This is a genomic window from Pseudoclavibacter helvolus (genome assembly GCF_049707175.1).
Lineage (GTDB): Bacteria > Actinomycetota > Actinomycetes > Actinomycetales > Microbacteriaceae > Pseudoclavibacter > Pseudoclavibacter helvolus_A.
Genome location: NZ_JBNAFM010000008.1, coordinates 1 through 113,930, shown reverse-complemented (window position 1 = coordinate 113,930; position 113,930 = coordinate 1). Strand labels below are relative to the sequence as shown.

Genomic DNA, 113,930 nt, shown 5'->3' with positions numbered 1-113,930 from the left:
CGCAAGCAGCTCGGCGGCAAGCTCGACTTCGAACTGGGCGGCGCACAGTTCTCGATCGACGCCGACCACTCCGAGGCCGGCCTGCAGGTGGTCTTCGCCGATGCGACGAGCGGAACCGAAAGCTACCGCTTCCGTTTCCTCACCGTCCCGGCGCCGGAGGCCGACGGGGCGACCACGATCGACTTCAACCGCGCCTACTTGCCGCCGTGCGCGTTCAGCGACCACTTCGTCTGCCCGACGCCGGCTGCAGACAACCGCCTGACCGTGCCTGTCCGCGCGGGCGAGCGCAACGCGATCAAGGCGTAGGTCCCGTCCTGCAGCGGCTCACCGCGCCCGTTCGGGGGATGCGGTGAGCCGAGGTCGCACGGTGCCAGGAGGTGCCGATTGTCCTTGCTCCCTGCAGCCTCAGTGCGCTGCGGTTCCCGCGTGGCGGCTCACTCGTCGGGGGTCCAGCCCCCGCCGTCCGACTCGCGTCCGCGGATCCGGTCAATCTCCCGCCGCTCACGCTTGGTCGGACGGCCAGCGCCTCGGTCTCTGAAGCCGATGGGCGCCGTGAACTCTCGCGGGGGAGGCGGCGGCGAGTTGTCGATGAGCGCCTTCGCCGCGATCGGCGCGCCGACGCGCTTCTTGAGCAACTCCTGGGCAATGAGGATGCGGTCCCGATCGGTGCGCACCCTGACCTCGTCGCCGACGTGGATGCGCTGCGCAGGCTTGGCGCGTTCTCCGTCGATCTTCACGTGCCCGGCCTTGCAGGCTGCCGTCGCCGCGCTGCGCGTCTTGTAGATGCGAACGGCCCAGAGCCACACGTCGACGCGCACCGACGCTGGCCCTGGCTGGTGGTAGCCGTGCTCGTCTCGATCCATCCGCCGATCGTATCGACTTGTGGACGTGGACCGTCTGTGGCGGTGGCAGGCTCGCACCCGTTGGCGCTGCCACCCGATTAGCTCGTCCTGGCGTCCACCCTGCTCTCGCCGTGCGCGTCGGCGGTGACCTGGAGCTTCGAGGTGATCTGCTCCTGCATGGCCTCGACGTGACTGATGACGCCGATCGTCCGACCTCCGCTGCGCAGGCGGTCGAGGGTGGCCATCGCCGTGCCGAGCGTTTCGCCGTCGAGCGAACCGAAGCCCTCGTCGATGAACAGGGTGTCGAGGCGCACCCCGCCAGCCCGTGAGGTGACGGTTTCCGCGAGGCCGAGGGCCAGCGCGAGCGATGCGAGGAACGTCTCGCCGCCCGAGAGCGACTCGGTGGCCCGCGAGCGACCCGTGTAGGCGTCAACGATGCGCAGCCCGAGGCCCGACTGTGCGCCTCGGTACTGGAGCCCGTCGTCGTGCTCCAAGCTGTAGCGACCGGCGGTCATCCGCGCGAGCTGGGCGTTGGCGGCGGCCACGATTTCCTCGAGTTCCGCCGCGAGCACGTAGGCCTCGAGGCTCATACGCTTCTCGTTCGGCTCTTGCCCGGAGAGGGTGCCTGCGAGCACGCGCAGGGTCTCCGCGCGTGCGAACAGTTCCTCGCTCGTCGCGAGCTCCTTGGCGAGCCGTTTGACGAGTTCGCCGAGGCGTGCTGCGAGCCCCTTGAGGCGCGTCTGCGTCGCGACCTGCGCGTCGTGGGTGCGCCCCGCGGCGGTCCTGGCCTCGGCGGCGGCGGCGACGTCGGCGGGTTCGGCGGGGACGTGCTGCAGGGTCAGCTCGGCGAGGGCCGATGCCGCCGACGCCGTGGCCTGCTCGTGGGTGCGGATGCGCGCGTCGAGCTGCGCGGCGGTCGCCTTCGGCAGCAGCGCGGCGGTCGCGGCCTCCCGGTCAGCGAACGGCGAGTCCTCGAGCGCGGCGGAGATCCGCGCCTCGGCGTCCTCTGCGTCGTGCTGAGCAGCCTCGAGGTCGCGGGTGAGGCCGAGGAGGGACCCCGCGAGTTCGCGCGTGCGACCGACGTGTCGGGCCCGGGCCGCGATGGAGTCGAAGCCGCCCAGTCCGGTCTCGACTCGGGTGGCGTCGGCGGTGAGGCGAGCCTCGAGCGCACTGATCTCGGCGGCGAGCTCGCCGTCGTGCGACCGGGCCTTTGTCTGCTCTTCGAGCATCGCCCGCTCGCTCGCTTCGAGGTCGCCCAGCTGCGTCCGGTGCTGCGCGAGGGCCTTCTCGGCGTCTCGTGCGAGCCCCACCCGCCTCTTTGCTTCAAGCAACGCGGCCTCGAGTTCCTCCGGTGAGCGGCCCTCGAGGCGAGCATCGAGGACGCCGGCGCGCTGCACGAGGGCAGCCAGGCTGAGCTGCGCCTCCGAGTGCGCCTCACTGGCCTTCGCGGCTGAGGCGCGTGCCCGCGCCAGCGCGGCGTCGCTCACGTCTTCGATGCCGTCGCCTGCGGCTGGGGCCGGGTGTTCGCGACTCCCGCAGACCGGGCACGGGGCTTGGTGGGTCAGCTCCTGGGCGAGCACGAGTGCGCTCGAGGCCAGTCGCCGCGCGATGAGGGTGCGCTCCGCGGCGGACTCCGCGGTGGCGAGCTCCGCGAGCCGAGCGCTGCGTTCGAGGGCCGCGAGCTGCTCGGCGGCGAGGGTCGTGCGCTCCGTAGAGACGGCGATGAGCTGGGTGGATCGTGCGAGCTGCTCCTCCGCGCCGGGCAGCGCCGCGGCCTGCACCTCACCGCCGGTGATGCGTTCGTGCAGCGTCGCGCGCCGCTCGGGGAGCAGCGACAGCTCTGCCGTGATGTTCTCGAGCTGGGCCCCATTGGCCGTTCGCGCGGATCGAAGCCGCTCGAGCGCCGTCCGTTCCCCAGGAAGCGCCTGCTCGAGTCGGAGCAGCTCCTCGAGCGTTCCGAGCACTCGGGCCGACTCGTCAGCCAGCTCCGCGGGCGCATCGTCCTGCTGGAGTTGGTCGAGGTCACTCGCATACGGCGACGTTCGCAGGTGCCCGAGCAGCTCGTTGGTGGCGTCAGCGCGAGCGGTGCTCAGACGACTGAGCTTGGCCGCGGTCGACGCGCTGAGCTGGAGCTCGGATTCGAGCGGAGCCGCGGCTCGCGAGCGCGCGAGCTGGTGCCGAGCCACCTCGACGGTCTCGGCCTCTGCCGCGAGCCTGGCCTGCTCGTCGAGGAGTCGCTTCCGGCGGCTCTGCAGCTCCTGCACTCGCTTGGATTCCCCGAGCGCAGCTTCTGCGCGCTGCTGCGCGGCGGCCGTCAGCGCGGTCTCCTCCGCCGCGTGGGACGCGGCCGTCGTGGCGAGGTCGCGGCGCCGTTCGGCCTCGGCGAGTGAGAGGCGCGACGCATCCGCGTGCCCATCTGCGCCATCCGCGGGTGCCAAGTCCTCGATCTCGCGCGTGATGCGCGTGACGTCCGCCGACGCCGATTCTGCGGCGGCGACGGCCTCGCGCCGCGCATTCGCCAGGTTCGACGTGAGCCGCTTGAAGCGATCGGTGGCGAACAGGGCCCGCAGCACGGCCTGCCGGTCGCCGGTCGAGGCGTGCAGGAACTCCTGGAAGCGGTTCTGCGCGAGCAGCACGACCTGCAGGAACTGCGCCCTGGAGAGCGGCAGCACCTCGGCGAGCGCCTTGGCGACATCGACGGGCTTGGCGGCAATACCGTGCCACTGGCCGTCGACCGACTGCGAGAGTTGCGCCGCGGCGTTGTGCTTCGTCGTGCCTGCGCCCCGTCGCTTCGGGCGCTCGTACTCGGGCTCGCGACGCACGAGGTACTTTGTGGCTCCGAGCTCGAACTCCAGCTCGACGTAGCTCGGGTCGTCGGGAGCTGCGTGGTGGCTTCGGATGCCGTGCGCGCTCTGCCCCTCGTAGCGGGGCACGCTGCCGTAGAGCGCGAAGACGATGGCGTCGAGCACGCTCGATTTGCCTGAGCCGGTCTTGCCGCTGATGAGGAACACGCCGTCGCCGGCGAACTGGTCGAAGTCGATGCGCTGCTCGCCACGGAAGGGTCCGAAGCCCGCGATCCTCAGTGCGCTGATCCTCACGCGTCCGCCCCCAGCTCCGCGAGCTGCCGTTCGACCAGCTCGCGCTCGGCGTCGCTCAGCCCCTCACCGCGCCGGACGAACGCGAGGAACCCGTCGACCAGCTCCGTGTCACCCCTCCCGGTGCTGATCCGCGCCGCGTAGCCCGCCGTCGCGTGCTGCTCGGGGGCGGCAGGCGCGAACTCGATGAGCGCGCAGTGCGGGAAGCGCTCCTGCAGGCGGCGCATCGAATCGAGCGGCCGCACGTTGTCGGTCAGCACCGCACGCACCCAGTCCGGCTCGGCACTTGCGTGCGCGGGCGAGGCGAGGAGGTCGTCGATCGTGCCCGTGAGCGTGGTCATCGCGCGGGGGACCGGCAGATCGACCCAGGAGACCCGATCGAGCCCGTCTGCGTCGAGGTCGACAAGCCAGCCGCCTCGGGGCTTCCCGCCCTCGCCGAACGTGTAGTGGAGGGGAGCTCCGGAGAACCGGATCGACGCCTCGAGCGTCTGCCTGCCGTGAATGTGCCCCAGTGCCGCGTAGTCGACGCCGTCGAACGTGCTGGTCGGCACGATGTCGAGCCCGCCCGCCGTGATGTCGCGCTCGAGGCCCTCCGCCTCGGCCATACTCGCGCCTGCGAAGCAGTGGGCGAGCACCACCGAGCGCACGCCGCGCCGAGCCGAGTCGGCCCGAACAGCGTCCATCGCGGCTGCGAGCACCCCTGCCTGCGTGCCGGGTGTCCCCTCCGGAAGCATGCGCCGGACCAGGAGAGGCTCGAGATACGGGATGCCGTAGACGGCGACCTCGCCGTGCTCGTCGGTCAGGAGCACCGGCTCCGCGAGGGCCTCTGGTTCGGCTCGCACGTGCACTCCGCCGAAGGCCGCCCACTCCGACTGGAAGCCGAGCCTCGCTGCCGAGTCATGGTTGCCACTGGAGAGGATCACCGCGGCGCCCGCTTCGCGGATCGCCCGGATGGCCCCCGCGAGGACCTCGAGGGCCGCACGCGACGGTGTCGCCGAGTCGAACACATCGCCCGCCACGAGGACGGCGTCGACCTCCTGTTCGCGGACGATCGCCGGGATCGCCGCGAGCACGCCGGCGAGGGCCTCGAGGGTCGAATGGCCGTGGAAGGTGCGCCCGATGTGCCAGTCGGATGTGTGCAGGAGTCTCATCGAGGACAGCCTACGAACATCCACCGACACGCTCGCGCGCCCAGGCACGAACACGAGGCGGCTGAGAGGATGTGCGCATGGGACTCGAGCGGCAGGAAGCCCCGATGCGGTGGGCGACACTCCCGAACGCCATCTCGGTGGTCAGACTGCTCGTCTTCGTGCCGCTCACGATCTGGCTCGCCGCGGATGGGCGTGAGCTCGCCGCGACCGTCAGCCTCGCCGCGTTCGGCGCGACCGACTGGATCGACGGGTTCCTCGCCCGCCGCCTCGGGCAGGTCTCGCGCGTCGGCGAGATCCTCGACCCCGTCGCCGATCGGCTCGGCATCATCGTGATCGGGCTCGGGCTCGCGCTGCTCGGCTACTTCCCCTGGTTTGTGCTCGTCACGATCTTCCTCTGCGACGCCGCCCTGCTCGTGATCGGGCTCACCCGCCTCGAGCGTGTCCGCGAGGGCAGAGTGAACCTCCTGGGCAAGGCCCGCTCGGCGTTCATCATGGTCGCCATGCCGCTGCACCTGCTGTCGTACGCCGAGCAGGTCCCCGCCGAGCCGCTGCGTGTCATCACGTGGTGGATGCTCGTCGTCGGCACGATGCTGCACGTCGCGGCCGGCGTCGTGTACGCGTTCAGGTACCTGCGCCGCCAGGCTCCGTGACGAAGTCGATGAGCTCTTCCACGCGCCCGAGCAGCGAGGGTTCCAGGTCCCGGTAGTCGCGCACTCGTTCGAGGATGCGCTGCCACGCTCGTGCGGTGTCCGCCTGCTCCTCTGCCGGCCATCCGAGCGCCCTGCAGATGCCTTTCTTCCAGTCCTGTCCTCTTGGGATGACCGGCCACGAAGTCAGACCGAGTCGCTCCGGCTTCACCGACTGCCAGACGTCGACGTAGGGGTGGCCGACGACGCGCACGTGGGATGCGCCGAAGCGTCTCGTGATGTCGTCGGCGATGCGCTGCTCTTTCGAGCCCTTCACGAGGTGGTCGAGGAGCACGCCGACGCGCCGGGTCGAGCTCGGCCCGAAGACCGTCAGCACCTCCGCGAGGTGGTCGGCGCCCTGCAGGAACTCGACGACGACGCCGTCGATCCGCAGGTCGTGGCCCCAGACCTTCTCGACGAGCTCGGCGTCGTGTTTGCCCTCCACGAAGATGCGGCCTGCACGAGCCGTCCGAGCCTTCGCGTCGGCGACGTGGAACGAGCCAGACGCGCTTCTCGCACGGCCCGCCGGCTGCTTCGCTGCGGGCGGGCCGAGGAGCACGGGCTCGTCGTCGAGCAGGAAGATCGAATCGGCCGGGAACGCCTTGCGCTGCCCGTCGAAGTCCTGGAGCGTCACGGTCTGCTTGTTCGCCGAGGCGAGACGCCCATAGAACCCGGTCGCCGCATCCTCGAGCCACATGCCGCTCGCCATGGCGACCTTGCGTGTGAGGGGCGCCGACTTCCGCTCCCGCATGCGGGCGATCGGATCGCCACCGTAGCGGTCATCGAAGTCAGCATGGTTGCCGGCAGGAGACTGGTCTAGCACCCAGGAAGTGTACGCCGAGGGTGAAAAAGTGGAACGATCTGCGCTCTCGTTTCGACAACACTCAGTCGTCTGACGCACAATGGCTGGCGGCGCTTCTGCAGTTCACCGACAGGAATCCGGGCACCCCCGATTCCGCTACGCTTGAGCACCGACTCGAGGAGGCAAATATGGCTGGTTCTGACGCTGAGGCGCGAACCCCTGAAGGCGACGGCGTTGTCGATGAGCAGACGCAGTCTTCGACGATGTCGTTCACGGGCGATTTCAGCGCGCAGCTCGCGGCGCTCATCGCCGGGGGCGTCTCGAAGGAAGAGATGGAGTCCATCAGCGCGCTTCCCTCTGGTTCCGCGCTTCTGATCGTGCGCCGGGGCTCCAACGTCGGAGCCCGGTTCCTGCTCGACACCGATCTGCAGGTGGCCGGGCGTCACCCGAACGCCGAGATCTTCCTCGACGACGTCACCGTCTCCCGCCGCCACGCCGAGTTCACGAGGCACGGGCGCGAGTTCCACATGCGCGACCTTGGCTCGCTCAACGGCACGTACTACAACGGCGAGCGCATCAACTCCGCCGTGCTGACGAACGGCGGCGAAGTGCAGGTGGGTAAGTTCCGTCTCACCTTCTACAGCTCGCCGCTCGACACCAGCCTGACCTCCGCGTCTGCCGGGAACTGAACGTGGCCGCTATCGCGGCGGCTGCTTCTCGGGGACCTGGTCGCACGCTCAGCATCGGCCAGGTGCTCCAGCGCCTGAACGTCGAATTCCCTGAGCTGAGCCCCTCGAAGCTCAGGTTCCTCGAGGACAAGGGCCTCGTGCATCCCGAGCGCACGCCAAAGGGCTACCGCAAGTTCTCTGCGGCCGATGTCGCTCGCCTGCGCGAGGTGCTGACTATGCAGCGCGACCTCTACCTGCCGCTCAAGGTGATCGCGGAGTACTTCGACGCGCTCGACCGCGGCCTCGACCCAGAGCTGCCAGGCTCGCGTGCGCCACAGCGTCAGACGATGCTCGCCGCAGGTACCGTGCTTGATCGCGCGCAGTTGCTCGAGCGCTCAGGTGCGAAGCCGGCCTTGCTCGAGCAGGCGGTGAGTGCAGGCCTCATCCCAGCGGCCAGCCGGTACCAGGAGGACGAGCTCACCATGCTGAGCACGCTCGTCGAGCTCGAGAAGGTCGGCATCGAGCCACGTCACCTTCGCCCGTTCCGGGCGGCTGCGCACCACGAGTTCGGCCTTATCGAGCAGGCGCTATCGACGAGCTCTCGACGCTCGCGAAGCGCGAGCGAGGCCGTCGAGCGCGCGAACGAGCTCGCCGAGCACCTCGAGTCGGTTCGGCGCTCGCTCATCCGCCAGGCCGTTCGCGGCCGGAGATAGGTTCATCCTCCGGTTGAACCTGAGGCGAATTCGTGCTGACCCGAATCGCCCGGCGACACGCCGCGAGAGCGGGCTCGACGCCTGAGATTCTGGGCAACTCGGGGGATGGATGACATCTGTGTGGTTCGGAAGTAGCCGAGTCGCATACGCTCCAATAGAATCGACCAAGACGGCTCGGGACTTACCTCAAGTTCCCTTGTGGTAGGCCCAGTGCCCTTACCTCAGTGCTTCAGCCCAGCGAGACTGGGCGCTAGCCGGTCGAAGACGTGTGAAAGGTGCAGGCATGAGCGAGCAGGGACAGGGCGACGCGCCAACCGGCGGCGAGTTGGTCTTCACCGACGGCATTCCGGACCTCGATCCGGGCTCCGGCTACCGCGGCGCCGTTGCAGCACGGGCCGCGGGCATCACGTACCGGCAGCTCGACTACTGGGCCAGGACGGGCCTCGTGGAGCCGACGGTTCGCGGTGCGAAGGGCTCAGGGTCGCAGCGCCTCTATTCGTTCCGCGACATCCTCGTGCTGAAGCTCGTCAAGCGCCTCCTCGAGACCGGCATCTCGCTGCAGCAGATCCGCACCGCGGTCGACCAGCTGCATGAGACTGGCGTCGTCGACTTGGCGCAGACCACCCTGATGTCCGACGGTGCGAGCGTCTACCTGTGCACGTCGAACGACCAGGTCATCGACCTCGTGCACCGGGGTCAGGGCGTGTTCGGCATCTTTGTCGGTCAGGTGCTGCGTGAGGTCGAGTCGACGCTCGTCGACTTCGAGCAGCAGACGATTGACCCCGTCGACGAACTGGCTGCCCGCCGCGCGAGCCGCGCTAGCTGAGCAGATTCAGCTACGGCTGCGACCGGCCCCGCTGACGCCCACGCGTCGGCGGGGCTTCGTCGTTGCCGGGGCCCGCGGGCTCCGCGTGCGGGCCGAGCCGACCTGCGCGCATGATCCGCTCGAGCAGCGTGTCGAAGCTCGCAGCCATCTCCTCGGCCGAGCTCCCCGGCCAGAGGTGGACCGGCTTTGCGGCTCCTTGGGCCTGCTGCAGTGAGGTGCGCTCGGGCAGCGCAGGGGAGAGGACCAGGGGGCCGAACATGTCGCGGAGCTCGCCCAGACGGAACTGATGCTCGATGGACTGGTGCTTGGCTCGGTTGACGATGATGCCGAGCGGCTGCAGTCTCGGTGAGAGTTCCCGCCTGATCTCGTCGACGGCCCGGAGCGCTCGGTCTGCCGCTGCCACCGAGAAGAGGCCAGGTTCCGTGACGACGGCCACGCGATCGGATGCGGCCCAGGCCGTTCTCGTGAGCGCGTTGAGGGATGGCGGGCAGTCGATGAGGACGAGGTCGTACTCGGCCTCGACGACGGCGAGCGCCTCCTCGAGACGCCAGATTTCGCGGATCGACGGGTTCGGGGTGTCGAAGCTCAGCGCCGCCGGGCTGCCGACCATCAGGTCGATCACGCCATGGCTGCCCTCGCCCCACGAGGATCGGGCGATCGCGGCCCTGACCGTGCTCGCCTTGGGGGATCGGAGCACGTCGGCGATCGTTGCGCCATCCTGGGCGCGCGCGTCGAGACCGGTGGACACATCAGACTGGGGATCCAGGTCGACGACGAGGGTTCTGAGCCCACGGGCCCAGGCGGCGGAAGCGAGGCCAAGGGTCACCGTGGTCTTGCCGACGCCGCCCTTGAGGGAACTGATGCTGAGGACGAACACCTGCCCAGGCTACATTCACTAGGCTTGGCGTCACGTTGCTGCATGCCCCTGTCGTCGTTGTCGGAAGGTGGAACACCGGTGTTCAAGAAGATCCTGGTCGCGAATCGAGGCGAGATCGCGATCCGCGCATTTCGCGCCGCCGTCGAGCTGGGAGCCCGCACGGTCGCGGTCTACCCGTACGAGGACCGAAACTCGCTCCACCGCCTGAAAGCTGACGAGGCGTACCAGATCGGCACCGTCGGACAGCCGGTTCGCGCCTATCTCGATGTCGCCGAGATCCTTCGCGTCGCGAAGGAGTCTGGGGCCGACGCGATCTACCCGGGGTACGGCTTCCTGAGTGAGAACCCGGAACTCGCCCGCGCGGCCGAAGAAGCTGGCATCGCCTTCATCGGCCCACCGCCGCGTGTGCTCGAGTCGGCGGGCAACAAGGTCACGGCCAAGAACCAGGCGATCGCGGCCGGAGTGCCGGTGCTGGCGTCCAGCGAGCCTTCGACCGACCTCGACGCACTGTGTGCCGCGGCCGAGGAGATCGGATTCCCCATCTTCGCCAAGGCGGTCGCCGGTGGTGGCGGGCGAGGGATGCGCCGAGTCGAGCGTGCCGAGGACCTCCGCGACGCGCTGGAGTCCGCTATGAAGGAGGCTGACAGCGCTTTCGGCGACCCGACGATGTTCGTCGAGCAGGCGGTGCTCCGTCCTCGACACATCGAGGTCCAGATCCTCGCGGATGCCCACGGCAACGTCGTCCACCTCTTCGAGCGCGACTGCAGCGTGCAGCGGCGCCACCAGAAGGTCGTCGAGATCGCGCCGGCGCCGAACCTCTCCGACGAGGTGCGCCAGAAGCTCTACGCCGACGCGGTCGCGTTCGCCAGGTCCATCGACTACGTCAACGCCGGAACGGTGGAGTTCCTGCTCGACACCGCTGGCCCACGAGCGGGACAGCACGTCTTTATCGAGATGAACCCCCGTATCCAGGTGGAGCACACGGTGACCGAGGAGGTCACCGACGTGGATCTCGTGCAGGCGCAGATGCGCGTCGCCTCCGGCGAGCGCCTCGACGACATGGGCCTCGAGCAGGGCCAGCTCGCGCTGCACGGCTTCGCGCTGCAGTGCCGCATCACGACCGAGGACCCCTCTCAGGGGTTCCGTCCGGACACTGGCGTCATCACCACCTATCGTTCCGCGGGCGGGTCAGGCATCCGCATCGACGGCGGGACGATCGCGACGGGGGCCGAGGTGCTGCCGCACTTCGACTCGATGCTCATGAAGCTGACGGCCAGGGGACGCGACTTCCCGGCGGCTGTGCGTCGCGCGCGGCGAGCGCTCTCCGAGTTCCGCATCCGCGGTGTGGCCACCAACATCCCCTTCCTCCTGGGCGTCCTGGACGACCCCGACTTCCAGCGCGGCGACGTCGCCACCGACTTCATCGAGCAGCGGCCCGGCCTGCTCGAGTACCGTCGCCCTGGCGACCGCGGCACCAAGATCGTCAACTGGCTCGCCGACGTGACGGTCAACGCACCGCACGGAACTCGGCCGACCTCGGTTGAGCCCCGCACCAAGCTGCCGGCCCTCGACACGGCGCCGCCGTTGCCGGCAGGGCGACGCCAGGAGCTGCTCGACCTCGGTCCAGCAGCGTTCGCCGCACAGCTCCGATCGGAACGACGCCTGCTGGTCACCGACACCACCTTCCGAGACGCACACCAGTCGCTCCTCGCGACTCGCGTCCGCACTCGCGACCTCGTCACCGCGGCGCCCTACCTCGCGCGGCTGACCCCCGAGCTGCTCTCCATCGAGGCGTGGGGAGGCGCCACCTACGACGTCGCCCTCCGCTTCCTCGGCGAGGACCCGTGGGAACGCCTCGCCAGTCTGCGCGAGGCGGCGCCGAACATCCCGCTCCAGATGCTGCTTCGTGGGCGCAACACTGTCGGCTACACGCCCTACCCAGAGGCGGTGACGAAGGCGTTCGTGCACGAGGCCACGGCGACCGGGGTCGACATCTTCCGAATCTTCGACGCGCTCAACGACGTGTCGCAGATGCGGCCGGCCATCGATGCCGTCCTCGAAACAGGCACGGCGGTCGCGGAAGTGGCCCTCTGCTACACGGGGAACCTCGCCGACCCGAACGAGCCGTTCTACACGCTCGACTACTACCTCCGGCTCGCCGAGCAGATCGTCGACGCCGGCGCCCACATCATCGCCATCAAGGACATGGCTGGTCTGCTGCGCCCACAAGCCGCAGCCAAGCTCGTGACCGCGCTCCGCGAACGATTCGAGCTGCCGGTCCACCTGCACACGCACGACACCGCCGGCGGGCAGCTCGCGACCCTCCTCGCCGCGAGCGAGGCCGGCGTCGATGCCGTCGACGTCGCCAGCGCGCCAATGTCTGGCACGACGAGCCAGGCGAGCCTCTCCGCCCTGGTGGCCTCCCTCGAGCACACGGAACGCGACACTGGTATCAGCCTGGCCAGCGTGACGGATCTCGAGCCGTACTGGGAAGCTGTTCGCCTGGTCTATCGCCCCTTCGAATCCGGTCTGCCGGGGCCCACCGGCCGGGTGTACAAGCACGAGATCCCAGGTGGCCAGCTCTCGAATCTCCGGCAGCAGGCGATCGCGCTCGGTCTCGCGGACGAGTTCGAGCGGATTGAGAACATGTACGACGCCGCGGACAAGATCCTGGGGCGTATTCCCAAGGTCACCCCGTCGTCGAAGGTGGTGGGCGATCTCGCCCTGCACCTGGTCGCCGTCGGTGCCGACCCCGCCGACTTCGCGGAGAACCCGGGCTCGTACGACATCCCAGACTCCGTCATCGGCTTCATGGCTGGCGAGCTCGGCGAGCTGCCAAACGGCTGGCCCGAGCCGTTCCGTAGCCGAGTGCTCGAGGGACGCGACGTGAAGGTCGAGGTCACCCCGCTGACCGCCGCTGATGAGCAGGGCCTCGCAGGTGACAGCCTCGAGCGCAGGCGCACACTGAACCGGCTGCTCTTCCCGCAACCGACGGCGAGCTACGAGGACACGGTCCGCCTCTTCGGCGACCTCTCGGTGCTGGATACCCTCGACTACCTCTACGGGCTCGAGCCGGGGGAGGAGCACGTCATCCACATCGGCAAGGGCGTGCAGCTCTTTGTCGGACTCGAGGCGATCGGCGAGCCAGACGCCGACGGCATGCGCACGGTCATGGCGACGCTCAACGGACAGCTGCGTCCGGTCTTCGTGCGCGACCGCAGCATCAAGGTTGACACGATCGAGCGGGAGAAGGCCGACAGCGGCAACCCCGGCCACGTCGCCGCGCCGTTCTCTGGCGTCGTGACGCTGCGCGTGGAGGTCGGCGAGCGCGTCGCCCAGGGTCAGACCGTCGCGACGATCGAGGCCATGAAGATGGAGGCGGGTATCACCGCGCCCGTCGCTGGCACCGTCGAGCGCCTCGCCATCTCGTCGCCGCTCGAGGTTGGCAACGGCGACCTCCTCGTCGTCGTCCGCCCCGGGGCCGAGAGCTCAGATGACTGAGCTCCCAGCAGCAGAGCACTTCGGCCTCCTCATCATCGGCGCGGGATCCGGCAACACGCTCCCACCCGCGGACGAGCACGGACCGACGACCGCGATCATCGACGATGGTCCGCACTTCGGCGGCACCTGCCTCAACGTCGGGTGTATCCCGACCAAGATGTTCGTGCACGTCGCCGACATCGTGCAGCACGCGCGTGACGCGGAGCGACTCGGCGTCCACGACGTCCATCTCCGCCCTTCGTGGCCGGAGGTGCGAGACCGCGTGTTCGCTCGCATCGACCACATCAGCGAGAGCGGTGAGCACTACCGCGAGAGCGGCAACCCGCGGGTCATGCTGGTCAGGGAGCGCGTTGAGATGCTCAGCGACCGCGAGGTTCTTACCGCGTCCGGGCGGCGGCTGAGCGCCGACACGCTCGTCATTGCGGCCGGCAGCCGGGCGCGCCGACACGATGTCGTTCCGTTCGACTCGCCACTCGTGCATACCTCCGACACGATCATGCGCATCGACGATGCACCGCGGCGGCTGGCGATCATTGGTGGCGGATCGATCGCCTCCGAATTTGCACACGTCTTCAGCGCGTTCGGCTCCGAGGTCACGCAGTTGGTGCGAGGACGCGCGCTCTCGTCGCTCGATCGCGACGTCTCCGAGACGTTTGTCCAGGCCGCGCGCGAGCGCTGGCGCGTCGAGACCGACACCGCCGTCGTCGGGTTCTCCGACGAGGGCGGTGTGGCCACGCTCACCACGAGCACCGGAGCGCAGCTCGAAGTCGACGCGGTCCTCGTCGCTATCGGGCGTATCCCGAACACCGACACCCTCGGCACCTTCGAGGTCGGCTTCGACCATCACGACGACGGCCGCCTCCGGGTCGACGCCTATCAGCGCGTCCTGCGAGACGGACACCATGTTCCCGGCGTCTTCGCACTCGGCGACATCGACTCGGGATACCAGCTCAAGCATGTCGCGAACCACGAGGCCAGGGTCGTCGCACACAACATCGCGGTCGAACCAGGCCGCCGCCTGTTGAAGAACACCCTCGGACCGGTGCCGGACGTCGTCTTCACTGAACCGCAGATCGCCAGCTTCGGGGTCACGCTCGAGCGCGCCGAGCAGCTCGGGTACGACGCGTTCGAAGTGGTGCACGAGTACGGCTCCACGGCGTGGGGGTGGGCGCTGGAAGACCAGCGCAGCTTCTGTAAACTCGTCATCGCGCGCGGGAGCGCGACCATCCTCGGGGCACACATCATCGGCCCCGACGCGGCGGTTCTGCTCCAGCCTCTCGTCCTCGCGGCGAGCTTCGGACACTCCATCAGAGGTCTCGCGCGCGGCCAGTACTGGCCTCACCCCGCAGCAAGCGAGGTGGTCGAGAACGCGCTGCTGCGCGCCGAGGAGGAACTGTGACCGTTCGCCCCATCCGCTACTACGGAGACCCGGTGCTCCGCACGCCGGCCGAGCAGATCACCGTCGTCGACGACCGCATCCGCAGCCTCGTGACCGACCTGCTGGACACGACGGCGCTCGAAGGCCGGGCCGGTGTGGCGGCGCCGCAGATCGGGGTCAGCCTCGCGGCGTTCTCGTACAACATCGACGGCCAGACCGGCTACGTGCTCAACCCCGTGCTGGAGAGCACGTGGGGTGAGCTCGAGGAGATCGACGAGGGCTGCCTTTCCGTGCCGGGCCTCTGGAACAAGACCCCTCGCTACGAGCACGCTCGAGTCACCGGCACCGATCTTGACGGCGAACCCGTCGTGCTCGAAGGGTCCGGCCTGATGGCGCAGATGCTGCAGCACGAGACCGACCACCTCAAGGGCGTTGTGTATATCGACACCCTCGCGGCCGAGCACCGCAAGTCGGCCATGCGTGAGATCCGCAGCAGCGAGTGGTTCGCCCCCGCGACCGCTGCATCCGCCGCACAGGCCAGCGCCTTCGGCCGCGCGTCTCGCTGACACGCCGCCGAAGGCGCTCTGACCCTGGCGCCAGCGCTACTTCAGCGTGATGCCCTGCGTCGCGGGAGCGGCGTTGTAGATGCCCTCGATGACGCCCTTGTACTTTTCGAGGATCACGTGGCGCTTGATCGACATCTTCGGCGTGAGGGTACCGTCTGCCTCGGTGAACTCCGTATCGAGGACCACGAACTTCCGGATCGACTCGGCGCGGGATACGCGCGTGTTCGCGCGGTCGACCGCGTGCTGGATCTCGGCCAGGACCTTGGGATGCTCGGCCGCCTGGGCAACGGAGATGTTCGGGTCCTCGCCGTTGTTGCTGAGCCAGGTCTTGAGCATGTCCGGGTCGAGCGTGACGAGGGCAGAGATGAACGGCCGCTGGTCGCCGACGACAACGATCTGCCCGACAAGTGGGTCGGCCCGGATCGGATCTTCGAGCGCGGCGGGCGACACGTTCTTTCCACCGGAGGTCACGATGATCTCCTTGATGCGACCCGTCACCGTGATGTAGCCGTCTTCGTCGATCGAACCGAGGTCGCCCGTCTTGAACCACTCGCCGTCGAAGGCGTCAGCCGTGGCCTCCGGGTTCTTCCAGTACTCACGGAAGACGTTGATGCCCTTCACCTGGAGCTCGCCGTGCTCGTCGGTGCGGACCGAGACGCCAGGCAGCGCCGGACCGACCGTGCCGATCTTCGACTTCTCCGCGAGGTTGACCGAAGCCGGGGCTGTGGTCTCGGTGAGGCCGTAGCCCTCGAGGATGTTGACGCCGATGGCCCGGTAGAAGTGGCCCAGGCGCGCGCCGAGCGGTGCCGAGCCCGACACTGCGTGCTTCACGCGTCCGCCCATGACCTCGCGAAGCTTCGAGAAGACGAGCTTGTCGAACAGTTTGTACTGCAACCCGAGGAGGAGGGGCGTTCGCCCTGCGTCCTGCGACTCTGAGTAGCGGACGGCGACATCGGCCGCCTTGCGGAAGATCCTGCCGCGTCCACCGGCCTCGGCCTTCTGCTCCGCCGAGTTGTAGACCTTCTCGAAGACGCGGGGAACCGCGAGCAGGAACGTCGGGTGGAAGGTGCCGAGCGACTCGACCAGCTTCGTGGTGTCGTGCTGGTGGCCGACCTTGACGCCACCGTAGATGCAGAGCACAGAGATGAAGCGAGCGAACACGTGCGCGAGGGTGATGAAGAGGACCGTGGAGGCGCCGGGGTAGATCAGGGCGCCGAGCGGGTCCTTCACATTGCGGCAGAGCTCGACGAAGTTGGAGTGCGTGATCACGCACCCCTTGGGTCGCCCGGTCGAGCCGGACGTGTAGATCAGGGTCGCGATGTCGTCGCCGTTGGCGATGCTGCGCCTGCGCTCGATCTCGGCGTCCTCGACGCCGGCCCCGAGACGGATGAGCTCGTCGACGGCGCCCGCGTGCAGCGCGTAGCGCACCCGCAGCGTCGAGACGGTGTCGGAGATCTCGTCGAGCTTGTCGTCATGCTCCGGGAGCTCCGAGATGATGCCGACGGCCTCCGAGTCCTCGAGCATCCATTCGATCTGCGCTGACGAACTCGTCTCGTACACGGGAACCATCACGGCTCCCGCGTACCAGAGGGCGAAGTCGACGAGCGTCCACTCGTAGTTCGTCTTCGCGATGAACGCGATGCGCTCGCCCGGCTCGATGCCTGCCGCGACGAACCCTTTCGCCAGCTCGTTCACCTTGGCGTGGAATTCCCGGACGGTGACGTCTCGCCAGCTGCTTCCCTCAGGGAGGCCGAACAGGGCGAGATCCGGCGATTCGCGAAGTCGATACTGGAGCAGATCGGTGGTGTTCCAGCTCGGCTCCGGGCTGACTACGGCGGGGGTCTCGGATAGCTTCATTGCAACTCCTGAGTGTGATCCTGGTCGTGAGCCGCCTGAACGTCTTGTCTCCGGCGATGTCCGGCTTCTCGTTCAGTGACCACCCACCCTACCGAATCGGACACGGCGATGCGGCGAGGCCATGCCGGTCAGGTCCCGAGTACACTGATGTGCCATCGCCTATCGGGAGGCCACGCATGTTGTACTGGGTGCTCAAGCATCTCTTCGCAGGTCCCTTGGTGCGCGGAACCTTCCGCCCATGGGTGCGCGGCGTCGAGAACATCCCCGCCAAGGGGCCCGTCATTCTCGCGTCGAACCACCTCTCGGTCGTCGATTCCTTCTTCCTCCCGCTGGCGATCGACCGTCGCGTGTTCTTCCTCGCCAAGAAGGAGTACTTCACCGGCACGGGCATCAAGGGCTGGCTGACGGCGCAATTCTTCAAATCGACCGGCATGCTCCCGATCGACCGGGGCGGCGGAGCAGCGAGTGAGGCATCTCTGCAGACGGGCCTTCGAGTCCTCAGTGAGGGCAAGGTGCTCGGCATCTATCCCGAGGGAACCCGCAGCCCCGACGCGCGGATGTTCCGCGGCCGCACCGGCATTGCGCGCATGATCATGCAGGCCGACAAGCCGGTGACGGTGGTGCCCGTCGTCATGGTCGACACCGAGCGCGTGCTCCCCATCGGCGCGAAGGTGCCTCGCCTGCGCAAGGTCGGCATGGTCTTCGGCGAGCCGCTCACCTTCACTCGCTACGAGGGGATGGCCGCCGATCGCTTCGTACTGCGTTCCATTACCGACGAGATCATGAGCGAACTGCACGCGCTGAGCAACCAGGATTATCGCGACATCTACGCCTCGTCCATCCGGAGCAAAATGGACGCAGACGCCAAGGCGCTCGCCGCCGCCCAGAAGTCGTGAGCGGCACCCGAGACCCGTCACGCCCAGAGCGATCACGCAACCACGACGCGAGTTGCCCCGAGTATCGTCGGGGCCGTTCAGCGTGAGATTCAGAACCACCAGCGCTGCAGCCGAGGGCTGCCAGCACGAGATCAGAGACATGAGATCAGAGAAGCGAGCATGAGCGAATTCACTTCAACCCGCACAGAGTCGATCCCGACGTCCCCAGGCGTGCTCGAGGGCCTCGACGCCTGGCGCGACCTGCCGATCAGGCAGCAGCCGCAGTGGGGCGACGCGGCGAAGGTCGCGAGCGTCTCCGGTGAGCTCGCATCCCTTCCGCCCCTCGTCTTCGCCGGCGAGGTCGACCGCCTTCGCGAGCGCATCGCCACCGCAGCCGCCGGTCAGGCGTTTGTCCTGCAGGGCGGCGACTGCGCCGAGACCTTCGCAGGCGCGACCGCAGACAAGATCCGCGCCAGGGTGCGCACGATCCTGCAGATGGCCGTCGTCCTCACCTACGGCGCGTCCATGCCCGTCGTCAAGATGGGCCGTATGGCAGGCCAGTTCGCGAAGCCGCGCTCGAGCGACAGCGAGACGCGGGGAGACGTGACCCTGCCCGCGTACCGGGGCGACATCGTCAACGACTTCGACTTCACCGCCGAGGGGCGCACACCCGACCCCGAGCGGATGCTCCGCGGATACCACACGGCTGCATCCACGCTCAACCTCGTGCGCGCCTTCACGACCGGCGGCTTCGCTGACCTGCGCGAGGTGCACTCGTGGAACCAGGGCTTCGCCGCGAACCCGGCCAACGCCCGCTACGAGCAGCTCGCCGCCGAGATCGACCGCGCCGTGCGCTTCATGGCGGCTGCCGGGGCCGATTTCTACGCGCTCCGCGACGTTGAATTCTTCGTCGGCCACGAGGGCCTTCTCATGGACTACGAGCGCCCCATGACGCGCATCGACTCTCGCACGGGCCTGCCGTACGACACGTCTGGGCACTTCATCTGGATCGGCGAGCGCACGCGCGACCTCGATGAGGCGCACGTCGACTTCTTCAGCAGAGTGAAGAACCCGATCGGCGTGAAGCTCGGGCCGTCGACAACGCCGGAGACGATGCTGCGGCTCATCGACAAGATCGACCCGAACCGCGAGCCGGGACGCCTCACGTTCATCACCCGCATGGGTGCAGGCAAGATCCGGGACTCGCTCCCGCCGCTGCTCGAGGCCATCAAGGGCAGCGATGCGCAGCCGCTGTGGATCACCGACCCGATGCACGGCAACGGCATCACGACCCCGAACGGCTACAAGACGCGCCGCTTCGACGACGTCGTGGACGAGGTCAAGGGCTTCTTCGAGGCGCACCGCGCGGCCGGAACGCACCCGGGCGGCATCCACGTCGAGCTCACCGGCGACGACGTGACCGAGTGCCTCGGTGGCTCAGAGCAGATCGACGAGAAGACGCTCGAGACTCGTTACGAGTCGCTGTGCGACCCGCGACTGAACCACATGCAGTCGCTCGAACTGGCGTTCCTCGTGGCCGAAGAGCTTCGCGCAGCGCGGCGCTAGCCCAGGGCTCAGACAGCGCAGAAGGCGCACCCCGGAAACGGGGTGCGCCTTCTGCGTTTGGCACGCAGGCCGGGGCGTGGCCCGGCCCGCGGCGATCAGTACGAGGCGCCGGTCGTGATCGTGACCCGTGAGCCCTTCTCGGCCTGCTGTCCGCCCGCGGGGGTCTGCTGCGTGACGCGGAAGAGGTCGAGGAGCGCGTCGGACGGAACGAGATGGCTGACCGTGAAGCCAGCGCCCTCGAGGGTCGCGATCGCCTCTCGAGCCGTTTGTCCGATGACGTTCGGCACGTTGTCCAACTCGGGCCCCTTCGAGACCGAGATGTTGATCGTGTCACCGGGCACGACCGGGTCGGTGGTCGTCGAGTAGGCGATGACAACTCCCGCCGCCACCTCGCTTGAGAATTCTGTGCTGGACACGTTCACGACGAGCCCCGCGTCCTCGATCTGCTTCGTCGCGTTCGCCTGGGTCTCGCCAGCGACGTTCGGGACGACGCCCGCAGAGGCGACGAGGCGGATCGGCTGCCCCTCCGCGAGCGTGGAGGGGAGGGGAGCGCCGTTGGTGTCGGTAGCCGAGAGGACGACGTCTGCCTCTTCGTCGGAGAACTGTCGAAGGGTCGTTGCCGGGTCATAGGTGAAGCCGGCCTCGGTGATCGCGGTTTCCGCCTCCGTGAGTGTGAGCCCCTCGAGCTGGGGCACGGTCAACATCTCGGGCCCCGCGGAGACGACGAGGGAGATGGGTGTCTCGGGGGCGAGCGACGTGCCGGCCTGGGGGTCCATGTCCATGACCGTCCCAGCCGCGACCTCCAGGGAGAACTCCTGGGTGACCTCGCCGACGGTGAATCCTGCCGCGGTGATGGTCGACTCCGCGTCCGCCTGCGTGAGCGACACCGTGTCGGGGACCGCGTCGTAGGAGCCGGGCCCGAGACCGAACCACCAGCCAACTCCGCCGGCTGCGGCGATGATCGCGATGAGCAGCACGGCGACGACGGCACCGAGGCGACGGCGCTTGCGTGCCCCCGCCTGCGCAGCCGTCGAGGCCGGGGGCAGGTGGGGTGCGAGGTCGCCGTCGCCGGGGTCCACCGACAGGGGCGCGTTGACGGTCGTCGGAGCAGCGCCTGGCATGAACGGTTCGACGTGCTCGTCGGCGGAAGCATGGGGTGCCGAACTCGAGGCGAGCTGGCTCGTGATGACGGCCAGCTCGGTCGGGTCGGTGTCCTCGATGTCGTCCTCGTCGGCCGTCGCGAGGACCGCGGTCGCGGGCTCAGGACGAGCCGACTGGCCGAGTTCTGCCTCTGCGCGACGCAGCGCTTCCAGCATGACGCCAGCATCTGCGGGCCGGAGCTCCGGATCGCGTTCCGTGGACCAGGCCACGAGTTCATCGAGCTCGTGCGGCACACTCGCGTTGACCTCGCTCGGTGCGGGCACCGTCTCGTTGGCGTGTCGGTACGCGATGTTGACCGGCTGATCACCGCGGTACGGCTGTTCACCGGTCAGCATCTCGAACAGCATGATGCCGAGCGAGTAAATGTCGCTGCGCACGTCCGCCGTGCCCTTGGTCACGAGCTCCGGGCTCAGGTACGCGATGGTGCCGAGCAGGACCTGGCCGGTCGCGGTGTTGGCGCTCGCCGCACGAGCGAGCCCGAAGTCGCTGAGCTTGATGCGGCCGTCATCGGCCAAGAGCACGTTCTCGGGCTTCAGGTCGCGATGCACGATGCCGAGCTTGTGCGCAGCCTGCAGGCCGGCGAGCACGGCGTCCATGACGTCGATCGATTGCTCTGGGGTGAGCTTGTGGTGGTCGTGCAGCAGGTCCCTCAGCGTGATGCCGGGGATGTACTCCATGACCATGTACGCGAAGACCTCGTCGTCGCCCTGATCGTAGACGTTCACGACGTTCGGGTGCGTGATTTTCGCCGCGGACCGCGCCTCACGGATGAATCGCTCGCGGAATCGCTCGTCGGCCGCGAGGTGATCGTGCATCACCTTGATCGCGACCCGTCGCTCGAGGCGCAGATCAGTGGCGACATAGACCGTGGCCATGCCGCCCTTGGCGATCAGAGAGCGCACTTGATATCGGCCGTCGATCAGACGGCCGATCATGTCGTCGGGACCAACGGGACTCACGTCGTGCAGGATAGCCCGACCAGGCGGGCGCCTCCCGGATGAAACACCGCTGGGCGCCGAGGAAAGGTTCGGGCTCGCGTCCGGCGTCGGCGTCTGCAACGATGAGACCCGTGAGTGATGTCTTCAGTACCCGCGAGTGGTACACGATTCCCCAGGTCGCAGCCGAGCTCGGTGTCTCGACGGGGCGCGTGTCGACCCTCATCGAGGACAAGCAGCTGCTGTCCTTCCGCATCGACCGCGAGCCACGCATCCCGCGGGAATTCATCAAGGACGGCGAACCGCTCGCTGGGCTACGTGGCACCCTCTTCCTGCTCAGCGACGCAGGTCTGAGCGCGCACGATCAGATGGTCTGGCTGCTGAGCGTCGATGAGACCCTCGGTGTCGCGCCCGTGGATGCGCTCGTCCAGGGCCGCAAGACCCAGGTCCGCCACGCAGTGCAGCTGCTCGCTATCTAGGCAGCTCGGGCGCGGCTCGAGGTCGAGCCCCGTATCGCTCAGTGCTTGCGATGCGCGGTCCGCTCGGCGAGCTGCTCGAGCAAGCTTCTCGAGGCCGAATCCAGTTCGAGCTCCCTGAGACCCGAGAGCGCTTCATCCAGCGAGGAGCTGATGAGGTCCTCCGTGCGCTGTAGCCCGCCGGACTCGGTGATGAGCGTCTGCATCCACTGGATGTCGGCGTGGGTCACGCTCTGGTCGCCGAGCAGCTCATCGAGGCGGGCGGAGTCCTCTGGAGAGGCCAGCTCCTGCGCGGCAGCGATCATGAGCGTGCGCTTGCCCTCGCGAAGGTCGTCGCCACTCGGCTTTCCGGTGACCGCCTCGTCCCCGAAGACGCCAAGCACGTCGTCTCGGAGCTGGAAGGCGAGGCCGAGCGGCAGGCCAAAGGCGCGGATCTGCGCGACGAGATCGTCGGATGCGCCGCCGAGCAGCGCCCCGAGCACGAGCGGCTCCTCGACGCTGTACCTTGCGGACTTCGAGATGGCGATCGTCTTCGCCCGAGAGGCGCGGTCCTCAATTGGGACCACTGGCCACGCGACCTCCTCGACGAGGTCGAGGTACTGACCCACCGTGACCTCGCCGCGCATCTTGCTGAACTCGGCCCTGGCGCGGACGGCGTTCTCGGGCGCGACGAGCGCGCACGCTTCGACGAAGAGCTGGTCGCTCCAGACGAGCAGCAGATCGCCGAGGAGGATAGCGGCGCTGAGGCCGAAGTGTGCGTCGTCGCCTGCCCAGCCCGAGTCGCGGTGGTGGCTCGCAAATGCACGGTGCGTGGATGGGGCACCGCGTCGGGTGTCCGAGCGGTCGATGATGTCGTCGTGCACCAGCGCGGCAGCGTGGAAGAGCTCGATGGACGCGGCCGCGAGCACGACCACATCACTTGGTTCGGCAGTGCCTTCTGCGCTGCTGAACCCCGCCGAGCAGAACGCAGCCCTGAGCCGTTTGCCGCCGGTCGTGAACGCGGCGGCCTGCTCGAGGAAGGCGGGCACATCGACCCCGATGGGCCCGAGGACTCGCAGGTTCTCGGCAATGGTGGCGTCCAGACGACGCTGGACTTTGGAGGACAGCGAAGAACTCTCAGACACGACACCACTCTACCCAGGTGCGCGCGCCTACAATGGGCGCAATACTTCGGAGCGGGGCTCCGATCGCCCCCTTGAGCACGAGGTCAACATGGCACTATCTGAGCAAGAGCAGCGGTTGCTTGATGAGATGGAGCGCAGCTTCTACCAGAACGATGCGGACGTGGTGTCCACATCGCCGAGAAGCGGTGCTGCGGTCACCACGCGAGCCGTCGTCGTCGCGTTTCTTTCCGTCGCAGTGGGCATCGGCGTTGTCGTCGCCGGCGTCGCCACCAACATCCCGGTCCTCGGTGTCGTCGGGTTCGTCCTGATGCTCGCTGGGGTCGTCTACGCGTTCGCGGTCCCCAAGGGCTCCGCGTCGCAGTCCGATCCCTTGCCGACAGGTCGCCCCTCATCGAAGAGCGGCGACTCGTCAGACGGATCGTTCATGGACAAGCTCGGCGACCGCTGGGACAAACGCCAGCAAGGGGAGTAGATCGAGGCGCGCTCCACCGCGCCCACCCTCCCTCCACCCAGCCCCACACCACACCACCTCGGGACCGGCCACCAGGCCGGTCCCGTTTTTTTGTGCCCTTTTCGCGGTATGAAGGCTCCACTTCCCTCCACCAGGCAGAGGCCAGTAATTTACTGGCCTCTTTTGACATTCACAGGTGCCAGATGTGGTGTTTTCGTAGAAGTGTGGTGTGTTGTGGAGTAAAGTGGAGTCTGTGGGAATTCAGCGACTTGGAGGGGGGCGTGCATGTTCCTCGGCACGTACACGCCCAAGCTCGACGAGAAGGGGCGGCTCATCCTTCCGGCCAAGTTCCGGGACGAGCTCGCTGAGGGCGTCGTGCTGACCCGCGGCCAGGACCGCTGTGTCTACGTCTTCTCGAACAGCGAGTTCGAGGAGCTGCACAACCGCATCCGCCAAGCGCCCGTCACCAGCAAGCAGGCCCGTGACTACCTGCGCCTCCTGCTCTCCGGGGCGCACGCCGAGACGCCCGACCGGCAGAACCGCGTCACCATTCCCCAGCAGTTGCGGCAGTACGCCGGACTCGATCGCGAACTCGCGGTCATCGGCGCAGGCACCCGTGCCGAGATCTGGGATGCCGAGGCCTGGAACTCCTACGTGGAGGCCAACGAGGCCGCCTTCTCCGAGACCGCTGAGGAGGTGATTCCGGGACTCTTCTGACCCTGACCGCCGATTCTCAGCCGTTCCGCTCTGATGCGCCTTCCCTCGCAGCAGAGCACCGCAGCACCGCGGAGCCCCATCTGAAGCCACTTCCCCGGCGGCAGAAGGAATCTCCACTTCGCTCCCCTCGCACCCCGCGAGGCGAGAGAACGGATGGGAATCAGTGATCAGGGAGGAACCCGGACAGCCATGACAGACAACACCCAGAACACGCAGCTCGACGGTGACCGCGACCCCGCATCCCTCCACACGCCGGTGCTGCTCGAGCGCTGCGTCGAACTCCTCGCGCCCGCACTCCAGGCGCCGGGCAGCATCTACGTCGACGCGACCCTCGGTATGGGCGGTCACAGCGAGGCGGTCCTCGACCGCTGCCCCAACGCCCGCCTGATCGGCTTCGACCGCGACTCCGAAGCGCTCGGCCTCGCCGGCCGCAGACTCGCGCGCTTCGGTGACCGAGTGTCGCTGGTGCACGCGGTCTACGACCAGTTCGAGTCATCGCTCGATGAGCTCGGGGTCGGCACCGTCGACGCCGTTCTCTTCGATCTCGGGGTGTCGTCGCTCCAGCTCGACGAGGCGAGCCGTGGATTCTCGTACAGCCAGGATGCGCCGCTCGATATGCGCATGGACGCGACCACGGGCACGACCGCCGCCGAGATCGTCGCCACCTACGGCGAGGAAGAGCTCAAGCAACTTTTCTACCGCTACGGCGACGAGAAGCTAGCCCCGCGCTACGCGAGCTGGATCGTGCGTGAGCGCGCCGAGGCGCCCATCCGCACGACGGGTCAACTGGTCGACGTACTCCAGCGGGCGACGCCGGCCGCCAAGCGCGACGCCGGGCACCCCGCGAAGCGGGTGTTCCAGGCGCTGCGCATCGAGGTGAACGCCGAACTCGGCGCCCTCGAGCGCGCGCTTCCGCAGGCCCTCGACCGAGTCGCCGTCGGCGGCCGCGTCGTCGTCGAGTCCTACCAGTCGCTCGAGGACCGCTTCGTGAAGCGCCTCTTCGAGACCAAGACCACGTCGACCGCCCCAAGCGGGCTGCCGGTTGAGCTTCCCGAGCACAAGCCGGAGTTCCTGCGCCTCGTGCGCGGAGCCGAGCGCGCCGGAGCCGACGAAGGCGAAACCAACCCACGAGCACTGCCCGTGCGCTTGCGCGCGGTGGAACGAGTTAGGAGCCCACGGGCATGACGGCAGCAACGAGCATCCTCCGAGGATCCGCCGCACCACGCCGCCAGACGGCGGCTCCCAAGAAGCAGGGCACGACGCCGCGGCTGCGGCTCGTCGAGGCCCCCCGCATTCGGAGTCTCTGGAGCTTCCGCTCGGTCATGGTCTCGATCGCGATCCTCGCGGTCGTGTTCGTGACACAGCTGGCGCTCAGCATCGTGATCTCCCAGGGCGCCTACGAGGTCAGCGCCCTCGAGCAGTCTCAGACTGAGCTCGAGCGAGCCGAGTCGGCTGCGCTCGAGGAGCTGAGCGCTATGTCGTCGGCCCAGAACCTCGCGGTCGAGGCCACGAAGCTCGGCATGGTTCCGACCGACTCGCAGGCGTTCCTGCAGGTCGGCTCCGCGTCGCTGGCGACCGAGGTCAGCTCGACCGGAACATCCGCCCCCATTAACACCGGGCTCGTCACCAACGAGGTGACGCAGCCACCAGCACCCGCTCAGGGAGCGGACGGAGTTTCAGCGCAGCCTGCGGCTGCTCCTGAAGTACCGTCGGTGACCGAGCTGCGCTCTCCCTCCACGAGGTAGATCCGCCGAGAGCAAGGCTGAAGGGGAGGACCACCGTGTCACCGAAAGTGTCCAGGCGCAGGGCAGGCCTCGTCATCATCCTGGTGACGGCGGTGCTCGTCGCCTTCGGGGTGCGCCTCATCGATGTGCAGCTCGTCTCCGCGTCCACGATCAACGCCGACGCAGAGTCGAAGCGCGGCGTGTCCAGCACGATCTTCAGCGAGCGCGGCTCGATCGTCGACCGCAACGGCGAAATCCTCGCCGACTCCGCCGACCGCTTCGACCTCACCGTCGCGCCGTCCAACGTCGACGAGTTCGACCGGAAGGGCGACGACGGCAAGGTCTCCACAGTCTCGAGGGAGCAGGCGCTCGGCGAGATCGCCGCGATCACCGGACAGCAGCAGGCTGAGCTGGTCGGCGTCGTGGATGCGGCCCTCGCGATCGACCCGGAGAGCAACTTCGCCTACCTCAGCAGAGGCCTCGAACTCGCCGCGTACGAGAAGGTGCGCGCGCTGGAGATCCCGTGGATCTACCCGAAGCGGGAGGCCGCACGCGTCTACCCGAACGGCCAGGTCGCGGGCAACCTGACCGGCTTCCTCGGCGCCGACGGTGAGCCGCTCGCCGGGCTCGAGCTCTCCGAGAACCAGTGCCTCGCGGGCGTCGACGGCGAAGAGACCTACGAGCGCAGCGCCGACAACGTGCGCATCCCGGGCACCGAGGTGACGCTGACCGAAGCCAAGCAGGGCGGCACCCTCAAGCTCACGGTCGACGCCGACCTCCAGTACTACGCCCTCCAGGTCCTGGCCCAGCAGGTCACCGCCATGGGCGGGCAGTGGGGACACATCGTCGTCGAGGAAGTCGGCACGGGCAAGATCCTCGCCGTCGCGGACTACCCGTCCGTCGACCCCAACGACCCAGGGGCCACGGCAACCGAGGCACGCGGCTCGCGGGCCTTCACGGCGCCGTACGAACCCGGCTCAACGATGAAGGCGCTCACGGCCGCCATGGTCTTCGACCGGGGCCTCTCGACGCCCGACGAACAGTTCACCGTGCCCGGCCGCTTCGAGCAGACCGACGTGAGCTTCGGCGACGACTGGGCGCACGGCGACGAGCGGTGGACCGCAGCGGGCATCATGACGCGCTCGTCGAACATCGGCATCGCCATGATGGGCCAGCGTCTGAGCGCGAGCGAGCGCTACGACTACATGCTCGACTTCGGCCTGAACGCCGACACCGAGGTCGACTTTCTCGGCGAAGAGTCGGGCACCGTGCACCCGTGGCAGGACTGGGACCCGCAGACGAACTACGCCACGATGTTCGGCCAGGGCCTGCAGGTCACCGCGCCCCAGATGGCGAGCGCCTACGCCACGATCGCAAACGGCGGGCAGCGGCTCCCCGTGCAGCTCGTCGAGGGCTGTGAGACCGAGGACGGCTTCGTCGCGAACGAGGCCGGCGAGCCGCGACAGGTCGTCTCCGCGCAGGCCGCGGCCGACACGCTCACTCTCCTGGAGGCCACCGCACAGAGCGGCAGTCTGGCACAGCAGGTCGCGATCCCCGGCTATCGGGTCGGCATCAAGACGGGCACCGCCGAGGTCTCTGACGGACAGGGCAGCTACGTCGAGGGCAGCTTCATGACCTCGATGGCCGGCGTCGCACCGATCGACGACCCCAAGTACGTCGTGACGGTCTCGATCATGAACCCAACTACGATGAGGGGCAGCGCGGCCACCGCGCCCGCATGGCACGATGTCATGGCGTACGTCCTCCAATCAAACCGGGTGGCACCCTCGCCGAGCCCGTGGCCGAGCATCCCGACCACGTTCTGATCCGCACTACTGCACAGGAAGTCATGCCCGCAGCAAGCATCCGTCCATCCCATCCCGTGCCGCGCTCGCTCTCGGAGCTGTGCGCGCACTTCGGTCTCGACGCACCGGAAGGCGTCGACCAGGTCGAGGTGACCGGAGTCTCCATCTCCTCGCTCGACGTCGAATCAGGCGATCTCTACGTGGGGCTGCCAGGTGCGCGGGTCCACGGGGCGAGCTACGCGGCCAAGGCGGAGGAAGCCGGCGCCGTCGCGATCCTGACCGACGCTGCCGGGGCTGAGCTCGCGGGCGAGCTCGGGGTCCCCGTGCTCGTGACTGAGGAGCCCAGACTGGCCCTCGGTGACGTTTCCGCGTGGATCTACCGCACAGACCCTGACCAGCCGAAACTCTTCGGAGTCACCGGCACCAACGGCAAGACGTCGGTCGTGTACATCCTGGACGGTCTGCTGCTGCAGCTCGGCGTCGTCACTGGCCTGACCACAACCGTCGAGCGTCGCATCGGCGAAGAGCGCATCGAGGCGAGCCTGACCACGCCGGAGGCCAGCGAGCTGCACGCCCTGCTTGCGCGGATGCGCGAAGTCGGAGTGCACGCCGCGAGCATCGAGGTCTCGGCGCAGGCCGTGACCCGGCATCGGGTCGACGGCATCGAGTTCGACGTCGTGGGGTTCATCAACCTCTCCCACGATCATCTCGACGACTACGCCGACTTCGAGACCTACTTCGGCGAGAAGCTCAAGCTCTTCACCCCGGAACGCGCACGACGCGGCGTGGTCTCGCTCGACAGTGAGTGGGGCGCGAGAGTCGTGGAAGACAGCCGTATCCCTGTCACGACGATCTCCTCCAAGCCGGGCGTCGAGGCCGACTGGAACCTTGTCGTCACCGGGGCAAGCGGCGGCAGCACGAGCTTCACGCTCACCGGCCCCGACGACCGAGTGCTGCACTCGAGCATCCCGATGCCTGGCTGGTTCTCGGCCGCGAACGCGGGCCTTGCGATCGCGATGCTCGTCGAGTCCGGCTACGACCTGGGCGAGATCGCGGAAGTGCTGGAGCGCGACGGCGGCATCGATGCGTTTGTGCCAGGGCGCCTCGAGCTCGTCTCTGGCGACACAGGTCCGCGTCTCTACGTCGACTACGGGCACACCCCGGACGCGTTCGAGCAGACCCTTGGGGCGCTCCGCGAGATGACCAGCGGCCGCCTGTTCATGGTCTTCGGCGCCGACGGCGACCGCGACCGGACGAAGCGCCCGGAGATGGCCCGCGTCGCCGCCGCAGGCAGCGACGTCGTCATCATCACCGATTACAACCCGCGCACCGAGGACCCGGACGAGATTCGCCGGGTACTCGTCGAGAGCGCGAAGGCGAGCTACCCAGACCGCGAGCTCTACGAGATCGCCGACGCGAGCGCTGGGCTCCGCAAGGCGGTTTCACTCGCGGGCCCAGAGGACACTATTCTCATTGCCGGCCCCGGCCACGAGAGCTACACCGAGGTCGCGGGCAGCAAGATCCAGTATTCGGCACGAGACGAGGCCAGAGCGGCACTCAGGGAAGCAGGGTGGTGAGCGGATGATCGAACTCCGACTTCGTGAGATCGCTGAGATCACCGGGGGAGAGGCCCTCCCGGCGGGTGACGACACCCTGGAGACCACCTTCGCCGGGACCGTCGACACCGACTCTCGGCTGATCGGGCCGGGGGACATCTTCGTGGCCAAGCCCGGAGAGTTCACGGACGGCCACCTCTTCGCGCCCAAGGCCGTCGAAAACGGGGCGACGCTCCTCATCGTCGAGCGCGCCCTCGACCTCCCGGTCACGCAGGTCGTCGTCGACGACGCGGTGCTCGCGCTCGGACGACTCGCGACCGAGGTGGTCAGCCGCGTGAAGGCCCTCGGTGAGCTCGTCACGATCGCCGTCACCGGCTCCAACGGCAAGACGACGACCAAGAACCTTCTTCGCGAGATCTTCGCCGCCCGAGGCGAGACGGTCGCCCCCGTCGCCAGCTTCAACAACGAGGTCGGCGCGCCCCTCACCTTCCTCAAGCTCACGGAGGGCACGCAGACCCTCATCGCCGAGATGGGCGCGAGCGCGCCGGGCGAGATCAGCAGGCTCATCGCGATGGCCAAGCCCGATGTCGGCATCGTGCTCACCGTCGGCCTCGCGCACGCGGGGGAGTTCGGCGGCATCGAGGTGACGCTGACCTCCAAGACCGAGATGGTGCAGGGGCTCGTCGCGGGAGACACCGCGGTGCTCAACGCCGACGACGGCAGGGTCACCACCATGGCGGACAAGACGCAGGCGGATGTGCTCTGGTTCGGCCGGAGCGAGCGGGCACAGGTTCGCGCGAGCGATGTCTCGACGAGCCTCGATGGCACCGAGTTCACGCTGCACCTGCCCGGGCAAGAGCCCGTCGTCGTGCGCTTCAGCGTCATCGGCGAGCACCACGTCACCAACGCGCTCGCCGCGGCTGCGGCGGCGCACACGCAGGGCGTGCCAGCCACCGAGATCCGCGACGCCCTCCAGCGCGTCACGCGGGCTGAGCAGTGGCGCATGGAGCTGCAGCACAGCGGTCAGGTCAGCCTCATCAACGACGCCTACAACGCGAGCCCGGACTCGATGGCCGCCGCCCTCAAGACGATCGCTCAGATCGCGCCGTCCGGATCGCGGACCGTCGCAGTGCTGGGAGCGATGAGCGAGCTGGGCGACGCCTCGGTCGAGGAGCACGACCGCCTCGGGCTGCTCGCCGTTCGCCTCGGCATCGACCAGCTCATCGTCGTCGGCCGCGATGCGCGCGCCCTGCACCTCGGGGCGATCGCCCAGGGTTCCTGGGACGGCGAGTCCATCTTCGTCGAGTCGATGGATGAAGCTTTCGATCTGCTGGTGCGCGAGACGCGCGCTGGCGACCTCGTGCTCGTCAAGTCTTCGAACTCAGCGGGCCTCCGACACCTTGGAGACCGTTTCGCCGAGCACCTCAGGGGGCACTTCGCGTGATTGCGATCCTTATTGCCGGCAGCGTCGGCCTGGCGTTCACGCTGTTCATGACGCCGCTCTTCATCCGACTCTTCCACAAACTCGAGTGGGGGCAGTTCATCCGCGAGGACGGGCCGGAGGCCCACCACTCCAAGCGGGGCACGGCCACGATGGGCGGCATCGTCTTCATCGTGGGCTCGGTGATCGCGTACTTCGTCGCGACGCTCGCCACCGGCGACCAGGTCACGGCGGCGGGGCTGCTCATCCTCGGCATGATGGTCGGTCTCGGCGTCATCGGCTTTATCGACGACTTCCTCAAGGTCCGCAAGCAGCAGTCGCTCGGGCTGGGCGGATGGTCCAAGATCGTCGGCCAGGTCGTGGTCGCCGGCCTCTTCGCGGTCGTCGGGCTCCAGTACCGCAACGCCGACGACGTGCCCGTGCTCTCGACGCACATCTCGTTCATCCGCGACCTGCCGATCGACTTCATGGCGCTCGGGGCCGTTGCGGGCACGATCGCGCTGATCATCTGGATCGTGGTCATCACGACTGCGACCTCCAACGCCGTCAACGTGACAGATGGTCTCGACGGGCTCGCCACCGGAGCATCGATCATCTCGGTCGGCTCGTACGGCATCATCGCCTACTGGCAGTTCAACCAGGCGTGTGGCACCGAGCGGCTCGCGGAGTCGCTCGAGTCAGCGTGCTACACCGCGTACGCGCCCCTCGACGTTGCCATCGTCGCGGCTGGGATCGCTGGCGCGCTCATTGGCTTCCTCTGGTGGAACACGTCGCCAGCCCAGATCTTCATGGGTGACACCGGCTCGCTCGGCCTCGGCGGCGCGATCGCGGCGTTCGCCATCATCACGCGCACCGAGCTCCTCCTCGTGCTCATCGGTGGTCTCTTCGTCATGACGACCGGATCCGTGATCGTGCAGCGCATCTACTTCAAGCTCACCAAGGGCAGGCGAATCTTCCTCATGAGCCCCATCCACCACCACTTCGAGCTCAAGGGCTGGGCGGAGACGACGGTCGTGGTCAGGTTCTGGATCATCGCCGGGCTCTGCGCAGCGCTCGGCATCGGGCTCTTCTATGCCGAGTGGGGAGTCACGACGTGACCCCCCACGGCGCGGACAGCCGCGTGGAGCGGCTTCGGAGCTGGCACGACGACTGGAACGGCATCAACGTCGCGGTGCTCGGGCTCGGGAAGACCGGGTTCTCGGTCGCTGACACCCTCGTCGAGCTCGGGGCCAAGCCTCACGTCATCGCCCAGTCGCACGACGACGAGCGCGAGCGCATCCTCGAGGTGCTCGACGTCCCCGTGACCATCGTCGAAGCCGATGAGGCCGCCGTGGAGGCCCTCCAAGCCCTTCGCGCAGACCTGGTCATCGCCTCGCCCGGCTTCGCCCCGAGTCACCCGCTGATTGTCGCCGCCGAGGCTATGGATGCGCCCATCTGGGGAGACGTGGAACTCGCCTGGCGGCTTCGCGACAAGTTCGGGGAGCCCGCCCCCTGGCTGGCGGTCACCGGAACGAACGGGAAGACCACCACGACGCAGCTCGCGGCGCACATGGGACTGGCGGCCGGTATCCGCACGGCCCCGTGCGGCAACATCGGCGTCCCGGTCCTCGACGTCATCCGTGACCCCGCCGAGTTCCAGCTGCTCGTGGTCGAACTCTCGAGCTTCCAGCTGCACGCCCTGCATTCCATGTCGGCGCATGCCGCCGTGGTCCTCAACATCGCGGACGACCACCTCGACTGGCACGGTGGCGCCGACGCCTACCGCGCCGCGAAGGGCAGGGTCTACGAACGCGCCCAGATCGCCTGCATCTACAACAAGGGCGACGAGGCCACGCTCGAGTTGGTCGAAGCGGCCGACGTGGTCGAGGGGTGTCGGGCGATCGGATTCGGGACCGACGTCCCGGGGCCGAGCGACTTCGGCGTCGTCGACGGCATCCTCGTCGACCGCGCCTTCCTCGACGACCGTGCCAGCAACGCCCTCGAGTTGACCACGCTCGACGAGCTGCGCCCACGCGGGCTCTCCTCGAAGCACCTCGTGGAAGATGTCCTCGCGGCGGCCGCGCTCGTCCGCGCGGTCGGCGTCCCGGTTGCCGCGATCGCGACGGCGCTCTCAACCTTCTCGGTCGACCGGCATCGCCACGAGATCGTCGCCGAACACTCTGGGGTGCTCTGGGTCGACGACTCAAAGGCCACGAACGTGCACGCGGCGGACGCATCGCTCGCGGCCCACAGAAGCGTGGTCTGGCTGGTCGGCGGACTCCTCAAGGGCGTCGACATCGCGCCGCTCGTCGCGAAGCACGCAGGACGACTCCGCGGGGCCGTGGCGCTCGGCGTCTCGCGCTCCGAGCTCGCCGACGCGTTCGCGCAACACGCGCCCGAGGTCACCTTCATCGAGATCGACGTGAGCGAAACTGACTCCATCATGGGACGTGCCGTGGCGGAAGCCGCACGGCTCGCGCAGGACGGCGACACCGTGCTGCTCGCTCCGGCAGCAGCCTCCATGGATCAGTTCGTGAGCTACAGCGACCGCGGCCAGCGATTCGCGCTCGCCGTCGCGTCGCATCTTGAAGGGGGCCAGCATGCCGAGACAGAAGGCTCCCCGGACCCCAGCATCAACTAGGCCAAGCTCAGGAAGCGGAGCGGCGAACGTCGGAGCCTCGCGCAAGGGGTCCTCGACCGCCGTCATGGTGTCGCTCGGGAAGCGCATCCGCGGCGTCAACAGGAACTTCGTGCTCCTGCTGTCCATCACCCTGTTCCTCGTCGCTTTCGGCATTGTCATGGTGCTGTCCAGCTCCTCGGTCGAGGAGTTCGCCGGAGGCAACTCCGTATCGGGAAGGTTCGTGAGCCAGGCGACATTCGCCGCCCTCGGGATCCCACTCATGCTCTTCGCGTCGCGGATGTCGCTCCGGTTCTGGAAGCGCATCGCGTGGCCGGCGCTGATCGGCGCGGTCATCCTCCAAGGCCTGGTGTTCACCCCCATCGGGGTCGACGTCAACGGCAACAGGGCCTGGATCGACCTCGGCTTCACGACGATGCAGCCAGCCGAAGCGCTCAAGGTGGCGCTCGTGCTCTGGCTTGGGCTCATCCTTGGTCGCAAGCAGGGGAAGCTCCACATCGCGAAGGAGGTCGCGGTGCCGCTCGTCCCGGTGCTCGTCCTCAGCTTCGGAGTCATGGCTCTGAGCAAGGACCTCGGCACCATGATCGTGGTCGGCGCCCTGGTGCTCGGCGCGCTCTACTTCGGCGGCGTGGCCTCCAAGTTCCTTTGGCTAGCCGGCGTCGTCGCCGTCGGGGCGGCGCTGCTCCTGTCGATCTTCAGCGACAACCGCATGGCTCGCATCACGAACTTCTTCGGCGGCGATGTCGATTACGAGACCTGGGGCTGGCAAAGCGCGCACGGGCTCTACGCCCTGGCTGCCGGCGGGCTCTTCGGGTCCGGGCTCGGCAACTCGAAGGCGAAGTGGTCATGGTTGCCCGAGGCCGACAACGACTTCATCTTCGCCATCATTGGCGAGGAGCTCGGCCTCATCGGCGCGCTCGTCGTCATCGGGGTGTTCGTGCTTCTGGCGATCGTCCTCGTGCGCATCTACCACGAAGCCGAAGACTGGACCGCGAAGACAATCGTTGGTGCGGTCACCACGTGGCTCATCTTCCAGGCCTTCGTGAACATCGCCGTCGTCATCGGCTTCCTCCCCGTTCTCGGCGTTCCATTGCCGCTTGTCTCGTCCGGCGGGTCGGCGCTCATCACGACGCTCTTCGCAATTGGCATAGTCTTGTCGATCGCCCGCAACCCGAAGCGATCGGAGTTCCGCACGTGACCAACTACCTGCTCGCCGGAGGCGGCACGGCCGGACACGTCAACCCGCTGCTCGCGGTCGCGGATGCACTCCGTGAGCGGGATCCGGGGTCAAAGATCCTCGTGCTGGGCACGAAGGAAGGCCTCGAGTCGCGTCTCGTGCCCGCCCGCGGCTACGAGCTCCTCACCATCCCCAAGCTGCCGTTCCCGCGCCGACCCGGGAAGCAGGTGCTCACCTTCCTCCCGCGTCTTCGTGCGACGGTCGCCTCGGTTCGCCGCATGCTCGACGAGCACGAGATTGACGCGGTCGCCGGCTTCGGCGGGTACGCAGCCGCGCCCGCCTACCTGGCGGCGAGGGGCCGCGTGCCGATCGTCGTGCACGAAGCCAACGCCCTGCCAGGCATGGCTAACAGGCTCGGAGCGCGCTGGGCGAAGCGGGTTGGCGTCGCCTTCGACGGCACGCCGCTTCGTGGCGCCGTCACCGTCGGCATGCCGCTGCGTGCCGAGATCGAACACCTTGATCGCGCGGCACGACGCGACGAGGCCGTCGCGTTCTTCGGGCTCGACCCCGCGCGGCGAACGCTGCTCGTGACCGGCGGTTCCCTGGGCGCTCGTCGCGTCAACGAGACCATCAAGGCGGTCGTCCCGGCGCTCATCGCCGAGGGCTGGCAGATCCTGCACCTCGTGGGCGGGCTCTCCACGTTCGAGCACGACCCGATCGACGGCTACCACGTGCTCGAGTACTGCGACCGCATGGACCTCGCCTTCGCTGCGGCAGACCTCGTCGTCGCCCGCGCCGGCGCATCCACCGTGAGCGAGCTCGGGGTCGTCGGCCTGCCCGCCGTGTATATCCCGTACCCCGCGGCGACCGGCGACCACCAGACCACCAACATCCGTTCGGTCCTCGCGGCGGGCGGCGCCCTGCGCGTCACGGATGCAGACTTCTCGCCGGAATGGGCCGCGCGCGAGCTGATCGCGCTCGCCCGCGATGAGGGCCGCCGGGAGCAGATGGAACGGGCGACCGTCGCTTCGGCGCAGCGAGACGGTGCGGCACGCGTTGTCGCCCTGCTCGACCAGGCGATCGAGGACGCTCGGACCGGCTGACGCCTCCGAGTCAAGCAGGCGGAGTACCCTCGACCATCGACGCGGCACGGGCCGCGCAGCTCGCAGACCGAGCGAATCCAGGAGCACAGATGATCAATCCAGACGCCACCGCGCAGATTCCCGACGAAATCGGGAACGTGCACTTCATCGGCATCGGCGGTTCGGGCATGAGCGGCATCGCACGCATGATGCTCGACCGCGGCCTGACGATCTCCGGCAGCGACCGCACCGAAAACTACGCGACCAAGGAGCTGCGAGACCGTGGCGCTCGGGTCGAGGTCGGGCATGCGGCCGAGCACCTCGGCGACGCCGACACGGTCGTCGTGACAAGCGCGCTCTGGCCCGACAACCCGGAGCTCGTCCTGGCCAAGGAGCGCGGACTCAACATCCTGCACCGCTCGCAGGCGCTGGTCTGGCTCACCAGGGGGAGCCGACTCGTGTCGGTCGCGGGCGCGCACGGCAAGACCACCTCGACCGGCATGATCGTGACGGCGCTCGACGCGCTCGACGCAGGGCCCAGTTTCGTGAACGGCGGTGTCATCTCGGCCCTCGGGACCAGCTCTGCTGTCGGCGACGGCGAGGCGTTCGTGGTCGAGGCCGACGAATCCGACGGCTCGTTCCTGTTCTACGACACCGCGATCGCGTTGATCACGAATGTGGATAACGACCACCTCGACCACTACGGAACCGTGGAGGCATTCGAGGCGGCGTTCGTGCAGTTCGCCGACGCGGCGAGCGAGGCCGTCGTCATCTCCAGCGATGACGAGCTCGCGGTCGAGCTGACCGGGAAGCTCGCGCACCGACATGTGTTGACGTTCGGGCAGGCCGAGTCCGCGGATGCTCGGGTGTCCGGGATCGTCTCTGAGGGGGGCGAGACGCGCTTCACCGTCAGCTGGCAGGGCGTCGACTATGCCGCTCGCCTACGCGTCCCCGGCATCCATAACGCCCTCAACGCGACCGGGGCCTTTGTTGTCCTCGTGCAGCTCGGCTTCGAGCCGGGCGCGGTGCTCGACGCGCTCTCGACGTTCGGCGGCACGAAGCGCCGCTTCGAGCTCCACGGCACCGTCAATGGGGTCAGCGTCTACGACGACTACGCGCACCACCCGGCCGAGGTTGAGGCGGCGCTCTCAGCGGCACGGACCGTCGTCGGCTCCGGGCGCCTCATCGCGGTGCACCAGCCCCACCTCTACTCGCGCACCCAGGCTATGAGCGACGTGTTTGCCGAGGTCTACGAGCGCCTCGCGGACGAGACGGTGGTGCTCGACGTCTGCGGTGCGCGGGAGGATCCGATCCCTGGGGTCACCGGAGCCCTCGTCGAGGAGGCATTCGTCGACCGCAGCAAGGTCGCCTATCGCCCCGACTGGCAGGACGCCGCCGACACCGTCGCCGAGATCTCGAAGGACGGCGACTTCGTCATCACCTTCGGCTGTGGCGACGTCAACCTCATCGTGCCGCAGCTCCTCGAGGCGCTCGGCACGAAGGAGTCAGGCAAGCCGTGAGCGTGCTCGGCGACGACGCGCGCCGATTCACGTGGCGCGCTCGCCGCCGCCGCCGCATAGTCATCTGGGCGAGTGCGGCGGTTGCGGCATTGGTCGCGTTTGTCGCAGTCGCCGTCTACAGCCCGATCATGTCGGTCCGGGAGATCGTGGTCGCGGGTGCCGAGCGGGTTGACACGACGCAGGTGGATGCCTCGCTCGCCGACCTGCACGGGCAGCCGCTCGCGCTGGTCACCAACGATGACGTCGAGCATCGCCTACAGTCGTACGTGCTCGTGCAGAGCTATTCGATTCGGGTCGAGCCCCCGAGCCGTCTGGTCGTGACGATCGTCGAGCGATCGCCGATTGGGACCCTGGCCGGTGCGGCGGGCTACGACGTGATGGATGCGGCCGGTGTGGTGCTGTGGACCCAACCGGAGCCGGCCGCTGACATCCCGACGCTGGAGCTCGGGGGACAGGGGGTGGGGTCGGAGGCCTTCGCGTCTGCCGCGTCGGTGTCGCTCGCGCTGCCGACGGACTTCCGCGCCGGGGTGGCGAGTGTGACCGCGAAGAGCATCGACGATGTCCGCCTCACGATGCGCAGCGGTGCCGAGGTCGTGTGGGGGAGCGCGGAGGAGTCCGATCGGAAGGCGCAAGTTCTCGCCGCGCTGGTCCAGGCGACCGCTGACCAGTCCATTTCGAGCTACGACGTCTCGAGTCCGCAGACCCCCGTCACGCGCTGAGTCGCGCCCAGCCGGGGCTGCGACTAAGAAACCTTCAAGTGCCGGTTGAAGCGACTCGGGCTCATTCGGCGTGCAAAACGCAACACACCTTCGTCCTGCACCGACCGGGCCACGATCGCGACCTAGCGTCGAAGCAAGCAATCAGGAATAGGCATACCTCTGAGCTTCAAGTAGAGGTTGAAGCTCGAACACCATCGCCAGCGGCGACGTGTCGAGGTGTGCACTCCGTTCTCCAACCACACCACACGCCAACGAGGGGCCGGACACGTGTCGAACACCAACAACTACCTCGCCGTCATCAAGGTCGTCGGCATCGGCGGCGGCGGCGTCAATGCAGTCAACCGCATGATCGAGCTCGGCCTTCGCGGTGTCGAGTTCATCGCCATCAATACCGACGCGCAGGCACTGCTCATGAGCGATGCCGACGTCAAGCTCGACGTGGGTCGTGAGCTGACCCGCGGTCTCGGCGCCGGCGCTGACCCCGAGGTCGGACGCCGCGCGGCAGAGGACCACGCCGAAGAGATCGAGCAGGCGCTTGCTGGCGCCGACATGGTCTTCGTCACGGCTGGCGAGGGTGGTGGCACGGGGACCGGTGGAGCCCCCGTCGTCGCCCGCATCGCGAAGTCGATCGGCGCGCTCACCATCGGTGTGGTCACGAAGCCGTTCAGCTTCGAGGGCCGCCGCCGCATGCAGCAGGCCGAGCAGGGCGTTGCGACGCTGAAGGAAGAGGTCGACACGCTCATCGTCGTCCCCAACGACCGCCTCCTTGAGATCAGCGACCGCGGCATCTCCATGATCGAAGCGTTCTCGACGGCCGATCAGGTGCTCCTCGCCGGTGTCCAGGGCATCACCGACCTCATCACGACTCCCGGCCTCATCAACCTTGACTTCGCCGACGTGAAGTCGGTGATGCAGGGTGCAGGTTCCGCGCTGATGGGCATCGGTTCGTCCCGTGGCGCCGATCGCGCGATCAAGGCCGCCGAGCTGGCCGTCGCATCGCCGCTTCTCGAGGCGAGCATCGAAGGCGCTCACGGCGTGCTGCTCTCCATCCAGGGTGGGTCGAACCTCGGCATCTTCGAGATCAACGACGCCGCGAAGCTCGTGCAGGAGGCCGTCCACCAGGAGGCCAACATCATCTTCGGTGCTGTGATCGACGACACGCTCGGCGACGAGGTGCGGGTCACCGTCATCGCCGCGGGCTTTGCCGGGGGAGAGCCCAAGACGCTCCAGGAGCAGCAGTCGGCGCCAGCCGTCGCAGCCGCGCCGGCTCAGCAGGCGAACACCGGCGCCATCGGGCTCGGGGCGGCTGCCGCCGCGGTCGCCTCGGTGCCGTCGGCTCCCGTCGAGCGCGAGCCCGTCCAGGCTCCCGTGCCCGTGACGCAGGCTCCTGCCTGGTCGACTGCGGAGGCGCCTACGATCGCTCCGCGCCGTGAGCCGGAGGCCGCCTACGACGACTCCGAGGACATCCTCGATGTCCCGGACTTCCTGAAGTAGGGCACACATGCCAGAGATGGCGAGCGAGGCGCTCGGCCAGAATCATTCGATTCTGGCCGAGCGCCTCTCGGCGGTTCAGAAGCAGGTCGCACAGAGCTGTGCCGTCGCCGGTCGCGACCCTGCCGAGATCACCTTGCTCCCGGTCACCAAGTTCCACGGTCCGGAGCTGGTCGAGGGGCTCGTGGACCTCGGGATGCGTCGCTTCGCGGAGAGCCGGCACCCCGAGGCGAGAGACAAGGCGCGTGCGCTTGAAGGGCGAGGGGCGCTCGAGTGGCACTTCGTCGGACAGATCCAGACGAAGAAGGCGCGTCAGATCGCGCAATACGTGGATGCGGTGCACTCGATCGATCGGGAGGGCCTGGTGGACGCACTGGCGACGATCGATCGTGAGCTTCCGCTTCCCGTCTTCGTGCAGGTGAACATGACCCCGGACGAGGCGAGAGGTGGCGTGCAACCCGCGGATCTCGACGCGCTCGTCGAGCACGTGCTGAGCACCCCAACGCTCGCGTTGCAGGGGCTCATGTGCGTCGCGCCGCTCGGTGCCGAGCCACGAGCGTCGTTCGCGAAGCTCCGGGAGCTGAGCCAGAGCATCCGCTCGGCGGCCCCAGCCGCGACCTCGCTCTCCATGGGCATGTCGAACGACTTCAGGGAAGCCATCGAAAACGGTGCGACACACCTGAGGATCGGCGCGGCAATCACGGGAAAGCGCCCCGACCGGACGTAGCGTGGATGCACGCCGAACACACGGAGGAGCACAATGGCCAACCCGCTGCGCAACGCCATGGTCTACCTGGGCCTTGCTGACGAAGACGAGCAGAACCTGCACGATGAGACGCCCCAGTCGCAGCAGCAGCAGAGGCAGTCGCCTGCGGCGGCGCCTTCGCCGCAGCTCTCTCCGGTCGTGACCGAGCGCCCCAAGCCGGCGCCGGTGACTCCGATCACCAAAGCTCCCAAGCACACTTCGACCCCGGCGATGGCGGAAATGAACGAGATCCTCACGGTCCACCCGAAGGCCTACAACAAAGATGCACAGGTCATCGCCGAGAACTTCCGCGATGGCGTCCCCGTCATCATGAACCTTTCCGAGATGGACGAGGCTGAGGCGCGGCGTCTGATCGACTTCGCGAGCGGCCTCTCCCAGGGCCTGTATGGCAAGATCGAGCGCGTGACGAGCCGGGTCTTCCTGCTCTCGCCTCAGCACATCGCCGTCCACGGCGAGTCGAGCAAGCTCGAGGCGGAGAAGGAAGCCTCGTTCTTCCAGTAGACCCCGACACGCCAGGCCCCACCGTACGGCGGGGCGGGCCCGCCTTCGCGCGAACGGTGAGACGGTGCATCCTGAGGGTGCACCGTCGCCGTGTCTGCGCGACAACATCTCAGGAAACGAATGAATATCCTCGGCGCGATCCTCGGCTTCATCATCGGCCTCTACATCATGGTGATGTGGGGCAGGCTGATTCTCGACTATGCGCGCATGTTCGCTCCACGCTGGAAGCCGAAGGGCTTCGTGCTCGTGCTCTGCGAGGGTGTGTACTCATTGACCGACCCGCCGTTGCGCGCTGTGCGCAAGGTTGTGCCTCCGCTCCGCATCGGCAACATCGCGCTGGACCTCGCGTGGATCATCGTCATGTTTGCCCTCGTCATCACCTCGAATCTCGTCCGTCTCCTGTGATCTCGACCTCACGAAAGGGCCGATGATGGGGCTTGTCCCGCATTTCGCAGCGGCGAATGTTGACTTTCCCGCCAGGAATGTGACGCGCGGGACCCAAGTGCCGTAATGTGACCTATGTGCCGCGCAGCACAGCAACGTTCTGCGCGCACATTCGGGCAACAGTAATGTTGTCAACTCAGACCCAGAGTCCTGAAGCAAGCCCAGCGAGGCAGTTCAGGACCGAGTGTCATTCCAGATACAGACCAATCGCAGAGAGAGTCGAAAGGTGGCCGACATGGCACTCACTCCTGAGGACGTCATCAACAAACGCTTCCAGCAGACCAAGTTCCGCGAGGGGTACGACCAGGACGAGGTCGATGACTTCCTCGACGAGGTCGTTGCAGAGATGCGCCGCCTCGTGGGGGAGAACGAGCAGCTTCGCCAGCAGCTCGAAGAGGCAGAGGCCCGCGCGAACAGCGCGCCCGCTGCAGCCGGACCCGCCCCGGTCGAGGAGCCCATCGTCGAGGTCGCCGCAGCGCCAGAGCCCGAGCCGGAGCCCGAGCCCATCGCGCCGCTCGCTCAGCCCGCGGCCCCCGCCCCGGCCGTCGCCCAGGGCGCGGACGAGGCCGAGACGAGCAGCTCGCTCATCGCCCTCGCACGTCGCCTTCACGACGAGCATGTCGAAGAGGGAACGCGCAAGCGCGACGAGATCATCGCGACTGGCGAGACCCGCGCACGCGAGATCATCGCCGAGTCCGAGACCCGCGCGCGTCAGATCGAGGGCGACAGCGAGAAGCGCGCCCGCGAGATCACGGTCGAGTCCGAGGGTCGTGCACGCACGATCGTCACCGAGGCCGAGGCCAAGGAGCGCGAGACGATCGGACGCCTCGAAGAGGCCAAGACCAAGCTCGAAGCACGCATCGAAGAGCTCCGCATCTTCGAGCGCGAGTACCGCAACAACCTCCGCTCCTACATCGAAGGCCAGCTCAACGACCTGAACCGTCAGGCGAGCGACGTCCTCGAGGGCTCCGCACCAGCGGGCCAGTAGCACTCGGAACGTGGAGGACACACCTCTGCAGACCACCGAACGGCGATCGCGCCCGAGCATCCGCATTCTTGCGATGCTCGCCGCGGTCGCCGTCGGCGCGTTTGCGCTCGACCAGATCACCAAGGCCGTCGTCGTGGCATCCATGACCGAGGGTCAGACCATCGAGGTCCTCGGCGGCTTCCTGCAGTGGCACTTCGTGCGGAATCCGGGAGCTGCGTTCTCGTTCGCCGCCGGATCGACCTGGATCTTCACCGCCGTCTCCGCGGTCATGGTCATTGTCATCATCGTCGTCGCCAGGCGCCTCGCCTCGAAGCTCTGGGCAGCCGTCTTCGGCCTCGTCCTCGGCGGTGCACTCGGCAACCTCTACGACCGCCTCTTCCGCGAGCCCGGTTTCGGCACGGGGCACGTGATCGACTTCATCTACACGCCGTGGATGCTCCCGGCCATCTACAACGTCGCCGACATGTGCATCGTCGTGGGGATGTCTGCCTTTGTGCTGCTCACCCTGTTCGACATCGGATTCGACGGCAAGCGGCGACCAAAGGTCAAGAAAGACTCGTGATGCAATCCAGAACGATCCCCATCCCAGATGGACTTGAGGGAGCCCGCGTCGACGCGGGAGTCTCGAAGCTGCTCGGGCTCAGTCGGACGCAGGTTGCCGACATCGCGGCAGCCGGTGGGATCACCATCGACGGCAAAGCGGTCGGGAAGTCCGACCGGATGATGGCAGGTGCCGTCATCTCCGTCGAGTGGGAGCAGTCCAGCCCGGTCGAGGTCGTCCCGATCGCCGTGCCCGACCTCAAGATCGTGCACGATGAAGACGACTACGTGGTCATCGACAAGCCCGTCGGCGTCGCGGCGCACCCATCCATCGGCTGGGACGGACCGACCGTGCTCGGCGCGCTCGCCGCCGCAGGCTTCACGATCTCGACCTCCGGACAATCCGAGCGTCAGGGGATCGTCCACCGCCTCGACGCCGGCACGAGCGGTCTCATGGTCGTCGCCAAGAGTGAGCTCGCCTACGCACAGCTCAAGAAGGCCTTCCACGACCGCGAGGTCGAGAAGGTGTACCACGCGATCGTGCAGGGACACCCAGACCCACTGTCGGGAACCATCGACGCGCCGATCGGCCGCCACCCTGGGTCGTCCTGGAAGTTCGCAGTAACGAGCGATGGCAAGCCCTCGGTCACCCATTACGAGACCGTGGAAGCCTTCCGGCGCGGAGCCCTCCTCGAGGTGCACCTCGAGACCGGACGCACGCACCAGATCCGCGTGCACATGGCTGCCCAGCGCCATCCCTGCATCGGCGACCCCCTCTATGGATCCGACCCGGTGCTCGCCGGCAAGCTGGGGCTTCGGCGGCAGTGGCTGCACGCCAAGGAGCTCGGCTTCGCGCATCCCCGCACTGGCGAGCCGGTGCGCTACACGACCGAGTACCCGGACGACCTTGCGCACTCCTTCGAGCTGCTCCGCGAGGGTGAGCTGTAGCTCTCGGTCGCGCCCGAGGACCCGTCACCCGATCTAAGATGGGTGCGCCGTTCCACCCTGCGTCCCGGAGAGAAATTGCCTTCAGCTGATTCGTTCGCCCACCTGCACGTGCACAGCGAGTACTCCATGCTCGACGGGGCCGCCCGGATCGGCGAACTCATGAAGGCAGCCGTCGAACAAGGGATGCCCGCCGTCGCGATGACCGACCACGGCAACGTGTTCGGGGCCTACGAGTTCGCGAAGGCCGCGAAAGAGCACGGCATCAAGCCGATCATCGGCACCGAGGCCTACCTGACCCCCGGCACGCACCGCAGCGACCGCACGCGCGTGAAGTGGGGCAACGGTGGGGGCGACGACGTGTCCGGCTCGGGCGCGTACACGCACATCACGATGCTCAGCGAGACCACGCAGGGCATGCACAACCTCTTCCGCCTCTCGAGCCGCGCATCCATGGAGGGCTACTACTTCAAGCCGCGCATGGACCGCGAGCTGCTGAACACGTACTCGAAGGGTCTCATCGCCACCACCGGGTGCCCCTCCGGCGAGGTGCAGACGAGGCTCCGGCTCGGCCAGTACAACGAGGCGAGGGCCGCGGCGGCCGAGTTCCGCGACATCTTCGGCGCAGAGAACTACTTCTGCGAGATCATGGACCACGGCATCGACATCGAGCGGCGCGTCATCCCGGACCTGCTGAAGCTCGCGAAGGACCTCGGCCTTCCGCTCGTCGCGACCAACGACCTCCACTACACGCACTCACACGACGCCGACAGCCACTCTGCCCTCCTGTGCGTGCAGTCCGGTTCGACGATGGACGACCCGAACCGCTTCCAATTCTCCGGCACCGGCTACTACCTCAAGTCGGCAGCCGAGATGCGGTCCATCTTCCGCGACCACCCCGAGGCGTGCGACAACACGCTCCTCATCGCGGAGCGTTGCTCTGCCGAGTTCGATGAGAACGCGAACTATATGCCGCGCTTCCCCGTACCGGAGGGTGAAACCGAGAGCAGCTGGTTCGTCAAGGAGGTGGATGCGGGCCTCGCCAAGCGGTACCCCGCCGGCATTCCGAGCGACGTGCGCAGGCAGGCCGATTACGAGATCGGCGTCATCAACCAGATGGGCTTCCCCGGCTACTTCCTGGTCGTCGCCGACTTCATCAACTGGGCAAAGGACAACGGCATCCGCGTCGGCCCCGGTCGCGGATCCGGTGCTGGTTCGATGGCCGCGTACGCGATGGGCATCACCGACCTCGACCCGCTCCGGCACGGACTCATCTTCGAGCGCTTCCTCAACCCAGACCGCGTCTCGATGCCCGACTTCGATGTCGACTTCGACGATCGTCGCAGGTCCGAGGTCATCCGCTACGTCACCGACAAGTACGGTTCGGAGCGCGTCGCGCAGATCGTCACCTACGGCACGATCAAGGCGAAGCAGGCGCTCAAAGACGCGTCCCGCGTGCTCGGGTACCCGTTCTCCATGGGCGACCAGCTCACGAAGGCGATGCCTCCCGCCGTCATGGGCAAGGACATCCCGCTCAGCGGCATCTTCGACAAGGAGCACAAGCGCTACTCCGAGGCCGCAGAAATGCGGGCCTTCATCGAGAGCAACCCCGACGCCAAGAAGGTGTTCGACACCGCAAGCGGCCTGGAGAACCTGAAGCGCCAGTGGGGCGTGCACGCCGCCGGCGTGATCATGTCGAGCGACCCCCTGATCGACATCATCCCGATCATGAAGCGGGAGCAGGACGGCCAGATCGTCACGCAGTTCGACTACCCCGCGAGCGAGTCCCTCGGGCTCATCAAGATGGACTTCCTCGGGCTGCGCAACCTCACGATCGTCAGCGACGCGCTCGTCAACATCAAAGCCAACCGCGACATCGACCTGGTCCTGGAGGACCTGGAGCTCGACGACGTCGGCGCGTACGAGCTGCTTACCCGCGGTGACACACTCGGCGTCTTCCAGCTCGACGGTGGACCGATGCGCTCGTTGCTGCGCCTCCTCAAGCCCGACAACTTCGAGGACATCTCCGCCGTCATCGCCCTGTACCGGCCCGGACCGATGGGCGCGAACTCGCACATCAACTACGCGCTGCGCAAGAACGGCGAGCAGGAGATCACGCCGATCCATCCGGAGCTCGAAGAGCCGCTCCAGGAGATCCTGTCGACGAGCTACGGCCTGATCATCTATCAAGAGCAGGTCATGGCCATCGCGCAGAAGGTCGCAGGCTTCTCGCTCGGTCAGGCCGACATTCTGCGCCGTGCCATGGGCAAGAAGAAGAAGTCGGAGCTCGACAAGCAGTTCGCCGGCTTCCAGGGCGGCATGCACGCCAACGGCTTCTCCGATGAAGCAGTGAAGATGCTCTGGGACATCCTCCTGCCGTTCTCGGACTACGCGTTCAACAAGGCCCACTCGGCCGCCTACGGCGTCGTCTCGTACTGGACCGCGTACCTGAAGGCGCACTACCCGGCCGAGTACATGGCCGCGCTGCTTACGAGTGTCGGCGACTCGCGCGACAAGCTCGCGATGTACCTCAACGAATGCCGCCGCATGGGCATCACGGTCCTCGCACCCGACGTGAACGAGTCGTTCGTGAACTTCTCCGCCGTGGGCGAGGACATCCGCTTCGGGCTCGGCGCGGTCCGCAACGTCGGCGCGAACGTGGTCGAGGAGATCCAGAAGGCGCGCGAGTCGAAGGGCGCCTTCACGTCGTTCCACGACTTCCTCAAGAAGGTGCCGACGACGGTTGCGAACAAACGCACCGTGGAGTCGCTCATCAAGGCCGGCGCGTTTGACTCGCTCGGGAACACCCGCAGAGCGCTGGTCGAGGTGCACGAGAACGCCATCGACGTCGCAGTCTCGCGCAAGCGGAACGAAGCGCACGGGCAGGTCGACCTCTTCGCCGGCCTCGACGAGTTTGAGGCTGAGGAGGACGACGTTCCCGTCCGTCCCGAGTTCAACCGCCGCGACAAGCTCGCCTTCGAGCGCGACATGCTCGGCCTCTACGTGTCCGACCACCCGCTCGCAGGCCTCGAACGCGACCTCGCCAAGCTCGCCACCACGAGCATCCTCGACCTCACGCAGGCTGAGAACCTCGAGGACGGCTCCCAGGTCACGATCGCCGGCCTGATCACGAGCGTGCAGCACCGCGTCGCTCGCAACTCCGGCAACCCCTACGGGATGATCGAGGTCGAAGACTTCGGGGGCACCATGACCGTCATGTTCATGGGCAAGACCTACCAGGAGTTCCAGACACAGCTGCAGGGCGATGTCATCGTCGCAGTCAAGGGACGCGTGTCGAAGCGCGACGACGGGATGAATCTCCACGCGCAGGGGCTCACGCTGCCGAAGGTCTCGGCGGCAGAAGATGCGGGCACACTGACCCTGACGATTCCGGACACCAGGGCGACCGAGCCTGTCGTGGACGAACTCGGCAAGGTGTTGCGCAGGCACGCGGGGGAGAGCGAGGTGCGGCTCCGTCTGCGAACCCCGGGCGTCATCCGCCGGTTCGAGCTGCCACACCGTGTGCGCATCACGCAAGATCTCTACGGCGAGCTCAAGGCGCTCCTCGGCCCGAGCTGCCTCGAATAGTCGCCACCACGGCCTCGCCCGCGCGAGGCGCCGCACTCCCGCCTGACTACGATGGAGACACCATGATGCAACTCATCGATCTGCGTGGTTCTACGCTCAGCGCAGCCGAGCTCCGGAACATCCTCCCGCGCGCCGAGCTCGACGTCGGACGCGCGCTTGGCACGGCCGCCGAGCTCATCTCGGCAGTCCGAGAGGAGGGGTCGGCGGCGCTGCTCGAGCAGGCTGCGCGACTCGATGGGGTGCGACCGCCGCATCTGCGTGTGCCGCAGAGCGAGATCGACGAGGCGACCGCCGGTCTGGACCCGCAGGTGCGTGCGGGGCTCGAGGCCATGATCGAACGGGTGCGTGCCGGTTCGGAGGCCCAGGTGCCCGCTCCGCAGCTCACGACTCTGGGCGACGGCGCCGTGGTGGAGCTTCGCTGGCACCCGGTCTCTCGCGTCGGCCTGTACGTGCCGGGTGGGAAAGCGGTCTACCCGTCCAGCGTCGTCATGAACGTGTGCGCGGCGATGGCCGCTGGTGTCGCCTCGATCGCTATCGCGTCGCCGCCGCAGCGCGACTTCGGGGGCCGTGTCCACCCGACCATCCTGGGCGCCGCCGGGCTGCTCGGCGTCACCGAGATTTACGCGATGGGAGGCGCCGGAGCTATCGGTGCGCTGGCTCACGGCGTCGCTGACATCGGGCTCGACCCCGTGGATGTCATCACCGGTCCCGGCAACGTCTATGTCGCCGCGGCGAAGCGCATCGTGCAGTCCTTCGTGGGCATCGACTCCGAGGCGGGCCCGACCGAGATCCTCGTGCTCGCCGACGATACAGCCGATGCCGACCACGTCGCGGCTGACCTCGTCAGCCAGGCTGAGCACGACGAGCTCGCGTCCGCGTTGCTCGTCACCCCGGATGCGGCTTGGGCAGAGCGCGTGCTCGAGCGGGTCGAAGCGAGGGCCGACGGCACGAAGCACTCGGAACGCGTGCGGGTCTCGCTCGGCGGACGCCAGTCTGCGCTGATCCTCGTCGACGACCTCGCCGCGGGAGCGCGGGTGTCGAACGCCTACGCGCCCGAGCATCTCGAAGTGCAGACCCGAGACCCCGAGGCCGTGCTGGCCACGCTCCACAGTGCTGGAGCCATCTTCATGGGGGCGAACTCACCCGTGAGCCTCGGCGACTACCTCGCGGGCTCGAACCACGTGCTCCCCACCGGCGGGCAGGCAGCGCACACGTCAGGGCTCGGCGCGCACACCTACCTGCGCCCGCAGCAGATCATCCGCTACGACCGCGCCGCGCTCGAGGCGGTCAGCAGGCACGTGGTCGCTCTAGCCGTCGCTGAAGACCTCCCAGCCCACGGCGAGGCAGTGACGGCGAGGTTCAGCTGATGCACTGCCCCTTCTGCCGCCATCCAGACTCCCGGGTCATCGACTCCCGGACCAGCGACGACGGCTTCGCCATCCGGCGAAGGAGGCAATGCCCAGAATGTGGGCGGCGCTTCTCGACCACCGAGACCGCCAGCCTGACGGTCATCAAGCGCAACGGGGTCGTCGAGTCGTTCTCGCGGGACAAGGTGATGGCCGGCGTCCGAAAAGCCTGCCAGGGCCGTCCCGTGACCGACACCGATCTCGCGCTCCTCGCGCAGCGCGTCGAGGAGAGCATCCGCTCGACGGGCGTCTCGCAGATCGAAGCCAACGACATTGGTCTTGCCATCCTCCCGCCGCTGCGCGAGCTCGACGACGTCGCCTACCTGCGCTTCGCGAGCGTCTACCAGGGCTTTGCGAGCCTCGACGACTTCAAGGCCGCCATCGACCGAATGCACGAGGACGGCATCAGGGCGCAATACGCCACCGAGTCGGCAGACGGCGAGTCCAACCTCGAGGGAGAGACCCGATGAACGCCGCCTACCGCCTGCTGTTCGCGCATGTCCTGTCCAAGATGGACCCGGAGCGCGCGCACGGGCTCGCTTCCGGCGTGATCCGCGCGCTCGGATGGCGAGCACCCGCGGCGGTCGTGACGCGGTTCACGGCGCCGGCTGCGTCGCTCGCTGTCGAGGCCATGGGGCTCCGCTTCTCGTCGCCCTTCGGGCTCGCAGCGGGCTTCGACAAGGACGCCGAGGATATCGACGGCCTCGCGGCGCTCGGCTTCGGCCACGTCGAGGTCGGGACCGTGACGCCCCGACCGCAGCCCGGCAACCCTGGGCCTCGGCTCTTCCGGCTTGTCGCCGACGGAGCGCTCATCAACCGCATGGGCTTCAACAACCAGGGCGCGGAGCACGCCGCGGCGAACATCGCCGCTCGTCGGAACACCTCGGTCATCGTCGGCGTCAACATCGGCAAGAACAAGACAACGCCGGCCGAGGACGCGCACCTCGACTACGCGGCGGCCGCTGCTGCCGTGCGCGACGTCGCCGACTACCTCGTGGTCAACGTCTCCTCACCAAACACGCCCGGGCTGCGCAGCCTGCAGTCACTCGAATCGCTGACGCCCATCCTGCGCGCGGCCCGTGACGGTGCACCCGGCGTGCCCCTGCTGGTCAAGATCGCGCCGGACCTCAGCGATGCGGAGGTTCGCGAGGTCACGCAGCTCGCAATCGACGAAGGCCTTGCCGGCATCATCGCGGCGAACACCACCGTCTCGAGGGCAGGGCTCACCACGTCGCCGCGCATTGTGGAGGCCTTCGGAGCGGGAGGCCTCTCGGGCCGGCCGCTCACGGAGCGCTCCCTGGACGTGCTTCGGCTTGTCAAGGAGACGGCGGGGGATCGCCTCTGCATTATCTCGGTTGGGGGCGTCGGCGACGCGCCAGAGGTCAAGCGCAGGCTCGACGCGGGTGCGACGCTAGTGCAGGGCTACACCGAATTCCTCTACGCGGGCCCCGGCTGGGCGGCGACGATCAACCGAGGGCTCGCCAGGCTCCGTCGCTAAGCCACGGCCCGCGCGCTGTCTCGGTGCACGTCGGCTCGACATTCTCAGGAAGCTGACACCTTCGGGCGAGACGCGTAGGTCTAGATTGAGTACAGCGAAGGCCCGAGCGGAATACCGTTCGGGCCTTCGAATGTTCCAGGGCACGCAGCCCGAAGCAGGACTACTTCCCCGTGAACTCGATCTTGGCGCCGCGCTTGACCTGCGACTTCGGCATGCGCATGACCCGGAGCTGCAGACTGCGCGCGACCGTTCCGATCACGATGCCCTTCTCGACCTTGTCCTTGCCGACGACCGCGGCGATCTTCCGCTTGATGATGTTGGCAACCATGACCGCCTCAAGCACGCAGACCGCGAGGAAGGCCCAGATGAAGCTCATCGCCCAGATACCCACCGACTGGCTCGGGATGAAGGTCGCGAAGATCACAAGGAACATCATGGGCAGGAGGAGTTCCCCGATGGAGTACCGCGCGTCAATGTAGTTGCGCATGAAGCGCTTCTGGGGACCGCGCTCTGTCGGCCGGAGGTAGCGGTCGTCGCCCTTGGCGAGCCCCTCTCGTGCTTTGGCCTGCTCGACGCGCACCTTGGCCTGCATCTCGCGCTTGGCCTGCTTGCGGTCCTCCGGAACGAGCGGGCGAAGGTTCTGCGCCTCGCGCTCGCGCCGCGTGGGGGTCGGCTGCTGCTTTTTGTTCGCCGGACTCTTCGCGGGAAGCGATGCTGTCTCGGCGCTCTTGGACTCGTGCTTCGACATGATGCCTCTCAAGAACTCTGGTGTGATTTAGCCTAACCGCTATGACTCACCCCCAAGCCCCACTCGATGCAAATGACCAGGAACGCCGCCTTCTCGGGGCGGTCGAAGACAGCTTCCCGAGCACAATCGCCCGACTCTCCGGCCTTGTGCGCATCCCCTCCGTGTCCTGGGACGCGTTCGACCTCGTGCACGTCCGACGGAGCGCGGAACGCACCGCGGAGTTGCTCCGAGAGCTCGAGCTGTTCGACTCCGTCGCGATCGAGAGCGTGGAGACGCCCGACGGCTACGAGGGGCAACCGGCCGTCATCGCAACGCGGGCAGCAGCGCCCGGTCAGCCCACCGTCCTGCTGTACGCCCACCACGACGTCCAGCCGCAGGGGAGTGCGGACGACTGGCGGACGCCCCCGTTCGAGCCAACGCTCCGAGACGGGCGCCTCTACGGCCGCGGTGCCAGCGACGACAAAGCCGGCATCATGACGCACGTCGCGGCGCTCGAAGCGCTCAGTGTTGCGACCGACGGCCAACCAGGGATCGGGATCTCCGTGTTCATCGAGGGTGAGGAGGAGAACGGCTCCCGGAGCTTCGCGGACTTCCTCGCCAAGCACCAGGCCGCGCTGGGCGCGGACGCCATCATCGTCGCCGACAGCGACAACCCATCGACGACCACCCCTGGCCTCACCGTGTCGCTCCGAGGCAACGTGACCATGAAGGTGACCGTGAGCACGCTGGGGCACGCCTCGCACTCCGGGATGCTCGGAGGAGCCGTCCCAGACGCCATGATGGCGCTTGTCCGGCTTTTGGACACGCTCTGGGATGCGCACGGAGGCGTCGCGGTCGCTGGCCTCACGTCACGTCGGGACGGCGTCGCTGGCGGCGACGAGGAAGACGTGCGCCGCGACGCCGAGTTGCTTGACGGCGTCTCCACGATCGGGACCGGCAGCATCCACGACCGTTTGTGGAACCAGCCCGCCATCACGGTGACCGGCATCGACGCGCCAAGCGTCGCCGAGGCCTCGAACACGCTCCTCCCTGCCGTCTCCGTTCGTCTTTCGGCCCGCATTGCGCCGGGAGACGATGCAGCCCAGGCCTACGCCGCGATCGAGCGTCACCTGCGCCAGCACGCCCCCTTCGGGGCACACGTCGAGATCACCCAGCCCGACCTCGGCCAGCCGTTCCTCGTGGACACGGCGGGCCCAGCCGTGGCGCTGATGAAGACGGCGATGCGCGACGGCTGGGGAGCAGAGCCCGAGGAGACCGGTATCGGCGGATCGATCCCGTTCATCGCAGCACTTGCCCAGGTGTACCCGTCGGCCGAGATCCTCGTGACCGGGGTGGAGGACCCGGCAACCATGGCGCACAGCCCGAACGAGTCCCAGGACCTCGGCGTGCTCAGACGCGCCATTACCGCCGAGGCGCTGTTCCTGCTGCGCTTCGCTCGCCCGGCCACGGAGCAGGCCTGATGCGATCCGCGCCAAGGAGGAATATCCTTGGCGCATACGCCGTTATCGACGTGAAGAGCGCGGGAGAACGTCGCCCCGCCGAGCAGCACGAGGAGAATCCATGAGCGCAGTCCTTGAAGGCATCACCGTGAGCGAGGCCACGCACTCCGTGACCCTGACCCAGGCCGCCCTCGACAAGATCAAGAACCTCATCGGGCAGGAGAGCGAAGGCGGTCTGCGTCTTCGCATCGCGGTGCAGCCCGGCGGCTGCTCCGGCCTGATCTACCAGCTGTTCTTTGACGAGCGCATCCTCGACGGAGACGCGACCGTTGACTTCGACGGGGTCGAGGTGATCGTCGATCCTATGAGCGTGCCCTACCTTGACAACGCGAAGATCGACTTCGAAGACACCATCCAGAAGCAGGGCTTCACGATCGACAACCCGAGTGCGCAGGGTTCCTGTGCCTGTGGCGACTCCTTCCACTGACGCGACACGCGGGGGAGCACCCCGCGACACACCCGAAACGGCGTGGTCTTCGACCGCGCCGTTTCGTCGTCTCCGCGCGCCCCGCGTCATCCTGCCGCTCAATTCCCACTAGACTGACAGCAACCTGTATGCGTCACCTCGAAAGGTTTGCCGTGCGAGACACCCGCCGCGTGAAGTGGTTCGCCGCTCCGATTGCAGCAGCCCTGATTCTGATTCTGGCTGGCTGCACGTCGCAAGAACTACGGGGCTACATGCCCGGTGACCCCGGTGTCACCAACCATTCAGACGCCTTCACGAACTTCTGGGTCAACTCGTGGATCATCCTCCTCGTCGTCGGAGGAATCACCTGGGGACTCATCATCTGGGCGTCCGTCCTGTTCCGCCGCCGCAAGGGCGAGAAGGGCCTGCCGGCGCAGCTGCGCTACCACATGCCCATCGAGATCCTCTTCACGGTGGTCCCGATCATCCTCGTCGCAGGCTTCTTCGCCTTCACCGTCCGTGAGGAGGCACCGGTCGTCGCCAACTTCGCGGAAGAAGAGCAGGACGTCAAGATCGAGGTCTACGGCAAGCAGTGGGCCTGGGACTTCAACTACCTCCCCACGAGCAACACCGCGTACGACTCAGGTGTCTACTACGAAGGCATCCAGGCTCAGGAGATCCGCGAGCCGGCCGAGAACGGCGAGCGCGGCGCCGCGACCGGCGAGATCGACGAGGCAACGCTGCCCAAGCTCGTACTCCCGGTCGGCGCGAACGTGACGCTCGACATCAAGTCGCGCGATGTCATCCACTCGTTCTGGATCGTGGACTTCCACTACAAGATCGACAACATCCCCGGCCACACCAACACCATGTCGTTCGTGCCAGAACGCGAAGGCACGTACATGGGCAAGTGCGCCGAGCTGTGCGGCGAGTACCACTCGATGATGCTCTTCCAGGTCGAGGTCGTCTCGCAGGCCGAGTACAACGCCTACATCGCCGAGCTTCGCGCGGCGGGCAACGTCGGCACGCACGGCGACGACTACAACCGCAACCAGAACCTTCCGGGCACCGACGTTCCCGAGTTCAACCACGAGTCGGAATAGGGGCGACGAAAATGACGTCAACGCTGAACCGTCCAGGCATCACCCCGGTCTCTGAGGCGACCACGGCTCCGAGCAGCTCAGTCGAGCGCAAGGGCAACGTCCTCGTTTCCTGGATCACCTCGACGGACCACAAGACCATCGGGTACATGTACCTGATCTCCAGCTTCGTCTGGTTCTGCATCGGCGGTGTGATGGCCCTGGTCATCCGCACCCAGCTCTTCGAGCCGGGCATGGAGATCATCGACACCAAAGAGCAGTACAACCAGCTCTTCACCATGCACGGCACGATCATGCTGCTCATGTTCGGAACGCCGCTGTTCTCCGGGTTCGCGAACGTGCTCGTGCCGCTGCAAATCGGCACGGCCGACGTCGCGTTCCCGCGACTCAACGCTTTCGCGTTCTGGCTCTTCACGTTCGGTGCTCTCATCGCCGTTGGCGGATTCCTCACACCGGGAGGTGCAGCATCGTTCGGCTGGACGGCCTACGTCCCCTTGTCGACGATGACCTACTCACCGGGAGTCGGTGGCAACCTCTGGGTTGCCGGACTCGCCGCCACAGGCTTCGCGACCATCTTCGGTGCCGTGAACTTCATCACGACGATCATCACGATGCGCGCGCCAGGCATGACGATGTGGCGCATGCCGATCTTCACCTGGAACGCGATGATCACGTCGATCCTCGTGCTGTTCGCCTTCCCGGTCCTCGCAGCGGCATGGTTTGGTTTGCTCATGGACCGCGTGTTCCTCACGCACATCTATGACGTCGAGGCCGGGGGAGCGATCCTCTACCAGCATCTGTTCTGGTTCTTCGGCCACCCAGAGGTGTACGTCCTCGCGCTCCCGTTCTTCGGCATCGTGTCCGAGATCTTCCCGGCGTTCAGCAGGAAGCCGATCTTCGGCTACAAGACCCTCGTCTACGCCACGATCGCCATCGCTGCGCTGTCTGCCTCCGTGTGGGCGCACCACATGTACGTGACCGGCACGGTCCTGCTGCCATTCTTCGCGCTCATGACGATGCTGATCGCGGTGCCGACAGGTGTGAAGATCTTCAACTGGCTCGGAACCCTGTGGCGCGGATCGGTGACGTTCGAGACGCCGATGCTGTTCTCGCTCGGATTCCTCGTCACGTTCGTCTTCGGTGGTCTCACCGGCGTCATCCTCGCGTCCCCGATGCTCGACTTCCACGTCTCGGACACGTACTTCGTTGTCGCTCACTTCCACTACGTGATCTTCGGAACCATCGTGTTCGCCATGTTCGCCGGCTTCTTCTTCTGGTGGCCGAAGTGGACCGGCAAGATGCTCAACGAGCGTCTCGGGAAGATCCAGTTCTGGTTGCTCTTCATCGGCTTCCACATGACGTTCCTCATTCAGCACTGGCTCGGTGTCATGGGCATGCCCCGTCGCTACGCCACGTACCAGCCTGAGGACAACTTCACGTGGATGAACCAGCTGTCGACCATCGGAGCTTTCGTGCTCGCGATCTCGCTGCTGCCCTTCTTCCTGAACGTGTTCATCACGGCACGCAACGCGCCGAAGGTCACCGTCGACGACCCGTGGGGTTACGGTTCCTCGCTCGAGTGGGCAACCAGCTGCCCGCCGCCGCGCCACAACTTCACGTCGATCCCGCGCATCCGCTCGGAGCGCCCCGCGTTCGACCTCAACCACCCCGAGGTCGCGCCGCACGGATACCGTGACCTGACGCCAGTCAACGACAAGATCGGAGAACGAGAGTGAAGACCTCAGCCCGCCTCCTCTGGGTCCTCGCCGTCTTCTATGCGGTCGTGACCGTCATCTACACCCTGTGGACGCATGCGGCCCTGGGCCACTACGAGTGGGTCGGTATCGTCGCCCTGGCGTTGTCCGGTATCTTCGTCGCGTTTGTCGCGTTCTATCTCGGGAGCTCGGCGAAGCCGTTCCGCATCCACGTGCTGCCGGAGGACCGCCTCGATGGCGAGATTGCCGACGCTGACCCGGAGCTGGGCTTCTTCCCGCCGCAGAGCTGGTGGCCCTTCGTCTTGGCTCTCGCGGTTGCCTTGATCTTCCTGGGGCTGTCGATCGGTGGCTACTGGTTCGCCTACTTCTCGGCGCCGCTCTTCATCGTCGCCATCATCGGCTGGGTGTTCGAGTACTACCGCGGACGGTACGCGCACTAAGCGAAGCGTGTTGACGCTCAGGCCCGCTCCTCTCACGAGGGGCGGGCCTTTCGCCGTCGTTCGCAGGGGATGTTCCGCATCGGGGTGTTGGTGGTGTTCGTGGTGCCTGGTCCGTGGTGTCCGTAGTGCACGCGGTGTCCGTGTTGCCACGGTGTCCGTGTTGCCGTGTTGCCGTGTTGCCCGTGCCGGGTCGTCGTCGCCGCCACCCGTGACTGTCGGACCATGTTCAACGGCGGCGTCTGCGTCTGCGTCAGCGTCTATGTTTAGGGCTCACGATCCTGCCCGGGGCGCAGCCTCCGATCCCGCCCGGGGCTCAGCCTCAGCCTCCGCCTCCCTCTTTTGAATTGGCTTCAGCTCATGTTCGATACGCGGCCACGCTCGTAGCCACGACAACGGTGTCGTGTCGCCGGTCACCGGTCAGCGGACGGGGGTCAGCGGACGGGGGTCAGCGGACGGCTGTCAGCGGACGGCTGTCAGCGGACGGCTGTCAGCGGACGGCTGTCAGCGGACGGCTGTCAGCGGACGGCTGCCCAGCGGACGGCTGCCCAGCGGACGGCATCGATAGGAGTCGAGGGTCGAGGCGGCGTTCTCGACAAAAACCCGCGACAACATTGAGATCAAAACCCGCGAGGTCACGAAGAACGCAGGCGGCCGCTGCGGCGAGAACGAAGTCGGCGGTGTCGTTGCTGGGGTCGGGGTCAGTCGTGCCGTCGTCGTTGAGAGTGCTGTCGTTCCCGAGCGCAGGCCGGGGTCGGACTTAAGGCATCCTCTGGACGTCTGGCGTGAGCGCTCGCTTCCTCGGTTCCTGCGTCGCGATGCGGTGCGATGTTGGTTCGTGCGCGTCCGAGGTGGAGCTGAGCGGTGTGAGCGATTTATTCGAAGTCTGGGAGGGACGGGGCTGTCCGATGCGCCGAGCGCCGGAATGGTGCACGATCCAGCTGTGTGGAGCTACTTTCCCGCGTGCGGTGTCTATCGAGCGTAAACGCGGGCCGGCTGGTGGTCAGCACTGTGCGCCGTCTGGGTCCTGCCTGGCGGCAGTGCGGCCCCAGCACTGGCGCTCTGAGCGGTTGTGGCAAAGTGCTCTCGCTAGGGCGTCTGAGTGCTCTTCACCACAATTCTGTCGGGCTTTGTCGGGTGGCAGCGCAGCTCGAGAGTCAGTGCTGAGCATAGGGGCAAGGCGCTCTCTCCGCCGCGTCTGAGTACCGTTCACAAACTTCTGTTCGGTCCTGTCTTGGAGGCGGCGCGTCGGGGATGCAGCACTGGCGCTGTGAGCGTTGTGGCAAAGTGCTCTCACCGCGGCCACGAGGTGCAGTTCGCCACAATCTTGTGCTGGGGCGTCATGTTGAGGCCTGCTTGCCATTCCTGTGGCTTTGTAGTGCCAACCCTGAGGGTCGTGCACGGCTGCGCAGATCAGCAGGTTCGATGCCGAGCGTCCAGGGTGACATTCACGAACGGCTCAGGCCCGTCCACCGGCTTGTCCGCGCCGATCGGGGCCGGGGCGCGCAGAGCGCGACTGGCCGCGCAGAGCGCGAGCGGCGGGAACAACGAAAGGGCCGCCAGATCGCTTTCGCGACGCTGGCGGCCCCTCCCGCAGCCCATGATGGGGTGCGGCGTGCAGCTATGGCCTAGTGGTGGCCGTGGTGTGCCTGCTCAATTTCCGTCTTAGACACCGGTTCGACACGGTCCTCGAAGAACCAGCGCGACATGGCTGCTCGCAGACGCATCGGAGCCGTGATCTTGCCCTCCTCGTTCGGGCGGAGCATGATCGGTGCCTGCTCGTTGAAGGAAACGAGCTCCCAACGGTCGTACTTGTCGAGAGGAACCTCGACCTCGACGAACTCGCCATGGGGGAGTCGCAAGACTCGTCCGGACTCGACGCCGTGCAACGCGAGCGAACGGTCGCGCTTCTGCAGACCGATGCAGATGCGCTTCGTCGCGATGTACGCGATGACGGGCCCGAGGAACAGCATCACCTGTAGGAAGTGGATGACATGCTCCATAGCGAGGTGGAAGTGCGTCGCCATGAGGTCCGAGCTGGCCGCAGCCCACATGACCGCGTAGAACGTCACGCCAGCGGCGCCGATCGCGGTACGGGTTGGCGCGTTGCGGGGGCGGTCGAGCAGGTGGTGCTCGCGCTTGTCACCCGTGATCCAGGCCTCGATGAACGGGTACACGATGACCAGCACGATGAAGATGCCGATGATGACCAGCGGCGCCATGATCGCGAATGACCACGTGTGGTTGAACCAGTACACCTCCCAGCCTGGCGGGATGAGTCGCAGCATGCCGTCGGCGAAGCCGATGTACCAGTCGGGCTGGGTACCTGCGGACACCGGTGACGGGTCGTAAGGGCCGTAGTTCCAGACCGGGTTGATCGAGAAGAACGATGCGATGAGGAAGATCAGGCCGAAGATCAGGAAGAAGAATCCACCTGCCTTGCCAGCGAACACCGGAAGAACCGGGTTTCCGACGACGTTCCCGTTGGTGCGTCCTGGTCCTGGCCACTGCGTGTGCTTGTTGATCACCATGAGGGCCAGGTGAAGGGCGATGAAGAGAATAACCATCGCGGGCAGGATCATGATGTGCAGCGAATAGAGACGCCCGACGATCTCGGTGCCGGGGAACTCGCCACCAAAGAACAGGAACGAAACCCAGGTTCCGACGAGCGGGATGCCCTTCATGATGCCGTCGATGATGCGGAGGCCGTTGCCAGACAGCAGGTCATCGGGCAGCGAGTAGCCGGTAAAGCCCTCTGCCATAGCGAGGATGAAGAGCACAAAGCCAACGACCCAGTTGAGCTCGCGCGGCTTGCGGAACGCACCCGTGAAGAAGACGCGCAGCATGTGCAGACCGATGGACGCCACGAACAGCAGGGCCGCCCAGTGGTGGACCTGGCGCATGAGGAGGCCGCCGCGGACGTCGAACGAAATGTCGAGCGTCGATGCCATCGCGGCCGACATGCCCATGCCCTTGAGGGGGAGGTAGGAGCCCTCGTACTCGACGTGCGCCATCGACGGGTCGAAGAAGAACGTCAGGAACGTGCCGGACAGCAGGATGACGACGAAGCTGTAGAGCGCGATCTCACCGAGCATGAAGGACCAGTGGTCCGGGAAGATCTTTCGGCCGAACTCCTTGACCGCACCCGAGATCGTGGTGCGCTCGTCGAGGTAGTTGGCGGCGCCGGCGATGAAGCCGCCCTCACGTACCGGAGCTTTATACGTTGTAGTCATGGCGTCGCTCCCAGAAGCTCGGTCCGACAGGTTCAGTGAAGTCGCTCTGCGCGATCAGGTAGCCCTCGTCGTCGACGGCGATGGGCAGCTGCGGGAGCGGGCGGCCAGCCGGTCCGAAGATGACCTCGCAGTGGTTCTTGACGTCGAACTGCGACTGGTGGCACGGGCAGAGGAGGTGGTGCGTCTGCTGCTCATAGAGCGCAACCGGGCAACCGACGTGCGTGCAGACCTTCGAGTAGGCGACGATGCCGTCGTACGACCAGCCGGCGCGGTCCTCACGCTCGTTGAGCTGATCAGCGGGGAGACGCATGAGCAGCACGACGGCCTTGGCCTTCTCTTCGAGAAGGTGGTGCTCGAGATCGATGAGGCCGTCGGGGATGACGTGGAACGCGGACCCATAGGTCACGTCCGCAGCGCGGATCGGGGTGCCGGTAGGGTCGCGAACCAGTCGCGTGCCCTGTTCCCACATCGTGTGAGAGAGCGACTCCACCGGGTCAGGGTTGTTCCCGTTGTAGAGGTCACGGAACAGAACGATTCCGGGGAGCGGCATCGCGACGAGCGCGCCGATCAGGGAGTTGCGGAAGAGTTTGCGACGGCTGAAGCCGGACTCCTCGTTGGCCTGAGCGAAGATCTCGACGGCGCGCGACCGTGTGGCAGGAGATCCCTTGCCCGGGTGGCGTGCTTCCGCCATCTCGTGGTCGGCCATGAGGTACTTGGACCAAGCGACCGTTCCGATGCCGATAGCCAGCATTGCCGCGGCGATGCCAATGCCGAGGAACATGTTGTTGGCGCGGACCGTGGAGATGTCTTCGCGGCTGATCGGCCAGACGAAGTACGCAACGACGGCGAAGATGCTTGCGAGCGCAGAGAACACGAACAGCGCGACGAGGATGCGCTCGGTGCGCTTCGCCTGGGCTGGGTCTGCGTCGGTGATCCGGTCGCGGTGTGGCGGCATGCCAGGGTTGTCGAAGCCGTCCTTGGGAAGGATCGCGGTCCCGATGTGAGGCGCCCGCTCCGACGAAGGAGCCGTGCGAAGCTCTCCGCCGTGTTCGCCATCAGCCATGGTGATCCCTTTCTGGGTGTGTCTGTTCAGCTGCAGTATGTCTTTGATGCCTGAGGCAGTCTTCAGGCAGCACTAGTTCGGTCGGGTGGCGATCCAGACCGCCATTGCCACGCCGGCGCCAATGCCGAAAATCCAGATGAAGAGGCCTTCAGACACGGGCCCGAGCGAGCCGAGGCTGTTGCCACCGATCGAACCGGTGACCTCGGTCTGCCAGCGGATCGCCGTGATGATGTCGGCCTTGTCCTGCGGCGTGAGGTTCGCGTCGTTGAAGACGGGCATGTTCTGCGGGCCCGTGATCATCGCTTCGTACAGGTGGACCGGCTCGACCGTCATGAGTTCGGGTGCGAACTTGCCTTCGGTGAGTGCGCCACCGGCGCCGGCAACGTTGTGGCACATCGCGCAGTTGATGCGGAAGAGCTCTGCTCCTCGTGCCGCGTCTCCGTCTGCCTGGAGGTACTTCTCGTCAGGTACGGCGGGTCCGGGGGCCAGTGACGCGACGTACTCGCCAAGGTCGTTGATGCCCTGCTCGTCGAACTGAACGGGCTTGGCCGGGGCCTGGGCGGCGTTTGCCTGCATGGGCATACGGCCGGTCCCGACCTGGAAATCGACGGCCGCGGCTCCGACACCGATGAGGCTTGGTCCGTTCTCGGTTCCGGCGGCGTTCATGCCGTGGCAGGTGGCGCAGTTGGCTCCGAAGAGCGCGGCACCGTTCTCGATCTCGGCAGCGGTTGCGGGCGCTGCCTCTTCGGCTGCTGCGGCTGTTGTCGCGGAATCGATGGCGGTGTACGCGCCGCCCGTGAGCAGAAGGCCAGCTCCGAGCAGTGCGGCGGTCGCGAGTGGGGTGCGGCGGCGAGCCGTCTTGCGGGTCGCCGTCTTCGCAGTCCGTGGTTTTGTCGTTCGGAACATTGGTGTGTTCTCCAGGATCGGGCTACGAGAAGTAGGGCAGCAGGTAGATGACGAAGAAGAGCGCAACCCAGACCACGTCGACGAAGTGCCAGTAGTAGGAGATGCCGAGTGCGCTGCTGACCTCGCGTGTGCCCATGCGCCGTGCCGAGTACATGCGGCCGATCACCAGGAGGAACGTGACGAGTCCGCCGGTCACGTGGAGCCCGTGGAAGCCCGTCGTCATGTAGAAGGCACTGGTGTACGCGTTGAGGTTGAGCACGTAGCCCTCGCTCACGAGCGTTGCGTACTCCCAGACCTGGCCCGCGACGAAGATGCCGCCGAGCAGGACCGTGAGGTAGAACCACTCGATGGCACCCCAGTGCTTGGGGTTCTTGCCAGTTGCGCGCGCCTGCTCGCGCTCTGCCGCGAACGTGCCGAACTGGCACGTGAACGACGAGCTCACGAGGATGAGCGTGTTGATGGTCGCGAACGGCACGTTCAGCACGCTGTGGCCCTCGGCGAACTGTTCCGGCGCCATGGAGCGCAGCGTGAAGAAGATCGCGAAGAGCCCAGCGAAGAACATCACTTCGCTACCGAGCCAAACGATGACGCCGATGGCAGTCGTATTGGGGCGATGGACCGTGTGCACGGCCTGAGCGGTGGTTGCAGCAGTCACCTGACCATTATGACCGATTTCCCAGGTTCCCGAGACAACGCAGGCCCTCCCGGCGGGTCGCGTCCGATTAGGTGTGCCTGGGTGGTGGACGACTATCGTTTCCTGCATGACTTCGACCGAGACCTGGCCAGCACTGCTCGAGCGACTTCTTGGCGGTGATGACCTCAGCGTGGCTCAGGCCACGTGGGCCATGCGCCAGGTCATGGCGGGTGAGGTGAGCGAGGCTCGGCTCGCAGCGTTCCTCATCGCCCTTCGCGCGAAGGGCGAGACGGTGGACGAGGTTGTCGGATTCCGGGATGCGATTCTCGAGCACGCGGTGCCGCTCGAGGTGCCGCCCATGGCGCTCGACATTGTCGGGACCGGGGGCGACATGGTGGGGACGGTGAACGTCTCCACGATGGCCTCGATGGTGTGCGCTGGTGCAGGCGTGCCGGTGGTCAAGCACGGCGGTGGTGCCTCGAGCGCAAAGTCGGGGTCGAGCGACGTGCTCTCCGCTCTGGGCGCCGTGCACACGGCAGACCCCATCCGGGTGCGCCGCATCTTCGAGGAGGTGGGGCTCACGTTCGTCTACGCTGCGCAGTTCCACCCCGGGTTCGGTCACGCTCGCAAGGTCCGTGGCGAGCTCGGTGTGCCGACAGTGTTCAACTTGCTCGGACCGCTCACGAATCCCGCGCGGCCGGAGGCATCGGCGGTCGGTGTCGCTCGTCAGGCGGCTATTCCGCTCATCACCGGCGTCTTCCGAACGCGCGGGGCCACGGCTCTCGTCTTCCGCGGTGACGATGGGCTCGATGAGCTGAGCGTGACCGGCTACAGCCACGTCTGGGAGGTGTCGAACGGCGCGATCACCGAGCACGACCTGCACCCGCGGGATGTCGGGCTCGGCACCTACGACATGGAAGAGCTGCTCGGCGGCCTCCCGGAGGAGAACGCCGAGATTGCCCGCGAGGTGCTTGCTGGCCGGCGCCACGGCGCGGTCCGAGACATTGTGCTCCTCAACGCCGCTGCTGGCCTCGTGGCCTACGACCTCGCGCAGACACCGGAAGCCGCCGAACGGCCGTTGCGGGAGCGCCTCACCGCCAGAATCGCGGATGCGGCCGCCAGCATCGATGACGGTCGCGCGATCGCGACGCTGGATGCATGGGTCGCCGCCACTCGCGCGGCCTGACCGCACTCTGGGCATAGTGGTCCCGTCAGCCGCAAGACCTCGGGGCCCTCAGCAGTGTGTGCTGAGGGCCCCGACGTTGGTCCAGCGGGTGGACTACTTGACGTCGTCGTCGACCCAGTCCAGGGTCTTCGAGACGGCCTTCTTCCAGTTGCGGTAGAGGCGCTCGCGCTCCTCCTCGGGCATCTGCGGGGTCCAGCGCCGGTCTTCCTGCCAGTTCGCCGAGACCTCGTCGAGGTCCTTCCAGAAGCCGACGGCGAGGCCAGCCGCATAGGCCGCGCCAAGAGCTGTCGTCTCGGTGACGACCGGGCGCACGACGTCGGTGTTCAGGATGTCTGCCTGGAACTGCATGAGCGTGTCGTTGGCCACCATGCCTCCATCGACCTTGAGCTCGGCCAGCGGCACGCCGGAGTCCGCGTTCGAGGCTTCGAGCACGTCCCTCGTCTGGTAGGCGGTCGACTCGAGGGCGGCGCGCGCGATGTGGTTCTTGTTCACGAATCGCGTGAGGCCCACGATCGCGCCGCGAGCATCCGGGCGCCAGTACGGCGCAAACAAGCCGGAGAATGCGGGCACGATGTAGGTGCCACCGTTGTCTTCGACCTTGCTCGCGAGCTCTTCGATCTCGGGCGCCGAGTTGATGAGGCCGAGGTTGTCGCGGAGCCACTGGACCAGCGACCCGGTGACGGCGATGGAGCCTTCGAGCGCGTAGACCGGTGCTGCATCGCCGAGCTTGTAGCACAGGGTGGTCAGGAGCCCGTTCTCAGACTTCACGATCTTCTCGCCGGTGTTGTAGATGAGGAAGGAACCCGTGCCGTACGTGTTCTTCGCCTCGCCGGAGGAGAATGCGGTCTGTCCGAAGGTCGCGGCCTGCTGATCCCCGAGGATTCCGGAAATCGGGACCTCTCGCAGCAGCGACTGAGTGCTCGCATGGCCGTAGACCTCGGAGGACGACTTGATCTCGGGGAGCATCGAGGCGGGGACCCCGAACGCGTCGAGGATGGACTGGTCCCACGAGAGCGTCTTGAGGTCCATGAAGAGTGTGCGCGAGGCGTTCGTGACGTCGGTGACGTGCACGCCCCCGTTGACGCCGCCGGTGAGGTTCCAGAGCACCCAGCTGTCGGTCGTCCCGAAGATGAGGTCGCCAGCCTCGGCGCGTTCCCGAGCACCTTCGACGTTCTCGAGGATCCAGACGATCTTGGTCCCGGAGAAGTACGTGGCCAGCGGAAGTCCGACGGTGTCCTTGAACCGTTCGACTCCACCGTCAGCGGCGAGCCGATCGACGATGGCCTGGGTGCGGGTGTCCTGCCACACGATGGCGTTGTAGACGGGCTCACCGGTGGTCTTGTCCCAGACGACCGCCGTTTCACGTTGGTTCGTGATCCCGATCGTGGCGATGTCGTGGCGAGTGATGTTGGCTTTCGAGAGGGCCTGTCCAATCACCTCGCGGGTGTTGTTCCAGATTTCCTTGGGGTCGTGTTCGACCCAGCCCGCCTGGGGAAAGATCTGCTCGTGCTCGAGCTGTCCCGTGGAGACGATCGATCCGGAGTGATCGAAGACGATGGCTCGCGAGGAGGTGGTGCCCTGGTCGATGGCGATGACGTACTTGCTCACTGCGTGACTCCCTTGTCAGAGATGGTGATGTGCCAGAGGTTGAGACGGCGATGCGGTTCTGGTCGGGGCATCGCCGGATTCCCACAGACAGTTTCGGGGCCGGAACTGTGAGGAGTCCGGCCCCGAAAGCGTCATGGGGTTCCCGCGGATGCTAGGCGGCGATGCCTGGCAGGATCGCGGTTCCGACGAGGCCCGCGAGGACACCGCCGATGATCGGGCCGACGATCGGGACCCACGAGTAGCTCCAGTCGCTGCCGCCCTTGCCCTTGATGGGCAGGAATGCGTGCGCGAGGCGCGGGCCGAGGTCACGTGCTGGGTTGATGGCGTAGCCGGTGGGTCCACCGAGGCTGGCACCAATGGCCACAACGACGATCGCAACGGCGAGCGGGGCGAGGTTGCCGAGGCTCGTCGAGTCCGGCGCCGTCGAACCGATGTCGCTTCCCAGGATGCCGGGGAAGTTCGAGAAGGCGATGACGGCGAGGACGAGGACGAACGTGGCGATGATCTCGGTCACGGTATTCCACCCGAGACTGCGCTTCGCAGGTCCGGTCGCGAAGACCGCGAGCTTTGAGGCGGGGTCGGGTTCGTCGTCGAAGTGCAGCTTGTAGGCGAGCCAGGTCACGACGGCACCGAGGATGGCTCCGATGAGCTGGGCGAGGATGCGGATGCCGATCTCACCGCCGTCGATCGGGTCGCCGTTGACGAGGTTGTTGGCCGCGAGGCCCAGCGTCACTGCTGGGTTGAGCTGGCCGCCGGATGCCGCCGCCGAGAGAACACCGATGAAGACGGCGAAGCCCCAGCCGAAGTTGATGAGCAGCCAGCCGCCGCCGTTGCCCTTCGTGCCTTTGAGGACGACGTTGGCGACGACACCGCAACCGAGGAGGACGAGCACCGCAGTGCCCACCAGCTCGGCCAAGAAGATCGGTCCTAGATCCACGGGATTGCCTTTCTGGGAAGTTCGAAACGGGACGAGCCCGCGCCGCGGTTGAGCGGTTCTTCACCCTAGGCACAGGAAGCACTAACACGCGCGTGTTACGTGTGAATTTCCCCGAATCGTGACACGTTCACGCCACTAGGCTGGTCCCGGTTGCAATGTTGCCGCCAAAATCTCGTCGAGAGGATGATCGTGAAGAAGCTGATCAACGATCCGAAGGACGTTGTCAAAGAAGCGCTTGAGGGTATGGCCCTGGCGCATGCCGATATTCTCCGGGTAGCCCCGGAGCCTGCTTTCCTCGTCCGTAACGATGCCCCGGTCGAGGGTAAGGTCGGAATCGTCTCGGGTGGCGGTTCTGGGCACGAGCCGATGCATGGGGGACTGGTCGGGTACGGGATGCTCCACGCGGCGGTCCCGGGACCGGTCTTCACGTCGCCGACCCCCGACCCCATCCTCGAGGCCACCAAGGCGGTTGATGCCGGGCGCGGGGTCCTGCACATCGTCAAGAACTACACCGGCGACGTGCTGAACTTCGAGACGGCGGCAGACCTGGCGCTTGCTGAGGACATCGAGGTGCGAACCGTGCTCGTCGACGACGACGTCGCGGTAAAAGACTCCCTGTACACGGCCGGACGTCGCGGCGTCGCCGGAACCGTCCTCGTCGAGAAGATCGCCGGCGCGTCCGCTGAGCGCGGCGACGACCTCGAGACCGTGGCGGGTCTCGCCGAGCGGGTCAACGCCAACACTCGATCCATGGGCGTCGCACTCACAGCCTGCACGGTTCCGCACGCTGGTGAGCCGAGCTTCGATCTGGCGGAAGACGAGATCGAGATCGGGATTGGGATTCACGGTGAACCTGGACGCGCGAGAATCGGCATCGAATCCGCCGATGCAATTGTGGACCGTCTCCTCGCTCCAATTCTCGAAGACCTGCCTTTCGTTTCCGGTGATAAAGTCCTGCTCTTTGTGAACGGAATGGGCGGCACGCCCGAAATCGAGCTCTACATCGTCTTCCGTCGCGCGGCGGAAGTGCTGAAGGAGCACGGCATCACGGTGGTCAGACACCTTGTGGGGAACTTCACGACATCGCTCGAGATGCAGGGATGTTCGATCACGGTCTTGAAACTCGACGACGAACTCACCGAATTGTGGGATGCACCGGTGCACACAGCTGCGCTCAGGTGGGGAAGGTAGACGATGACACTCGATGGAAACTGGGCCAGGCGGTGGGTGGAGCTCGGCGCCGCCTCGATGTCGGAGAACCGGGCGGAGCTCGTGCACCTCGACCGCAATATCGGTGATGGCGACCATGGCGAGAACATGGACCGCGGGTTCCAGGCCGTGGTCGCGAAGCTCTCGACGTTGGATGCGGATGCGTCACCTGCTGATGTGCTGAAGCTCGTGGCGACCACGCTCATCTCGACGGTTGGCGGGGCGGCAGGGCCGCTCTACGGAACGGCGTTCCTGAAGGGGGCCGTTGCGCTAAAGGGCAAAGCGGTGCTCGAACCGGCCGACGTTGCGGCGTTCATGGAGGCCGCAGCGGCCGGACTCCAGCAGCGCGGCAAGGCCCAGCCCGGCGACAAGACGATGGTCGACGCCTGGGTCCCAGCCGCAACGGCAGCCGCGAAGAGTGCCGCAGCGGATGAGGATCCGACTGCCGTACTCCGCGCTGCGGCGTTCGCGGCTGTCGAGGGGGCTGCTGCCACCGAGCCCCTCGTGGCGCGGAAGGGCAGGGCGAGCTACCTGGGCGAGCGGAGCGCGGGGCACCGTGACCCGGGCGCGCAGTCGACCGCCTACCTGCTCGGCGCCGCGGTCGAGGCGGCCTCGTGACGGTCGGCATCGTCGTTGTCTCGCACTCGGCGAGCATCGCGCAGGGGCTCGTCGAGCTCGCCGGCCAGATGGCGGGCGAGGTGAGGATCGTCGCCGCAGGTGGCACGGATGATGGTCGCATCGGCACGAGCTTCGAGCTCATCGAAGCCGCCGTCGGCCAGGCGGGCTCCGGGGACGGGGTTGCGGTCTTCACCGACCTCGGCTCGGCGGTGCTGACCACCGAGACGGTCCTCGAGATGCTGGACGACGGTGCCTCGGAGGTGCTCCTCGTGGATGCGCCGCTGGTCGAGGGCACGGTCGCGGCAGCGGTCGCGGCGGCGGGAGGGGCCACGCTCTCCGAGGTTGTTGCTGCCGGGGAGTCGGCGTGGGAACGCGCTGCCAGCTCGACGGTCGAACCGGCAGCACCTGCATCGGAGCACTCTCTCGCAGTGCCGACGGCAAGCACACGAGTCGAGATCGTCAATGAGCAGGGGCTCCACGCGCGGCCGGCCGCCCAACTGGTCTCGGCAGCCAGTGAGTTCGACGCTGACATCACCCTCGGTGGTGTGGATGCGAAGAGCCTGCTCCGCATCATCTCCCTCGGGGCCTCGAAGGGGCAGTCCATCGAGATCACTGCGGCGGGTGACGATGCAGACCAGGCAGTCACGGCGCTCAGCGAGATCATCAGCTCCGGGTTCGGAGAGGACTGAGCGAGTCGCCCCACCGACGTGCAGTGCCACCGCGGGGGAGAACTTCCCGCGCGGTGGCCGACGCGCTATCGGTAGACTTGGTTCCAAGACCGCGGCGGAGTTCGCTGCACGCGGTGCCAGCAGGGAGCTCTCACTGACATGACCGTCTTCATCATCATCGGAGCGATCGGCCTCGGGCTTCTGGTCTTCTCGTTGTTCTTCGGCGAGATCCTGGACGTCGACGCCGGGGGACTGCTCTCCGTTCCCGGCCTCGCGGTTGCGCTTGTCGTGTTCGGGGCCTCTGGCGCGATCACCGACAGCATGGGCCTGCCGCAGTTCTGGGCCTACATCGTCGCGATCGTCATCGGCCTCATCGCCTACGTCGGAGCCGCACTTCTGGTGCGAAACCTCTCGCGAAGCAGCGATGGGGTTCCTCGTGATGTCACCGGCGACACAGGGACTGCCATGTCGCGCATCACGAGCTCGAGCGGCGAAGTCGCGCTCGACGGCTCCCACGAGATCGAACGCCGCCTGGCCTTCGCTGACGGCGACATCGAACAGGGTGCGCGCATCCGCGTCGTGCAGCACCTGGGATCCAGGGTCAAGGTCGAACGCGAATCGATCTGACTTCCCCTGACTGGTTGGCCCCTGCCGACCAGCAGGCGCGACCGCACTACCGCATGACCATCCCCGACCTCTAGGACAGGAACTCGCCCATATGGACTTGATAGCCGCCAACGTCTCCGTGATCGGCGTCATCGCGATCGTCATCGCGCTGCTCGCCCTCGGAGTCTTCATCGCGTCGCGCATTCGTCGCGTTCCTCCGAACGAGGCCCTCATCATCGTCGGTCGCGGCGCTGGCCAGAAGGCGCAGAGCGACATGACCGGGCAGCGGGTCGTGATCGGTGGTCGCACGTTCGTCTGGCCGATCCTGCAGCAGGGCTTCGCGCTCTCGCTCGAACAGCGCCAGATCGGCATCCAGGTCGAGGGCGTCGACAAGAACCGCATCAAGATCGCGATCAAGGCTTCGATCAACTTCAAGGTCTCCGGGACCGAGGAGGGCGTTCGTCGCGCCGCCCAGCGATTCCTCGACCAGCAGGAGGCGCTGACCGACATCATCCGCGAGTCCCTCGAAGGCTCGCTCAGGTCCATCGTCGGTGACATGACGATCGAGCAGATCATCTCCGACCGCAAGAGCCTCTCCGACCGTGTCGTGTCGGAGACCAAGGCGGACTTGATCGAGCAGGGCCTCCAGGTCGACCTCCTCAACATCTCCGACATCTCGACGCCGGGCAGCGATTACCTGCAGAACCTCGGTCGTTCCGAGTCTGCGCGCGCCCGCCAGGTGGCAGAGGTCAGCGAGGCCGAGGCCGCTCGGGTCTCGGAGTTCGCGAAGATCGAGGCATCGGAGCGCATCGCGGAACGTGAGAAGGAACTGCGCCTCCGCCAGGCCGCGATCAAGGCTGAGACCGACCGGGCGAATGCCGAGGCAGAGGCCGCGGGTCAGTTCGCTCGTGCCGAGCAGGACCGCCTCGTCGCACAGCAGGAGCGCGAGGCGCTCATCGAGCAGGCGCTCGTGACGCAGGAGCGACTCGACATCGAGATCCGAAAGCCCGCGGAGGCAGACGCCTACGCCAAGGTGCAGCAGGCCAACGCAATCCGTGACACGGAGAACGCGGCGACCGACGCCGAGGTCTACAAGCGCACTCGCACGGCCGAGGCCAACAAGGTCGCTGCGGTCCAGGATGCGGAAGCCGCGGCTGCCGCTGTGCGGTACTCGGGTGAGGCTGACCGTGACCGTCAGATCGCGCTCGCAGCCGGTATCCGCGCCGAGGGTGACGCCCGCGCCGCCGCGATCCAGGCGGAGGGTCTCGCAGAGGCTGCCGCGACGGACGCGAAGGCTCAGGCACTCCAGAAGTACGGCGAAGCCGCTATCGCTCAGGAGATCATCTCGCGCCTCCCGGAGATCGTCCGCGCTGCGGCCGACCCGATCAGCAACATCGATCAGCTCACCGTGGTCTCGACCGATGGCGCGAGCGCGGTCACGAAGACTGTCGGATCGGTGCTTGGCGAGGGCACCGAGGTGCTCAAAACGCTGACCGGCATCGACCTGCAGCAGCTCGTCGGCTCCTTCGCCAAGCAGGGCGGGCTCCAGCAGTCCGGCCCGGCGAGCGACGCGACGCCCGGAGCCTGACCGCTCGTCGGCATCCGCTCGCATCCTTCCACGTGACGGGGCGGCCCCACTCGGGGTCGCCCCGTCGCGTCGTCTCAGGGGACTACACTGACCGGCGTGAGCGCCGATCCCGATCGAGAGTCCCCATCGATCCCCCTCGCCGGGTTCCGACCGGGCCAGGTCGAGGTGCTTCGTCGCCTTATCCCGACGTTGCTGGCGGTGGGGCTCGTCGCGTTCTTCGCCTACGCACTGTTCACGGAGATCGGTTCGGCGCAGCTCGGCGATCGCGGCTTCGTGCCGCTTCTCCTCGGGTGGCTCGCGATGCTCGGACTCTGCATCCTCGGTGCCGTCGCGGCGCTCGCTGCTGAGCGCGGCGTCTCGACGGGGCTGCGCGCGTACACCCGCGCCCGGGTCCTTCCGCTCGCGATCGGGCACTCTCTGCTGGCCGCTGCTGGCGCCACGTTCTGCAGCTTCTGGGTCTCCGGTGGGGCCTACGATCTGCTGACGGTGCTCAGCTGCACGTTCCTGCTCACGTTCCTCTTCACGGCTGCCGTGCTGGTGCCCGCCTACCTCTCCGGGTTCGCGAACGCCGAGGCGGAGCGCGGCGGGCTGCAGGCTTAGAGCAGCACCTGGGGGGAGATCTCGACGGTCTGCTCGGGCGGGAGCCCGAACTGCGCCGCCGGCGAGGATGCACCCCGGGACATCAGGACGAAGAACTTCGCGCGCCAGGTCGCCATGCCGCTCGCGTGGCCAGGGCGGAGCGCGATCCTGGACAGGAAGAAGATCGCGCTCTCGTTGTCGAACTGGGAGACGGTGCCTGCGAGCCGAGCGTCTCGAAGCGAGAGGGGGACGTCTCGTCGGTCGAGGAAGCCGTACGTGAGGGTGATGTGTACGAGCCCTTCAGGCGCCGGGCCGATGTCGTCGATCCGGCAGCGTCGCCGTTCCGGGATGTGCGGCACGTCGGCCGTCTCGACGCGCACGAGCAGCACGTGCTCGTGGAGCGCGTGGTTGACCCTGGTGTTGAGCCGGAGCGCGAGGGGCGCGGTCCTCGGGCCTCCGTGCGGGTAGATGGCCCAGCCTGGGACCCGAGTGGGCTCGTCGGCGAGCAACCGTCGCATGAGTTCCTGCAGGGTGCCCTCGAGTCGTTCGCGTCTGCCTGTGACGATCTCGCGACCCCTCCGCCAGGTGAGCATGGTCAGGATGAGGGCGCCAGCGAGCGCGAGCGGCAGCCAGCCGCCGGCGAAGAACTTGACGAGCCCGGAGACGAAGAAGGCGAGCTCGAGTACGACGATGGGGACCGTGACCACCAGCACCCAATACCACGGCCATTCCCAGACCGTCCGCAGATACACGATGAAGAGCGACGAGGTGAGGAGGAAGGTGGTCGTGACTGCCAGTCCGTAGGCTGCGGCGAGGTTCTCGGAGTTTCGGAAGCCGAGCACGACGCCGATGATCAGGACCAGCAGGAGGGTCGAAACGACGGGGATGTAGATCTGTCCGATCGAGGCGCGGGAGGTGTGTTTGACGCTGAGGTTCGGCAGGAAGCCGAGGCGCATGGCCTGCCTGGCGACCGAGAAGGTGCCGGAGATCACCGACTGCGAGGCGATGACGGTCGCGAGAGTCGCGAGACCCACCAGCGGGAACACCGCCCAGCTGGGTGCCATCCGGAAGAAGGGGTTGTCGATTGCTGTGGGGTCTTCGATGACGAGGGCGCCCTGCCCGAGGTAGCAGATCGTGAGGGCGGGGAAGACCACGAAGAGCCATGCTTTCGAGATGGGGGAGCGCCCGAAGTGCCCGAGGTCGGCGTAGAGGGCCTCGGCGCCGGTGACCGCCAGGACGACGGCACCGAGCGCGACGCCGGCGATGAGCGGTTCGCCGACGATGAAGCCGATCGCGTGGTGCGGCGAGAAGGCGGCGAGGATCTCGGGATGCTCCAGGATGTGCGGCACACCGAGGCAGGCGAGGGTGACGAACCAGATCAGCATGATCGGGCCGAACAGGCGTCCGATGCCGGCGGTCCCGAAGCGCTGCAGGGCGAACAGTCCGACGAGGACGGCGAGGGCGATGGGAACGACGAGCGCTTCCGTGCCCGGTAGCGCGATCTCGAGCCCTTCGACGGCTGAGAGAACGGACACAGCTGGCGTGATGACGCTGTCTCCGAAGAACAGGGCGGCGCCGACGATCCCGACGAGCGTGGTGGCGGCCATCGCGCGACGCGAGCCTCGCAGCCGTCGTCCGATGAGCGTCGAGAGGGCCAGGATCCCGCCCTCGCCCTCGTGGTCGGCTCGGAGCACGAAGAGCACGTACTTCACGGTCACGAGCAGCGTGACTGCCCAGATGATGAGCGAGATCAGGCCGTAGACGTGGGCGGTGGTGGCCTGCACGATGCCGTCGTGCTCGGAGAACACGGCCCGGAGCGCGTACAGGGGACTGGTGCCGATGTCGCCGAAGACGATGCCGATCGCGGCGACGCCGATGGCGGTTCTGGCGAGGAGGGTGCCGCTGGTCCGAGTGTGCGAGGCGGCGGCAGCCTCGGGTCGCGCAGTGCGCAGATCGTGCATGCGACCAATGTAGACCCGGTACGGGTGCATCCCGAGCGCCGACTACAATTCCAAGGTTCGGCATCGAGCACTAGCAAGGGAGTTCCGGTGGCCAGCAGTTCAGTCGAGACCGAGGCGAAGCATCCGCAGGGCGAGGAGGCAACGCGCGGCGGTCTGCGTCGAGGGCTCAAGGCGCGGCACCTGCAGCTCCTGGCCATCGGCGGCGCGATCGGCACCGGCCTCTTCCTCGGGTCCGGCACCACGATCAGCCTCGCGGGCCCCTCGATCATCTTTGTGTACGCGATCGTCGGGCTGGCGCTCTTTTTCGTGATGCGGGCGCTCGGGGAGCTGTTGCTCTCCAACCTCGGCTACAAGACCTTCGGGGACGTCGCGGCCGACCTCATCGGGCCGTGGGCGGGCTACGTGGTGGCTTGGACGTACTGGCTGGCGTGGGTCATCACCGTCATTGCCGACATCGTCGCCATCACTGGCTATGTGGCGTTCTTCAACGCCGACATCCCCTCGTGGGCGCCTGCCATCGCCACGGCAATCGGCCTGCTCCTGCTCAATCTGCAGCCGGTCAAGGCCTTCGGCGAGACCGAGTTCTGGTTCGCGATCATCAAGGTCGTCGCGATCCTTGCCCTCATCGCGGTCGGCATCGTCCTGCTGGTCGCCGGCTTCACCAGCGCGGATGGCGTCACCGCGTCGGTCTCCCACCTCTGGGACCACGGCGGGATGTTCCCGTTCGGCATCAGCGGATTCATCCTCGGGTTCCAGATGGGCGTCTTCGCGTTCGTCGGCATCGAGCTGGTCGGCACCGCATCGGCGGAGGCGGAGGACCCCGAGAAGAACCTTCCGAAGGCCATCAACTCGGTGGTCGTGCGCATCCTCGTCTTCTACGTCGGCGCGCTCGTCATCATCATGTCGGTGACTCCGTGGGATCGGATTCAGCCGGGGGTGAGCCCCTTCACCTCGATGTTCGAGCTCATCGGCTTCCCAGCTGCGGCGATCGTCGTGAACCTGGTCGTGCTCACCTCAGCCGCCTCGAGTGCGAACTCAGGGTTTTACTCGTCGACGCGGATGCTGTACGGGCTCGCGAAGGACGGGCAGGCAACGAGGCGCTTCGGTCTCCTGAACTCGCGAGGGGTTCCCACGCAGGGGGTGTTCTTCACCACCGCCTTCCTGTTCGCGGCCCTGCCGGTGCTGGCGCTCGGTGACAACGTGATGGCCGCCTTCACCGTCGTGACGTCGGTGAGCTCGCTGAACTTCATCGCGACCTGGACGTTCATTCTCGTCAGCTACATCCTGTTCCGGAGGAAGCGCCCAGAGCTCCACCTTGCCTCGACGTTCAAGATGCCGGGTGGCCGCTTCATGCCCTGGGTGATCCTGGCCTTCTTCGCGTTCATCCTCGTCGCGCTCTTCCTGGGGGAGGACACGCGCGCCGGCCTCATCGTGTTGCCGTTCTGGTTCCTTGGTCTCGGGCTCATGTGGCGTCTCGTCGTCAGCAAGCGCGTCGCCGCTCGTGAGGCCGCCGAGCTCGAGGAGATCGCAGGGGACACGGAGCGCTCGAGACCCTAGTCGGTGAGGGACTGCCCTCTGGACCCGACGATGGATCGCAGCATGGCGCGAAGGATGCCGAAGAAGCCGAGCAGCCCGATCACGGCGCCGAGTAGGTTGAACAGCTGCAGGCCTGGCGCGAGCGTGGGGCCACCGCCAGCGACGATGAGCACGATCGCGAGGATCACCGCCGTCAGGGCGACCGCGGTGTCGATGCCGCGGCTCACGAGGCCGCCGAACCAGCTTCGATCTTGTCGCTCGGAGAACGGGCTCACGCGCACGCTCAGCTCGCCGTCTTCCAGCTTCGAGACGATCGTGTCGATGCGGTTCGGCATGCGGGCCGCGTAGGCGGCGGAGACGGCTGCCTTCGCCTGGGCCGTTCCCACGACGCGGCGGAACGCGAGCAGCTGCTTGAGGAGCTTGGGAACGAACGGGAGCGCCCGCTGCACGAAGTCGAAGTCGGGCTCGATGACGCGCAGGCATCCCTCGAGCGTCGCGAAGCTGCGGAACGCCGACGCCAGGGTCGAGGGCAACGCGAGGTGGTGCTTGCGGATGACGTCGAGCATCATGGTGAAGATCGACCCCTCGCCTCGGGGCCAGTGCTGCACCGAGGTCAGCGCGATCCCGATGTCGTGGCGGAACGCATCGACATCCAGGTCTTCCGGCACATCCACGATGAGGAGCAGCGCGTCGGCGGCGGAGACATCATCGTCGCTGGCAGCCGACAGCAGGAACGCGGCCAGGTGCTCGCGCTGGCTGCGCTGGACAACGCCGATCGCCCCGAAGTCGATGAGTCCGAGTGTACCGTCGTCGCGAATGAAGACGTTGCCGGGGTGCAGGTCGGCGTGGAACACCCCGTACACGAGGATCTGCTCGATCACCGTCTCCATCAGCGTCTGCGCGAGCGCGTGACGTGCTTCGGGTCCGAGCGCCTCGAGGCGGTCGCCGGCGGAACTCAACGGGTCACCGTCCATGACGTCCATCGTGAGCACCCGCCGCGCGCTGGCTTCAGAGTAGACCGCCGGGATCGCGATCTGCTGCAGCTCGGGGGAGCCTGCGTGGATGTCCCGCATCGTGCTCTCGATCATGTGCACGTTGCGGGCTTCGATGCGGTAGTCCAGCTCCTCCTCGAGCGTGGTCGTGAAGCCTGCAGCCATGGCCGAGAGCCGCATCTCCCTGCCAAGCGCCGTGTGCGTCTCGGCGCGGTCCGCGAGACGGCCGATGATGTCGACGTCGGCTTCCACCTGCGCGCGTGCATCCGGTCGCTGCACCTTGACGACCACCCGCGTGCCGTCGACCAGTCGAGCGCGGTGCACTTGGGCGACGGATGCGGCCGCCAGGGGAGTGTGGTCGATCTCGCCGAAGATTGTGTCGAGCGGTGCGCCGAGCTCGCTTTTCAGCACCGACTCGATCTCGGGCCACGGCACGGTTGTCGCGTTGGACTGCAGGCGGGACAGTGCAGACAGGTAGGGCTCGGGGACCAGGTCTCGGCGGGTGGAGAGCACCTGTCCGAGCTTCACGAACGTGACGCCCGCGTGGTTGATCGTCGTGACGAGGGCATCGGCGCGCTGCTGCGAGGTCGTTCGGCCGTCCGACGACGGGGTGCGGCGGCCGTGGAGGAGCCAGCCAGCCCCGTCTCGGGAGGCGATGGTGAGGATCTGGAGGTAGCGCTTCGTGCGGCTGCGGCGGCGGATTGCGGAGCGCACGAGCTCGATGGGGTTCGGGAAGGCGCGTGTTGGGATAGTCGCCTCGAGTGCGACAAGGACGAGGACGCCGAGGGCGAAGATCCAGGAGACGGCGAGGAGGACCACCACCACAACGACCGTGTAGTTGGTCTCACCGTTCTCGAGTTGGTCGACACCGGTCTCGCGGATGATCCAGTTGCCGAACGGAATCGAGGAGACCACGACCAGGGCGCCGACGATGATCGAGCGCACGTACCCGATCGGCACGCCGAGGACTCGGCGAGCGACCAGCCCCACGAGGACGGCGGCGACAATGGCGACGGCGATCAGCAGGGCGTTGGCGAACACGGCGCTCCTCGACAGGTGGGGGACTCGACCAGGCTAGTGGCAACGGGCGTTCGCCAGCCATCCCCATTCTGGAGCAGTCCAGATGGTCGCGACCAGCCCCAAGCTGACTGCGGTCAGCCGCCGAGGGCGGGGAGCAGCGGCGCAGACTCCTGGGCGAACTGTCGCAGGATGCGCCGCTGCGTTTCCGCCGGGTAGTCGAAGGGGAGCGCGATGACAAGTTCGTCCGCCGCGTGAATGCCGGCGTCGTCGCGCAGTGCGGCCGCGACCTGCTCTCCGGAACCGTGTGCAACCCGCCCAAACTGGAACGGCAACGGACCCCCGCCCACGTCGGCCGCACGCTCGGCGTCGCGGTCGAGCAGCCACTGGAGCTCGGCTCGCTCGGCGGGAGTGTCGTAAGGCACGATCGCGCGACTCACCGACGCGAACGAGCCCGCGTTGCTCGCCGTCGCGTGCTCGTCGCGGTAGTCGCGGATGAAGTTGGCCTGCGCGTCCTCGAAGCTGAGCTCTCCGATTTCGGTGTTCAGCGTTGACAGCTGCAAACGCAAGCCGCGTTGGCCCGCCTTCCTGGCGCTGCTGCCACCGCCTGCACCGTACGCCACCCGCTCGCGGAGTCCCGGGCTGTTGGGCTGCACCGTGAGCTGAGTGCCTGCCGTGGCGAAGGGGAGGTCGGTCTCCGCCGTCGCTACCGGGCGCCCCTCGATCGCTGCGAGGAACGTCTCCAGCCTCGCGTCGACGAGCGCGCGCACGTCATCGCCCTCGATGGTGCCGAACGCCTGCGAGAAGGTCGACTCGGTCGCCGCATACCCGGAGCTGAGCCCCAGCTCGAGACGTCCACCGGTGAGGAGGTCGACGGTTGCGGCGTCCTCCGCAAGCCGCACCGGATGCTCGAAGCGCAGGGGAGTGACGCTGGTGCCGACCCGGATGCGCGTGGTCCGCTGCGCCGCGGCCGTGAGGAACGTGAGCGGCGACGACAGGTAGGTCTCCAGGTGTCGGTGTCGCACGTAGCCCGTGTCGTAGCCGAGGTCTTCCGCGTACTCGAACAGCTCGAGGCCCTCCGTGAGTCCAAGCGACCGGTTCGAGGAGACGCGCGTGTGCTCGACGAACGCGAGAAAGGAGAGGCGCTTCGGGGCGCGGGGCGTGGGCTGCGTGACGGGATCGCTCATGGTGCTCTCAGCATCCCGCCGACGAAGCCACGGTCCTGGCGGCACCGTCACGGGACGTAAGGGTCCGTAAGGCGGAGCAAGCCCGTCGCAAGTCGAGCATCGGTCGCTCTCAGCCAACGTTCCTAGCATGAAGCATGGACGTCGACACCCTCGTCAACATCGGTCTTGTGCTCCTGTTCGTGCTTGTTGGTGGTGTGTTCGCCGGAACCGAGATGGCAATCGTCACGCTCCGCGAAAGCCAGATCCGGGCGATGGAGGCTGACGGCGCACGCGGCGCCAAGATCGCCGCGCTCGTCCGGAATCCCAACGCGTTTCTGTCCGCCGTGCAGATTGGGGTGACGCTCGCGGGCTTCTTCTCGTCGGCCTACGGCGCATCCACCATCGCCCCAGACCTCGAGCCGATGCTCGTGGGAATCGGGCTGTCGGAGGCTGCGGCGTCGACGGTCGCGCTTATTGGCATGACGCTGGTGATCGCCTACCTCTCGCTCGTGTTCGGCGAGCTCGTGCCGAAGCGCATCGCCATGCAGAACTCCGTTGCGTTCACGAAGCTGCTCGCCCCGCCGCTCAACCTCCTCGCCGTCGCCATGACCCCCCTCATCTGGCTGCTGTCGGTTTCGACGAACGCGGTGATGAAGGTGCTCGGCGGCAACCCCGAGGGGAGAGGGGAGGAGGTCTCGGCGGAAGAGGTCAGGGACCTCATCTCCAACAACACTGAGCTGCGAGAAGACAGCCGGCGTCTGCTCACGGAGGTCTTCCGTGCCGACGACCGTCGAGTGGTCGAGGTGATGCGTCCGCGGCACGAGGTGACGTTCCTGGATGGCTCGCTGACCGCGGCGCAGGGCTACACGGAGGTTCTGGGGCAGCCACACTCCAGGTATCCGGTCGTCGGCGACAGCCACGACGATGTCCTGGGGTTCATCCATGTCCGGGACCTGATGGCTGCTCTGCCCGTCGACGGCGAGGCGGATGCGGGTCGCCGGCCAGACCACGGCGCGCCCGTCGCGACGCTCGCGCGTGAGATCCTCGCACTCCCGGGCAGCACCAAGGTGCTCCCGGCTCTGACGGCCATGCAGGAGCACGGTCATCAGATCGCGGTCGTCGTGGACGAGTACGGCGGGACCGACGGAATCATCACGCTGGAAGACCTCCTCGAGGAGCTCGTGGGCGAGATCTATGACGAGTACGACAGCGTCGACCGTATGCTCGCCGCCGACGAGACACTCGAGGTGCGTGAGGTTGCCGGCGGCCTCATCATCGAAGAGCTCACAGAACTGGTTGGCGTCGAGGTGCCCGACGGCCAGTACGAGACGGTCGGCGGGTTCATTCTCGATCGACTCGGCCGCGTCGCGAGCGTGGGGGACTCGGTGACGGTTGGCAACACGCGGCTCGAGGTGATCGCCACCGACCGCTACCGCATCGATCGCGTGCGGGTCGTGCCGCACGCCCTCGCCGAGGAGACCGACGCACACTGAGGTCTTGATGCTCCTGATCGCCGCAGGGCTCGTGATCATCTCAAAGATCTCAAGCGGCGCCGGCGCTGAGCGTCAGTGCTGTGCCGGGGCCGACGCGGATGACGTTTCGGATGTGCAAGCTCCGCGTAATGTCATAATGTGCATTATCGGATGTCACGAAACTCGGGACGTCGTGCGCAAGGTCGGCCCTCGTGATCAAGTAGGCTGTCAGGGCACGGCGAGGACTTCGCTGTGGCAGACTTCGTTGCGAGTGGCGCACCGTCTGAGATTGTGTCACTGAGAGACCCAGGGAGCCGACACACGTGAGCGTTCTGATTGCCATCGGTTGCATCATCATCTTCGGCGCCGGCATCTGGTGCTACGGGCTGGCCTTCCATGTCGACGGCGACACGCTCCGCCTGCTGGTGTTCCTCGCCGGCATCCTGCTCAACTCGCTGGCGCTGTTCATCCCGTGGCAGCTCGTGGGTCAAAGCCGCAAGTAGCGACCGAGGCTCCATGCGCGGTGTTCACCCCCAGCATCGACATCAGCGTTCGGATCAAAGCTCCGGCTGAGCTCATTTGGCAGGCGCTGGTCGACGAGGACCTGCGAGAGCTCTGGTGGCCTGATTCCGAGTTCAAAATCAAGCGCGGCGCCAAGATTACGGCCAGATCGCTTCGTCCTGGCAAGAAGAAACCCCGGATCACGACGGGAAACATCACTAAGATTGACGCCCCTGAGGAGCTCCACTTCACCTGGAAGACCAAGTCGGGCGACTTCGAAACGAAGGTTGTGCTGGTCGTCGTCCAACAGAAGGACAAGAAGAGCAAGGTCCGTGTCCTCGAGCAGGGCTTCCCGCGCGGCGACTACGCCGAGATCCATGTCGCGAAGTACCGCGACGGCTGGCGCGAGCACCTCCTGCAACTGCAGGAGCTGTTCGAGGACGGTCCGGGGCGCAAGTTAGCCATCAACTCGCTCAAGAACTCCTGATCGCGCTCCCCTGACGCGAGCACGAACGCTCTTAAGGTTGCCCGGGGCAGACAGACGCCCGGGCCAATCGGCCCGGGCGCGCTCTCGTCTCGTCGCCTCGCGGCGGGCGCTACTCGGCGATGAAGCCTGAGGTGTCCCCGATGAGGCGCAGATTGTCGGTCGGAACCGGCTCAACCACGGCCTTCGTGACCTCAGCTGCAAACTCCTGCACGTTGTAGAGCTTGCCTGCCTCCTCGCGGCGGGCCGCGATCGCACCGGGGTTCAGGCGATCGAGCAGTGTCGCGGTGATGGTGCCCTCGATCATGTCGCCGGAGACGACGACGAACTCGACCCCGCGCTCGGAAAGCTCCGGCACCATCGCGAGGAGCGCATCTTCGCCGGCGCGCTTCGAGCTGGCCACGGCCTCGTACTCGGGCATCGTCGGAGTCGTGCGGATGAAGTGTGCCTGGTGGCTGGTCACGAAGACGACGCGTCCGCCGTCGCGCATGAGTTCGAGGGCGCCCTTGAGGGTCTCGACCTGGGCGTCACGGTTGAGCTTGAGTGCGTAGTCCTCGCCGAGGCCTGACTCCATGCCGCCCGAGGCGTTGAGAACGAGCACGTCCAGCCCACCGTATTCGCGGTCGATCGTCGCGAAGAGCTCCGCGCGGCTCGCCTCGTCCGTGAGGTCGGCACCCACCGCGATCGCGGTGCCCCCGTCGGCCGTGATCGCATCGACCAGCTTGACGGCGCGCGCCTCCTTGTTCCGGTAGTTCACGACGACCTTGGCGCCAGCCTGCGCGAGGAACTTGACGGTGTCCGCGCCGATGCCGCGGGAGGACCCGGTGACAAGCGCGCGCTTGCCCTCGAGAGAACCGGCGGTCAGCGGGTTGAGAATCTGTTCAGCCATGACGTCGATTCTATTCGGCGCGCGGCCGTGCAGGCGCACTAGCCTGGCTCGCATGCAGCATCCGTACCTCGATGGCGCTCCCCCGCGCATCCTCGCCCACCGCGGCCTCGCCCTGTACGCGACCGAAAACACCCTCGAGGCGTTCCGGGCGGCCACGGAAGCCGGCGCCACGCACATCGAGACGGATGCGCGAGCGTCGCGCGACGGGCGCGCCATCCTGTGGCACGACGAGACGCTCGTGGGTTTCGATGGTAGCGAGCGGAAGCTCTCGAGCTCCCCCGCTGCTGAGCTGGAGCGGCTCGTCTCTGCGGGCCCCACCCCCGGGGCTGCGCTGTTGCCACTCGACACGGCCCTCGATACCTTTCGGGGTGCGAAATTCAACATCGACGTCAAGTCAGCGGATGCCGTCGAGCCCGTCGCCGAGGCCGTGCGACGCACACGCGCCCACGGGCGGGTGCTCGTCACCTCGTTCTCGGCGCGCCGGCTCCGACGAACCGCGTCGCTGCTCCCCGGCGCGGCGCGCGGCGTGGCGGGGCCGGGGATCGCGATCGCTCTTGCTGCGATAACGCTTCGCTCGGGCCGCCTGCTCCACCGCGCGCTCCACGGCGCTGCCGCGGTGCAGATCCCCGAACGGGCCGCCGGCATCGACCTGCTCTCCCCCGCCAGGCTCCGCGCCTTCCGCCGGCACGTCCCGGAGGTCCACGTGTGGACGATCAACGATCCGTCCAGGATGCGGGAACTGCTCGCCCTCGGCGTCGATGGTCTCGTCACCGACCGGGCCGACCTCGCCGCAGAGGTTGTCAGAACTCACTCGAATCTATGAATTTTCGAGGAAAAGCGGGAACGCGCGGGAATAGCGCGGCACAATCGCACGTTGGAACGGTAGTAGTAGAACCGCAGTGACGAGGAGAGGAGGTCAGCAATGGCTGATCGGAGTCTGCGCGGAATGCGGCTCGGCGCACAGAGCCTGCAGAGTGACGAGGGCGTTGTCCTTGTCGACCGCCAGGTGCGAACGTACGAGACGACGCTGGGTGAGCGCTTCGCCGTCACCTTCGCCGCTGAAGCGGAGGTGCCAGAGGTCTGGGCATCCCCGAAGAGCGGCAACGAGGGACGACTGCTGGATGAAGGCGGCGAACAGGTCGCCTACGAGGCGCCCGAGCAGAAGCACCAGCGCACGCACTGGGACATGCTGCTCGAGCGTCGCACACGGGAGGAGCTCGAAGAGGTCCTCCAGGAGCGGCTCACGTTCCTGCGCTCACGGCGCGGAACCAAGGGCGCACAAGACGTCTGACCCCCGGAGGACGCCGCCAGGGCGATCCTGAACCAACACGAGGGACGAAGCTTCGGCTTCGTCCCTCGTGTTGGTTCAGCGCAGGTGTCCCCCGCTACTTCGTTCCCACGAGGGTGCGCGCTCCGACTTGCGTCGGTCGCTCGGGCGCCCGGCGCCGATGAGCAGCCCGAGGCCGACCGCCGCCAGTGTGAGCTCGATCTGTCGTCCGTACAGCACGGCGGGGGTGAGTCCGTCGGCCAACGGGACATCCACGACCATGACGCCCGGTTCGTACCAGGGCAATTCGGCGAGCACCTCACCCTCCGGCGAATAGACGGCGCTCATCCCGACGGTCGAGGCCTGCACGAGCGCGCGCCCGGTCTCCATGGAGCGGAGGCGCGCAAACGCCAACTGCTGGGCGGGCTCGTCGGTCTTGCCGAAGTCCGCGTTGTTGCTCGGCGCGAAGAGCACCGTGGCCCCGTCGAGGACTGCATCTCTGATGAGGACATCGTCGACGATGTCGTAGCAGATGTACGTTCCTGCCTTGATTTCTCCGATCTGGAGGATGCTGTCGCGCTCCCCGGGAGCGTAGCCGCGCCCGATCATGCCGATCAGATCCGGCGCCAGCGAGTACCAGAACTCACGGTCGGGCACATACTCACCGAACGGGATCGGGTGCTTCTTGTCGTACTGGTCGCCCCAGCCGCTCTCCGAGTCCCACACGAACTGTGAGTTGAAGTAGCGGTCGTCCGCCTCCGACTCCCCCGGCTCGACGGTCACGGTGTTGGCGACGATCGGCGCGTCGTATCGCTGGCTGAGTTGGTCGAGCGTGCGACGCACGCCCGGCGATGCCAGCGGATTCAGGTCGATGGAACCTTCCGGCCAGAGGATGACGTCGACGTCAGCGTCGTCCGGAATCATGCGCGTCGCCTCGACGTGTCCGAGGAAGACGTCCCCGGGCTCTCCTTGGACAAAGTAGGCCGCCTCAGGCGTGTCGCCCTGCACGGCCGCCACTCGAGCGGTGCCGATCGTGCTGACGGGGAAGAGCGGAACCGCGACGACGACGAGCGCCGCCGCCGCGGCGGTGGCCCAGACGAGCGGGCGTGCACGGGTGCGCCCGAGCTCGAGGGCTGTCGCGACGAGAAAGACCATGACGAAGCCCATGCCGGAGAGGCCGAGCCACGAGACCAGGTCGCCGAACGGGCTCGCGGACTGGGACTGGGCCACCCGACCCCAGGCGAAGCCTCCGTACGGCCACGCGGAGTAGACGGCCTCCCGCAAGCACCACAGGCCGGCAACGGCCAATGGAACGAGGACAAGGCGCCAGGCACCGCTCTCCCACCGGGCGGTCACACGTCGGTAGGCGAGCGCGATGGCGACGGCTCCCGCGGCCCAGAAGAGCGACGAGAGGATGCTGAGCGCGCTCCACGGCACCGGTCCGAGGAACAGGGAGGCCCAGGCGATGAGTGGGAAGTAGTACGAGAGTCCGGAGGCGAGGCCGATGACGAACGCCCCACCGGCGGAGCGATGCATGAGCGAGCACAGTACGAGGCCGATGCCGACGAACGCCAGCGGCCATAGCGCCGGTCCGGGGAACGCGGCCCTCAGAAGCAGTCCACCGGCGACGGCGGCGAGCAGCGAGAGCCAGAAGGATCTCACCCAACCCCCGAGTACGCGACGATGCCTCGGCGCACGCTGTTGGCCGCCTGGCGTGCCGTCGTGGCGAACTTGCCTTCTGCGACCTTCTCGATCTGGTCGAGCACGTCGAGCACCTGCTTGCACCAGCGCACGAAGTCACCCGCCGCGAGGTTCGACTCCTCGAGCACTCGCTCGAGCTCAGCGCCGTGGGCCCAGTGGAAGAGTGCGGGGGCCAGATTCGTCGCGAGACGTGCGGAACGTGGCACGCGAAAGCGCTCCGCGAGCTCATCGAGGCTGTGCCAGTGCTTCTCGGTGGTCTGCATCGCAGTCCTGAACGCGCCGCGCGGGAGCTGGTACTCCTCGAGGCTCTCTTCCTCGCGCCGTGGTTCGTACACGAGCACGGCGGCCATGGCAGCGAGTTGCTGGGGGTTGAGCTCGTTCCACGCCTGGCGTCGCAGGCACTCGGCGATGAGCAGGTCGCGCTCGCCGTAGATGCGAGCCAGCGTGCGGCCGTGCGCGGTGACGGCCAGGTCGCGGTCCTCGCTGTCGGCGGGGGTGAGGTACCCCAGCTCGAGCAGCAGCTCGGTGATGCGGTCGAACACTTGCGCGACGGCCCCGGTCCGCGACTCGATCTGGCGCGTGAGCTTGTCGTTCTCGTGCTTGAGTTTCCAGTAGCGCTCGCCCCAGCGGGCGTGCTGCTCTCGGTCGGGGCACACATGGCACGGGTGCCGCTTGAGCGCGGTCTGCAGCTGCGTGAGCTTCGCCTGACGTCGCTCGCGCGCGGCATGCTGGTGCGCCTCGTCGTGCGGGATGCGCTTGCGCTCGAGGTCGTTCAGCTCGCGGCGGATGCGCGAGTACTCGAAGAAGTCGCCGAGGTGGCAGGTCATGCCTTCCTCGTAGCCGGTAAGGGCCTCGGTCTGCTGTCGCACGCGCTTGGCAAGGTCGACGACGGCGCGGTCGGCTTGGAACTGCGCGAACGACGACTCGAGCACGGAGCGCGTGCGGGCTCGACCGAAGCGGTCGATGAGGTTCACCGCCATGTTGTAGGTCGGCTTGAAGCTTGAGTTCATGGGGTAGGAACGCCGGGACGCGAGCGAGGCGATCGCCTGCGGGTGCATCCCGCCGACCCACTGCACGACCGCGTGGCCCTCGACGTCGATTCCGCGGCGCCCAGCACGCCCGGTGAGCTGCGTGTACTCGCCTGGGGTGATGGGCACGCGTGATTCGCCGTTGAACTTCTCGAGCTTCTCGAGCACGACCGTCCGTGCAGGCATGTTGATGCCAAGGGCGAGGGTCTCGGTCGCAAAGACGAGCTTGACGAGCTTGCGCTGGAAGAGCTCCTCGACGACTTCCTTAAAGGCGGGGAGCAGGCCGGCGTGGTGCGCGGCGATGCCGCGTTCGAGCCCTTCCGTCCATTCGTAGTACCCGAGGACAGCGAGGTCCTCGTCGAGCAGGTTCCGGCAGCGGTCCTCGACGATCCAGCGAATCTCGTCGCGCTCTTCCCTGGTGGTCAGTGAGACGCCTGAGCGCAGGACCTGCGAGACGGCCTGGTCGCAGCCTTTGCGGCTGAAGATGAAGTTGATGGCCGGCAGCATGTCGGCGTCATCGAGCATGCGGGTCAACCCAGCGCGGTCGACGCGAGGGGTCTGGAAGCGCTGCTCCTTCCAGCTACTCCCCCGGCCGCGCCGTCCGACGCGGTCGCGGTCGCGGCCGTCTTCTCGCCGGCCGCCCCCGCCCTGGGTCGCCCTGACCAGGTCCGGGTTCACCCGGTCCGCGATGTCGCCGTCTCGGGTCTCGAAGAGGTCGTAGAGGCGGTGGCCGACGAGCACATGCTGGAAGAGCGGCGTCGGGCGCTCCTCGGAGACGATCACGTCGGTGTCGCCGCGAACCGTCTGCAGCCAATCGCCGAACTCCTCGGCGTTCGAGACCGTCGCAGACAGCGAGATGAGGCGCACCTCGCTCGGGAGGTGGATGATGACCTCTTCCCAGACCGCGCCGCGGAAGCGATCGGCGAGGTAGTGCACCTCGTCCATGATCACGTAGGCGAGGTCGTCGAGGAGGTCGCTGCCCGCGTAGAGCATGTTGCGCAGGACCTCGGTGGTCATGACGACGATGCGTGCGCGCGGGTTGATGTTGACGTCACCCGTCAGCAGGCCGACTTCGCTCTCGCCGTAGCGTCGCACGAACTCGCTGAATTTCTGGTTGCTCAGCGCCTTGATCGGCGCCGTGTAGAAGATCTTGGCGTTCGGTTGGCGCATCGCCAGGAACACGCCGAATTCGGCGACGACCGTCTTGCCGGCCCCTGTCGGCGCCGCCACGAGCACGCTCCGCCCGGCCTCAACGCTCGCGCAGGACGCGATCTGGAACTCGTCCAGGTCGAAGCTCAGCTCGCGCCGGAAGAGCTCGAACTGCTGCAGCTTAGCGCGGGCCCTGCTCGCGGCGAAGCGCTCGGACGGGCTCGGCGTCATGCAGTCGACGCTTCGGTGGCCGCCAGCTCGGCCTCGAGTCTCTTGTGCTTGCGCGCGCGGCGCCGGTCGTTGATGAGCGCGATGCCGACGGCCAAGAAGTAGAGGCCGAGCATCGGGATCATCAGGAAGAACATCGACATGACGTCGACAGACGGCGTCGCCATCGCGGCGAACAGCGCCACCAGGAGGACGGCGGTGCGCCAGCCCTTGAGGATGGCGGATCCCGAAATGACGCCGGCGAAGTTGAGGAGCACGAGGATAACCGGGAGCACAAAGGCGATGCCTACCGCGAGACAAAGCGTCACGATGAGCTTGTAGTATTCGACGGCCGTGATGATGCTGGCGCCCTCTTTTGGCACAAAGCTCAACATGACCTCGACGATGCGCGGCATCAGCACCCAAGCCACCCAGACGCCAGCAAGGAAAAGCGGGATCGCGGTGCCAACGAATCCGATCGCGTACCAGCGCTCGTTCTTCTTGAGGCCCGGAACGATGAACATCCACACCTGGTAGAGCCAGACAGGCGCCGAGAGAATGATTCCCAACGTGAGGGCGATCTGCAACCGCAGATCGAACGCCCCAGTGATTGTCTGGAAGTTCAGACCGGCCTCGCGGCCCTGAGACGTCTGAATCTCGATGATCGGCGCGGCCATGAGGCTCATCACCCAGTCGGTCAGAAGGTAGCCACCGACCATGCCGAGCACGATGCTGATCGCCGAGATGATGAGGCGATTGCGGAACTCGATGAGGTGCTCTGCGAGGCGCATGCGCCCGTCAGGATCACGCTTGCGCGACTTCTTCGCTTTCGACTTCGTCTTCGGTGCCTCGACCGAAGACGGCCCCTCGCTTGGCTGCAGGGTCACGTCAGTTGGATGGACCAGCGTTGCCCCTGGCGTCGGTGCTCGGCGCGGCGGGTGCTTCTGGTGCCGGCGCTGCCGGAGCGGAGTTCTGGACGGGCGGCGTGACGGGTGCCTGAGGAGCAGCCGGGGCCTGCGGTGCCGCAGGTGCGTTGGTGGCAGCGGGCTGCGCGGAGGCATCGGCGGCCGGCGCCTGGTCGGCGTCGTCGTCCTTCTTCATGTTCTTGACCTCGCCGCGGAAGATTCGCATCGACTGCCCGAGGCTCTTCGCGAGGCCGGGGAGCTTCGGTGCGCCGAAGAGCAGGAGGATGATCACCAGAATGATGATGAGGTGAGGACCAGTCAGGTTCGGCATGGTGTCAGTTGCCTTTCACAAGGTGTTCATATTGAAACGGGTCTGCGGTCGTCAGCACGCGGCCGCGCTCAAGGCGCTCTTCGCGACGCTGCGCTTTGTGTTCGTCGAGCGCTTCTCTCAGCGCACCTCGCTCGACCTGGACCTCGCGGAGCCCGCGAACGATCGCATTGCTCCGCGGCGGCGTGAATGAGACCAGCGTCTGCGCACGCTGCTCAAACGCCTCGAGGAGCACCTCGAGACTCGCGAGCTCGCCCTGCAGTAGGACGGCCTTCCGGAAGAGCCAGTAGCCGAGCGCGCCGAGCACCCCAAGCAGGATGAGCACGAGGCCCACCCAGATCAGAATCCAACTCCACCACGGCATAGTGACTCCAACGATACCTGGTCTGAGGTGAATCGCCAGGACACCGCTCTGGCTTGGTCCTCAGGTTTGGTGCCGACGGTGCTCGCGCAGGCCAGCCGCTGCCCATTCCGAGACGGCGGCGCGAGCCGACTCCGGTGCGATGACGCGCATCTGGTCTGCGTGTCCGGCGACGAGCCTGGCGAGATGGCGCAGGGACGCGAAGCGGACGTCGAGCACAGCACGTCCGTGATCGTCCGGTGTCGGTCCGGGGTCGCCCACCGGCAGATAGTCGCGCACCAGCGGAAGGACCGCCGAACCGACTTCGAGGGTGACGAGCACGTGGTCCTCGCTTGGGGCGAAGATCGGTCGCGAACGCTCGGCACGCGGATGCGATTCGACAGACACATCCGTCACGACTGCATCCCGCATCCGGTCGAGCCGGAAGACGCGTTCCGCGTCGCGCTCGAGGCACCAGCCGTGCAGGAACAGGTCTCCCCCGAGGGTCTCGAGCGTCGATGGGTCGACGTGTCGAAGACGCTCCTCACCGTCCTCGCGACGGTACCGGAACCGGAGCCGCCGGCCGGTCGCCAGCGCGGCGACGACGGCATCTCTGGACTTGGGATGCGCGCGGGCCGTCGCGAAGGCGAAGTGCGGGGTGGTGCCGCTCGAGCCGAGCTTGCGGAGCAGCTCATCGATCCGGGCCTCGTCGACCAGTTGCGGCAGGCTGCGGAGGAAGCCGAGTCCGGCGATCACCGCGGCGGCCTCCCGGTTGGACATCCGCGGCGGCTCCTCGAGTGCGACGAAGTGCGTCACCTCGATGAGGTCGTGCATCTCGAAGGCATCCCAGTTGATGTCGAAGAGGTCGAGGTGACTGTAGACGCCGTCTTCACCGGGGCGCCCAGAGACCGCGATGAGGCGCACTGCATCGCGCATCTGCCTGGGGCTCACGTCGAAGTGCGCGGCGGCTTCCTCGACGGGCACCGCGGTCTCCTGCTGGCGGAGGTACGGAACCAGCGAGACCAGGAGCGCAAGACGATCGGCTGAGACGAACGGGCTCATCGGGTGACCTCGGAGTGGTCGGTGATGACGCGGGACAGCCGCGAGATCACGAGCTCGCGAAGCTCGGGGGGCGAGATGACGCGCACCTCCGGGCCGAAGGACGCGAGGCGGTCCGCGAGCAGGCTCAAGTCGGTGTAGCCGAGCTCCGCCTCGCGCCAGTCCTTCGTGCCCGCGTCGGTGTCCTCGCGAGTCTGGCCGCCGAGCCGGACCTCGGCATCGGTCCCGCAGCGGACGTCGAGCACTGCTCGCTGCCTCGCGGAGAGTTCGGCAAGCCGCTCGAGGGCCCTGGCTGCGTGCTGTTCTGGGGACATGCCCGCGTAGCGTGCCTGATCGACCGCACCGATTTCGCGCGGCGACGAATCGATGCGCGCGAGGAGGAACATCCGCTGGGCTAAGCGTTCGAGGTCGAAGGCGACGAGGAGCCAGCTGCCATCGGCGAACACCAGCGCCAGCGGCTCGACGCGTCGCACTTCGGCGTGGGCATCGCCCGGCTTCGCGTACGAGAACGAGACGGCCCGCGCACCGTCGATCGCGGTTGACAGCGGCTCGAACGCCGCGTCCCTCGCCCGGAGGCGGGGTGCGACGCCGATGAGGTCGTCACGCGTGTCAGCGCCGAGCGCCTTGAGCTTCATGAGCCCCCGCCGCGACTCCCGAGAGACGGAACCCTCACGCCAGACCTGCGCGGCGAGTGCGAGCAAGGCGCTCTCCTCGGCATCGAACTCGAGGCCAGCGGGCATCGCGAAGGCGCCGCGTGGCACGCGGTAGCGGACCAGCTGATTGTTTCCGGGCGCCGATGGGTCGTCGATGACTTCGACGGGAACCCCGAGGTCGCGGAGCTCCGTCTTGTCGCGCTCGAAGCGCTTCTCGCGCGCTGCCGAGGCGGCGTGGCTGCTGCGGTCGCGGTGGTCGTCCACGTAACCGTGGACGGTCTCAAAGACCTCGGTCTTGGTCAGGCCGTGCTCCGTCGTCAGGAGCGCGAGGATCAGCGAGAACTGCCGCTCGGCTGCGCCGGGTGCTTTCGCTCGGGATGCTGGCTCGTGCGTCACGCCTCGACTTTAGATGGTGCCGAGGATGTCGACGACAAAGACCAGCGTCGAACCTGCGGGGATCGCGTTGCTCGCCTGGTCTCCGTACCCGAGGGCCGGTGGGATGATCGCGATGACCTGGGAGCCGACCGTCTGGCCGACGAGGGCCTGCGCGAACCCGTCGACGACTCCGGTCGTGGAGAACTGCGCCGGGGCTCCCCGGTCCCAGGAGCTGTCGAAGGTCTCGCCGGTCGCGAAGAGCACCCCGGTGTACTGGACGATCACCGAGCTGCCCTCGGCAACGACCGCACCCGTTCCGAGCTTGCGCGTCTCGAGCACGAGATCGCTGGGAGCCGCCGCGCCGTCGACGATGCTGATCTGCGGGGCGCCCTCCGCAGCATCCGTCACGGTGACGAGCGACTGCGTCGGCTCCTGCTCGGACCCGACTGCACGCGTTTCCGGGACCTCAACCACATCGGCGACCACGAGCGCCGGTGGGGTATCGGTCGCTCCAGCGTTCGCCGTGCCCTCGAGCAGCAGCGCGGACGGGATGAGCGCGACGACTCGCGAGCCCGACGCCACCCCGTCGAACAGACCGGTCAGGTACTCGGGGATGCCGTCCGCGCTGAGGTCGAGCACCTGGCCGAGCGGCCCGTAGGGGCTTTGCTCGGTCTTGGTGCCTGCGTCGTAGACGGTCAGGTTCGCCGCGACCGTCGAGTCGAGCGAGATTTCGTCACCGTCGCCCTCGACCTCGATGCGCCGTTCGATCTCTTCGCCGAGGCCCGAGACGTCGCCGATGGTGACCGCAGGCGCCGTCCCGTACTCGCCGGTGACCTCGACGCTCCCCAGCGCGTCGCCGTCGCCGTCGCCGACGGGCGTCGAGCTGCCGGAGCATGCGGCGAGCCCGAGCGAGAGGAGGATGGCCGCGGCGATCGCGGGGAGACGTCGTTGCATGGATCCGCCTTGAAGTGGTGAGAGGAGCATCGGTGGATGAGGGCCGCGCCTATTCGGCAGCCAGGATGTCGATCACGAAGACCAGCGTGCGGCCCTGCGTGGCCGACGCGTTGAGCGGGCCGGGCTGGGAGGCGAGACGCTCGGGTGGCAGTACGACGACGAGCTGGGAGCCGACGGGTGTCCCGACGATCTCCTGGCTCAAGCCGAACAGGCCGTCGGTCGGCGCGGTCGCGATCTGCAGTACGTTGTTGCCTGGCGTCCAGGTCGATGCGACCTGCTCCCCCGTCGTCCAGTCGAAGGCCGAGAGCTGCATCGTGACGAGCTGGCCCTCGGCCACGGGTGCGCCGTAGCCGTCGATGCGCACGTGTCGCTTGGGTGCTGCGGGCGGATCCTGGGCGGGCATCGTGACGCCGGGAGTGCCGTTCGGTGCGGTGACGACCGCGGGGATGCCATCCTCGGGGGGCGCGATGCGCCCACCCGCGCTTGAGGGATAGACGTCGAGCACATCCGCGATCGCGACGATCGTCATGGCAGGGTCCACGCCGACGGCCGAGGCCGCCTCGCCGAAGAGGACGCTGGCCGGCATGACGGCGATGACCCGCTCGCCCGTCTGCGAGCATTCAATCGCCTGCGCGAGACCGGGGAAGGTGTTCGCGATCGTGGCGACGCTCGTCGGCGCCGCAGCTCCCGCCTCATCGGCGACGGTGGGGCTGTAGGGAACGAGCACCTCTCCCCCGGCCCCGTCGAGCAGTTCGAAGTTCGCACGCACGACACCTGAGGGCGTCACGGGGTCGCCGGTCCCTGCCCCGTCACGCGTGGTCTCCAGGGAGGTGACCGAGAGCGGATGCGTGAGCGTCGCGCCGCTCAGCTCGCCGAAGGCTCCGTCGGCGGAGATGCTCGCCGTCGCGGCGCCGTCGACGCCGGGGACCGCGCAGGCCTCCGCGTCGAGCTCGCTCTCCGGCCAGCTTACGCAGCCGGTCAGCGCGACGGCTGCGGTCACTGCGGTCAGTGCCGCTCCTGCCATTCGGATGCGCGTGCGCGTCATTCGACGTCTCCTTCAGCTTCCAGGGTGGTCTCCGCCGGTGCGTCAGTGGTCTCTGCTGGTGCCGACGGGGCGTCACCGCGGCTCTTCTCGGCCGTGATGGCCGCTCCGCGCTGCGCGAGACGCGCGCGCTTGCGGAGGACCTTGTCGCTCACCTGCCGATCGCCAAGCGAACCCGGCGTCCAGATCTCGACGTCCTCGTCACTGAAGTCGGACTTGGATGCGCGGCGCTTGAGGTTCGGCAGCACGGCGCCGTCTGCGAGGCGACGGGCGGTGAGGAGGAAGCCGGTGTGGGCGATCATCCGGTGGTCCGGCCTGACGGCCAGACCCTCGACGTGCCAGCCACGGACCATCGTCTCGTCGGCACTCGGGTCGGTGAAGAGCCCGGTAGCGCGGATCGCCTCTGCGACGCGTGAGAGCTGGGTGACGGTGGCGACGTAGCAGAGGAGGACTCCGCCAGGCGTGAGCGCGTCCGCGACGACGTCGAGGCATTCCCACGGCGCGAGCATGTCAAGGACCGCCCGGTCCGCCGTCCCGTCAGCATGCTGCTCGGGAAGCGCTTCCGCAAGGTCTCCCAGCACCAGCTTCCAGTTGTCAGGCTTCTCGCCCATGACGCTCACGACGTTGCCCTCGGCGACCTGCGCAAACTCCTCGCGGCGTTCGAAGGAGGTGAGCGAGCCCGTCCCGCCGAGCATGCGGAGGATCCAGAGGGAGAGCGCACCGGAGCCGACCCCGGCCTCGATGACGCGGGCACCTGGCCGGATGTCGGCCTTCGCGAGGATGGCAGCCGCATCCTTCGGGTAGATGATGGCTGCGCCGCGGGGCATCGACATGACGATGTCCTCGAGCAGCGGGCGGAGCGCGAGGTACTGGCCGCCGTCGGTGGCGGAGATCACGGACCCCTCGTCCACCCCGATGATGGTGTCGTGGTCGATCACGCCCTTGTGCATGAAGTAGCGCTTGCCGGGCTCGAGGTAGAGCGTGCTCACGCGCCCCTTGGGACCGGTGAGTTGCACGCGGTCGCCGGCGCGGAAGGGCCCGCCGATGTCAGTCTCGGTCATAGCTGTGCTTCGCTTTCTGAGTCGGCGGCGCCGGAGGCGGTCGCTTCGTTCTGCCGTTCCGGTTCCCCGTGGGAGGCCTGCTCGATCAGCTCGCCGAGCGCCTCGAGCGTGAGTCCCTCGAGCGTCGTCGTGACGAGGTGCGCGTGGTGCGCCTCGAGCGTCTGCCCGTGCGGGACCCCGATGGTCGCGCATCCGGCGGCCCGTGCTGCTTCAAGTCCGCGACGCGAGTCCTCGACTGCGACGCAGCGGTCTGGCGCCACACCGAGCTGCTCGGCGGCCAACAGGTAGGGCTCTGGGTGCGGCTTCCCGTGCTCGACCTCGTCGCCCGCGATCACGACGGAGAAGAGCGGACGGTCGAGGGTCGAGATGACCGCATCGGCGAGCACTCGGGTGGAGTTGGTGACGAGGGCGTTCGGGATGCCGGCGTCGTGCAGCGTGGCGAGAAGCTCCAACGCGCCGGGCCGCCAGTCGAGCTCCCGCAGGATGCTCGCCATCACGGTCGAGTTCATGTGGTCGACGATCTCACCCGGCTCGAGCCGGACCCCGAGGCTGGCGAAGAACTCGGACGCGTCCGCCATGCTCGAGCCGACCATCCCGAGCTCCTGCTCTTCGGTCAACGGGGGCAGGCCGTGGTCCGACAGAAGGTTCAGCTGCGCGGTCTGCCAGTACTGCTCGGTGTCGACGATGGTGCCATCCATGTCCCACAGGACGGCGGCGGGAAGATTCGAAAGAGCCACGGGGCGACAGTCTACGGGGCCGAGGGCGGTCAACGACGCCCTGCGCGTATCCTTGGACAACACTTCATGCACGGCGAGGAGCACGGTGACGGAACACAGCGAGGCCACCACACCATTTGCGCGCGGCCGATTGCTCGTGGTCGCGCTCCTGGGTTGGAACGATGCGGGTGACGCGGCCTCGACCGCTGTCCGCGCGTTGCAGGAGGCCATCGGCGCCGACCGACTCATCGAGGACATCGATGACGAGTCGTTCTTCGACTACTCGATACACCGGCCAGTCATGCGAGCAGGCACGGAAGGGATCCGCAAGATCCACTGGCCGAGCGTCTCCTTCAAGGGCACCCCGCTGCGCGATGCGACCGCGGAAGCGGCGCCAGAGGGCAGCAAGGAACTTGCGGCCGACGCAGGACTGTCGGTGAGCTCCGACAACGGCGACAACGTGTTCGTGCTGATCGGCCCGGAGCCCACGCTCCGCTGGCGCAGCTTTACCAAGCACGTCGTCGATCTGTGCGAGCGGGAGGACATCACGCGCATCGTGCTCGTCGGTGCCCTGCTGGCCGACGTGCCGCACACCCGTCCCATCACGATCTTCATGTCGAGCGACGACGAGGCCGTCCGCGAAGAGCTCGACATCGATCGCAGCGAGTACGAGGGGCCGACGGGGGTCCTGTCGGCGATCGGCGAGGAGGCAAGATCACGCGGCATGCTGGTGCTCTCCCTCTGGGCGTCAGTGCCGCACTATGCGCACCACTCCCCCTCGCCCAAGGCGACGCTCGCGCTCGTGGATCGACTGACCGAGATCGTCGACGTGTCGATCCCTCACGGTGACCTCGTGTCTGAGTCGGCCGAGTGGGAATCCGAAGTCACCGAGGCCACGGCCCAGGACGAGGAGATCGCGCAGTACGTCGGCTACCTCGAGCGGACGCGGGACATGGTCGAGGCGCCCGAAGCCTCGGGCGAGGCGATCGCACAGGAGTTCGAGCGGTTCCTCGAGCAGGCGGAAGGGAAGAAGCCCCAACCAGGGCCCGCGTCGTTCCCCACCGACCCCTCGGGCACCGCGCAGCGCCCGATGGGCGTCGAGCGCAGGAGTTCCGCAGAAGACGGGGCCGTCGATGACGCCCCAGACCAGCCGTCCTCAGGGGGAGAGCAGCTCTCCGCAGGCAACGACGACGCCGTAGGCGACAACGACGCTTCAGGCGACAACGGCACCGACGGCCCGGACAAGCGCCGAGACGACCAGGGCTAGGTCCCGGCGCGCTCACCACCCTCTCGCGCGTCGCGGGCTGGACGTCACCCCTCCGCGATGAGCGGCACGCCCAGCAGGGCGTCGACGAGCGCGATCACGTCGTGGTCGCCGTCGTTCGGCGCCGAAGACGCCCAGTCATCGACGGCCCCAATGACGCTCGGCGTGTCGAGGTCGTCCGCGATGGCGTTCCGCATCCGCACCACGAACGCGTTCCGCTCGGGCGCGATCGCCAGAGTGCCGGCGGCGGCCTGTGCCGCGCGGTCGCGCCAGCGCTGCAGACGGGTGCCCGCACGGTCGAGCTCCTCGTCGGTCCACTCCCAGTCGCTGCGGTAGTGGTGCGAGAGCATCGCGAGGCGGATGGCCATGGGGTCGACACCTGCGGCGGTGAGCCGCGAGACGAGGACGAGGTTGCCCAGCGACTTGGACATCTTCGTGCCCTCGTACGCGATCAGGCCTGCGTGCGCGTACGTCCGAGCGAAGTCGGTCGCGGTCGCGTGCTCGTCGCCTGCGACGAGGGAGACGGCGTGCGCCGCAGAGAGCTCGTGGTGCGGGAAGCGCAGGTCGCGCCCGCCGCCCTGCACGGAGATCGGCGCCCCGAGTGCCCTGGTCGCGATGACGGAGCACTCGATGTGCCAGCCGGGCCTACCGAGACCGACGGCGCTCTCGAAGGCCGGTTCTCCGGAGCGCGCGCTGCGCCAGAGGAGCGGATCGAACGGGCCTCGTTTGCCTTCGCGGTCGGGGTCTCCCCCGAACTCGAGGAACGCGGCCTCCATCTCGGCGGCCGTGTAGCCGGAGACGTCGCCCATCGTCCAGTCGCTCGCAGCCTCCGCGGCGGCGACGTCGTAGTAGACGTCGCCGAGGTCCGTCGTGGCGGCGGGGGTCGCGTCGGGCGCGACCGAGACGCGGTACGCCAGTCCGGCCTCGAGGAGCTCGGCGATCGCGGCCCCGGTCTCGTCGATGCTGTCCTGCACGCGGACGTAGGCGTCGGGTGGGAGCACCCGCAGTGCTGCCATGTCCGAGCGGAAGAGGTCGGTCTGCGAGGTGGCGATCTCCTGCCAGTTGCGCCCGGTCTTTGCCGCTCGCTCGAGCAGCGGGTCGTCCACATCAGTGATGTTTTGGGCGTAGCGGACCTCGAGACCCGCGTCACGCCACGCTCGACCGAGGGTGTCGAAGGCGAGGTACGTCGCGGCGTGACCGAGATGCGTGGCGTCGTACGGCGTGATGCCGCAGACGTAGAGCGTCGCGACGCCGTCCGGGGTGCGCGTGTCCTGCACCTGCCCGCTCGCGGAGTCGAAGACCCGGATCGCACCACCGCGCTTGCCGGTGACCGAGGGGACGGGAGGAATGGGCCACGAGGGAACGGTTCGCACCGGAACATTCTATGTCGCGGCCCAGCTTCACCTGACGGGTGAGGGGGCTGTCAGGGTCAGACGGCTCCGCCGGTTGGGTCCATGAGGCCGAAGGACAGGAGGATGACGATAAGTGTGCCGAGTGCGATGCGGTAGACCACGAAGGGAAGGAAGCTCCCCTTGTTGAGGTACGCCATCAGGTATTTGATGACAACGAGGCCCACGACGAACGAGATGATCGTCGCGATGATCGTGCCCACGACGGGCGCCTCCGCCCCTTCTGCTTCTCCGAAGGCCGAGACAAGCTCGTAGAAGCCCGAGCCGAAGACGGCTGGAACCGCGAGCAGGAAGCTGTAGCGCGCTGCAGACGGGCGGTCGTAGCCCATGATGCGGCCGGCAGTGATGGTCCCGCCGGATCGCGAGACGCCGGGAATGAGCGCAAGCGCCTGCGCGAAACCGTAGGTGATGCCGTCTCGGGTGTTCAGATCCTGCAGGGCCTTGACGCGTTTCCCGAAGATGTCGGCGAGGCCGAGGATGACACCGAACACGATGAGCGTGAACGCGACGATCCAGAGCGAGCGGAACTGGTCCCGGATGAGGCTCTGCAGCAGGAAGCCGAGCACGACGATCGGGATTGATCCGAAGATGATCAGCCAGCCCATGCGCGCATCGGGATCGTTGCGGGGAACGGTGCCCCGCAGGGATGCGAACCACCGAGTGATGATGCGCTTGATGTCGCCCCAGAAGTACACAAGCACGGCCGCTTCGGTGCCGAGCTGGATGATGGCGGTGAAGGTCGCACCGGGGTCCTGGACTCCGATCCACTCGCCCACGATGCGGATGTGCGCGCTCGAGGAGATGGGGAGGAACTCCGTGAGTGCCTGCACGAGTCCGAGGATCACGGCGTCAATCCAGCTCATTACCACTGCCTTTTCCGAGAGAGTTCCAGTTGCGAACGGGCCGTGGCGATCGCTTCAGGCCCGGCGCACGCTAACACAAAACGGGTCCGCGCCGCGGAGGGCACCCCGGAGAGGCCTGGATGGGCGAACTTGCCGCGCGCCGGGCGCGCGCTGCGGCGATCGGCGCGCGTGGGTCAGTAGCTCCGCAGGAAATCTCGCAGCACCTTGCGGCCGAAGACCAGCGACTCGAGCGGCACCCGCTCGTCGACACCGTGGAACATGGCGGGGAAGTCGATGTCCTCCGGAAGCCGCAGGGGCGCGAATCCGTACCCTTCGATGCCGAGGGTCGCGAGGGCCTTGTTGTCCGTCCCGCCGGAGAGGAAGTACGGCACGACAACCGCCTCGGGGTCGTGACCTCGGAGCGCCGCGGTCGCCGCATCCACGATCGGCCCGTCGACCGGGGCCTGGGTGCCGATACCGCGGAAGACAGTCTCGATTTCGATGTCGTCACCGACGAGTGCCTGGATCTCGGCGAGCAGCTCATCTTCCGCGCCGGGGAACGGGCGCGCGTCGATGGCGACGCTCGCGGATTCGGGGATGACGTTGTGCTTGTAGCCTGCGCTCAGCATGGTGGGGTTCGTCGTCGAGCGGAGGCTCGCCGTCAGGAAGCCCGAGGCGCTGCCGGTTGCGAGGACGATCGCTCCTGGAGTCGTCTCCTGCGGGTCCACGTCGAGGAGGCGTGCCAGTTCCGAGATCATCGACGACGTCGTGTCGTTGAGCAGCACGGGCCACTCGTGCGAGCCGAGCTTCGCGATGGCCTGAGCGAGGCGCGTGACGGCGTTGTCCTCCGCGGGGATGACCCGCGACCCGTGCGCGGCCCGGCCCTTGGCGTGCAGCCGGAGCCAGAGCAGCGCCTTCTCCCCCGTCTGCAGCAGGTAGGCGCGCTTGCCGCCGACGCTGATTGAGTAACCGCCGACCTCGGAGATCGCCTGCGTCGCCCCGGCAAAGAGCTCCGGGTGCTCGCGCGCGATGGGCTCGGAGCCGAACTGCCCGCCATTTTCCTCGTCGGCGAAGAACGCCAGCACGAGTTCCCGCTCGGGGAGCTCGTCGGCGCCGAGGAGCTCCTCGACTGCCGTCAGGATCATGGCGTCCATGTTCTTCATGTCGACGGCGCCTCGGCCCCACAGCAGGCCGTCCTTGATGATGCCGGCGAACGGGTCGACGCTCCAGTTGCCCGCCTCGGCGGGCACGACGTCGGTGTGCCCGTGCACCACCAGGGCCGGTTTGCTCGAGTTCCGGCCGGGAACTCGCGTGAAAATGCTCGGGCGCCCCGGGGCTGCCTCGATCGTGGTGACGTCGAGTCCGAGTTGCGTCAGGCGAGCCTCGAGATACTGCGCCGCCGCAGTCTCGCCCTTCGATCGGCCCTCACCGTAGTTCGTGGTGTCGAGGCGGATGAGGTCCTGCGTCGTCGTGACGGTGGGGTCGAGTTCGAGGGAGTCAGCCATGCTCCAACGCTACCGCCGTCTTTGGGGCCCGCACTTCAGTGCGACGCGCCCGGGATGCACGTGTTTCAGCCTCGATTCGCGTTTCGCCGAAATCCTGGTAATGTTTCTCCTCGTGCTCAACAGCACAACCTGCGCGGATGGCGGAATTGGTAGACGCGCTAGCTTGAGGTGCTAGTGCCCGTATTAGGGCGTGGGGGTTCAAGTCCCCCTTCGCGCACAGGAAGAAAGGCCCGGGAGTTCGCTCCCGGGCCTTTTGTCATGCCCGAGACTGGTCCCCTCGCTCGAAGCCGATCCTCTCGCTTCCGACGCACCGCGTAGTCAGGTGCCGCCGGGCGAAACACTCGGCAACGTTCGCTTGCCAGGATTCGTTTCGCGCGTGACGCTCGAGGTTGCCCATGCCCCGCAACCCAGGAGTCCCCCAGTGTCAGCTGAAGCGACATCGCTCGTGAATCGTGCGCAGATCGAACAGAACGAGCTCTCCGAGGCCTTCCGTTCGCTGTTCCGTCAGCACCCGTCAGGTGTGGCCGTGCTCACCGCCGAGAGCGCGGACGGCCCGGTCGCGATGACCATCACGTCTCTGACCTCCGTGAACGCGTCTCCGGCGCTCGTGGCGTTCTCACTCTCCAAGGCCTCTTCCGCGACGCCGGGCATCCTCGGATCGTCGAGCATCCTGATCCACTTCATCGACGAGGCGTCGCTCGCGGTCGCTCAGGTGGCCGCCACGAGCGGAATCGATCGCTTCGCGGACCGGGCGGCGTGGCAGTATCTGCCGAGCGGCGAACCCCACTACACGGCGGTGCGGCGCTGGGCGAGAGGCACGGTTCGGAGCACGTTGGACGTCGATGGCGCCGTGCTCGTCGTCCTCGACGTGGTCGAGGCTCGAGACGGGGAGGCCGGCTCCGCCAAGGAGGACGCCGGCGTCGTCTACCGCAACCGCATCTGGCACACACTCGGAGACGCCCACAGCTGACAGCCAGTGGCAAGCAACTCGGGTAGTTTGGGGTCGCAGCACGGTGACGAGCGATTCGCGCGTGGACTGCTCCGACGCTCCTCGACCGAGAAGGACCACCTCGAACCATGCCCGGCCCTGCCACAGCCATCCTGCACGCCGCGAGCTCTGGAGGGGGCGCAGTCGAAGAAGCCACGGGTGGCATCTTTGGGGTCATCTCCGACTGGGCGATCGAGATCATGGGTACGATCGGCGCCCCCGGAGCCGGCATCGCGGTGGCGCTGGAGAACCTCTTCCCGCCCATCCCGTCCGAGATCATCCTGCCGCTGGCGGGCCTCGCCGCCCACCAGGGCAAGTTCACGGTGATCGAAGCCATCATCTGGACGACGGCCGGCTCCGTCGTCGGCGCCTACGCGCTCTACTGGCTGGGCCGCTGGCTCGGGCACAACCGCATGGTGTGGATCGCGCGCAAGATCCCGCTCGTCGATGCAGCCGACGTCGTCAAGACGACGAACTGGTTCAAGAAGCACGGCAAGAAGGCGGTGTTCTTCGGAAGGTTCCTGCCGATCTTCCGTAGCCTCATCTCTATCCCCGCCGGCATCGAGCGCATGCCGGCGCTGCAGTTCGGGCTGCTGACCCTCGCCGGTTCCGCAATCTGGAACACGGTCTTCGTCATGGCCGGCTACCTGCTCGGCGACGCTTGGGAGCAGATCCTCATCTACGCCGATGCCCTCAAGTACCTGGTCTACGCCGTCGTCGCGGGCGCGATCGTGTGGTTCCTCGTCGTGAAGATCCGCGGCCGCGTGCAGCGCGGCGGCCACTCCGCCTGAGCCGCTCCGGGCGCGTGGGCGCCCACATCCGGATCTAGGCGCGCATCCGTCGGCGGAGGACGTCGATGCGGGCCTGGATCTGCGACACGGTCGCCTGCCCGACGGCTGGCCCGCCGCAGCTGCGTCGCAGCTCCGCGTGCACGATGCCGTGCGGCTCACCGGACTGCTTGGCGTACACGGAGACGAGGCTGTTGAGCAGCGTCCGCTGCTCCTTCAGTGTCCGGTGCAGCGCCTGTGGCGGGGCCGGGGCGGGCGGCCCAGCCTTCACGCGTGATTCCTGGATGCGCCCCTGCTTGGCCTGGCGCTGCGAGAGCACGGAGCGCACCTGGTCGGCGTCGAGGATGCCCGGCAGTCCGAGGAACTCGAGCTCCTCCTCGCTGCCCACCTCGGCGGCGTACCCGAAGTCTCCCCCGTCGTACAGCACCTTGTCGAAGAGCGCCTCGCTCGAGATCGCTTCGAAGGTGAACTTCCCGAGCTCGTCCGAAGTCTTGTCCGGGCGCTCCGCAGCCGCCATCATGTCTTCTTCAGGAGCCCGCGAGTCGTCGGCATCGGCGAGCCGGTCGAGCGCGTGGTTGCGCTCCATCTCCAGCGCATGCGCGAGCTTCGTGAGCTGCGGAACGCTCGGGACGAAGACTGTCGCCGTCTCGCCTTTCTTGCGCGCGCGGACGAATCGTCCGATCGCCTGGGCGAAGAACATGGGTGTCGACGCGTTGGTCGCGTAGACGCCGACGGCGAGCCGGGGGACGTCGACGCCCTCCGACACCATGCGCACCGCCACCATCCACCGCTCGTCGCTCTCGGAGAACTCGGTGATGCGGTCGGATGCGCCCTTGTCGTCAGAGAGGATGAGCGCGGGCTTGACGCCCGTGATGGTCTTCAGGATCGCGGCGTAACCCTTTGCGGCGGCGTGGTCGGTCGCGATGACGAGTCCGCCCGCGTCGGGGACCTCCTGGCGGACTTCGCTGAGACGCTGGTCCGCGGCCTGCAGCACTTGCGGGATCCACTGCCCTTCGTGGTCGAGCGCTGTTCGCCATGCTTGCGAGACGATGTCTTTCGTGTTGTCCTCGGCGAGGCCGGCAGACATCTCCTCGCCGTGGGTGTCGCGCCAGCGGACGTTGCCCGCGTAGGACATGAAGAGCACGGGGCGCACCACGCCGTCCTCCAACGCTCGGCCGTACCCATACGAATAGTCCGTCAGCGAGGTGCGGATGCCGTCTTCGTTCGGCGCGTAGGTCACAAAAGGGATGGGTGCCGAGTCGGAGCGGAACGGGGTTCCGGTCAACGAGAGGCGCCGGTCGGCGTGCCCGAACGCCTCACGGATCGCGTCTCCCCAGCTCAGCGCGTCGCCTCCGTGGTGCACTTCGTCGAGGATGACGAGGGTTCGTCCGGAGGCCGTCAGGTGGCTATGGACGCTCGGCTTCATAGCCACCTGCGCGTAGGTGACGGCGACGCCGTGGAACTGCCGTGAGTGGATGCCCTGGTTGTTGCCGTACCGGGGATCGATGCGGAGGCCCACGCGTGCGGCGGCCTCCGCCCACTGCGTCTTGAGGTGATCGGTCGGTGCGACGATCGTGATGCGGTCGACCGAGCGTCGCTGGAGCAGCTCGGTCGCGAGGCGCAGCGCGAACGTCGTCTTGCCGGCTCCCGGGGTCGCCGACGCGAGGAAGTCGCGTGGCTCCGTCTCGAAGTAGACGTCGAGCGCCTCCGCCTGCCAGGCGCGGAGCCTGCCCGCGGTCCCCCATGGGGCACGCTGCGGGAACGAGGGCGAGAGGTGTTCGGCGGCGAACGTGCCGACCTGGTGACCGTAGCGGGTGCCGTCTTGGCTTGCGGAGTGAGCTTCCTGGACGGCCTCGCGTTCGGTCATGCTGCGTCGAGTTCCTCTCAGTGTCTCCGCCCGGTCAGAGGCGTGATGGTGGGTCTTGGATGGGGCCGAGCCGGTGGCTGGCGTGCAGGCTGCGCACGGCTCGCTCGTGTGACGGGTGGAGCCCGCCCGCGAGCACGTCTCGCAGCAAGCGCGCGAGCTCATGTCCGGAACGGTAGCCGCTGCCGCCGACAATCCCGAGCGCGTCGTGCGTCGTGGCTGCCGCGGCGGCGACCGCCTCGAGCTTCGCCATCGTCAGGCGAGCGAACCAGGCGTCGCCGTGTGGCGCCCCCTCGTCGACATCGCGAGCGATGGACTCAACGAGGGTACGCGCTGCGAGCTGCCGAATGCTCATTCTTGCGATTTCTTCTCTAACCTGCACGTCGTCGGCGAGCCGAATCCCGCCCTGGGTCGAGCTCGTCCGGTGCTTCGCGGCGTCGATCGCCAGCTCGAGCGCCCGGTCGCCGATGCCGACGTAGCAGGCCGCGACGAGCAGCAGGAAGTTCGAGTGCACGGCGAAGATGTGCGGTTCGCTGTTTGGTCCGACGGGAAGCCTGGCGATGACCCGATCGGCGGGGATGCGCGCCCCGTCGAGGGACGTGGAGCAGCTCTGTGTGGCGCGCATGCCGAGCGTGTCCCAGTCGTCGTGGATGCGCACGCCATCGTCGTCGCGACGGAGCACGCCATGCACGAGGGCCGGTTCGTCACGTGAGTCGTCTCGACCGAACGTGACGAGCCGGGTCCAGACGGGTGAGAGCGAGGTGAAGATCTTCATCCCGTGCAGCAGGTAGGCGCCGTCGGACTGAGGGTCGGCGCGCACGTTCGAGTCGTAGAGAACCGCGTCATTGCCGATCTCGGAGATCGCGAGCGCGTAGGTCTCCCCCGCGACGACCTCTCGGAGCATCCAATCGAGGCCGTCGTCGCCGGACTCGTGCCTGGCCCGAGCGATGCCGACGGCGACGTGATGCATGTTGACGGCCAGCGCGGTCGCCGGGGCCGCCGAGGCAAGCCGAGCCTGGCAGCGGACGGCCTGCTCCAGGGAGGCGCCGGTGCCCCCGAAGTCGCGCGGTACCAGCAGTCGGAGGTAGCCGATCTCCCGCAGCGCATCGAGGTCGTCGGTCGGGAAGGAGTTTTCCGCGTCGTGGCGGCTCGCGCGCTGGTTGAGCACCTCGAGCAGGTCATCGGCCAGAATGGATCTCGGGTCTGAAGCAGGCATGCCCACCACGGTACTCGTCGGGGCTTCGACCTCCATGGAGATGTCCGAGCTGATGGTGGCTCCGACGTCCGTCCCGATCGAGGAGAGCAGCAGCGAGATGCCAGAACGCGAACTCATTCCCTGGAGCCGCTACGTCGCGATCGGCGACTCCTTTACCGAGGGCGTCGGTGACCCCGAGCCCACTGCGCCCGGCGGCCTCCGTGGCTGGGCCGATCGCGTTGCCGAGGAGCTCGCCGCGCACCGATCAGACTTCGCCTACGCGAACCTCGCCATCCGCGGCAGGCTCCTGGACCAGATCGCCGATGAGCAGCTCGGGCCGGCGCTCGAGCTGAAGCCCGACCTGGTGACCGTCTCTGCGGGCGGCAACGACATCATCCGCCCCGGTGCTGACCCGGACGCCATCGCCGCCCGGTTCTCACGCCTCGTCGGCTCGCTCCGCAAATCGGGAGCGACCGTCGTGGTCTTCACCGGGGTCGACACGAAGTTTGCGCCGGTCTTCTCGTCGATGCGGGGCAAGATCGCGATCTACAACGAGCATGTCAGGGGCATCGCCGAGTACCACGACTGCATCGTCGCCGACCAGTGGGCGCTGCGCTCGATCCAGCGGCCGAGCATGTGGGTCAGCGACCGGCTGCACTTGAACTCGTACGGGCACCACGAGGTGGCGCGCATGGTGCTCGCCGCGCTGAACGTGGACAACGAGCTCGTCGCGATGCAGCCTGAGCCTGCGCGCCCCGCGAGGTGGCGTGAGGCACGGGCGCAAGACATCGTCTGGGCGAGAGAGCACCTCGTGCCCTGGGTGCTTCGGCGCCTCAGGAACGAGTCCTCTGGCGACAACGTGATCGCGAAGCGCCCGTTTGCGGAGCGCTTCACGTTCGGCGTCGGGGACGACTCGGCTAACCGGTGAGCGCGTAGAGCGCGACGGCGCTGGCCGCTGCCACGTTGAGCGAGTCGACGCCGTGCAGCATGGGGATGGTCACGGTCGTTGTCGCAGCGTTGAGCGCCCCCCGGCTCAGGCCGTCGCCCTCGGTCCCCAGCAGGATGGCGACCCGCTCCGGTCGGCTTGCCGCGTACTCCCGGAGGGATACGGCGTTGTCGTCGAGGGCAAGCGCGGCGACATCGAAGCCCGCTTCGGTGAACAGGGTTGTCGTGTCGCTCCAACCGGGCAGTCTGGTCCACGGGACCTGGAAGACGGTCCCCATGCTCACTCGGACGCTTCTGCGGTAGAGCGGGTCTGCGCATTCCTGCGTCACGAGCACGGCGTCGGCACCGAGCCCGGCGGCGGCGCGGAAGACCGCGCCGACGTTGGTGTGGTCGACGAGGTCTTCGAGCACCACGACCGTTTTCGCCTCGGCGAGGAGCTCCGCGGCGTCCCGCAACGGCGGCCGGTGCATGGATGCGAGGGCGCCTCGGTGCATCCGGAAGCCGGTCAGGCGCTCGAGCTGCTCGCTGGACCCGACGTAGACCGGGACGTCCGGGAACGGCTCGAGCAGCGGCTCGACCGTCGGGATCCACTGCTCCATGAGCAGGAGCGATCGGGGCGTGTGCCCAGCTCGGATGGCTCGCTCGATGACCTTCGGCGACTCGGCCAGGTAGAGGCCGCCCGCCGGTTCGAGCCGCCTGCGGAGCGCGACGTCGGTCAGTCGGGAATAGTCGTCGAGCCCCGAATGTTCGAGTGAACGGACGGACGGGGCCGTGTCGGGCCAGTCGGTCGAGTGGAGAGGGGTCAGGCGCATGGAGGCAATCCTGTCAGAAGCAAGCGGGGCCAGCGCTTCCCGCGCTCGAGTCGAGGGACTCGCGCGCGCAGCCGACCTGCTGTCCGAGCGCACCTTCGCCGTGCTGACCGGCGCCGGACTCTCGACCGACTCGGGAATCCCCGACTACCGGGGCGACGGCAAGGCGCCGCGCATCGCTCCCATGACGATCCAGCAGTTCATGTCCGACGAGGCGACTCGCAGGCGCTACTGGGCCGGTGCTGCGCTCGGGGCCGCGCGGTTCTCCGGCGCTGAGCCGAACGCCGGTCACCTGGCGATCGCCGAGCTCGAGCGGCACGGTGCGGCTACCGGTGTCGCGACGCAGAATGTGGACGGGCTGCACCTGCGAGCTGGCAGCCGCACCGTGGTCGAGCTGCACGGCACCATGCGCACCGCGAGCTGCACGACGTGCGGTCACGAGGTCTCACGGGCCTCGCTGCTCGCCGAGATCCTTGACGCAGCTCCCGAGATCGCGCAGCTCGCGGCTCGTGCGAGCTCGCGACCCGATGGCGACGCGGAGGCGAGCGGAGACGAGATCGTGGCGCTCCCCGCCTGCCCGGTCTGCGGTGGCATCCTGCAGCCGGACGTCGTGATGTTCGGCGACCTGGTGCGACCAGCCGTGGCGGAGCGTGCCAGGCGGCTCGTCGATGAGGCGGATGCGCTGCTGGTCGCCGGCACCTCGCTGGTGGTGAACACCGGCCGTCGTCTGGTCCACCGTGCGGTGGCGGCCAAGAAGCCGGTTGTGCTCTTCAATCGCGGAGACGCGGCGATCGAGCACCTCGTCTCCGTGTACGTCGAGGGAGGCACGTCAGAGTCGCTGTCCGACCTCGCGGCGAGGCTGACGTCCCACTCTTAGGTGCGCGCCGCTAGGCTCCGGCCCGGCGCCGAGCCACGAGGCGGCACGCCTCGAGGAGTTCAGCGGCCGAGCGCTCCCAGGAGTACTCGGCAGCACGCCGCACGCCGGCTGTCGACGCCGCGGTCCACGCTTCGGTGTCGTTCTGGAGCCGCCGCGCCATGGTCGCCAGGAGTCCCGCGTCGTCGGCCGGGAAGTAACCGGCCGCCGCGCCGCCGACCTCACGGAAAATTGGGGTGTCGCTCACGAGGATGGGTGTCCCAGCGGACATCGCCTCGACGAGTGGCAGCCCAAAGCCCTCGCTCTTGGAAGCAGTCACGAGCGCCGTGGCGCCGCGCAGCAACGCGCGGTACTCCTCGTCGCTGACCCCCTGGTGGGCGACGATCGACCCCTCGGGTGCGAGCGCGACGAGGGCGGCCAGCGTCCGCGCATCCGCCTTCGAGCAAAGGTGAAGGCGCCACCCGGGGAGCTCGCGCATCGCACGGGCGAGCGTCTCGACGTTCTTGTAGGGCATGAACGAGCCCATGTAGACGAGGTTCGGCTCCTTCGGCGGCGCCTCACGCGGCGCGGATGCGAAGGCCGGGTCGGGTGCGTTCGGGACCAGCGGGATCGGACGCGTCGTGAGTCGTTCTCGCCGGAGGAGCTCGCGGGTCGTTGCCGACACGACGGCGACCTGGTCTGCGCCCTTGAGCAGCAGCCGTTGCGGCCAGAACGACAGGTGGTAGAGACGCCAGAGCACGCGCACGTACCAGGGTAGGAACTGCGGCGGCTTCGGGTGCTCGTAGTAAATCAGGTCATGGATGGTGAGGATGAGGCCGTAGCGGCGCCCGAGTGACCCCATGGTCTGCATCGGGCTCACGACGACGTCGGGTCGTAGCCGGTTGATCTGCAGGGCGATGAGCGGCTCCGCGGGCGATGTCGGAGCACCGATCAGTTCGAACGGGAGGGCGGGCAGCATCGGAAGCTGCCGCTCGTCGGAGACGAGCATGGTGACCGGGTGGAGCTCTGCGAGCGCCCGAACCAGTTCTGCGCTGTAGCGAGAGATGCCGTCGTGTCGGTCGATGCGCACGTAGCGGCAGTCGAACAGCAGCTTCACGTGGTCGGCTCCGCGTCCTCGCCGGGGCGGGGCGCGTCGTCGATAAAGGTCGAAAGCAGGCGCGCGGCGGCGATGGGGGCCTCGTAGTGCACGAGGTGGCCGGTGCCGGAGATCACGTGCAGGGGGAGGTCGGCGACCCGTGCGAGTTCGAGCTGGGCATCGAGTGGGGCGATGTCGTCGAGCGCCCCGGCGATGAGGACCGTGGATGCAGGCAGGTCGGCAGCGTGCGCCAGCACGGAGTCGGAGACGGAGGCTCGGAACGCGTCGAGGAGGGTGTCACGGTCGGAGAACTCGGAGAAGTGGCGCTCGTGCTCGGCGTGGATCCACGATCTGAGCGGCTTCGATCTCGTCTTGGCCATGACCTCGCTCATGACCCGCGTGATGAGCGGATGCGAGAGCAGCACCCGACCGGCGGGGGCCGGTAGGCGCGAGCCGAGCCAGTAGTAGAAGATCGCGAGTCGGGTGAGGACGGCCTGCGGTCCCTCCAAGGCCGGCGAGGCGATCGGGTTGATGAGCACGAGGCGGCGCTCGCCGATGGCGGCTGGACGCCGCGCGATGACCAGGGACCCGAACGAGTGCCCCAGGACGATGGCCTCGCCCTCGGGGTCCACCTGGGCGAGGAACTCCTCGAGCCACGCGGAGTACGCGTCGAGCGAGTGCCCCGCCGGGAGCGGCGTCGATGCGCCGAAGCCCGGGAGGTCAGGGGCGATGAAGCGAACGTCAGGCAGCCGGTCGACGACGGGCAGCAGTCCGTGATGTGTGCCGCGGAAGCCGTGCACGAGGACGACCGTCGCCCTCGCCTCCCCCGCGTCGGGACCGAGCTCCCACCACGCGCAGTCTGCGCCGAGCACGTGCGACGAACGGGCGAGCGACGGGCGCGCGGGAGTGGCTGCAGGACGTGAGGAAGGCATCGTGCAAGAGTGTACCGAGCAGGGCGAGCGGCCGTGCTCAGGCGCGTGCGCGCTCAGGCTCGCGCGGCCGAGCCGGGACGAGGACTTCAAGTCGGGATGGGGAAGCAATGACCGAGTGGACGAACCGGGTCGCGGTGTTCGACCTCGAGACGACGGGCATCGACGTCGAGAACGATCGGATCGTGACCGCGTTCGTCGGACTCATCGACGGCGAGGGTACCGTCGAGCGTGGGACCGACTGGCTCGCGGATCCGGGCGTCCCGATTCCCGAGCGCGCCTCGGCCGTGCACGGCATCACCACCGAGATCGCCCAGGCTGAGGGGCGGCCAGCCGCCGAGGTCGTCACCGAGCTTCGGGCTGCGCTCGATTGGATCGCCCGCCACCGCGTGCCGCTGGTCGTGTACAACGCCCCGTACGACCTCACGTTGTTCGCACGCGAATGCGCGCGGCACGCCATCGAGCCGGTCGCGTTCGCCGAGCAGGTGGTCGACCCACTGGTGATCGATCGAGCCCTCGACCGCTACCGCAAGGGCAAGCGGACGCTCACCGACTCGTCCCTCCACTACGGCATCGACCTGATCGACGCACATTCTGCAGGTGACGACGCCGTGGCGGCCGGGCAGCTGGCGCTCGCCCTCGCGGCCAAGTTCCCCGCTGAGCTCGACCTCCCGCTCGCCGAGCTCCACGCGCGGCAGGTGACCTGGGCGGCCGACCAGGCCCGCGACTTCGAGGCCTACATGCGAGCCAATCGAGACCCGGACTTCACCGCGGACGGCGGCTGGCCGGTGCGATCGGCGTCCTGACGGTCGGAGCTGCTGCCCACCGGGGTGGAGCGGCCTCGCGGCACGCGAAAGGGCGGCACCGAAGCGGTGCCGCCCTTTCGCGTGAGCCGTATGCTCGTCGGTGCTGCAGACTACTTGCTGCCGCCACCGAACTTGGCGTAGCGGTTCTTGAACTTCTCGACACGACCGGCGGAGTCCATGATGCGCTGCTTGCCCGTGTAGAACGGGTGCGAAGCGCTCGAGATCTCGACGTCGATGACTGGGTACGTGTTGCCGTCTTCCCATTCGATCGTCTTGGCGCTCGAGACCGTGGAACGGGTGAGGAACTTCTCCCCCGATGCGAGGTCGTTGAACACCACCGTGTTGTAGGTGGGGTGGATGTCAGCCTTCATAGGGTTCCTTCAACGAGTTTGATGAGCAGAATCGGACCACGGGTCCTGAGCCAAAGAGCAACTTTAGCAGATGAGGGCAGGTGGATGTCAGTGCAACGCGCGGGCGGAGTACCGACCGTCGGAGCTCGTGACCGCCAGCGGCAACCCGAAGGTGGCCTCGAGGTTCTCGCTCGTGAGCACGTCGCCAATCGGACCGGCTGAGACGATCTTGCCCTCGCGCAGGAGCAGGACATGGGTGATGCCCACGGGGATCTCCTCGACGTGGTGCGTGACCATGACGATCGCAGGCGCGAACTCGCTCTGCGCGAAGCTCGACAGTGCGGCGAGGAGGTTCTCGCGCGCACCCAGGTCGAGGGACGCGCTCGGCTCGTCCAGCAGCAGCAGTTCGGGGTCGGTCATGATCGCCCTTGCGATCAGGGTCCGCTTCTGCTCGCCGTCGCTCAGCGTCCCGAAATCGCGCTCGGCGAAATCGCCGAGGTTCCACTCCTGAAGCACGCGCTGCGCGCGCCGCTCGTCGATCTCCTCGTAGGACTCGTTCCAGCGTCCTGTGACTGCGTAGGACGCCGTCAGCGCGACGTCGATGACGCGCTCGTCAGCTGGGATGCGCCGCGCCATGGCGCTCGATGCCACGCCGATGCGCGGCCGGAGTTCGAACACGTTTGTTCGTCCGAGCCGCTCCCCCAGGACATCGACGACGCCGGTCGTCGGGTGCTGCGTCGCCGACGCGAGCGAGAGCAACGTGGACTTGCCGGCGCCGTTGGGCCCGAGCACCGCCCACCGCTCCGTCTCGTCGACACTCCAGCTGACGTGGTCGAGGATGGGACGACCGTTGCGAACGACCGTCGCGTCATTGAATTCGAGAACCGTTGCCATATGTCCAAGCCTATGTGCGCCTGAGGCGCCGGACCGGGCGGCGCACCGCGTCAGCCAAGGAGCTGCTCGTAGATGGCGATCGTCTCATCGCTGATGCGGCGCCACGTGAACTCGCGCTCGGCGCGCTCTCGTCCGGCCTTGCCGTACCTCGCCGCCGTCTCGGGATCGGACACGACCTCGGTCAGGACCCGTGCGAGATCGGCGACGAACTTGTCTGGGTCGACGGGCGTCCCGGTGCCATCGGTGGCCTGCTCGATGGGAACGAGGCGACCGGTCACGCCGTCTTCGACGACCTCAGGGATGCCGCCGGTCGCCGTGCCGACGACGGCGGTGCCGCAAGCCATGGCCTCGAGGTTGACGATGCCCAGCGGCTCGTAGATCGAGGGGCAGGCGAACACTGTCGACGCGGACAGTGCCGTCATGATCTCGCGCTTGCTGAGGTGCCTGGCGAGCCAGACCACCCCGTCGCGCTCGGTTTGGAGCTGCTCGACGAGTCCGGCGACCTCCGCCTCGATCTCCGGCGTGTCCGGGGCACCAGCGCACAGGATGACCTGCACCTCTGGTGGCAGCTCGCGCACGGCGCGCAGGAAGTACGGCAGGCCCTTCTGTCTGGTGATGCGGCCGACGAATACCACCGCGGGGCGGTCGGGGTCGATGCCGAGCGCCCGAGCGGCCTCCGGGTCCTCGACCCGCTGCCAGGCGTCGAGGTCGATGCCGTTGTAGACGACCTCGACCTTGTCGGGGTCGAGGTTCGGGTAGGCGCGGAGGATGTCGGCGCGCATCCCGTGGCTGACGGCGATGATCCGATCGGCATGCTCGTATGAGACCTGCTCGATCCAGCTCGACAGTCGGTAGCCCCCGCCGAGTTGTTCGGCCTTCCAGGGGCGGAGGGGCTCGAGGCTGTGCGCGGTGATGACGTGCGGGATGCCGTGCAGCAGCTTCGCGACGTGGCCCGCGGCGTTCGCGTACCAGGTGTGCGAGTGCACGAGGTCGGCGCCCTCGATGTCATTTGCGATCTCGAGGTCGGTGCCGAGGAAACCGAGCGCCGGGTTCGCGGACCGCAGTGCGGGCGGCGTCGTGTACGCATACGTCTGCTGCTCGTCACGGGCGTCGCCGAAGCAACGGACGTTGACATCGATGTCGCGTCTCATGGCCTTCACGAGCTCGGTGACGTGGACTCCAGCCCCGCCGTAGACGGCCGGTGGATACTCGCGTGTTACCAGATCTACTCTCACGGGCTACACGGTAGTACAGCGGGGCTGGGAACCCCTAAGCTCGAGTCATGTCACAGGCAAAGGTGTTCGGCATCGTTCTCGCTGGCGGTGAGGGGAAGCGGCTCATGCCGCTCACTGCAGACCGGGCAAAGCCCGCTGTGCCCTTCGCAGGCCAGTATCGACTCATTGACTTCGCACTCTCGAACCTGGTGAATTCCGGGCTCAACAAGATCGTCGTCTTGACCCAGTACAAGTCTCATTCGCTGGACAGGCACGTGTCGCACACGTGGCGCCTCCCGGCGATGCTCAACTCCTACGTCGCCTCGGTGCCAGCCCAGCAGCGACTCGGCAAGCGCTGGTTCTCCGGGTCGGCCGACGCCATCCGGCAGAGCCTGAACCTCATCAACGACGAGTCGCCGGACATCGTGGTGGTGGTCGGAGCTGACCACGTCTACCGCATGGACTTCTCGCAGATGATCGAGGCCCACATCGCCTCCGGCCGGAGCGCGACCGTGGCTGCCATCCGGCAGCCGATCTCGCTCTCCGACCAGTTCGGCGTCATCGATGTCGACCCCGACGACCGCACCCTCATCCGCGAGTTCCTTGAGAAGCCCGACGACGCACAGGGGCTGCCGGACAGTCCCGACGAGATCCTCGCCTCCATGGGCAACTACGTCTTCACCGCGGACAAGCTCGTTGAGGCAGTCATCCGCGACTCGACGCTCGAGGATTCGAAGCACGACATGGGTGGCGACATCATCCCGAGCTTCGTGGCGCAGGGCGATTGCGGTGTCTACGACCTCAAGGACAACATCGTCCCTGGCTCCACCGACCGCGACCGCGACTACTGGCGTGACGTGGGCACCATCGACTCCTTCTACGACGCGCACATGGACCTCATCTCCACGTTGCCGATCTTCAACCTCTACAACGAGAAGTGGCCGATCTTCGCTCAGCAGCTGAACTCCCCGCCCGCGAAGTTCGTCCGAGACAGCCGCGGCTCGACCGGCACCATGATCGACTCGATCATCTCGCTCGGTTCGGTCATCTCCGGCGCACACATCGAGCGAAGCGTTCTCGGCCCGTGGGACAACGTCGAATCGGGCGCCGCCGTCGTCGACTCGATCCTGTTCGACCGGGTCAACGTCCAGGCGGGCGCGGTCGTCCGCCGTGCGATCCTCGACAAGAACGTGGTCGTCCAGGAAGGCGCCTCCGTGGGCGTCGACCGAGAGCACGACCTGCGACGCGGGTTCACGGTCACCGACTCTGGGCTCACGGTCGTGGAGAAGTTCGGGATCGTCGAGCCGTGACCTCGGGCACGTCCACGCGCGCCCCGTTTCTCGTCCTGCTCGATGTCGATTCGACGCTCATCGAGGACGAGGTCATCGAACTCATCGCCGAGTATGCGGGGGTGACCCGTGAGGTCACCGAGGTCACCGAGCGGGCGATGGCAGGCGAGCTCGACTTCGAGGAGAGCCTGCGCCACCGGGTCGCGCTGCTCGAAGGGGTCTCCGCTGCCGACGTCGCGGCGGTGGTCGACCAGGTCACCGTCACGCGCGGAGTTCCGGAGCTCATCGCGGGCGTCCACGAGGCGGGCGGCTACGTTGCCGCGGTCTCCGGCGGGTTCCACGAGATCCTCGACGAGCTCGCGGCACGGCTCGGGCTCGACCGCTGGCGGGCGAACCGGTTCGAGATCCTCGACGGGAAGCTGACCGGGAAGGTCTCCGGGCCCATCATCGGCCGCGAGGCCAAGTGCGAGACCCTGCTCGAATGGGCCGAGGAGCTCAGCGTCGACCTAGCGCGTACCGTCGCGATCGGCGATGGCGCGAACGACCTCGGCATGATGTCGGCGGCCGGCCTCTCCGTCGCATTCGACGCCAAGCCGATCGTCCGAGAACAGGCTCACATCAGCCTGCGCGAGCGCGACCTGAGCCAGGTCCTGCACGTGCTCGGCCTCGCGGGCTGACCACACCGCCGCAACGATACGGGCCGACCGGATGCGCGCATCCGGTCGGCCCGTCCTCGTGCTAGAACGGCGGTCGACTAGTTGTATTGCCCCGTGAGGTTGTGAACGCGTTCTGATGGGGTTGCGCCTCGGATGCCGGTGTGGGGTCGGTGGTGATTGTAGTGATGGAGCCAGGTGTCGTAGGTCGCGGCCCTGGCTTCGTCGCTGGTGTAGGCGGTCGCGTAGGCCCATTCCTGAGCAAGGGTGCGGTTGAAGCGTTCGACCTTGCCGTTCGTTTGGGGGCGGTAGGCGCGGGTGCGGCGGTGCGTGATGTTCGTGGCAGCGAGCGCGTCCCGGAACGCGTGTGATCGGTAGCAGGAGCCGTTGTCGGTGAGGACTTCCTTGACGGTGATGTCGAGGCTCGCGAAGTAGCTGTTCGCGCGGTGCCAGAACCCAGCGGCGGTGTCTTTGCGTTCGTTCTCGAGGATCTCGGAGTACGCGATCCTGGAGTGGTCATCGACCGCGTGGTGCAGGAACGAGTAACCACGACCACGCTTCTTGTTGTTGTGGTTCCCGATCGTGCGGCCGAGTTTGCGGTGCCCGCCGCCGTCGGGGA

General features: G+C 67.3%; 103 protein-coding genes and 1 tRNA gene (1 of these 104 running past the window's edge). 62 read left to right on the top strand and 42 right to left on the bottom strand.

The window, feature by feature from the left end:
• Window positions 1–306: the final stretch of a DUF1684 domain-containing protein gene (locus tag ACPYN9_RS08480; RefSeq protein ID WP_424465655.1), read on the top strand. 483 nt of this gene lie to the left of the window's left edge; the window shows 306 of its 789 coding nt (coding positions 484–789); the start codon falls outside the window, past its left edge; the stop codon is at window positions 304–306.
• A gap of 128 nt (window positions 307–434) precedes the next feature.
• Here the strand turns inward: ACPYN9_RS08480 and ACPYN9_RS08475 are convergent, their stop codons facing one another.
• From ACPYN9_RS08475 to ACPYN9_RS08465, 3 genes are all read right to left on the bottom strand, one after another.
• Window positions 435–863 carry an RNA-binding S4 domain-containing protein gene (locus tag ACPYN9_RS08475; protein ID WP_424465653.1) on the bottom strand — a complete coding sequence of 143 codons (429 nt, stop codon included), beginning with the start codon at window positions 861–863 and terminating at the stop codon, window positions 435–437.
• Window positions 864–940: 77 nt separating this feature from the next.
• Window positions 941–3,940 carry an AAA family ATPase gene (locus ACPYN9_RS08470; RefSeq protein WP_424465651.1) on the bottom strand — a complete coding sequence of 1,000 codons (3,000 nt, stop codon included), beginning with the start codon at window positions 3,938–3,940 and terminating at the stop codon, window positions 941–943.
• Complete coding sequence (locus ACPYN9_RS08465; RefSeq protein WP_424465649.1) at window positions 3,937–5,088, bottom strand: exonuclease SbcCD subunit D; 1,152 nt, start codon at window positions 5,086–5,088, stop codon at window positions 3,937–3,939. Before ACPYN9_RS08465 ends, ACPYN9_RS08470 begins: the two co-directional genes overlap by 4 nt.
• Window positions 5,089–5,165: 77 nt before the next feature.
• Between ACPYN9_RS08465 and ACPYN9_RS08460 the strand changes: the two genes are divergently transcribed.
• Entirely contained in the window at window positions 5,166–5,738 is a 573-nt protein-coding gene (locus ACPYN9_RS08460; RefSeq protein WP_424465647.1) for a CDP-alcohol phosphatidyltransferase family protein, read from the top strand.
• On the opposite strand, the gene ACPYN9_RS08455 is transcribed toward ACPYN9_RS08460, so the two are convergent.
• Window positions 5,710–6,525 (bottom strand): DUF3097 family protein, encoded by an 816-nt coding sequence (locus tag ACPYN9_RS08455; RefSeq protein WP_424465747.1) that lies wholly within the window; start codon window positions 6,523–6,525, stop codon window positions 5,710–5,712. The two genes, ACPYN9_RS08460 and ACPYN9_RS08455, sit on opposite strands and share 29 nt — an antisense overlap.
• Before the next feature lie 239 nt (window positions 6,526–6,764).
• On the opposite strand from ACPYN9_RS08455, the gene ACPYN9_RS08450 reads away from it, so the two are divergent.
• From ACPYN9_RS08450 to ACPYN9_RS08440, 3 genes are all read left to right on the top strand, one after another.
• Complete coding sequence (locus ACPYN9_RS08450) at window positions 6,765–7,265, top strand: FHA domain-containing protein (RefSeq protein WP_068478243.1); 501 nt, start codon at window positions 6,765–6,767, stop codon at window positions 7,263–7,265.
• A gap of 62 nt (window positions 7,266–7,327) precedes the next feature.
• Window positions 7,328–7,957, top strand: coding sequence for a MerR family transcriptional regulator (locus ACPYN9_RS08445; RefSeq protein ID WP_424465646.1), 630 nt, complete (start codon window positions 7,328–7,330; stop codon window positions 7,955–7,957).
• A gap of 283 nt (window positions 7,958–8,240) precedes the next feature.
• Complete coding sequence (locus ACPYN9_RS08440; RefSeq protein ID WP_104252811.1) at window positions 8,241–8,783, top strand: MerR family transcriptional regulator; 543 nt, start codon at window positions 8,241–8,243, stop codon at window positions 8,781–8,783.
• A 10-nt stretch (window positions 8,784–8,793) separates the two neighbouring features.
• Here the strand turns inward: ACPYN9_RS08440 and ACPYN9_RS08435 are convergent, their stop codons facing one another.
• A complete protein-coding gene (locus ACPYN9_RS08435; protein ID WP_424465644.1) occupies window positions 8,794–9,660 on the bottom strand; it encodes a ParA family protein in 867 nt (288 codons plus the stop codon).
• A 78-nt stretch (window positions 9,661–9,738) separates the two neighbouring features.
• Between ACPYN9_RS08435 and ACPYN9_RS08430 the strand changes: the two genes are divergently transcribed.
• From ACPYN9_RS08430 to def, 3 genes are read left to right on the top strand one after another with little or no spacing between them, the layout of a single operon-like run.
• The gene (locus ACPYN9_RS08430) at window positions 9,739–13,161 is read left to right on the top strand and encodes a pyruvate carboxylase (protein WP_424465642.1); all 3,423 of its coding nucleotides are present in this window, start codon (window positions 9,739–9,741) and stop codon (window positions 13,159–13,161) included.
• Window positions 13,154–14,560, top strand: coding sequence for a mycothione reductase (locus ACPYN9_RS08425; RefSeq protein WP_424465641.1), 1,407 nt, complete (start codon window positions 13,154–13,156; stop codon window positions 14,558–14,560). The genes ACPYN9_RS08430 and ACPYN9_RS08425 overlap by 8 nt, the downstream gene beginning before the upstream one ends.
• Window positions 14,557–15,105, top strand: coding sequence for a peptide deformylase (def, locus tag ACPYN9_RS08420; RefSeq protein WP_424465639.1), 549 nt, complete (start codon window positions 14,557–14,559; stop codon window positions 15,103–15,105). The genes ACPYN9_RS08425 and def overlap by 4 nt, the downstream gene beginning before the upstream one ends.
• Before the next feature lie 36 nt (window positions 15,106–15,141).
• On the opposite strand, the gene ACPYN9_RS08415 is transcribed toward def, so the two are convergent.
• Window positions 15,142–16,962, bottom strand: coding sequence for an AMP-dependent synthetase/ligase (locus ACPYN9_RS08415; RefSeq protein ID WP_424465638.1), 1,821 nt, complete (start codon window positions 16,960–16,962; stop codon window positions 15,142–15,144).
• 176 nt (window positions 16,963–17,138) lie between these two features.
• On the opposite strand from ACPYN9_RS08415, the gene ACPYN9_RS08410 reads away from it, so the two are divergent.
• On the top strand, window positions 17,139–17,858 hold the full coding sequence (locus ACPYN9_RS08410) for a lysophospholipid acyltransferase family protein (RefSeq protein WP_424465636.1): 720 nt from the start codon (window positions 17,139–17,141) through the stop codon (window positions 17,856–17,858).
• 159 nt (window positions 17,859–18,017) lie between these two features.
• Window positions 18,018–19,403, top strand: a complete 1,386-nt coding sequence (locus ACPYN9_RS08405) for a class II 3-deoxy-7-phosphoheptulonate synthase (RefSeq protein ID WP_424465634.1) — start codon at window positions 18,018–18,020, stop codon at window positions 19,401–19,403.
• Window positions 19,404–19,498: 95 nt separating this feature from the next.
• On the opposite strand, the gene pknB is transcribed toward ACPYN9_RS08405, so the two are convergent.
• On the bottom strand, window positions 19,499–21,499 hold the full coding sequence (pknB, locus tag ACPYN9_RS08400) for a Stk1 family PASTA domain-containing Ser/Thr kinase (protein ID WP_424465745.1): 2,001 nt from the start codon (window positions 21,497–21,499) through the stop codon (window positions 19,499–19,501).
• 134 nt (window positions 21,500–21,633) lie between these two features.
• Here pknB and ACPYN9_RS08395 point away from each other — a divergent pair, with 134 nt between their 5' ends.
• Window positions 21,634–21,978, top strand: coding sequence for an Rv2175c family DNA-binding protein (locus tag ACPYN9_RS08395; protein WP_424465632.1), 345 nt, complete (start codon window positions 21,634–21,636; stop codon window positions 21,976–21,978).
• Between the two features lie 38 nt (window positions 21,979–22,016).
• Here the strand turns inward: ACPYN9_RS08395 and ACPYN9_RS08390 are convergent, their stop codons facing one another.
• A complete protein-coding gene (locus tag ACPYN9_RS08390; protein WP_424465630.1) occupies window positions 22,017–23,099 on the bottom strand; it encodes a polyprenyl synthetase family protein in 1,083 nt (360 codons plus the stop codon).
• Between the two features lie 88 nt (window positions 23,100–23,187).
• Between ACPYN9_RS08390 and ACPYN9_RS08385 the strand changes: the two genes are divergently transcribed.
• The 24 genes from ACPYN9_RS08385 (at window position 23,188) to ACPYN9_RS08270 (ending at window position 50,075) form a co-directional block, all read left to right on the top strand.
• Window positions 23,188–23,571 carry a DUF3040 domain-containing protein gene (locus ACPYN9_RS08385; protein ID WP_424465628.1) on the top strand — a complete coding sequence of 128 codons (384 nt, stop codon included), beginning with the start codon at window positions 23,188–23,190 and terminating at the stop codon, window positions 23,569–23,571.
• Between the two features lie 264 nt (window positions 23,572–23,835).
• Window positions 23,836–24,267, top strand: a complete 432-nt coding sequence (gene mraZ, locus ACPYN9_RS08380) for a division/cell wall cluster transcriptional repressor MraZ (protein ID WP_424465627.1) — start codon at window positions 23,836–23,838, stop codon at window positions 24,265–24,267.
• Window positions 24,268–24,456: 189 nt separating this feature from the next.
• On the top strand, window positions 24,457–25,452 hold the full coding sequence (rsmH, locus tag ACPYN9_RS08375; RefSeq protein ID WP_424465625.1) for a 16S rRNA (cytosine(1402)-N(4))-methyltransferase RsmH: 996 nt from the start codon (window positions 24,457–24,459) through the stop codon (window positions 25,450–25,452).
• The gene (locus ACPYN9_RS08370) at window positions 25,449–26,012 is read left to right on the top strand and encodes a hypothetical protein (RefSeq protein ID WP_424465623.1); all 564 of its coding nucleotides are present in this window, start codon (window positions 25,449–25,451) and stop codon (window positions 26,010–26,012) included. The genes rsmH and ACPYN9_RS08370 overlap by 4 nt, the downstream gene beginning before the upstream one ends.
• A gap of 35 nt (window positions 26,013–26,047) precedes the next feature.
• A complete protein-coding gene (locus ACPYN9_RS08365) occupies window positions 26,048–27,817 on the top strand; it encodes a peptidoglycan D,D-transpeptidase FtsI family protein (protein ID WP_424465622.1) in 1,770 nt (589 codons plus the stop codon).
• A gap of 23 nt (window positions 27,818–27,840) precedes the next feature.
• Window positions 27,841–29,373, top strand: a complete 1,533-nt coding sequence (locus ACPYN9_RS08360; protein ID WP_424465620.1) for a Mur ligase family protein — start codon at window positions 27,841–27,843, stop codon at window positions 29,371–29,373.
• A gap of 4 nt (window positions 29,374–29,377) precedes the next feature.
• On the top strand, window positions 29,378–30,796 hold the full coding sequence (locus ACPYN9_RS08355) for a UDP-N-acetylmuramoyl-tripeptide--D-alanyl-D-alanine ligase (RefSeq protein WP_424465618.1): 1,419 nt from the start codon (window positions 29,378–29,380) through the stop codon (window positions 30,794–30,796).
• Window positions 30,793–31,890 carry a phospho-N-acetylmuramoyl-pentapeptide-transferase gene (gene mraY, locus ACPYN9_RS08350; RefSeq protein WP_424465617.1) on the top strand — a complete coding sequence of 366 codons (1,098 nt, stop codon included), beginning with the start codon at window positions 30,793–30,795 and terminating at the stop codon, window positions 31,888–31,890. The genes ACPYN9_RS08355 and mraY overlap by 4 nt, the downstream gene beginning before the upstream one ends.
• Window positions 31,887–33,413, top strand: coding sequence for a UDP-N-acetylmuramoyl-L-alanine--D-glutamate ligase (gene murD / locus ACPYN9_RS08345; protein ID WP_424465615.1), 1,527 nt, complete (start codon window positions 31,887–31,889; stop codon window positions 33,411–33,413). Before mraY ends, murD begins: the two co-directional genes overlap by 4 nt.
• Window positions 33,373–34,608, top strand: coding sequence for a putative lipid II flippase FtsW (gene ftsW, locus ACPYN9_RS08340; RefSeq protein WP_424465613.1), 1,236 nt, complete (start codon window positions 33,373–33,375; stop codon window positions 34,606–34,608). Before murD ends, ftsW begins: the two co-directional genes overlap by 41 nt.
• The gene (murG, locus tag ACPYN9_RS08335) at window positions 34,605–35,690 is read left to right on the top strand and encodes an undecaprenyldiphospho-muramoylpentapeptide beta-N-acetylglucosaminyltransferase (protein WP_424465612.1); all 1,086 of its coding nucleotides are present in this window, start codon (window positions 34,605–34,607) and stop codon (window positions 35,688–35,690) included. The genes ftsW and murG overlap by 4 nt, the downstream gene beginning before the upstream one ends.
• Window positions 35,691–35,779: 89 nt before the next feature.
• Window positions 35,780–37,189 carry a UDP-N-acetylmuramate--L-alanine ligase gene (murC, locus tag ACPYN9_RS08330; RefSeq protein WP_424465610.1) on the top strand — a complete coding sequence of 470 codons (1,410 nt, stop codon included), beginning with the start codon at window positions 35,780–35,782 and terminating at the stop codon, window positions 37,187–37,189.
• The gene (locus ACPYN9_RS08325) at window positions 37,186–37,908 is read left to right on the top strand and encodes an FtsQ-type POTRA domain-containing protein (RefSeq protein WP_424465608.1); all 723 of its coding nucleotides are present in this window, start codon (window positions 37,186–37,188) and stop codon (window positions 37,906–37,908) included. Before murC ends, ACPYN9_RS08325 begins: the two co-directional genes overlap by 4 nt.
• A 267-nt stretch (window positions 37,909–38,175) precedes the next feature.
• Complete coding sequence (gene ftsZ, locus ACPYN9_RS08320; protein ID WP_424465606.1) at window positions 38,176–39,402, top strand: cell division protein FtsZ; 1,227 nt, start codon at window positions 38,176–38,178, stop codon at window positions 39,400–39,402.
• Between the two features lie 7 nt (window positions 39,403–39,409).
• A complete protein-coding gene (locus ACPYN9_RS08315) occupies window positions 39,410–40,126 on the top strand; it encodes a YggS family pyridoxal phosphate-dependent enzyme (RefSeq protein ID WP_424465604.1) in 717 nt (238 codons plus the stop codon).
• Window positions 40,127–40,159: 33 nt separating this feature from the next.
• Window positions 40,160–40,666, top strand: coding sequence for a cell division protein SepF (locus ACPYN9_RS08310; protein ID WP_424465602.1), 507 nt, complete (start codon window positions 40,160–40,162; stop codon window positions 40,664–40,666).
• Between the two features lie 120 nt (window positions 40,667–40,786).
• A complete protein-coding gene (locus tag ACPYN9_RS08305) occupies window positions 40,787–41,071 on the top strand; it encodes a YggT family protein (protein WP_104241146.1) in 285 nt (94 codons plus the stop codon).
• A gap of 274 nt (window positions 41,072–41,345) precedes the next feature.
• The gene (locus tag ACPYN9_RS08300; protein ID WP_424465601.1) at window positions 41,346–42,098 is read left to right on the top strand and encodes a DivIVA domain-containing protein; all 753 of its coding nucleotides are present in this window, start codon (window positions 41,346–41,348) and stop codon (window positions 42,096–42,098) included.
• Window positions 42,099–42,108: 10 nt separating this feature from the next.
• The gene (lspA, locus tag ACPYN9_RS08295; protein WP_424465599.1) at window positions 42,109–42,660 is read left to right on the top strand and encodes a signal peptidase II; all 552 of its coding nucleotides are present in this window, start codon (window positions 42,109–42,111) and stop codon (window positions 42,658–42,660) included.
• Window positions 42,660–43,586: an RluA family pseudouridine synthase gene (locus ACPYN9_RS08290; RefSeq protein ID WP_424465744.1), complete on the top strand. Its 927-nt coding sequence runs from the start codon at window positions 42,660–42,662 to the stop codon at window positions 43,584–43,586. The genes lspA and ACPYN9_RS08290 overlap by 1 nt, the downstream gene beginning before the upstream one ends.
• Window positions 43,587–43,661: 75 nt before the next feature.
• Window positions 43,662–47,171: a DNA polymerase III subunit alpha gene (gene dnaE / locus ACPYN9_RS08285; RefSeq protein ID WP_424465597.1), complete on the top strand. Its 3,510-nt coding sequence runs from the start codon at window positions 43,662–43,664 to the stop codon at window positions 47,169–47,171.
• Between the two features lie 62 nt (window positions 47,172–47,233).
• Window positions 47,234–48,538 carry a histidinol dehydrogenase gene (gene hisD / locus ACPYN9_RS08280; RefSeq protein WP_424465595.1) on the top strand — a complete coding sequence of 435 codons (1,305 nt, stop codon included), beginning with the start codon at window positions 47,234–47,236 and terminating at the stop codon, window positions 48,536–48,538.
• Window positions 48,538–49,047, top strand: a complete 510-nt coding sequence (nrdR, locus tag ACPYN9_RS08275) for a transcriptional regulator NrdR (protein ID WP_424465593.1) — start codon at window positions 48,538–48,540, stop codon at window positions 49,045–49,047. Before hisD ends, nrdR begins: the two co-directional genes overlap by 1 nt.
• The gene (locus ACPYN9_RS08270; RefSeq protein WP_424465591.1) at window positions 49,044–50,075 is read left to right on the top strand and encodes a quinone-dependent dihydroorotate dehydrogenase; all 1,032 of its coding nucleotides are present in this window, start codon (window positions 49,044–49,046) and stop codon (window positions 50,073–50,075) included. Before nrdR ends, ACPYN9_RS08270 begins: the two co-directional genes overlap by 4 nt.
• Window positions 50,076–50,235: 160 nt before the next feature.
• Here ACPYN9_RS08270 and ACPYN9_RS08265 read toward each other — a convergent pair whose 3' ends face one another.
• On the bottom strand, window positions 50,236–50,823 hold the full coding sequence (locus ACPYN9_RS08265; protein WP_424465590.1) for a DUF3043 domain-containing protein: 588 nt from the start codon (window positions 50,821–50,823) through the stop codon (window positions 50,236–50,238).
• A gap of 41 nt (window positions 50,824–50,864) precedes the next feature.
• Between ACPYN9_RS08265 and ACPYN9_RS08260 the strand changes: the two genes are divergently transcribed.
• The 5 genes from ACPYN9_RS08260 (at window position 50,865) to ACPYN9_RS08240 (ending at window position 55,983) form a co-directional block, all read left to right on the top strand.
• Window positions 50,865–52,283 (top strand): dipeptidase, encoded by a 1,419-nt coding sequence (locus ACPYN9_RS08260; RefSeq protein WP_424465588.1) that lies wholly within the window; start codon window positions 50,865–50,867, stop codon window positions 52,281–52,283.
• Window positions 52,284–52,383: 100 nt separating this feature from the next.
• Window positions 52,384–52,749 (top strand): HesB/IscA family protein, encoded by a 366-nt coding sequence (locus ACPYN9_RS08255; RefSeq protein WP_068476349.1) that lies wholly within the window; start codon window positions 52,384–52,386, stop codon window positions 52,747–52,749.
• Between the two features lie 152 nt (window positions 52,750–52,901).
• The gene (gene coxB, locus ACPYN9_RS08250; RefSeq protein ID WP_424465586.1) at window positions 52,902–53,831 is read left to right on the top strand and encodes a cytochrome c oxidase subunit II; all 930 of its coding nucleotides are present in this window, start codon (window positions 52,902–52,904) and stop codon (window positions 53,829–53,831) included.
• A gap of 11 nt (window positions 53,832–53,842) precedes the next feature.
• Window positions 53,843–55,564 carry a cytochrome c oxidase subunit I gene (gene ctaD, locus ACPYN9_RS08245; protein WP_424465584.1) on the top strand — a complete coding sequence of 574 codons (1,722 nt, stop codon included), beginning with the start codon at window positions 53,843–53,845 and terminating at the stop codon, window positions 55,562–55,564.
• A complete protein-coding gene (locus tag ACPYN9_RS08240; RefSeq protein ID WP_424465583.1) occupies window positions 55,561–55,983 on the top strand; it encodes a cytochrome c oxidase subunit 4 in 423 nt (140 codons plus the stop codon). Before ctaD ends, ACPYN9_RS08240 begins: the two co-directional genes overlap by 4 nt.
• A 1,625-nt stretch (window positions 55,984–57,608) precedes the next feature.
• On the opposite strand, the gene ACPYN9_RS08235 is transcribed toward ACPYN9_RS08240, so the two are convergent.
• From ACPYN9_RS08235 to ACPYN9_RS08220, 4 genes are all read right to left on the bottom strand, one after another.
• Entirely contained in the window at window positions 57,609–59,213 is a 1,605-nt protein-coding gene (locus tag ACPYN9_RS08235) for a cytochrome b (protein ID WP_424465581.1), read from the bottom strand.
• Window positions 59,197–60,276 (bottom strand): Rieske 2Fe-2S domain-containing protein, encoded by a 1,080-nt coding sequence (locus ACPYN9_RS08230; protein ID WP_424465579.1) that lies wholly within the window; start codon window positions 60,274–60,276, stop codon window positions 59,197–59,199. Before ACPYN9_RS08230 ends, ACPYN9_RS08235 begins: the two co-directional genes overlap by 17 nt.
• 72 nt (window positions 60,277–60,348) lie before the next feature.
• Window positions 60,349–61,182, bottom strand: a complete 834-nt coding sequence (locus ACPYN9_RS08225) for a c-type cytochrome (RefSeq protein ID WP_424465577.1) — start codon at window positions 61,180–61,182, stop codon at window positions 60,349–60,351.
• A 22-nt stretch (window positions 61,183–61,204) separates the two neighbouring features.
• Window positions 61,205–61,837, bottom strand: a complete 633-nt coding sequence (locus ACPYN9_RS08220; protein ID WP_424465576.1) for a cytochrome c oxidase subunit 3 — start codon at window positions 61,835–61,837, stop codon at window positions 61,205–61,207.
• Between the two features lie 106 nt (window positions 61,838–61,943).
• Between ACPYN9_RS08220 and trpD the strand changes: the two genes are divergently transcribed.
• Window positions 61,944–63,002 (top strand): anthranilate phosphoribosyltransferase, encoded by a 1,059-nt coding sequence (gene trpD / locus ACPYN9_RS08215; protein WP_424465574.1) that lies wholly within the window; start codon window positions 61,944–61,946, stop codon window positions 63,000–63,002.
• A gap of 93 nt (window positions 63,003–63,095) precedes the next feature.
• Here trpD and glpK read toward each other — a convergent pair whose 3' ends face one another.
• On the bottom strand, window positions 63,096–64,610 hold the full coding sequence (gene glpK, locus ACPYN9_RS08210) for a glycerol kinase GlpK (protein ID WP_424465573.1): 1,515 nt from the start codon (window positions 64,608–64,610) through the stop codon (window positions 63,096–63,098).
• A 151-nt stretch (window positions 64,611–64,761) separates the two neighbouring features.
• Window positions 64,762–65,547: an MIP/aquaporin family protein gene (locus ACPYN9_RS08205; RefSeq protein WP_424465571.1), complete on the bottom strand. Its 786-nt coding sequence runs from the start codon at window positions 65,545–65,547 to the stop codon at window positions 64,762–64,764.
• Window positions 65,548–65,736: 189 nt separating this feature from the next.
• Here ACPYN9_RS08205 and dhaK point away from each other — a divergent pair, with 189 nt between their 5' ends.
• The 6 genes from dhaK (at window position 65,737) to ACPYN9_RS08175 (ending at window position 70,836) form a co-directional block, all read left to right on the top strand.
• The gene (dhaK, locus tag ACPYN9_RS08200) at window positions 65,737–66,738 is read left to right on the top strand and encodes a dihydroxyacetone kinase subunit DhaK (RefSeq protein ID WP_424465569.1); all 1,002 of its coding nucleotides are present in this window, start codon (window positions 65,737–65,739) and stop codon (window positions 66,736–66,738) included.
• A 3-nt stretch (window positions 66,739–66,741) separates the two neighbouring features.
• Window positions 66,742–67,374 carry a dihydroxyacetone kinase subunit DhaL gene (gene dhaL / locus ACPYN9_RS08195; RefSeq protein WP_424465567.1) on the top strand — a complete coding sequence of 211 codons (633 nt, stop codon included), beginning with the start codon at window positions 66,742–66,744 and terminating at the stop codon, window positions 67,372–67,374.
• Window positions 67,371–68,063 carry a dihydroxyacetone kinase phosphoryl donor subunit DhaM gene (gene dhaM / locus ACPYN9_RS08190; protein WP_424465565.1) on the top strand — a complete coding sequence of 231 codons (693 nt, stop codon included), beginning with the start codon at window positions 67,371–67,373 and terminating at the stop codon, window positions 68,061–68,063. The genes dhaL and dhaM overlap by 4 nt, the downstream gene beginning before the upstream one ends.
• A gap of 138 nt (window positions 68,064–68,201) precedes the next feature.
• A complete protein-coding gene (locus ACPYN9_RS08185; protein ID WP_424465564.1) occupies window positions 68,202–68,669 on the top strand; it encodes an NfeD family protein in 468 nt (155 codons plus the stop codon).
• Window positions 68,670–68,760: 91 nt separating this feature from the next.
• On the top strand, window positions 68,761–70,236 hold the full coding sequence (locus tag ACPYN9_RS08180; RefSeq protein ID WP_424465562.1) for a flotillin family protein: 1,476 nt from the start codon (window positions 68,761–68,763) through the stop codon (window positions 70,234–70,236).
• A 96-nt stretch (window positions 70,237–70,332) separates the two neighbouring features.
• The gene (locus tag ACPYN9_RS08175; protein WP_424465560.1) at window positions 70,333–70,836 is read left to right on the top strand and encodes a hypothetical protein; all 504 of its coding nucleotides are present in this window, start codon (window positions 70,333–70,335) and stop codon (window positions 70,834–70,836) included.
• On the opposite strand, the gene ACPYN9_RS08170 is transcribed toward ACPYN9_RS08175, so the two are convergent.
• Window positions 70,833–72,776, bottom strand: a complete 1,944-nt coding sequence (locus ACPYN9_RS08170) for a potassium transporter Kup (protein ID WP_424465559.1) — start codon at window positions 72,774–72,776, stop codon at window positions 70,833–70,835. The two genes, ACPYN9_RS08175 and ACPYN9_RS08170, sit on opposite strands and share 4 nt — an antisense overlap.
• Before the next feature lie 87 nt (window positions 72,777–72,863).
• On the opposite strand from ACPYN9_RS08170, the gene ACPYN9_RS08165 reads away from it, so the two are divergent.
• Window positions 72,864–74,333: an amino acid permease gene (locus ACPYN9_RS08165; RefSeq protein WP_424465557.1), complete on the top strand. Its 1,470-nt coding sequence runs from the start codon at window positions 72,864–72,866 to the stop codon at window positions 74,331–74,333.
• Here the strand turns inward: ACPYN9_RS08165 and ACPYN9_RS08160 are convergent.
• Both ACPYN9_RS08160 and ACPYN9_RS08155 read right to left on the bottom strand, forming a co-directional pair.
• Entirely contained in the window at window positions 74,330–76,345 is a 2,016-nt protein-coding gene (locus ACPYN9_RS08160; RefSeq protein WP_424465555.1) for an ABC1 kinase family protein, read from the bottom strand. The genes ACPYN9_RS08165 and ACPYN9_RS08160 overlap by 4 nt on opposite strands.
• 113 nt (window positions 76,346–76,458) lie before the next feature.
• Window positions 76,459–77,508 carry an LLM class flavin-dependent oxidoreductase gene (locus ACPYN9_RS08155; protein WP_424465553.1) on the bottom strand — a complete coding sequence of 350 codons (1,050 nt, stop codon included), beginning with the start codon at window positions 77,506–77,508 and terminating at the stop codon, window positions 76,459–76,461.
• Between the two features lie 134 nt (window positions 77,509–77,642).
• On the opposite strand from ACPYN9_RS08155, the gene ACPYN9_RS08150 reads away from it, so the two are divergent.
• From ACPYN9_RS08150 to ACPYN9_RS08140, 3 genes are all read left to right on the top strand, one after another.
• A complete protein-coding gene (locus ACPYN9_RS08150) occupies window positions 77,643–78,980 on the top strand; it encodes a hemolysin family protein (RefSeq protein ID WP_424465551.1) in 1,338 nt (445 codons plus the stop codon).
• Between the two features lie 302 nt (window positions 78,981–79,282).
• On the top strand, window positions 79,283–79,462 hold the full coding sequence (locus ACPYN9_RS08145) for a hypothetical protein (protein WP_424465549.1): 180 nt from the start codon (window positions 79,283–79,285) through the stop codon (window positions 79,460–79,462).
• Between the two features lie 20 nt (window positions 79,463–79,482).
• On the top strand, window positions 79,483–79,947 hold the full coding sequence (locus ACPYN9_RS08140) for an SRPBCC family protein (RefSeq protein WP_424465547.1): 465 nt from the start codon (window positions 79,483–79,485) through the stop codon (window positions 79,945–79,947).
• A gap of 109 nt (window positions 79,948–80,056) precedes the next feature.
• Here the strand turns inward: ACPYN9_RS08140 and ACPYN9_RS08135 are convergent, their stop codons facing one another.
• Window positions 80,057–80,833 (bottom strand): SDR family oxidoreductase, encoded by a 777-nt coding sequence (locus tag ACPYN9_RS08135; protein ID WP_424465545.1) that lies wholly within the window; start codon window positions 80,831–80,833, stop codon window positions 80,057–80,059.
• A 52-nt stretch (window positions 80,834–80,885) separates the two neighbouring features.
• Between ACPYN9_RS08135 and ACPYN9_RS08130 the strand changes: the two genes are divergently transcribed.
• Window positions 80,886–81,656, top strand: coding sequence for a glycerophosphodiester phosphodiesterase family protein (locus ACPYN9_RS08130; RefSeq protein WP_424465544.1), 771 nt, complete (start codon window positions 80,886–80,888; stop codon window positions 81,654–81,656).
• A 99-nt stretch (window positions 81,657–81,755) separates the two neighbouring features.
• Window positions 81,756–82,124 carry an RNA polymerase-binding protein RbpA gene (locus ACPYN9_RS08125; RefSeq protein WP_424465542.1) on the top strand — a complete coding sequence of 123 codons (369 nt, stop codon included), beginning with the start codon at window positions 81,756–81,758 and terminating at the stop codon, window positions 82,122–82,124.
• 75 nt (window positions 82,125–82,199) lie between these two features.
• Here the strand turns inward: ACPYN9_RS08125 and lnt are convergent, their stop codons facing one another.
• Genes lnt through ACPYN9_RS08070 form a run of 11 tightly spaced genes read right to left on the bottom strand, consistent with a single transcriptional unit; the run spans window position 82,200 to window position 93,639 of the window.
• Window positions 82,200–83,762, bottom strand: coding sequence for an apolipoprotein N-acyltransferase (gene lnt / locus ACPYN9_RS08120; RefSeq protein ID WP_424465540.1), 1,563 nt, complete (start codon window positions 83,760–83,762; stop codon window positions 82,200–82,202).
• Window positions 83,759–86,209, bottom strand: coding sequence for a DEAD/DEAH box helicase (locus ACPYN9_RS08115; protein ID WP_424465539.1), 2,451 nt, complete (start codon window positions 86,207–86,209; stop codon window positions 83,759–83,761). The genes lnt and ACPYN9_RS08115 overlap by 4 nt, the downstream gene beginning before the upstream one ends.
• The gene (gene tatC / locus ACPYN9_RS08110) at window positions 86,206–87,072 is read right to left on the bottom strand and encodes a twin-arginine translocase subunit TatC (protein WP_424465538.1); all 867 of its coding nucleotides are present in this window, start codon (window positions 87,070–87,072) and stop codon (window positions 86,206–86,208) included. The genes ACPYN9_RS08115 and tatC overlap by 4 nt, the downstream gene beginning before the upstream one ends.
• A 1-nt stretch (window position 87,073) precedes the next feature.
• Window positions 87,074–87,421, bottom strand: coding sequence for a Sec-independent protein translocase subunit TatA (tatA, locus tag ACPYN9_RS08105; RefSeq protein WP_424465536.1), 348 nt, complete (start codon window positions 87,419–87,421; stop codon window positions 87,074–87,076).
• Between the two features lie 4 nt (window positions 87,422–87,425).
• A complete protein-coding gene (locus ACPYN9_RS08100) occupies window positions 87,426–87,782 on the bottom strand; it encodes a hypothetical protein (RefSeq protein WP_424465535.1) in 357 nt (118 codons plus the stop codon).
• A 60-nt stretch (window positions 87,783–87,842) separates the two neighbouring features.
• Window positions 87,843–88,820: a helix-turn-helix transcriptional regulator gene (locus ACPYN9_RS08095; protein WP_424465533.1), complete on the bottom strand. Its 978-nt coding sequence runs from the start codon at window positions 88,818–88,820 to the stop codon at window positions 87,843–87,845.
• A complete protein-coding gene (locus ACPYN9_RS08090) occupies window positions 88,817–89,866 on the bottom strand; it encodes a helix-turn-helix transcriptional regulator (protein ID WP_424465532.1) in 1,050 nt (349 codons plus the stop codon). Before ACPYN9_RS08090 ends, ACPYN9_RS08095 begins: the two co-directional genes overlap by 4 nt.
• Window positions 89,867–89,875: 9 nt before the next feature.
• Window positions 89,876–90,799, bottom strand: a complete 924-nt coding sequence (locus tag ACPYN9_RS08085) for an FKBP-type peptidyl-prolyl cis-trans isomerase (RefSeq protein WP_424465530.1) — start codon at window positions 90,797–90,799, stop codon at window positions 89,876–89,878.
• Between the two features lie 49 nt (window positions 90,800–90,848).
• Window positions 90,849–91,844 carry a hypothetical protein gene (locus ACPYN9_RS08080; protein WP_424465529.1) on the bottom strand — a complete coding sequence of 332 codons (996 nt, stop codon included), beginning with the start codon at window positions 91,842–91,844 and terminating at the stop codon, window positions 90,849–90,851.
• On the bottom strand, window positions 91,841–92,902 hold the full coding sequence (locus tag ACPYN9_RS08075; protein WP_424465527.1) for a tRNA (adenine-N1)-methyltransferase: 1,062 nt from the start codon (window positions 92,900–92,902) through the stop codon (window positions 91,841–91,843). Before ACPYN9_RS08075 ends, ACPYN9_RS08080 begins: the two co-directional genes overlap by 4 nt.
• Entirely contained in the window at window positions 92,899–93,639 is a 741-nt protein-coding gene (locus ACPYN9_RS08070; RefSeq protein WP_424465525.1) for an HAD family hydrolase, read from the bottom strand. Before ACPYN9_RS08070 ends, ACPYN9_RS08075 begins: the two co-directional genes overlap by 4 nt.
• A gap of 85 nt (window positions 93,640–93,724) precedes the next feature.
• Between ACPYN9_RS08070 and ACPYN9_RS08065 the strand changes: the two genes are divergently transcribed.
• Entirely contained in the window at window positions 93,725–94,885 is a 1,161-nt protein-coding gene (locus tag ACPYN9_RS08065) for a proteasome assembly chaperone family protein (RefSeq protein ID WP_424465523.1), read from the top strand.
• A 44-nt stretch (window positions 94,886–94,929) separates the two neighbouring features.
• Here the strand turns inward: ACPYN9_RS08065 and mshC are convergent, their stop codons facing one another.
• The 3 genes from mshC to ACPYN9_RS08050 all read right to left on the bottom strand — a co-directional run bounded on the left by mshC (window position 94,930) and on the right by ACPYN9_RS08050 (window position 98,638).
• The gene (gene mshC, locus ACPYN9_RS08060) at window positions 94,930–96,255 is read right to left on the bottom strand and encodes a cysteine--1-D-myo-inosityl 2-amino-2-deoxy-alpha-D-glucopyranoside ligase (protein ID WP_424465521.1); all 1,326 of its coding nucleotides are present in this window, start codon (window positions 96,253–96,255) and stop codon (window positions 94,930–94,932) included.
• A gap of 56 nt (window positions 96,256–96,311) precedes the next feature.
• The gene (locus tag ACPYN9_RS08055) at window positions 96,312–97,154 is read right to left on the bottom strand and encodes an undecaprenyl-diphosphate phosphatase (protein ID WP_424465520.1); all 843 of its coding nucleotides are present in this window, start codon (window positions 97,152–97,154) and stop codon (window positions 96,312–96,314) included.
• 173 nt (window positions 97,155–97,327) lie between these two features.
• Window positions 97,328–98,638 (bottom strand): M20/M25/M40 family metallo-hydrolase, encoded by a 1,311-nt coding sequence (locus ACPYN9_RS08050; protein ID WP_424465518.1) that lies wholly within the window; start codon window positions 98,636–98,638, stop codon window positions 97,328–97,330.
• Window positions 98,639–98,769: 131 nt separating this feature from the next.
• On the opposite strand from ACPYN9_RS08050, the gene ACPYN9_RS08045 reads away from it, so the two are divergent.
• The 3 genes from ACPYN9_RS08045 (at window position 98,770) to ACPYN9_RS08035 (ending at window position 100,417) form a co-directional block, all read left to right on the top strand.
• A tRNA-Leu gene (locus tag ACPYN9_RS08045) sits at window positions 98,770–98,855 on the top strand.
• Between the two features lie 204 nt (window positions 98,856–99,059).
• Entirely contained in the window at window positions 99,060–99,608 is a 549-nt protein-coding gene (locus tag ACPYN9_RS08040; protein WP_424465516.1) for a flavin reductase family protein, read from the top strand.
• Window positions 99,609–99,715: 107 nt separating this feature from the next.
• Window positions 99,716–100,417 carry a DedA family protein gene (locus ACPYN9_RS08035; RefSeq protein ID WP_424465514.1) on the top strand — a complete coding sequence of 234 codons (702 nt, stop codon included), beginning with the start codon at window positions 99,716–99,718 and terminating at the stop codon, window positions 100,415–100,417.
• Window positions 100,418–100,451: 34 nt separating this feature from the next.
• Here ACPYN9_RS08035 and ACPYN9_RS08030 read toward each other — a convergent pair whose 3' ends face one another.
• Together ACPYN9_RS08030 and ACPYN9_RS08025 are read right to left on the bottom strand one after the other, a co-directional pair.
• Window positions 100,452–102,281, bottom strand: coding sequence for a DEAD/DEAH box helicase (locus ACPYN9_RS08030; RefSeq protein WP_424465512.1), 1,830 nt, complete (start codon window positions 102,279–102,281; stop codon window positions 100,452–100,454).
• 34 nt (window positions 102,282–102,315) lie between these two features.
• On the bottom strand, window positions 102,316–103,494 hold the full coding sequence (locus tag ACPYN9_RS08025; protein WP_424465511.1) for an acyl-CoA dehydrogenase family protein: 1,179 nt from the start codon (window positions 103,492–103,494) through the stop codon (window positions 102,316–102,318).
• Between the two features lie 97 nt (window positions 103,495–103,591).
• Between ACPYN9_RS08025 and ACPYN9_RS08020 the strand changes: the two genes are divergently transcribed.
• Window positions 103,592–104,401: an SGNH/GDSL hydrolase family protein gene (locus ACPYN9_RS08020; protein WP_424465742.1), complete on the top strand. Its 810-nt coding sequence runs from the start codon at window positions 103,592–103,594 to the stop codon at window positions 104,399–104,401.
• Here the strand turns inward: ACPYN9_RS08020 and ACPYN9_RS08015 are convergent.
• Window positions 104,391–105,230, bottom strand: a complete 840-nt coding sequence (locus tag ACPYN9_RS08015; RefSeq protein WP_424465509.1) for a TrmH family RNA methyltransferase — start codon at window positions 105,228–105,230, stop codon at window positions 104,391–104,393. The genes ACPYN9_RS08020 and ACPYN9_RS08015 overlap by 11 nt on opposite strands.
• On the opposite strand from ACPYN9_RS08015, the gene ACPYN9_RS08010 reads away from it, so the two are divergent.
• On the top strand, window positions 105,229–106,104 hold the full coding sequence (locus ACPYN9_RS08010; protein WP_424465507.1) for a Sir2 family NAD-dependent protein deacetylase: 876 nt from the start codon (window positions 105,229–105,231) through the stop codon (window positions 106,102–106,104). The genes ACPYN9_RS08015 and ACPYN9_RS08010 overlap by 2 nt on opposite strands.
• Before the next feature lie 10 nt (window positions 106,105–106,114).
• Here the strand turns inward: ACPYN9_RS08010 and ACPYN9_RS08005 are convergent, their stop codons facing one another.
• A complete protein-coding gene (locus ACPYN9_RS08005; protein ID WP_424465505.1) occupies window positions 106,115–107,197 on the bottom strand; it encodes a glycosyltransferase family 4 protein in 1,083 nt (360 codons plus the stop codon).
• A complete protein-coding gene (locus tag ACPYN9_RS08000; protein ID WP_424465503.1) occupies window positions 107,194–108,108 on the bottom strand; it encodes an alpha/beta fold hydrolase in 915 nt (304 codons plus the stop codon). Before ACPYN9_RS08000 ends, ACPYN9_RS08005 begins: the two co-directional genes overlap by 4 nt.
• A gap of 107 nt (window positions 108,109–108,215) precedes the next feature.
• Here ACPYN9_RS08000 and ACPYN9_RS07995 point away from each other — a divergent pair, with 107 nt between their 5' ends.
• The gene (locus ACPYN9_RS07995; protein ID WP_424465501.1) at window positions 108,216–108,911 is read left to right on the top strand and encodes an exonuclease domain-containing protein; all 696 of its coding nucleotides are present in this window, start codon (window positions 108,216–108,218) and stop codon (window positions 108,909–108,911) included.
• A gap of 110 nt (window positions 108,912–109,021) precedes the next feature.
• Here ACPYN9_RS07995 and ACPYN9_RS07990 read toward each other — a convergent pair whose 3' ends face one another.
• The 3 genes from ACPYN9_RS07990 to glgA form a co-directional block, all read right to left on the bottom strand.
• Window positions 109,022–109,282: a type B 50S ribosomal protein L31 gene (locus tag ACPYN9_RS07990; protein WP_424465499.1), complete on the bottom strand. Its 261-nt coding sequence runs from the start codon at window positions 109,280–109,282 to the stop codon at window positions 109,022–109,024.
• A gap of 87 nt (window positions 109,283–109,369) precedes the next feature.
• Complete coding sequence (locus ACPYN9_RS07985) at window positions 109,370–110,155, bottom strand: ABC transporter ATP-binding protein (protein WP_424465497.1); 786 nt, start codon at window positions 110,153–110,155, stop codon at window positions 109,370–109,372.
• Between the two features lie 50 nt (window positions 110,156–110,205).
• Window positions 110,206–111,390 carry a glycogen synthase gene (gene glgA, locus ACPYN9_RS07980; protein ID WP_424465495.1) on the bottom strand — a complete coding sequence of 395 codons (1,185 nt, stop codon included), beginning with the start codon at window positions 111,388–111,390 and terminating at the stop codon, window positions 110,206–110,208.
• Between the two features lie 47 nt (window positions 111,391–111,437).
• Between glgA and glgC the strand changes: the two genes are divergently transcribed.
• A complete protein-coding gene (gene glgC / locus ACPYN9_RS07975) occupies window positions 111,438–112,679 on the top strand; it encodes a glucose-1-phosphate adenylyltransferase (protein ID WP_424465493.1) in 1,242 nt (413 codons plus the stop codon).
• The gene (serB, locus tag ACPYN9_RS07970) at window positions 112,676–113,335 is read left to right on the top strand and encodes a phosphoserine phosphatase SerB (protein WP_424465491.1); all 660 of its coding nucleotides are present in this window, start codon (window positions 112,676–112,678) and stop codon (window positions 113,333–113,335) included. Before glgC ends, serB begins: the two co-directional genes overlap by 4 nt.
• Window positions 113,336–113,412: 77 nt before the next feature.
• Here the strand turns inward: serB and ACPYN9_RS07965 are convergent.
• The coding region (locus ACPYN9_RS07965) for an integrase core domain-containing protein (RefSeq protein WP_424465489.1) at window positions 113,413–113,930 on the bottom strand (518 nt) is incomplete at its 5' end.

What these genes read in the sequence shown, in the direction of transcription:
- ACPYN9_RS08475 (WP_424465653.1), bottom strand. Translation starts at nt 863, where the DNA reads ATGGATCGAGACGAGCACGGCTACCACCAGCCAGGGCCAGCGTCGGTG.
- ACPYN9_RS08465 (WP_424465649.1), bottom strand. Translation starts at nt 5,088, where the DNA reads ATGAGACTCCTGCACACATCCGACTGGCACATCGGGCGCACCTTCCAC.
- ACPYN9_RS08460 (WP_424465647.1), top strand. Translation starts at nt 5,166, where the DNA reads ATGGGACTCGAGCGGCAGGAAGCCCCGATGCGGTGGGCGACACTCCCG.
- ACPYN9_RS08455 (WP_424465747.1), bottom strand. Translation starts at nt 6,525, where the DNA reads ATGCGGGAGCGGAAGTCGGCGCCCCTCACACGCAAGGTCGCCATGGCG.
- ACPYN9_RS08450 (WP_068478243.1), top strand. Translation starts at nt 6,765, where the DNA reads ATGGCTGGTTCTGACGCTGAGGCGCGAACCCCTGAAGGCGACGGCGTT.
- ACPYN9_RS08440 (WP_104252811.1), top strand. Translation starts at nt 8,241, where the DNA reads ATGAGCGAGCAGGGACAGGGCGACGCGCCAACCGGCGGCGAGTTGGTC.
- ACPYN9_RS08425 (WP_424465641.1), top strand. Translation starts at nt 13,154, where the DNA reads ATGACTGAGCTCCCAGCAGCAGAGCACTTCGGCCTCCTCATCATCGGC.
- ACPYN9_RS08415 (WP_424465638.1), bottom strand. Translation starts at nt 16,962, where the DNA reads ATGAAGCTATCCGAGACCCCCGCCGTAGTCAGCCCGGAGCCGAGCTGG.
- ACPYN9_RS08410 (WP_424465636.1), top strand. Translation starts at nt 17,139, where the DNA reads ATGTTGTACTGGGTGCTCAAGCATCTCTTCGCAGGTCCCTTGGTGCGC.
- ACPYN9_RS08405 (WP_424465634.1), top strand. Translation starts at nt 18,018, where the DNA reads ATGAGCGAATTCACTTCAACCCGCACAGAGTCGATCCCGACGTCCCCA.
- pknB (WP_424465745.1), bottom strand. Translation starts at nt 21,499, where the DNA reads ATGATCGGCCGTCTGATCGACGGCCGATATCAAGTGCGCTCTCTGATC.
- ACPYN9_RS08385 (WP_424465628.1), top strand. Translation starts at nt 23,188, where the DNA reads ATGGCACTATCTGAGCAAGAGCAGCGGTTGCTTGATGAGATGGAGCGC.
- mraZ (WP_424465627.1), top strand. Translation starts at nt 23,836, where the DNA reads ATGTTCCTCGGCACGTACACGCCCAAGCTCGACGAGAAGGGGCGGCTC.
- rsmH (WP_424465625.1), top strand. Translation starts at nt 24,457, where the DNA reads ATGACAGACAACACCCAGAACACGCAGCTCGACGGTGACCGCGACCCC.
- ACPYN9_RS08370 (WP_424465623.1), top strand. Translation starts at nt 25,449, where the DNA reads ATGACGGCAGCAACGAGCATCCTCCGAGGATCCGCCGCACCACGCCGC.
- ACPYN9_RS08360 (WP_424465620.1), top strand. Translation starts at nt 27,841, where the DNA reads ATGCCCGCAGCAAGCATCCGTCCATCCCATCCCGTGCCGCGCTCGCTC.
- ACPYN9_RS08355 (WP_424465618.1), top strand. Translation starts at nt 29,378, where the DNA reads ATGATCGAACTCCGACTTCGTGAGATCGCTGAGATCACCGGGGGAGAG.
- ftsW (WP_424465613.1), top strand. Translation starts at nt 33,373, where the DNA reads ATGCCGAGACAGAAGGCTCCCCGGACCCCAGCATCAACTAGGCCAAGC.
- murC (WP_424465610.1), top strand. Translation starts at nt 35,780, where the DNA reads ATGATCAATCCAGACGCCACCGCGCAGATTCCCGACGAAATCGGGAAC.
- ACPYN9_RS08315 (WP_424465604.1), top strand. Translation starts at nt 39,410, where the DNA reads ATGCCAGAGATGGCGAGCGAGGCGCTCGGCCAGAATCATTCGATTCTG.
- ACPYN9_RS08310 (WP_424465602.1), top strand. Translation starts at nt 40,160, where the DNA reads ATGGCCAACCCGCTGCGCAACGCCATGGTCTACCTGGGCCTTGCTGAC.
- ACPYN9_RS08305 (WP_104241146.1), top strand. Translation starts at nt 40,787, where the DNA reads ATGAATATCCTCGGCGCGATCCTCGGCTTCATCATCGGCCTCTACATC.
- ACPYN9_RS08300 (WP_424465601.1), top strand. Translation starts at nt 41,346, where the DNA reads ATGGCACTCACTCCTGAGGACGTCATCAACAAACGCTTCCAGCAGACC.
- ACPYN9_RS08290 (WP_424465744.1), top strand. Translation starts at nt 42,660, where the DNA reads ATGCAATCCAGAACGATCCCCATCCCAGATGGACTTGAGGGAGCCCGC.
- hisD (WP_424465595.1), top strand. Translation starts at nt 47,234, where the DNA reads ATGATGCAACTCATCGATCTGCGTGGTTCTACGCTCAGCGCAGCCGAG.
- nrdR (WP_424465593.1), top strand. Translation starts at nt 48,538, where the DNA reads ATGCACTGCCCCTTCTGCCGCCATCCAGACTCCCGGGTCATCGACTCC.
- ACPYN9_RS08270 (WP_424465591.1), top strand. Translation starts at nt 49,044, where the DNA reads ATGAACGCCGCCTACCGCCTGCTGTTCGCGCATGTCCTGTCCAAGATG.
- ACPYN9_RS08265 (WP_424465590.1), bottom strand. Translation starts at nt 50,823, where the DNA reads ATGTCGAAGCACGAGTCCAAGAGCGCCGAGACAGCATCGCTTCCCGCG.
- ACPYN9_RS08260 (WP_424465588.1), top strand. Translation starts at nt 50,865, where the DNA reads ATGACTCACCCCCAAGCCCCACTCGATGCAAATGACCAGGAACGCCGC.
- ACPYN9_RS08255 (WP_068476349.1), top strand. Translation starts at nt 52,384, where the DNA reads ATGAGCGCAGTCCTTGAAGGCATCACCGTGAGCGAGGCCACGCACTCC.
- ctaD (WP_424465584.1), top strand. Translation starts at nt 53,843, where the DNA reads ATGACGTCAACGCTGAACCGTCCAGGCATCACCCCGGTCTCTGAGGCG.
- ACPYN9_RS08235 (WP_424465581.1), bottom strand. Translation starts at nt 59,213, where the DNA reads ATGACTACAACGTATAAAGCTCCGGTACGTGAGGGCGGCTTCATCGCC.
- ACPYN9_RS08230 (WP_424465579.1), bottom strand. Translation starts at nt 60,276, where the DNA reads ATGGCTGATGGCGAACACGGCGGAGAGCTTCGCACGGCTCCTTCGTCG.
- ACPYN9_RS08225 (WP_424465577.1), bottom strand. Translation starts at nt 61,182, where the DNA reads ATGTTCCGAACGACAAAACCACGGACTGCGAAGACGGCGACCCGCAAG.
- trpD (WP_424465574.1), top strand. Translation starts at nt 61,944, where the DNA reads ATGACTTCGACCGAGACCTGGCCAGCACTGCTCGAGCGACTTCTTGGC.
- dhaL (WP_424465567.1), top strand. Translation starts at nt 66,742, where the DNA reads ATGACACTCGATGGAAACTGGGCCAGGCGGTGGGTGGAGCTCGGCGCC.
- ACPYN9_RS08185 (WP_424465564.1), top strand. Translation starts at nt 68,202, where the DNA reads ATGACCGTCTTCATCATCATCGGAGCGATCGGCCTCGGGCTTCTGGTC.
- ACPYN9_RS08180 (WP_424465562.1), top strand. Translation starts at nt 68,761, where the DNA reads ATGGACTTGATAGCCGCCAACGTCTCCGTGATCGGCGTCATCGCGATC.
- ACPYN9_RS08170 (WP_424465559.1), bottom strand. Translation starts at nt 72,776, where the DNA reads ATGCACGATCTGCGCACTGCGCGACCCGAGGCTGCCGCCGCCTCGCAC.
- ACPYN9_RS08155 (WP_424465553.1), bottom strand. Translation starts at nt 77,508, where the DNA reads ATGAGCGATCCCGTCACGCAGCCCACGCCCCGCGCCCCGAAGCGCCTC.
- ACPYN9_RS08150 (WP_424465551.1), top strand. Translation starts at nt 77,643, where the DNA reads ATGGACGTCGACACCCTCGTCAACATCGGTCTTGTGCTCCTGTTCGTG.
- ACPYN9_RS08135 (WP_424465545.1), bottom strand. Translation starts at nt 80,833, where the DNA reads ATGGCTGAACAGATTCTCAACCCGCTGACCGCCGGTTCTCTCGAGGGC.
- ACPYN9_RS08130 (WP_424465544.1), top strand. Translation starts at nt 80,886, where the DNA reads ATGCAGCATCCGTACCTCGATGGCGCTCCCCCGCGCATCCTCGCCCAC.
- ACPYN9_RS08125 (WP_424465542.1), top strand. Translation starts at nt 81,756, where the DNA reads ATGGCTGATCGGAGTCTGCGCGGAATGCGGCTCGGCGCACAGAGCCTG.
- ACPYN9_RS08115 (WP_424465539.1), bottom strand. Translation starts at nt 86,209, where the DNA reads ATGACGCCGAGCCCGTCCGAGCGCTTCGCCGCGAGCAGGGCCCGCGCT.
- tatA (WP_424465536.1), bottom strand. Translation starts at nt 87,421, where the DNA reads ATGCCGAACCTGACTGGTCCTCACCTCATCATCATTCTGGTGATCATC.
- ACPYN9_RS08100 (WP_424465535.1), bottom strand. Translation starts at nt 87,782, where the DNA reads ATGCCGTGGTGGAGTTGGATTCTGATCTGGGTGGGCCTCGTGCTCATC.
- ACPYN9_RS08095 (WP_424465533.1), bottom strand. Translation starts at nt 88,820, where the DNA reads ATGAGCCCGTTCGTCTCAGCCGATCGTCTTGCGCTCCTGGTCTCGCTG.
- ACPYN9_RS08085 (WP_424465530.1), bottom strand. Translation starts at nt 90,799, where the DNA reads ATGCAACGACGTCTCCCCGCGATCGCCGCGGCCATCCTCCTCTCGCTC.
- ACPYN9_RS08080 (WP_424465529.1), bottom strand. Translation starts at nt 91,844, where the DNA reads ATGACGCGCACGCGCATCCGAATGGCAGGAGCGGCACTGACCGCAGTG.
- ACPYN9_RS08075 (WP_424465527.1), bottom strand. Translation starts at nt 92,902, where the DNA reads ATGACCGAGACTGACATCGGCGGGCCCTTCCGCGCCGGCGACCGCGTG.
- ACPYN9_RS08055 (WP_424465520.1), bottom strand. Translation starts at nt 97,154, where the DNA reads ATGAGCTGGATTGACGCCGTGATCCTCGGACTCGTGCAGGCACTCACG.
- ACPYN9_RS08050 (WP_424465518.1), bottom strand. Translation starts at nt 98,638, where the DNA reads ATGGCTGACTCCCTCGAACTCGACCCCACCGTCACGACGACGCAGGAC.
- ACPYN9_RS08035 (WP_424465514.1), top strand. Translation starts at nt 99,716, where the DNA reads ATGCCCGGCCCTGCCACAGCCATCCTGCACGCCGCGAGCTCTGGAGGG.
- ACPYN9_RS08030 (WP_424465512.1), bottom strand. Translation starts at nt 102,281, where the DNA reads ATGACCGAACGCGAGGCCGTCCAGGAAGCTCACTCCGCAAGCCAAGAC.
- ACPYN9_RS08025 (WP_424465511.1), bottom strand. Translation starts at nt 103,494, where the DNA reads ATGCCTGCTTCAGACCCGAGATCCATTCTGGCCGATGACCTGCTCGAG.
- ACPYN9_RS08020 (WP_424465742.1), top strand. Translation starts at nt 103,592, where the DNA reads ATGCCAGAACGCGAACTCATTCCCTGGAGCCGCTACGTCGCGATCGGC.
- ACPYN9_RS08010 (WP_424465507.1), top strand. Translation starts at nt 105,229, where the DNA reads ATGGAGGCAATCCTGTCAGAAGCAAGCGGGGCCAGCGCTTCCCGCGCT.
- ACPYN9_RS08015 (WP_424465509.1), bottom strand. Translation starts at nt 105,230, where the DNA reads ATGCGCCTGACCCCTCTCCACTCGACCGACTGGCCCGACACGGCCCCG.
- ACPYN9_RS08000 (WP_424465503.1), bottom strand. Translation starts at nt 108,108, where the DNA reads ATGCCTTCCTCACGTCCTGCAGCCACTCCCGCGCGCCCGTCGCTCGCC.
- ACPYN9_RS07995 (WP_424465501.1), top strand. Translation starts at nt 108,216, where the DNA reads ATGACCGAGTGGACGAACCGGGTCGCGGTGTTCGACCTCGAGACGACG.
- ACPYN9_RS07990 (WP_424465499.1), bottom strand. Translation starts at nt 109,282, where the DNA reads ATGAAGGCTGACATCCACCCCACCTACAACACGGTGGTGTTCAACGAC.
- ACPYN9_RS07985 (WP_424465497.1), bottom strand. Translation starts at nt 110,155, where the DNA reads ATGGCAACGGTTCTCGAATTCAATGACGCGACGGTCGTTCGCAACGGT.
- glgC (WP_424465493.1), top strand. Translation starts at nt 111,438, where the DNA reads ATGTCACAGGCAAAGGTGTTCGGCATCGTTCTCGCTGGCGGTGAGGGG.